111 protein-coding genes and 2 tRNA genes (1 of these 113 only partly in view) are annotated in these 112,978 nt (G+C 60.3%); 52 read left to right on the top strand and 61 right to left on the bottom strand.

The genetic code is table 11. The features are described 5' to 3' along the window. Window positions 1-76: 76 nt before the first annotated feature. From hutG to hutC, 11 genes are all read right to left on the bottom strand, one after another. On the bottom strand, window positions 77-877 hold the full coding sequence (hutG, locus tag ACEN93_RS18740) for an N-formylglutamate deformylase (RefSeq protein WP_495610364.1): 801 nt from the start codon (window positions 875-877) through the stop codon (window positions 77-79). Between the two features lie 10 nt (window positions 878-887). After that, window positions 888-2,093 carry an imidazolonepropionase gene (hutI, locus tag ACEN93_RS18735; protein WP_495610363.1) on the bottom strand — a complete coding sequence of 402 codons (1,206 nt, stop codon included), beginning with the start codon at window positions 2,091-2,093 and terminating at the stop codon, window positions 888-890. 128 nt (window positions 2,094-2,221) lie between these two features. Beyond that, window positions 2,222-3,754: a histidine ammonia-lyase gene (gene hutH, locus ACEN93_RS18730; RefSeq protein ID WP_039764727.1), complete on the bottom strand. Its 1,533-nt coding sequence runs from the start codon at window positions 3,752-3,754 to the stop codon at window positions 2,222-2,224. Window positions 3,755-3,870: 116 nt separating this feature from the next. After that, entirely contained in the window at window positions 3,871-5,394 is a 1,524-nt protein-coding gene (hutH, locus tag ACEN93_RS18725; RefSeq protein ID WP_495610362.1) for a histidine ammonia-lyase, read from the bottom strand. A gap of 181 nt (window positions 5,395-5,575) precedes the next feature. After that, window positions 5,576-6,406, bottom strand: coding sequence for a quaternary amine ABC transporter ATP-binding protein (locus ACEN93_RS18720; protein ID WP_052266509.1), 831 nt, complete (start codon window positions 6,404-6,406; stop codon window positions 5,576-5,578). Beyond that, the gene (locus tag ACEN93_RS18715; protein ID WP_007952475.1) at window positions 6,403-7,254 is read right to left on the bottom strand and encodes an ABC transporter permease; all 852 of its coding nucleotides are present in this window, start codon (window positions 7,252-7,254) and stop codon (window positions 6,403-6,405) included. The genes ACEN93_RS18720 and ACEN93_RS18715 overlap by 4 nt, the downstream gene beginning before the upstream one ends. 84 nt (window positions 7,255-7,338) lie before the next feature. Then, window positions 7,339-8,307, bottom strand: coding sequence for an ABC transporter substrate-binding protein (locus ACEN93_RS18710; RefSeq protein WP_039764723.1), 969 nt, complete (start codon window positions 8,305-8,307; stop codon window positions 7,339-7,341). A 70-nt stretch (window positions 8,308-8,377) separates the two neighbouring features. Beyond that, a complete protein-coding gene (locus tag ACEN93_RS18705) occupies window positions 8,378-9,850 on the bottom strand; it encodes a purine-cytosine permease family protein (RefSeq protein ID WP_085684018.1) in 1,473 nt (490 codons plus the stop codon). Between the two features lie 77 nt (window positions 9,851-9,927). Continuing rightward, on the bottom strand, window positions 9,928-11,610 hold the full coding sequence (gene hutU, locus ACEN93_RS18700) for a urocanate hydratase (protein WP_064382814.1): 1,683 nt from the start codon (window positions 11,608-11,610) through the stop codon (window positions 9,928-9,930). A gap of 507 nt (window positions 11,611-12,117) precedes the next feature. Beyond that, complete coding sequence (locus ACEN93_RS18695) at window positions 12,118-12,687, bottom strand: HutD/Ves family protein (RefSeq protein WP_163973873.1); 570 nt, start codon at window positions 12,685-12,687, stop codon at window positions 12,118-12,120. Continuing rightward, window positions 12,684-13,394, bottom strand: a complete 711-nt coding sequence (hutC, locus tag ACEN93_RS18690; RefSeq protein WP_170844914.1) for a histidine utilization transcriptional repressor HutC — start codon at window positions 13,392-13,394, stop codon at window positions 12,684-12,686. Before hutC ends, ACEN93_RS18695 begins: the two co-directional genes overlap by 4 nt. A 146-nt stretch (window positions 13,395-13,540) precedes the next feature. Between hutC and ACEN93_RS18685 the strand changes: the two genes are divergently transcribed. After that, complete coding sequence (locus ACEN93_RS18685; protein WP_495610361.1) at window positions 13,541-14,905, top strand: formimidoylglutamate deiminase; 1,365 nt, start codon at window positions 13,541-13,543, stop codon at window positions 14,903-14,905. Window positions 14,906-15,043: 138 nt separating this feature from the next. On the opposite strand, the gene ACEN93_RS18680 is transcribed toward ACEN93_RS18685, so the two are convergent. After that, window positions 15,044-15,613 carry a lipocalin family protein gene (locus ACEN93_RS18680; protein WP_039764712.1) on the bottom strand — a complete coding sequence of 190 codons (570 nt, stop codon included), beginning with the start codon at window positions 15,611-15,613 and terminating at the stop codon, window positions 15,044-15,046. A 31-nt stretch (window positions 15,614-15,644) separates the two neighbouring features. Then, a complete protein-coding gene (locus ACEN93_RS18675) occupies window positions 15,645-15,899 on the bottom strand; it encodes a hypothetical protein (RefSeq protein WP_007952486.1) in 255 nt (84 codons plus the stop codon). 282 nt (window positions 15,900-16,181) lie between these two features. Between ACEN93_RS18675 and ACEN93_RS18670 the strand changes: the two genes are divergently transcribed. The 3 genes from ACEN93_RS18670 to ACEN93_RS18660 all read left to right on the top strand — a co-directional run bounded on the left by ACEN93_RS18670 (window position 16,182) and on the right by ACEN93_RS18660 (window position 18,807). Continuing rightward, window positions 16,182-18,074 carry a methyl-accepting chemotaxis protein gene (locus ACEN93_RS18670; RefSeq protein WP_217634494.1) on the top strand — a complete coding sequence of 631 codons (1,893 nt, stop codon included), beginning with the start codon at window positions 16,182-16,184 and terminating at the stop codon, window positions 18,072-18,074. 131 nt (window positions 18,075-18,205) lie between these two features. Further along, window positions 18,206-18,478, top strand: coding sequence for a type II toxin-antitoxin system Phd/YefM family antitoxin (locus tag ACEN93_RS18665; RefSeq protein WP_039764708.1), 273 nt, complete (start codon window positions 18,206-18,208; stop codon window positions 18,476-18,478). Then, the gene (locus tag ACEN93_RS18660) at window positions 18,475-18,807 is read left to right on the top strand and encodes a type II toxin-antitoxin system RelE/ParE family toxin (protein ID WP_039764706.1); all 333 of its coding nucleotides are present in this window, start codon (window positions 18,475-18,477) and stop codon (window positions 18,805-18,807) included. The genes ACEN93_RS18665 and ACEN93_RS18660 overlap by 4 nt, the downstream gene beginning before the upstream one ends. Before the next feature lie 13 nt (window positions 18,808-18,820). On the opposite strand, the gene ACEN93_RS18655 is transcribed toward ACEN93_RS18660, so the two are convergent. The 5 genes from ACEN93_RS18655 to ACEN93_RS18635 form a co-directional block, all read right to left on the bottom strand. Beyond that, complete coding sequence (locus tag ACEN93_RS18655) at window positions 18,821-19,423, bottom strand: DUF924 family protein (protein ID WP_085647994.1); 603 nt, start codon at window positions 19,421-19,423, stop codon at window positions 18,821-18,823. Window positions 19,424-19,426: 3 nt separating this feature from the next. Next, window positions 19,427-20,437, bottom strand: coding sequence for a class 1 fructose-bisphosphatase (locus tag ACEN93_RS18650; RefSeq protein ID WP_065261556.1), 1,011 nt, complete (start codon window positions 20,435-20,437; stop codon window positions 19,427-19,429). Between the two features lie 194 nt (window positions 20,438-20,631). Beyond that, a complete protein-coding gene (locus ACEN93_RS18645; protein WP_495610360.1) occupies window positions 20,632-21,996 on the bottom strand; it encodes a DUF3999 domain-containing protein in 1,365 nt (454 codons plus the stop codon). After that, window positions 21,993-25,589 (bottom strand): DUF2339 domain-containing protein, encoded by a 3,597-nt coding sequence (locus tag ACEN93_RS18640; protein WP_495610359.1) that lies wholly within the window; start codon window positions 25,587-25,589, stop codon window positions 21,993-21,995. Before ACEN93_RS18640 ends, ACEN93_RS18645 begins: the two co-directional genes overlap by 4 nt. Before the next feature lie 102 nt (window positions 25,590-25,691). Continuing rightward, entirely contained in the window at window positions 25,692-28,142 is a 2,451-nt protein-coding gene (locus ACEN93_RS18635; RefSeq protein ID WP_039764697.1) for a glycogen/starch/alpha-glucan phosphorylase, read from the bottom strand. Between the two features lie 258 nt (window positions 28,143-28,400). Here ACEN93_RS18635 and ACEN93_RS18630 point away from each other — a divergent pair, with 258 nt between their 5' ends. Continuing rightward, a complete protein-coding gene (locus ACEN93_RS18630; protein WP_007952500.1) occupies window positions 28,401-28,838 on the top strand; it encodes a YkgJ family cysteine cluster protein in 438 nt (145 codons plus the stop codon). 212 nt (window positions 28,839-29,050) lie between these two features. Here the strand turns inward: ACEN93_RS18630 and typA are convergent, their stop codons facing one another. After that, the gene (gene typA, locus ACEN93_RS18625) at window positions 29,051-30,871 is read right to left on the bottom strand and encodes a translational GTPase TypA (protein ID WP_007952502.1); all 1,821 of its coding nucleotides are present in this window, start codon (window positions 30,869-30,871) and stop codon (window positions 29,051-29,053) included. 139 nt (window positions 30,872-31,010) lie between these two features. Continuing rightward, complete coding sequence (gene thiI / locus ACEN93_RS18620; RefSeq protein ID WP_495610358.1) at window positions 31,011-32,465, bottom strand: tRNA uracil 4-sulfurtransferase ThiI; 1,455 nt, start codon at window positions 32,463-32,465, stop codon at window positions 31,011-31,013. A gap of 327 nt (window positions 32,466-32,792) precedes the next feature. On the opposite strand from thiI, the gene glnA reads away from it, so the two are divergent. From glnA to ntrC, 5 genes are all read left to right on the top strand, one after another. Then, the gene (glnA, locus tag ACEN93_RS18615; protein WP_011332032.1) at window positions 32,793-34,199 is read left to right on the top strand and encodes a glutamate--ammonia ligase; all 1,407 of its coding nucleotides are present in this window, start codon (window positions 32,793-32,795) and stop codon (window positions 34,197-34,199) included. A 276-nt stretch (window positions 34,200-34,475) separates the two neighbouring features. Beyond that, the gene (locus ACEN93_RS18610; RefSeq protein WP_495610357.1) at window positions 34,476-34,985 is read left to right on the top strand and encodes a DUF4124 domain-containing protein; all 510 of its coding nucleotides are present in this window, start codon (window positions 34,476-34,478) and stop codon (window positions 34,983-34,985) included. After that, window positions 34,982-35,605, top strand: coding sequence for a DUF4124 domain-containing protein (locus ACEN93_RS18605; RefSeq protein ID WP_495610356.1), 624 nt, complete (start codon window positions 34,982-34,984; stop codon window positions 35,603-35,605). Before ACEN93_RS18610 ends, ACEN93_RS18605 begins: the two co-directional genes overlap by 4 nt. A gap of 230 nt (window positions 35,606-35,835) precedes the next feature. After that, window positions 35,836-36,921 (top strand): nitrogen regulation protein NR(II), encoded by a 1,086-nt coding sequence (gene glnL / locus ACEN93_RS18600; RefSeq protein WP_007952516.1) that lies wholly within the window; start codon window positions 35,836-35,838, stop codon window positions 36,919-36,921. Beyond that, window positions 36,918-38,354 carry a nitrogen regulation protein NR(I) gene (gene ntrC / locus ACEN93_RS18595; protein WP_007952518.1) on the top strand — a complete coding sequence of 479 codons (1,437 nt, stop codon included), beginning with the start codon at window positions 36,918-36,920 and terminating at the stop codon, window positions 38,352-38,354. The genes glnL and ntrC overlap by 4 nt, the downstream gene beginning before the upstream one ends. A gap of 410 nt (window positions 38,355-38,764) precedes the next feature. On the opposite strand, the gene ACEN93_RS18590 is transcribed toward ntrC, so the two are convergent. Further along, on the bottom strand, window positions 38,765-39,205 hold the full coding sequence (locus ACEN93_RS18590) for a hypothetical protein (protein WP_495610355.1): 441 nt from the start codon (window positions 39,203-39,205) through the stop codon (window positions 38,765-38,767). Here ACEN93_RS18590 and ACEN93_RS18585 point away from each other — a divergent pair. Next, a complete protein-coding gene (locus tag ACEN93_RS18585) occupies window positions 39,204-39,659 on the top strand; it encodes a tRNA (cytidine(34)-2'-O)-methyltransferase (protein ID WP_007952520.1) in 456 nt (151 codons plus the stop codon). The two genes, ACEN93_RS18590 and ACEN93_RS18585, sit on opposite strands and share 2 nt — an antisense overlap. Before the next feature lie 182 nt (window positions 39,660-39,841). Here ACEN93_RS18585 and secB read toward each other — a convergent pair whose 3' ends face one another. The 3 genes from secB to ACEN93_RS18570 are packed head-to-tail and all read right to left on the bottom strand — an operon-like array spanning window position 39,842 to window position 41,050. Continuing rightward, entirely contained in the window at window positions 39,842-40,327 is a 486-nt protein-coding gene (gene secB / locus ACEN93_RS18580) for a protein-export chaperone SecB (protein WP_039764689.1), read from the bottom strand. A 53-nt stretch (window positions 40,328-40,380) separates the two neighbouring features. Further along, entirely contained in the window at window positions 40,381-40,635 is a 255-nt protein-coding gene (grxC, locus tag ACEN93_RS18575; RefSeq protein WP_007952522.1) for a glutaredoxin 3, read from the bottom strand. Between the two features lies 1 nt (window position 40,636). Continuing rightward, window positions 40,637-41,050 carry a rhodanese-like domain-containing protein gene (locus tag ACEN93_RS18570; protein ID WP_007952524.1) on the bottom strand — a complete coding sequence of 138 codons (414 nt, stop codon included), beginning with the start codon at window positions 41,048-41,050 and terminating at the stop codon, window positions 40,637-40,639. Between the two features lie 152 nt (window positions 41,051-41,202). On the opposite strand from ACEN93_RS18570, the gene gpmI reads away from it, so the two are divergent. From gpmI to ACEN93_RS18545, 5 genes are all read left to right on the top strand, one after another. Beyond that, window positions 41,203-42,729 carry a 2,3-bisphosphoglycerate-independent phosphoglycerate mutase gene (gene gpmI, locus ACEN93_RS18565; RefSeq protein ID WP_039764684.1) on the top strand — a complete coding sequence of 509 codons (1,527 nt, stop codon included), beginning with the start codon at window positions 41,203-41,205 and terminating at the stop codon, window positions 42,727-42,729. Window positions 42,730-42,865: 136 nt separating this feature from the next. Further along, entirely contained in the window at window positions 42,866-44,152 is a 1,287-nt protein-coding gene (locus ACEN93_RS18560; protein ID WP_039764683.1) for a murein hydrolase activator EnvC family protein, read from the top strand. Window positions 44,153-44,183: 31 nt separating this feature from the next. After that, on the top strand, window positions 44,184-45,503 hold the full coding sequence (locus ACEN93_RS18555; protein WP_011332024.1) for a S41 family peptidase: 1,320 nt from the start codon (window positions 44,184-44,186) through the stop codon (window positions 45,501-45,503). Window positions 45,504-45,505: 2 nt separating this feature from the next. Further along, window positions 45,506-46,282, top strand: a complete 777-nt coding sequence (locus ACEN93_RS18550; RefSeq protein ID WP_039764681.1) for a divergent polysaccharide deacetylase family protein — start codon at window positions 45,506-45,508, stop codon at window positions 46,280-46,282. Window positions 46,283-46,398: 116 nt separating this feature from the next. Next, the gene (locus ACEN93_RS18545) at window positions 46,399-47,772 is read left to right on the top strand and encodes a Vps62-related protein (RefSeq protein WP_495610354.1); all 1,374 of its coding nucleotides are present in this window, start codon (window positions 46,399-46,401) and stop codon (window positions 47,770-47,772) included. Here ACEN93_RS18545 and ACEN93_RS18540 read toward each other — a convergent pair. Beyond that, a complete protein-coding gene (locus tag ACEN93_RS18540; protein WP_163973865.1) occupies window positions 47,753-48,508 on the bottom strand; it encodes a substrate-binding periplasmic protein in 756 nt (251 codons plus the stop codon). The two genes, ACEN93_RS18545 and ACEN93_RS18540, sit on opposite strands and share 20 nt — an antisense overlap. A gap of 214 nt (window positions 48,509-48,722) precedes the next feature. On the opposite strand from ACEN93_RS18540, the gene ACEN93_RS18535 reads away from it, so the two are divergent. Further along, a complete protein-coding gene (locus tag ACEN93_RS18535) occupies window positions 48,723-50,189 on the top strand; it encodes a trypsin-like serine peptidase (protein ID WP_052266508.1) in 1,467 nt (488 codons plus the stop codon). A 51-nt stretch (window positions 50,190-50,240) separates the two neighbouring features. On the opposite strand, the gene hisF is transcribed toward ACEN93_RS18535, so the two are convergent. The 6 genes from hisF to ACEN93_RS18505 form a co-directional block, all read right to left on the bottom strand. Next, on the bottom strand, window positions 50,241-51,011 hold the full coding sequence (gene hisF / locus ACEN93_RS18530; RefSeq protein ID WP_007897430.1) for an imidazole glycerol phosphate synthase subunit HisF: 771 nt from the start codon (window positions 51,009-51,011) through the stop codon (window positions 50,241-50,243). Window positions 51,012-51,020: 9 nt separating this feature from the next. Then, the gene (gene hisA, locus ACEN93_RS18525) at window positions 51,021-51,758 is read right to left on the bottom strand and encodes a 1-(5-phosphoribosyl)-5-[(5-phosphoribosylamino)methylideneamino]imidazole-4-carboxamide isomerase (RefSeq protein WP_495610353.1); all 738 of its coding nucleotides are present in this window, start codon (window positions 51,756-51,758) and stop codon (window positions 51,021-51,023) included. Window positions 51,759-51,860: 102 nt separating this feature from the next. Beyond that, a complete protein-coding gene (locus tag ACEN93_RS18520) occupies window positions 51,861-52,121 on the bottom strand; it encodes a DUF2164 domain-containing protein (RefSeq protein WP_025110933.1) in 261 nt (86 codons plus the stop codon). Continuing rightward, the gene (gene hisH, locus ACEN93_RS18515) at window positions 52,122-52,760 is read right to left on the bottom strand and encodes an imidazole glycerol phosphate synthase subunit HisH (protein ID WP_007952546.1); all 639 of its coding nucleotides are present in this window, start codon (window positions 52,758-52,760) and stop codon (window positions 52,122-52,124) included. Beyond that, on the bottom strand, window positions 52,760-53,353 hold the full coding sequence (gene hisB, locus ACEN93_RS18510) for an imidazoleglycerol-phosphate dehydratase HisB (protein WP_039764670.1): 594 nt from the start codon (window positions 53,351-53,353) through the stop codon (window positions 52,760-52,762). Before hisB ends, hisH begins: the two co-directional genes overlap by 1 nt. A 271-nt stretch (window positions 53,354-53,624) precedes the next feature. Next, window positions 53,625-55,289, bottom strand: a complete 1,665-nt coding sequence (locus tag ACEN93_RS18505) for an OFA family MFS transporter (protein ID WP_039764668.1) — start codon at window positions 55,287-55,289, stop codon at window positions 53,625-53,627. A 354-nt stretch (window positions 55,290-55,643) separates the two neighbouring features. On the opposite strand from ACEN93_RS18505, the gene ACEN93_RS18500 reads away from it, so the two are divergent. The 5 genes from ACEN93_RS18500 to ACEN93_RS18480 all read left to right on the top strand — a co-directional run bounded on the left by ACEN93_RS18500 (window position 55,644) and on the right by ACEN93_RS18480 (window position 59,857). Continuing rightward, complete coding sequence (locus ACEN93_RS18500) at window positions 55,644-57,869, top strand: AsmA family protein (protein ID WP_074689505.1); 2,226 nt, start codon at window positions 55,644-55,646, stop codon at window positions 57,867-57,869. Next, window positions 57,866-58,933: an A/G-specific adenine glycosylase gene (mutY, locus tag ACEN93_RS18495; protein ID WP_495610352.1), complete on the top strand. Its 1,068-nt coding sequence runs from the start codon at window positions 57,866-57,868 to the stop codon at window positions 58,931-58,933. Before ACEN93_RS18500 ends, mutY begins: the two co-directional genes overlap by 4 nt. Next, window positions 58,930-59,202 (top strand): oxidative damage protection protein, encoded by a 273-nt coding sequence (locus ACEN93_RS18490; protein ID WP_007952551.1) that lies wholly within the window; start codon window positions 58,930-58,932, stop codon window positions 59,200-59,202. Before mutY ends, ACEN93_RS18490 begins: the two co-directional genes overlap by 4 nt. A 104-nt stretch (window positions 59,203-59,306) precedes the next feature. Then, window positions 59,307-59,382: transfer RNA gene (locus ACEN93_RS18485), tRNA-Phe, on the top strand. 136 nt (window positions 59,383-59,518) lie between these two features. Continuing rightward, window positions 59,519-59,857, top strand: a complete 339-nt coding sequence (locus ACEN93_RS18480) for a hypothetical protein (RefSeq protein WP_039764663.1) — start codon at window positions 59,519-59,521, stop codon at window positions 59,855-59,857. Here the strand turns inward: ACEN93_RS18480 and ACEN93_RS18475 are convergent. Continuing rightward, entirely contained in the window at window positions 59,854-60,303 is a 450-nt protein-coding gene (locus tag ACEN93_RS18475) for a hypothetical protein (RefSeq protein WP_039764662.1), read from the bottom strand. The genes ACEN93_RS18480 and ACEN93_RS18475 overlap by 4 nt on opposite strands. 265 nt (window positions 60,304-60,568) lie before the next feature. Between ACEN93_RS18475 and ACEN93_RS18470 the strand changes: the two genes are divergently transcribed. The 3 genes from ACEN93_RS18470 to ACEN93_RS18460 are packed head-to-tail and all read left to right on the top strand — an operon-like array spanning window position 60,569 to window position 62,412. Beyond that, entirely contained in the window at window positions 60,569-61,519 is a 951-nt protein-coding gene (locus ACEN93_RS18470; protein ID WP_039764750.1) for an alpha/beta hydrolase family protein, read from the top strand. A 20-nt stretch (window positions 61,520-61,539) separates the two neighbouring features. Then, window positions 61,540-61,953 (top strand): hypothetical protein, encoded by a 414-nt coding sequence (locus ACEN93_RS18465; protein WP_007952560.1) that lies wholly within the window; start codon window positions 61,540-61,542, stop codon window positions 61,951-61,953. Between the two features lie 6 nt (window positions 61,954-61,959). Further along, window positions 61,960-62,412 carry a hypothetical protein gene (locus tag ACEN93_RS18460; RefSeq protein WP_039764661.1) on the top strand — a complete coding sequence of 151 codons (453 nt, stop codon included), beginning with the start codon at window positions 61,960-61,962 and terminating at the stop codon, window positions 62,410-62,412. Window positions 62,413-62,482: 70 nt separating this feature from the next. Here the strand turns inward: ACEN93_RS18460 and gabP are convergent, their stop codons facing one another. Continuing rightward, complete coding sequence (gene gabP, locus ACEN93_RS18455; RefSeq protein ID WP_007952562.1) at window positions 62,483-63,874, bottom strand: GABA permease; 1,392 nt, start codon at window positions 63,872-63,874, stop codon at window positions 62,483-62,485. Between the two features lie 552 nt (window positions 63,875-64,426). Between gabP and ACEN93_RS18450 the strand changes: the two genes are divergently transcribed. The 7 genes from ACEN93_RS18450 to ACEN93_RS18420 all read left to right on the top strand — a co-directional run bounded on the left by ACEN93_RS18450 (window position 64,427) and on the right by ACEN93_RS18420 (window position 69,951). Beyond that, entirely contained in the window at window positions 64,427-65,200 is a 774-nt protein-coding gene (locus ACEN93_RS18450; protein ID WP_007897462.1) for an ABC transporter ATP-binding protein, read from the top strand. Between the two features lie 13 nt (window positions 65,201-65,213). Next, complete coding sequence (locus tag ACEN93_RS18445; protein WP_039764659.1) at window positions 65,214-65,963, top strand: ABC transporter substrate-binding protein; 750 nt, start codon at window positions 65,214-65,216, stop codon at window positions 65,961-65,963. Window positions 65,964-66,041: 78 nt separating this feature from the next. Beyond that, entirely contained in the window at window positions 66,042-66,737 is a 696-nt protein-coding gene (locus ACEN93_RS18440; RefSeq protein WP_085608643.1) for an ABC transporter permease, read from the top strand. Further along, the gene (locus tag ACEN93_RS18435; protein ID WP_007952568.1) at window positions 66,734-67,423 is read left to right on the top strand and encodes an ABC transporter permease; all 690 of its coding nucleotides are present in this window, start codon (window positions 66,734-66,736) and stop codon (window positions 67,421-67,423) included. The genes ACEN93_RS18440 and ACEN93_RS18435 overlap by 4 nt, the downstream gene beginning before the upstream one ends. Then, complete coding sequence (locus ACEN93_RS18430) at window positions 67,404-68,639, top strand: methyltransferase (protein ID WP_495610351.1); 1,236 nt, start codon at window positions 67,404-67,406, stop codon at window positions 68,637-68,639. The genes ACEN93_RS18435 and ACEN93_RS18430 overlap by 20 nt, the downstream gene beginning before the upstream one ends. Before the next feature lie 344 nt (window positions 68,640-68,983). Next, the gene (locus ACEN93_RS18425) at window positions 68,984-69,799 is read left to right on the top strand and encodes an FkbM family methyltransferase (protein WP_495610350.1); all 816 of its coding nucleotides are present in this window, start codon (window positions 68,984-68,986) and stop codon (window positions 69,797-69,799) included. Between the two features lie 76 nt (window positions 69,800-69,875). Continuing rightward, window positions 69,876-69,951 (top strand) — tRNA-Thr (locus ACEN93_RS18420). Between the two features lie 94 nt (window positions 69,952-70,045). On the opposite strand, the gene ACEN93_RS18415 is transcribed toward ACEN93_RS18420, so the two are convergent. Further along, window positions 70,046-70,444: a hypothetical protein gene (locus ACEN93_RS18415; RefSeq protein ID WP_039764651.1), complete on the bottom strand. Its 399-nt coding sequence runs from the start codon at window positions 70,442-70,444 to the stop codon at window positions 70,046-70,048. A gap of 372 nt (window positions 70,445-70,816) precedes the next feature. On the opposite strand from ACEN93_RS18415, the gene ACEN93_RS18410 reads away from it, so the two are divergent. Further along, a complete protein-coding gene (locus tag ACEN93_RS18410) occupies window positions 70,817-71,200 on the top strand; it encodes a DUF6124 family protein (RefSeq protein ID WP_039764649.1) in 384 nt (127 codons plus the stop codon). A 33-nt stretch (window positions 71,201-71,233) separates the two neighbouring features. Here ACEN93_RS18410 and ACEN93_RS18405 read toward each other — a convergent pair whose 3' ends face one another. From ACEN93_RS18405 to ACEN93_RS18390, 4 genes are all read right to left on the bottom strand, one after another. Continuing rightward, window positions 71,234-71,488, bottom strand: a complete 255-nt coding sequence (locus ACEN93_RS18405; RefSeq protein ID WP_103385586.1) for an ogr/Delta-like zinc finger family protein — start codon at window positions 71,486-71,488, stop codon at window positions 71,234-71,236. 125 nt (window positions 71,489-71,613) lie between these two features. Next, a complete protein-coding gene (locus ACEN93_RS18400) occupies window positions 71,614-71,868 on the bottom strand; it encodes a hypothetical protein (RefSeq protein WP_414882201.1) in 255 nt (84 codons plus the stop codon). Window positions 71,869-72,386: 518 nt separating this feature from the next. Beyond that, a complete protein-coding gene (locus ACEN93_RS18395) occupies window positions 72,387-73,199 on the bottom strand; it encodes a phage portal protein (protein WP_495611560.1) in 813 nt (270 codons plus the stop codon). 157 nt (window positions 73,200-73,356) lie between these two features. Continuing rightward, entirely contained in the window at window positions 73,357-73,641 is a 285-nt protein-coding gene (locus ACEN93_RS18390; RefSeq protein WP_039764645.1) for a helix-turn-helix domain-containing protein, read from the bottom strand. Between the two features lie 427 nt (window positions 73,642-74,068). On the opposite strand from ACEN93_RS18390, the gene ACEN93_RS18385 reads away from it, so the two are divergent. Beyond that, window positions 74,069-74,335 (top strand): DUF3077 domain-containing protein, encoded by a 267-nt coding sequence (locus ACEN93_RS18385; protein WP_039764643.1) that lies wholly within the window; start codon window positions 74,069-74,071, stop codon window positions 74,333-74,335. A 58-nt stretch (window positions 74,336-74,393) separates the two neighbouring features. On the opposite strand, the gene ACEN93_RS18380 is transcribed toward ACEN93_RS18385, so the two are convergent. The 4 genes from ACEN93_RS18380 to ACEN93_RS18365 form a co-directional block, all read right to left on the bottom strand. Beyond that, window positions 74,394-75,104, bottom strand: coding sequence for an SDR family NAD(P)-dependent oxidoreductase (locus tag ACEN93_RS18380; RefSeq protein WP_085608639.1), 711 nt, complete (start codon window positions 75,102-75,104; stop codon window positions 74,394-74,396). 33 nt (window positions 75,105-75,137) lie between these two features. Continuing rightward, the gene (locus ACEN93_RS18375) at window positions 75,138-75,782 is read right to left on the bottom strand and encodes a DsbA family oxidoreductase (protein ID WP_495610349.1); all 645 of its coding nucleotides are present in this window, start codon (window positions 75,780-75,782) and stop codon (window positions 75,138-75,140) included. Beyond that, a complete protein-coding gene (locus ACEN93_RS18370) occupies window positions 75,779-75,997 on the bottom strand; it encodes a tautomerase family protein (RefSeq protein WP_007952610.1) in 219 nt (72 codons plus the stop codon). Before ACEN93_RS18370 ends, ACEN93_RS18375 begins: the two co-directional genes overlap by 4 nt. A 348-nt stretch (window positions 75,998-76,345) precedes the next feature. Then, window positions 76,346-76,879, bottom strand: a complete 534-nt coding sequence (locus ACEN93_RS18365) for a PBECR2 nuclease fold domain-containing protein (RefSeq protein WP_039764637.1) — start codon at window positions 76,877-76,879, stop codon at window positions 76,346-76,348. A gap of 447 nt (window positions 76,880-77,326) precedes the next feature. Between ACEN93_RS18365 and ACEN93_RS18360 the strand changes: the two genes are divergently transcribed. Continuing rightward, window positions 77,327-78,253, top strand: a complete 927-nt coding sequence (locus tag ACEN93_RS18360) for a LysR family transcriptional regulator (protein WP_103385582.1) — start codon at window positions 77,327-77,329, stop codon at window positions 78,251-78,253. Here ACEN93_RS18360 and ACEN93_RS18355 read toward each other — a convergent pair. From ACEN93_RS18355 to ACEN93_RS18315, 9 genes are all read right to left on the bottom strand, one after another. After that, on the bottom strand, window positions 78,170-78,487 hold the full coding sequence (locus ACEN93_RS18355; protein WP_007952614.1) for an AzlD domain-containing protein: 318 nt from the start codon (window positions 78,485-78,487) through the stop codon (window positions 78,170-78,172). The genes ACEN93_RS18360 and ACEN93_RS18355 overlap by 84 nt on opposite strands. Then, complete coding sequence (locus ACEN93_RS18350; RefSeq protein WP_011331997.1) at window positions 78,466-79,182, bottom strand: AzlC family ABC transporter permease; 717 nt, start codon at window positions 79,180-79,182, stop codon at window positions 78,466-78,468. The genes ACEN93_RS18355 and ACEN93_RS18350 overlap by 22 nt, the downstream gene beginning before the upstream one ends. Next, window positions 79,179-79,556: a GNAT family N-acetyltransferase gene (locus ACEN93_RS18345; protein ID WP_007952618.1), complete on the bottom strand. Its 378-nt coding sequence runs from the start codon at window positions 79,554-79,556 to the stop codon at window positions 79,179-79,181. The genes ACEN93_RS18350 and ACEN93_RS18345 overlap by 4 nt, the downstream gene beginning before the upstream one ends. A gap of 79 nt (window positions 79,557-79,635) precedes the next feature. Continuing rightward, entirely contained in the window at window positions 79,636-80,382 is a 747-nt protein-coding gene (locus tag ACEN93_RS18340) for a 2OG-Fe dioxygenase family protein (protein WP_011331995.1), read from the bottom strand. Between the two features lie 233 nt (window positions 80,383-80,615). After that, window positions 80,616-81,902, bottom strand: coding sequence for an OprD family porin (locus tag ACEN93_RS18335; protein ID WP_039764630.1), 1,287 nt, complete (start codon window positions 81,900-81,902; stop codon window positions 80,616-80,618). Window positions 81,903-82,201: 299 nt separating this feature from the next. Beyond that, a complete protein-coding gene (locus ACEN93_RS18330) occupies window positions 82,202-82,870 on the bottom strand; it encodes a DsbA family protein (RefSeq protein ID WP_495610348.1) in 669 nt (222 codons plus the stop codon). Between the two features lie 242 nt (window positions 82,871-83,112). After that, window positions 83,113-83,325 (bottom strand): hypothetical protein, encoded by a 213-nt coding sequence (locus tag ACEN93_RS18325; protein WP_039764626.1) that lies wholly within the window; start codon window positions 83,323-83,325, stop codon window positions 83,113-83,115. A gap of 245 nt (window positions 83,326-83,570) precedes the next feature. Beyond that, window positions 83,571-84,677 (bottom strand): agmatine deiminase, encoded by a 1,107-nt coding sequence (aguA, locus tag ACEN93_RS18320; protein ID WP_007952634.1) that lies wholly within the window; start codon window positions 84,675-84,677, stop codon window positions 83,571-83,573. Window positions 84,678-84,855: 178 nt separating this feature from the next. Continuing rightward, window positions 84,856-87,768, bottom strand: coding sequence for an aminotransferase (locus ACEN93_RS18315; protein WP_495610347.1), 2,913 nt, complete (start codon window positions 87,766-87,768; stop codon window positions 84,856-84,858). Window positions 87,769-87,946: 178 nt separating this feature from the next. Here ACEN93_RS18315 and rfbC point away from each other — a divergent pair, with 178 nt between their 5' ends. From rfbC to ACEN93_RS18295, 4 genes are all read left to right on the top strand, one after another. After that, window positions 87,947-88,492 (top strand): dTDP-4-dehydrorhamnose 3,5-epimerase, encoded by a 546-nt coding sequence (rfbC, locus tag ACEN93_RS18310; RefSeq protein ID WP_085667667.1) that lies wholly within the window; start codon window positions 87,947-87,949, stop codon window positions 88,490-88,492. Between the two features lie 106 nt (window positions 88,493-88,598). Beyond that, complete coding sequence (locus tag ACEN93_RS18305; RefSeq protein WP_495610346.1) at window positions 88,599-90,407, top strand: sensor histidine kinase; 1,809 nt, start codon at window positions 88,599-88,601, stop codon at window positions 90,405-90,407. Continuing rightward, complete coding sequence (locus ACEN93_RS18300; protein ID WP_490841168.1) at window positions 90,404-91,792, top strand: sigma-54-dependent transcriptional regulator; 1,389 nt, start codon at window positions 90,404-90,406, stop codon at window positions 91,790-91,792. Before ACEN93_RS18305 ends, ACEN93_RS18300 begins: the two co-directional genes overlap by 4 nt. 40 nt (window positions 91,793-91,832) lie before the next feature. Continuing rightward, window positions 91,833-92,288 carry a thioesterase domain-containing protein gene (locus ACEN93_RS18295; RefSeq protein WP_490841167.1) on the top strand — a complete coding sequence of 152 codons (456 nt, stop codon included), beginning with the start codon at window positions 91,833-91,835 and terminating at the stop codon, window positions 92,286-92,288. 13 nt (window positions 92,289-92,301) lie between these two features. Here the strand turns inward: ACEN93_RS18295 and cysQ are convergent, their stop codons facing one another. Both cysQ and nudE read right to left on the bottom strand, forming a co-directional pair. After that, window positions 92,302-93,135: a 3'(2'),5'-bisphosphate nucleotidase CysQ gene (gene cysQ, locus ACEN93_RS18290; RefSeq protein ID WP_490841201.1), complete on the bottom strand. Its 834-nt coding sequence runs from the start codon at window positions 93,133-93,135 to the stop codon at window positions 92,302-92,304. A 5-nt stretch (window positions 93,136-93,140) separates the two neighbouring features. Continuing rightward, window positions 93,141-93,707, bottom strand: coding sequence for an ADP compounds hydrolase NudE (gene nudE, locus ACEN93_RS18285; RefSeq protein ID WP_085667664.1), 567 nt, complete (start codon window positions 93,705-93,707; stop codon window positions 93,141-93,143). 88 nt (window positions 93,708-93,795) lie between these two features. Between nudE and yrfG the strand changes: the two genes are divergently transcribed. After that, window positions 93,796-94,458 carry a GMP/IMP nucleotidase gene (yrfG, locus tag ACEN93_RS18280; protein WP_163973854.1) on the top strand — a complete coding sequence of 221 codons (663 nt, stop codon included), beginning with the start codon at window positions 93,796-93,798 and terminating at the stop codon, window positions 94,456-94,458. A gap of 56 nt (window positions 94,459-94,514) precedes the next feature. On the opposite strand, the gene lysM is transcribed toward yrfG, so the two are convergent. After that, complete coding sequence (gene lysM, locus ACEN93_RS18275) at window positions 94,515-94,955, bottom strand: peptidoglycan-binding protein LysM (RefSeq protein WP_039764611.1); 441 nt, start codon at window positions 94,953-94,955, stop codon at window positions 94,515-94,517. Between the two features lie 137 nt (window positions 94,956-95,092). Between lysM and ACEN93_RS18270 the strand changes: the two genes are divergently transcribed. The 4 genes from ACEN93_RS18270 (at window position 95,093) to ACEN93_RS18255 (ending at window position 99,999) form a co-directional block, all read left to right on the top strand. After that, on the top strand, window positions 95,093-95,980 hold the full coding sequence (locus ACEN93_RS18270) for a LysR family transcriptional regulator (RefSeq protein ID WP_039764610.1): 888 nt from the start codon (window positions 95,093-95,095) through the stop codon (window positions 95,978-95,980). A 92-nt stretch (window positions 95,981-96,072) separates the two neighbouring features. Then, window positions 96,073-96,912: a formate dehydrogenase accessory sulfurtransferase FdhD gene (gene fdhD / locus ACEN93_RS18265; protein ID WP_163973852.1), complete on the top strand. Its 840-nt coding sequence runs from the start codon at window positions 96,073-96,075 to the stop codon at window positions 96,910-96,912. Beyond that, on the top strand, window positions 96,909-99,257 hold the full coding sequence (locus ACEN93_RS18260; protein WP_103385577.1) for an FdhF/YdeP family oxidoreductase: 2,349 nt from the start codon (window positions 96,909-96,911) through the stop codon (window positions 99,255-99,257). Before fdhD ends, ACEN93_RS18260 begins: the two co-directional genes overlap by 4 nt. Before the next feature lie 262 nt (window positions 99,258-99,519). After that, a complete protein-coding gene (locus ACEN93_RS18255) occupies window positions 99,520-99,999 on the top strand; it encodes a glycine zipper domain-containing protein (protein ID WP_011331978.1) in 480 nt (159 codons plus the stop codon). A gap of 65 nt (window positions 100,000-100,064) precedes the next feature. On the opposite strand, the gene ACEN93_RS18250 is transcribed toward ACEN93_RS18255, so the two are convergent. From ACEN93_RS18250 to ACEN93_RS18240, 3 genes are all read right to left on the bottom strand, one after another. Next, window positions 100,065-100,496, bottom strand: coding sequence for an acyl-CoA thioesterase (locus ACEN93_RS18250; RefSeq protein ID WP_039764604.1), 432 nt, complete (start codon window positions 100,494-100,496; stop codon window positions 100,065-100,067). Window positions 100,497-100,527: 31 nt separating this feature from the next. Continuing rightward, window positions 100,528-101,751, bottom strand: a complete 1,224-nt coding sequence (locus ACEN93_RS18245; protein ID WP_495610345.1) for a 3-hydroxyacyl-CoA dehydrogenase — start codon at window positions 101,749-101,751, stop codon at window positions 100,528-100,530. Between the two features lie 109 nt (window positions 101,752-101,860). Then, on the bottom strand, window positions 101,861-103,789 hold the full coding sequence (locus tag ACEN93_RS18240) for a RecQ family ATP-dependent DNA helicase (RefSeq protein WP_495610344.1): 1,929 nt from the start codon (window positions 103,787-103,789) through the stop codon (window positions 101,861-101,863). A 234-nt stretch (window positions 103,790-104,023) separates the two neighbouring features. On the opposite strand from ACEN93_RS18240, the gene ACEN93_RS18235 reads away from it, so the two are divergent. Continuing rightward, on the top strand, window positions 104,024-104,158 hold the full coding sequence (locus ACEN93_RS18235) for a hypothetical protein (RefSeq protein ID WP_256574501.1): 135 nt from the start codon (window positions 104,024-104,026) through the stop codon (window positions 104,156-104,158). Window positions 104,159-104,175: 17 nt separating this feature from the next. On the opposite strand, the gene ACEN93_RS18230 is transcribed toward ACEN93_RS18235, so the two are convergent. Then, the gene (locus tag ACEN93_RS18230; RefSeq protein ID WP_039764599.1) at window positions 104,176-104,679 is read right to left on the bottom strand and encodes a hypothetical protein; all 504 of its coding nucleotides are present in this window, start codon (window positions 104,677-104,679) and stop codon (window positions 104,176-104,178) included. A 304-nt stretch (window positions 104,680-104,983) separates the two neighbouring features. On the opposite strand from ACEN93_RS18230, the gene ACEN93_RS18225 reads away from it, so the two are divergent. The 5 genes from ACEN93_RS18225 to ACEN93_RS18205 all read left to right on the top strand — a co-directional run bounded on the left by ACEN93_RS18225 (window position 104,984) and on the right by ACEN93_RS18205 (window position 108,015). Further along, entirely contained in the window at window positions 104,984-105,265 is a 282-nt protein-coding gene (locus ACEN93_RS18225; RefSeq protein WP_039764597.1) for a hypothetical protein, read from the top strand. A gap of 102 nt (window positions 105,266-105,367) precedes the next feature. Next, a complete protein-coding gene (locus ACEN93_RS18220; protein WP_085667658.1) occupies window positions 105,368-106,495 on the top strand; it encodes a hypothetical protein in 1,128 nt (375 codons plus the stop codon). Between the two features lie 347 nt (window positions 106,496-106,842). After that, the gene (locus ACEN93_RS18215) at window positions 106,843-107,142 is read left to right on the top strand and encodes a hypothetical protein (RefSeq protein WP_039764593.1); all 300 of its coding nucleotides are present in this window, start codon (window positions 106,843-106,845) and stop codon (window positions 107,140-107,142) included. Between the two features lie 158 nt (window positions 107,143-107,300). Further along, window positions 107,301-107,744 carry a hypothetical protein gene (locus ACEN93_RS18210; protein WP_039764743.1) on the top strand — a complete coding sequence of 148 codons (444 nt, stop codon included), beginning with the start codon at window positions 107,301-107,303 and terminating at the stop codon, window positions 107,742-107,744. Between the two features lie 139 nt (window positions 107,745-107,883). Beyond that, window positions 107,884-108,015, top strand: a complete 132-nt coding sequence (locus ACEN93_RS18205; protein WP_495611559.1) for a type II toxin-antitoxin system RelE/ParE family toxin — start codon at window positions 107,884-107,886, stop codon at window positions 108,013-108,015. Between the two features lie 172 nt (window positions 108,016-108,187). Here ACEN93_RS18205 and ACEN93_RS18200 read toward each other — a convergent pair whose 3' ends face one another. Next, window positions 108,188-109,729, bottom strand: a complete 1,542-nt coding sequence (locus ACEN93_RS18200; RefSeq protein ID WP_007952682.1) for a phosphoenolpyruvate carboxykinase — start codon at window positions 109,727-109,729, stop codon at window positions 108,188-108,190. Between the two features lie 181 nt (window positions 109,730-109,910). Continuing rightward, window positions 109,911-110,813 carry an Hsp33 family molecular chaperone HslO gene (gene hslO / locus ACEN93_RS18195; protein WP_011331968.1) on the bottom strand — a complete coding sequence of 301 codons (903 nt, stop codon included), beginning with the start codon at window positions 110,811-110,813 and terminating at the stop codon, window positions 109,911-109,913. Window positions 110,814-110,917: 104 nt separating this feature from the next. Here hslO and ACEN93_RS18190 point away from each other — a divergent pair, with 104 nt between their 5' ends. Continuing rightward, window positions 110,918-111,718: a phosphatase PAP2 family protein gene (locus ACEN93_RS18190; protein ID WP_064592738.1), complete on the top strand. Its 801-nt coding sequence runs from the start codon at window positions 110,918-110,920 to the stop codon at window positions 111,716-111,718. A gap of 71 nt (window positions 111,719-111,789) precedes the next feature. Here the strand turns inward: ACEN93_RS18190 and ACEN93_RS18185 are convergent, their stop codons facing one another. After that, on the bottom strand, window positions 111,790-112,197 hold the full coding sequence (locus ACEN93_RS18185; protein ID WP_495610343.1) for an RNA-binding S4 domain-containing protein: 408 nt from the start codon (window positions 112,195-112,197) through the stop codon (window positions 111,790-111,792). Between the two features lie 116 nt (window positions 112,198-112,313). On the opposite strand from ACEN93_RS18185, the gene rimA reads away from it, so the two are divergent. Continuing rightward, a protein-coding gene (rimA, locus tag ACEN93_RS18180) for a S6 modification regulatory phosphodiesterase RimA (protein WP_007952688.1) crosses the window boundary here: on the top strand, window positions 112,314-112,978 show its 5' portion. Its footprint extends 115 nt past the window's final position; only the first 665 of its 780 coding nucleotides appear in the window; it begins with the start codon at window positions 112,314-112,316; its stop codon lies beyond the right edge, outside the window.

The raw sequence follows: 112,978 nt of genomic DNA, 5'->3' as shown, positions 1-112,978 counted from the left end.
TGACGCTCCGCGTCACTGGACGCGGAGCGTCCCTTGAGGCATTCCCACGCAGAGCGTGGGAACGATCACAGCTGACTCAGTTGTAGTGGTTTTTGCCCCAGGCGAGCAGCCCTTGCAGCAATTCCTTCAGCACCACCCGCGTCGGCTCCGCCAGATCGGCGCGGTAGCGGAACGGTTCGAACTCTTCCATATACGTGCACTGGCCCAGCTCCAGTTGCACAGCGTGGATGTTTTCCGCCGGGTTGCCGTAGTGACGGGTGATGTGGCCGCCCTTGAAGCGCCCGTTCAGCACATGGCTGTAAGTGTCGTGGCGGGCGCAGATCGCTTCCAGTTGCGTGGCCAACTGCGGATCGCAACTGGCGCCGTTGAAAGTGCCGAGGTTGAAGTCCGGCAGCTTGCCGTCGAACAGGTGCGGGATGATCGAGCGGATCGAATGCGCATCGAACAGCAACGCGTAACCGAATTCGGCCTTCAACCGCGCCAGCTCTTCCTGCAAGGTGCGGTGGTACGGCGTCCAGATCTGCTCCAGATAGGTCGCACGTTCTGCTTTCGACGGCTCCTGACCTTCCTTGAACAACGGAATGCCATCGAACAGCGTCGCCGGGTACAGCCCGGTGGTGGCGCCGGCGTACAGCGGTTTGTCGTCGGACGGCCGGTTCAGGTCGATGACGAATCGCGAGTACTCGGCCGCCAGGGTGCTGGCGCCCAGTTCGGCGGCGAAATCGTAGAGCTGCGGAATGTGCCAGTCGGTGTCCGGCAGACTTTTCGCGTCCGGGATCAACCCGGCCTCGACCGCCGGGGTCAGGCGTACGCCGGCGTGGGGCATGCTGATCAGCAGCGGCACGCGACCTTGTTTGAAGTTCAGAACCTTATCCACAACCGCTCTCCTACAGACTTGATTCAACGCCGTGACGCACGACGCGTTTGTCCAGTTCACCACCCAGCCAATACGCCAGATCCGCCGGGCGGTCGATCTGCCAGGCGACAAAATCGGCGACCTTGCCGACTTCCAGCGAACCGTAGGTCTCGGCCATGCCCAGGGCTTGTGCCGCATGAATCGTGGCGCCGGCCAGGGCCTCTTCCGGGGTCATGCGGAAGCAGGTGCAGGCCATGTTCAGCATCAGGCGCAAAGACAGCGCCGGCGAGGTGCCGGGGTTGAGGTCGCTGGCGATGGCGATTTTCACCTTGTGTTTGCGCAGGGCGTCCATCGGTGGCAACTGGGTTTCGCGCAGGAAGTAGAACGCGCCCGGCAACAACACCGCGACGGTGTCGGACTCGGCCATGGCGATGGCGTCGGCCTCGTCCATGAACTCCAGGTGATCGGCGGACAATGCGTGGTAGCGCGCAGCGAGGCTGGAACCGTGCAGCGACGACAATTGCTCGGCGTGCAGCTTCACCGGCAGACCGAGTTTTTGCGCGGCGATGAACACCCGCTCGACCTGCTCCGGGGAGAACGCCAGGTATTCGCAGAACGCATCCACCGCATCGACCAGCCCTTCGGCGGCCAGCGCAGGGAGCATCTCGGCGCAGATGTGATCGATGTAAGCGTCGGCGCGATCCTTGTATTCCGGCGGCAAGGCGTGGGCAGCCAGACAGGTGCTGCGCACGCTGATCGGCAGCTCGGCGGCGAGGCGACGGATGACCCGCAAAATCTTGCGCTCGCTGGCCAGATCGAGGCCGTAGCCGGATTTCATTTCGACCGTGGTCACGCCGTCGCGCATCAGGCTTTTCAGGCGCTTGGCGGCGCTGGCGAACAGCTCGTCTTCCGAGGCTTCGCGCGTGGCGCGCACGGTGCTGGCGATGCCGCCGCCGGCGGCGGCGATCTCTGCATAGCTGACGCCTTGCAGGCGCTTCTCGAATTCGCCGCTGCGGTTGCCGCCGAACACGGTGTGGGTGTGGCAGTCGATCAGCCCGGGAGTGACCCAAGCGCCTTGCAGGTCATTGACCGCCGGGTATTCGCCTGACGGCAATTGGCTGCGCGGGCCGATCCACTCGATGAGTGCACCGGACGTCACGATGGCCGCATCCTCGATGATCGAGTAGACGCCTTGCGCCATGGTTGCGACGTGGCAGTGTTGCCAGAGGGTTTTCATCCCAAGTCCTCGTCTTGCGATCGTTCCCACGCTCTGCGTGGGAATGCAGCCCGTGACGCTCCGCGTCACTGGACGCGGAGCGTCCCTTGAGGCATTCCCACGCAGAGCGTGGGAACGATCAGTAGTGGTTAAAGGCTAGGCAGCAGTTTCGCCGGAACCAGCTCCGTCAGCACCCGCGAAGCCAGCAGCTCGGTCGCCGCGTTGATATCCGGCGCGAAGAAGCGGTCCTTCTCGTAGAACGGCACTTCGCGACGCAGAATCCCACGGGCCTGTTCCAGTTTGGCCGAGGTCTTCAGGCCGTTGCGCAGGTCCAGGCCCTGCACCGCCGCCAGCCATTCCACCGCAAGAATCCCGCGCGTGTTCTCGGCCATTTCCCACAGGCGCTTGCCGGCAGCCGGGGCCATCGACACGTGGTCTTCCTGGTTGGCAGAAGTCGGCAGGCTGTCCACCGAATGCGGATGGGACAGCGCCTTGTTTTCGCTGGCCAGGGCCGCAGCGGTCACCTGGGCGATCATGAAGCCGGAGTTCACGCCGCCATTGGCCACCAGGAACGGCGGCAGTTGCGACATGTGCTTGTCCATCATCAGCGAGATACGGCGCTCGCTGAGAGAACCGATTTCGGCAATGGCCAGGGCCATGTTGTCAGCGGCCATGGCCACAGGTTCGGCGTGGAAGTTGCCGCCGGAAATCACGTCGCCTTCGGCCGCGAACACCAGCGGGTTGTCGGATACGGCATTGGCTTCGATGGCCAGCACTTCGGCGGCCTGGCGGAACTGGGTCAGGCACGCGCCCATGACTTGCGGCTGGCAACGCAGCGAGTACGGGTCCTGCACCTTTTCGCAGTTCTGGTGCGAGTCGGAGACTTCGCTGCGCTCGCCCAGCAGATCGCGGTAAGCGGCAGCGGCGTCGATCTGGCCTTTCTGGCCACGGGCGGCGTGGATGCGTGCGTCGAACGGCGAACGCGAACCGAGCACCGCTTCCACCGTCAGACCGCCCAGTGCCAGTGCGCCGGCGAACAGGTCTTCACCTTCGAACAGACCACGCAGCGCGAATGCGGTGGAAACCTGAGTACCGTTGAGCAGCGCCAGACCTTCTTTGGCCGCCAGGGTCAGCGGGGTCAGACCGGCGACTTTCAGCGCTTCGGTCGCTTCCATCCACTCGCCCTTGTAGCGCGCCTTGCCCTCACCCAGCAGCACCAGCGACATGTGCGCCAGCGGCGCGAGGTCACCGGATGCACCGACCGAGCCTTTCAACGGAATGTGCGGGTAGACCTCGGCGTTGATCAGGGCGATAAGCGCATCGATCACCACGCGACGGATGCCGGAGAAACCACGGCTGAGGCTGTTGACCTTGAGCACCATGATCAGGCGCACCAGCTCATCGCTGATCGGCTGGCCGACGCCGGCGGCGTGGGACAGCACCAGCGAACGCTGGAGGTTTTCCAGGTCTTCGCTGGCGATGCGGGTCGAGGCCAGCAGGCCGAAACCGGTGTTGATGCCGTAGGCGGTGCGGTTTTCCGCGAGGATCTGCTCGACGCAGGCCACGCTGGCTTCGATCTGCGCGCTGGCGCTGTTGTCGAGGGTCAGCTTGACCGGGTTCTGATAAACGTCACGCAGTTGGGCCAGGCTCAGTTGGCCGGGGATCAGGTTCAGCGCAGTCATTTTGTGCTCCTTTTGAGAGTTTATTGTTAACTCGCCAGACGCTCCGGAGATGTCCGTTGTCCGTCGCGTCTGCCCTTTTGGGGAGCCGCGCCTTGGCACGCTGGCGTGGGTAGTTTTCAGTGCAAATTCGGTAATGCGTTGTGCAGCAGATCCGTGTCTTTCAGAACGTTTGCAGCTGCGGCGATATCCGGCGCCAGCCAGCGATCCTGATCGTAGGCCGGGACCTTTTCGCGCAGCAGTCGCCAGGCGGTATCGGTGCCGGCGCCGAAGCGCTGTTCCTTGAGAAATTCAAACGCCTGGGCCGCCAGCAGGTACTCGATGGCGAGGATCTGAGTGCAGTTTTCCAGCGCGCGATACAGCTTCAGCGCGGCGTTGGTGCCCATGCTCAAGTGATCTTCCTGCAGGCCCGAGGTGACGTAGTTGTCGAGCACCGCCGGCTGCGCCAACTGGCGGTTTTCCGCGCACAGCGACGCGGCGACGTATTGCACGATCATCATCCCGGAGTTCACCCCCGGATTGGCCACCAGGAATGCCGGCAGACCGCTGACGTGCGGGTTGATCAGGCGATCCAGACGCCGCTCGGCAATCGAGCCGATTTCGGCCATCGCAATCGCCAGCAGATCCGCCGCCAGCGCCACCGATTGCCCGTGCGGGTTGGCCTGGGACATGACACGGAAGTCATCCGGCGTGCCCAGCAGCAACGGGTTGTCGGTGCAGCCGTTGAGTTCGGTTTCGATCTGTTTGATCGCGTGTTCCAGTTGATCGCGGGCGGCGCCGTGCACCTGCGGGATCGAGCGGATGCTCAAGGCATCCTGAGTGCGAATGCCTTTGCTCGCCGCGATCACTTCGCTGCCATCGAGCAAGGCGCGCAGATTGACGCCGACCTGCTGCATGCCCGGATGCGGTTTGAGCGCAATGATCTCGGCATCGAACGCGGCGATCTGGCCGCGCTGGGCTTCGAAACTCATGGCGCCGATCACGTCGGCCCATTGCAGCAGACGTGTGGCGTCGGCAATCGCCAGGCAACCGAGGCCGGTCATGCACGGCGTACCGTTGACCAGGCACAGACCGTCCTTCGCCCCGAGCTGAACCGGTTGCAGGCCCTCTTCGGCCAGCGCCTGCTGTGCAGACACGATCTGCCCGCGATAGCTGACATTGCCCACGCCCAGCAGCGCGATGCCGATGTGGGCCATGTGGGTCAGGTAACCCACCGAACCCTGGGACGGCACTTGCGGGGTGATGCCGCGATTGAGCAGCGCCAGCAGCGCTTCGACCACCCGGCGATGAATGCCGGATTTGCCGTGGCTGTAGTTGCGGATCGCAGCGCACAGGATGGCGCGGGTCTGCTCGTCGGCCAGTACCGGACCGACGCCGCAGGCATGGCTGAGCAAGGTGTTGCGCGACAGCTGGCTGAGCTGTTCGTCTTTCAGCGAGACGTTGCACAGCGCACCGAGCCCGGTGTTCACGCCATAGGCGCGCTCGCCGCTGGCGACGATGCGCTGGACGATGCCCTGCGCGTTTTCAATGCGCGCCCAGGTCTGCGCCGACAGCTCGAGCTGCGCGCCGTGACGGGCGACTGCGACCACATCCTGCCAACGCATCGGAGCGTCGGCGATAACGATTTTCTCAGCCTGGGACATCTAAAACCTCATTAACCTGATCGTTCCCACGCTCTGCGTGGGAACGCCGCCTGGGACGCTCCGCGTCCCGCTCTCACCGCAAGACTCAAGTCCTGCGCAATGGTGACGCGGAGCGTCACGGTATGCATTCCTACGCAGACGGTTCGACGCCTCGACGTGGGAACGAGCCTGCCGTAAACCTTTAAACCACAGCCGCCCGCCGCTGCACGAAACGGTCGACATACTCGTCCGCCGGCGAATGCAGGATCTCTTTCGGCGTGCCGACCTGGATCAGGCGGCCGTCCTTGAGGATCGCGATGCGGTTGCCGATGCGCACGGCCTCGTCGAGGTCGTGGGTGATGAAGACGATGGTCTTGTGCAGGGTCTTTTGCAGCTCCAGCAACTGGTCCTGCATCTCGGCGCGGATCAGCGGATCCAGCGCACTGAACGCTTCGTCCATCAGGATGATGTCGGTGTCCGCCGCCAGGGCGCGAGCCAGACCGACACGCTGGCGCATGCCGCCGGAGAGCTGGTGCGGGTATTTGTTTTCGTAGCCCTTGAGGCCCACGGTGTTGATCCAGTGCAGCGCGCGCTCGGCGCACAGTTGCTTGCTCTCGCCGCGCACTTTCAGGCCGTAGGCGACGTTGTCGAGCACGGTCTTGTGCGGCAGCAGACCGAAGCTCTGGAACACCATGCTGATCTTGTGCCGGCGAAATTCGCGCAGGGCTTCCATGTCGTATTGCAGGATGTCCACGCCGTCCACCAGGATCGCGCCGCTGGTCGGGTCGATCAGGCGGTTGAAGTGGCGCACCAGGGTCGATTTGCCGGAGCCGGACAGGCCCATGATCACGAAGATCTCGCCGGTGCCGATGCTCAGGGACAAGTCATTGACCCCGACCACGCAACCGGTTTCGTTCAGCACCTGATCCTTGGTCTTGCCCTGGCCGACCATCGCCAGAGCGTCCTTGGCGCGGTTGCCGAAAATCTTGAAGACGTTTTTGACTTCGATCTTGCTCACGGTTGCGTTGCTCATTTGCTCACCTCATGCCGTGGCCGACCATACGCCTGGGTAATGCGGTCGATGACCACTGCGAGAATCACGATCGCCAGACCGGCTTCAAGCCCGCGTCCGACGTTGAGGGTCTGAATGCCCACCAGCACATCTTCACCCAGGCCACGGGCGCCGATCATCGAGGCGATCACCACCATCGACAGGGCCATCATGGTGGTCTGGTTGATCCCGGCCATGATGCTCGGCAGGGCCAGCGGCAGTTGCACGCCGAACAGTTGCTGCCAGCGGTTGGCACCGAAGGCGTTGATCGCTTCCATCACTTCGCCGTCGACCTGGCGGATGCCCAGATCGGTCAGGCGGATCAGCGGCGGCGCGGCATAGATCACGGTGGCGAAAATCGCCGGCACCTTGCCCAGGCCGAACAGCATCAGCACCGGAATCAGGTACACGAAGCTCGGCATGGTCTGCATGATGTCGAGCAGCGGCATCAGCACCGAACGCAGGCGATTGCTGCGCGCCGAGAGAATCCCCAGCGGTACGCCGATCAGCACCGAAATGACCGTCGCCACCATCATCAGCGCGAGGGTCTGCATCAACTTGTCCCACAGACCGACAGCGCCGACCAGGAACAACAGACCGACGATCACGGCGGTGGTCACGACTTTGCGCGTCGCATGCCAGGCCACGACGCCGACGATGGCCAGCATCAACCACCACGGCGCGGCGCGCAGCAGGCCTTCAAGATTGACGATGGCCCACAGCAGGGTGTCGGAGATATGACGGAACACATCGCCGTAGTTGGTGACCAGCGCATCGACCCAACCGTTGACCCAGTCGGCGATGGAAAAGGTAAAGCTTTCGGGAAACATAAGCGGCTCTCAATCAGGAAACTCAATCAAGCGATTGCGGCGAACACCCCGGCCAGCCTCTCGGTTGGCCGGGAGGAATTCGACCTACAGCGCCGCGTCGATTTTCTTGGCAGCGTCTTCACTCACCCACGCATGCCAGACCTCAGGATGTTCCTTGAGGAAGATTTTCGCCAGTTTTGGCGACTCGATACGTTCCTTCGCCATGCGGCCCAGGTTCTGGTTCAGCAGGTCGATCGGCAGGTTGACCTTTTCCAGCACGGCCACCAGTTCCGGCGCTTGCTCGTGGAAGGTCTTGGACAGACCGACCTTGATGGTCACGGTCTTGTCGACGCCCGGTTTCTCTTCCAGCTTCACCGCGTCGATCTGGCCCATCAGCGGGGTTGGCGACCAGTAGTAGAACAGGATCGGCTCGCCACGCTTGTAGCTCGACAGCACAGCCGCATCCAGCGCTGGACCTGTGCCCGGACGGAAGTTGGTGTAGCTGTTTTCGAGGCCGTAGCTTTTCAGCATTTCGCTGTTGTCCAGCTCGCAGGTCCAGCCGGCCGGGCAGTTGTAGAAGCGGCCCTTGGAAGGCTCTTCGGCGTCCTTGAAGATGGCGGCGTATTTGCCCAGGTCGGCGATGTTTTTCAGGTCCGGCGCCTTGGCTTCGATCTTGCGTTTGGCGTCGCCTTCGATCACGTAGCGCGGCACGTACCAGCCTTCGATCGCACCCACCACCGGGGCGCCGACACCGACGACCTTGCCGGCCTTCTCGGCCTTGTTCCAGACCTCGCTGCGGCCGACCCATTCTTCGGCGAAGATCTGGATGTCGTTGCTGCTCAGGGCGTTTTCCATGGTGATGGAGTTGCCCGGCAGGCTGTCGGTCTTGCAGTCGTAACCTTTTTCCAGCACCACTTGCAGCACGTCGGTCAGCAGCATGCCGCTTTCCCAGTTCAGGCCGGCGAATTTCACCGGTTTGCCGGACTCGCACCAGCCGGCGGCCTGGGTCGCGCCGGCGCTGGCCAGCAGGCCCATGGAAAGCAATGTGGTCAGCAGGGTCTTGTTCGATTTCATTGTTGTGACGCTCCTAATCATGAATTGGCTTACGGCAGTCAAGAGGCATCCAGCCCTGTCCACGTCCAAATCAGGCCTGCGCCGCAGCGCGACCGGCCCCGCTTGTTTTAGGTTGTACAACGCTGTCCTGCTCGACGGGCAGAATCAGTCGATCGGGTACGGTGCCGTGCCATTTTTTCGCGCAGACGTAGTACAGCGCTGCGGGCAGCACGAGACCGATGATCCAGGAAATATCCACATCCCCCAGGGCCGCCACCAATGGACCGGTATAGAACTTGGTGGAAATGAACGGCAGTTGCACCAGCACCCCGAACACGTAAACGCTGATACCGAGGAGGTTCCAGCGGCCGTAGCGACCGTTCGGATCCGCCAGTGCCGGCACGTCGTAGCGCTCGCGGGTGATGCAGTAGTAGTCCACCAGGTTGATCGCACTCCACGGCGTGAAGAACGCCAGCAGGAACAGGATGAAGGACTTGAACGCACCGAGGAACGAATGCTGGCCGAGCAGTGCGATCAGGGTCGCCGCGCCGACGATCACCAGCACGAACACCAGACGCTGCATGCGGGTGACCGTCAGGTGGCCACGGAAGCCGCTGATGATGGTCGCGATGCACATGAAGCTGCCGTAGGAGTTCAGGGTGGAGATGGTGACCTTGCCGAACGCGATGCTGAAATACAGCAGCGCGGCGGTGGCACCGGTCCCGCCCAGACCGACGATGTAGGCGACTTCATGACCGGCGAATTGCCCGTTGGCCGAAGCGGCCGCGAACACACCGAGGATCATCGCCACCTGCGCACCGATCACCGAACCGGCACCGGCGGCGAAGAAGGTTTTCACCGACGACACCTTGCTCGGCAGGTAACGCGAGTAGTCCGCCACGTAAGGGCCGAAAGCGATCTGCCAGGAGGCCGCGAGCGACACCGCCAGCAGGAAACTGCTCCAGCTGAAGTGGCGGATTTCCAGAAGTGCGCCGACGTCCACCTGACTCATCAGACGGCTGAACAGATAAACGAAAGCAATCACGCCAATGGCACTGGCGATGCGGCCGATCCAGTGAATCACCCGATAGCCAAGCACCGTGACCACGACGATGACGCTGGCGAAAAGCAGGATGCCAACGGTATCGCTGACCCCGAACAACTGGCCCAGCGCCTGACCGGACAACACCGTTCCGGTGGCGGTGAAGCCGAGGTACATCAGGCACACCAGCACGATCGGAATCGCCGCGCCGTAGACGCCGAACTGCACCCGGCTGGAAATCATCTGCGGCAGGCCAAGCTTCGGCCCTTGCGCTGCGTGCAGCGCCATCACCCCGCCGCCCAGCAATTGACCGATCAGCAGACCGATCAACGACCAGAACACATCGCCGCCCAGCACCACGGCCAGGGCCCCGGTGACAATCGCGGTGATTTGCAGGTTGGCACCCATCCACAGGGTGAACTGACTGAACAGACGACCGTGTCTTTCCGCTTCCGGGATGTAGTCGATCGAACGCCTTTCGATCAACGGTTTACTGCCTGCACGATCGGTGTTGCCCGCCATGATTCAACCTCTGTGGATTGTTCTGGTTATTGTTGTTGTGGCCCTGTGGGAGCGAGGGTGCCCGCTCCCGCAGATGTTCACTTGCCGGTGATCATCGGCAGGTTCAGCCCTTGTTCCTTGGCGCAGTCGATGGCGATCTGGTAACCGGCATCGGCGTGACGCATGACGCCGGTGCCCGGGTCGTTGTGCAGCACGCGAGCGATACGCTCGGCCGCTTCGTCAGTACCGTCGCAGACAATCACCATGCCCGAGTGCTGGGAGAAGCCCATGCCGACGCCGCCGCCGTGGTGCAGGGACACCCAGGTCGCACCGCTCGCGGTGTTCAGCAGCGCGTTGAGCAGCGGCCAGTCGGAGACGGCATCGGAGCCATCCTGCATCGACTCGGTTTCACGGTTCGGACTGGAGACCGAGCCGGAGTCGAGGTGGTCGCGACCGATCACGATCGGCGCCGACAGCTCGCCGCTGCGCACCATTTCGTTGAACGCCAGACCGAGCTTGGCGCGCAGGCCCAGGCCGACCCAGCAGATACGCGCCGGCAGACCCTGGAAGCTGATGCGCTCGCGGGCCATGTCCAGCCAGTTGTGCAGGTGGGCGTCGTCCGGGATCAGCTCTTTGACTTTGGCGTCGGTCTTGTAGATGTCCTGCGGATCACCCGACAGCGCCGCCCAGCGGAACGGGCCGATGCCACGGCAGAACAGCGGACGGATGTAGGCCGGTACGAAGCCTGGGAAATCGAATGCGTTTTCGACGCCTTCTTCCTGAGCCATCTGACGGATGTTGTTGCCGTAGTCGAAGGTCGGCACGCCCATCTTCTGGAAGTCGAGCATGGCTTTGACGTGGACGGCCATCGATTGCTTGGCGGCCTTGACCACAGCGGCTGGCTCGGTCTTGGCGCGGGCGCGGTATTCGTCCCAGGTCCAGCCGGCCGGCAGGTAACCGTTGAGCGGGTCGTGGGCGCTGGTCTGGTCGGTGACCATGTCCGGGCGCACGCCGCGCTTGACCAGTTCCGGAAGGATTTCAGCGGCGTTGCCGCACAGGGCGATGGAAACCGCCTTGCCTTCGGAGGTGTATTTGGCGATGCGGGCCAGCGCGTCGTCGAGGTCTTTGGCCTGCTCGTCGACGTAGCGGGTCTTGAGGCGGAAATCGATGCTGATCTGCTGGCATTCGATGTTCAGCGAGCAGGCACCGGCGAGGGTCGCGGCCAGTGGCTGGGCGCCGCCCATGCCGCCGAGGCCGGCGGTCAGGACCCACTTGCCGGTGAGGTTGTCGTTGTAGTGCTGGCGACCGGCTTCAACGAAGGTTTCGTAGGTGCCCTGGACGATGCCCTGGCTGCCGATGTAGATCCAGCTGCCGGCGGTCATCTGGCCGTACATGGCCAGGCCTTTGGCGTCGAGTTCGTTGAAGTGTTCCCAGGTTGCCCAGTGCGGCACCAGGTTGGAGTTGGCGATCAGTACGCGCGGGGCGTTGCTGTGGGTCTTGAACACGCCGACCGGCTTGCCCGATTGCACCAGCAGGGTTTCGTCTTCGTTGAGGTTGGTCAGGCTCTCGACGATCTTGTCGTAGCACTCCCAGTTACGCGCAGCGCGACCGATGCCACCGTAGACCACCAGTTCTTTCGGGTTCTCGGCGACTTCCGGGTCGAGGTTGTTCATCAGCATGCGCAGCGGCGCTTCGGTCAGCCAGCTCTTGGCGGTCAGCTTGTTACCGCGGGCGGCACGGATTTCGACGTCACGGAATTTAGTGCGGTTGTTGTCAGTCACGAAAAAGACTCCTCAGCGATCAATTCAAACCAACCCTGGCAGTGGGCAAGCAGCCTGTGCGCCTCAGTGCGCGACAAGCGAATCAGTGGACGCTGCGGAGAGTCTCGATCGACTCATACGCATACGTCTTTACTTGTACATACAAGCATATGCAATCGAGCGGCCAACTTGTTGGAGGGCTGTTCAATAAAAATTCCGAACAGGGCTGCAGAGCGCCTGAATCAAGGGCTCTGGCGTCCATGAAATTTTTCGCGGGGTGGATAGAGGGTGGCGAGAGGTTGTTACGAAAGCGTGGTTCTGCGCCACGCTGGGGCGTTCGGTAACAAGTTGGTGCGCATTTCGGGAACGTCGGGACGAAAAAAAACCGCTGCTTTAAAAGCAGCGGTTTTTGATCGTTCCCACGCTCTGCGTGGGAATGCATTCCATGACGCTCTGCGTCACAAAGCGGACGCGGAGCGTCCATGGCGGCATTCCCACGCGGAGCGTGGGAACGATCAGAAGGGAGGATCAGCGCGGGGACAGTTCGATCACGCAGCAGCCGGCATTGACGGCAATCTCCGTCAGCCCGGTGTTACCGTCCAGTTGCAGGCAGTCATGGTGGCCGAGTTGCGATGCACTGTCACTGACCGTGACCTCCAGCAGTTCGCTGACGCTGAAGACCAGCACGGTGCTCGCCGAACTGAAAAACCGCTGTTCGCCGTCCAGCCATTGCAGGCGTGCGCTGTAACGCTGGGGCGAGTAGATCAGGTTGAAGTCGCGGATTGCGCCACCGAGCAAGGTGCAGGACACCTGGCTCTCGCCGCTGAAGGCAAACGGGTCGAGGGGTAACAACGGCCGGGTATCGTCGCCGTCGACACAAAGGGTCATGCCGTCGCCCTGCAATACCGTGATGACCCGCTGGTAACCGGCGAAGGTCGAAAAGCCGCCGGATTCGGCGATGTCGGCAATCGACAGGCGCCAGCCAAAACCGTCGAGGCCGGCGCCGGCGTCACGGGTGATTTCCTCGGTGCTGCCGCCGCCGTTTTTCCACGGCATGCGCGGGTAGCCTTCGGCGCGTAATACCTTCAACTCTTTCATTTATGAAACCGACCTTCCAGACGATGACGAGAACCGGGGTGAATCAGGCGTGCCGCCGTCACCGGCTGACGACCCGACCACGTACGACGGCGGATCAGCAGGCACGGCTCGCCTTTTTCGATCTGCAGCAATTTGCATTCGGACGCTTCGGCAAGGATCGCTTCGACCACGTGCTCGCCTTCGGTCAGCGGCGCGACCTGGTTCAGATAGGCGTAAGGCGTTTGCAGGGTGAAGTCCTGCTTGAGATATTCCGGGGCGACCAACGCGTTGACGAAACGGTCTTCGATCTGCACCGGAATGTCGTTTTCGTAATGCACGATCAGCGAGTGAAAGACCTTCTGTCCTTCGCGCATGTCCAGCGCCAGCGCGCGTTCGGAACCGGCAGCCTCTTCTTCCAGAGTGATTACCTGACAGGTGTGGCGATGGCCACGGGAGGCGATTTCGTCGGCGATGTTGTGCACTTCGAACAGCGCGGACTGGCTCTTCGGTTCAGCAACGAAAGTGCCGACGCCTTGCATGCGCACCAGCAGACCGTCGGCGGTCATTTCCCGCAGTGCGCGGTTGATGGTCATGCGGCTGAAGCCCAGTTGGCTGACCAGCTCGCTCTCCGACGGCACGCGGTAATGGGGCGGCCAGTTACCGCTGTCGATCTGCTGGGTGATCATCTGTTTGACGCGGGCGTACAAGGGCGCCGGACTGTCGCCCATGTTCGCGGCCAACGGGGAGACTGGAGGCGGAGTCGGCACGGTGGATCCCTGTTCATTGGATGAAAGTTGCTAGCTTGCCGGAGTTTACCGGGCAGGCAAACGTCTGTATATGTATATACAAATAACACACGATGGGGTGCTGAACCATGTCCGCCTTCTTTGCCGAACGCGCGCTGCTGCCTAACGGATGGGCCAACCATGTACGTCTCGAGGTCAGCGCCGATGGCGTTTTGACCCGAATCCAGGCCGATTCCACCGCAGATGGCGCCGAACGGTTGAGCGGTCCGCTGCTGCCGGGGATGCCGAATCTGCACTCCCACGCGTTCCAGCGAGCGATGGCGGGACTGGCGGAAGTGGCCGGCAATCCCAACGACAGTTTCTGGACCTGGCGCGATCTGATGTACCGGCTCGTCGGAAAAATCAGCCCCGACCAGCTCGGGGTGATTGCCCGTCAGCTGTACATCGAAATGCTCAAGGCCGGTTACACCTCGGTCGCCGAATTCCATTACGTCCACCACGATAACAACGGCCAGCCTTACGCCGACCCGGCCGAGCTGGCGTTACGCATCAGCCAGGCGGCCAGCTCGGCCGGCATCGGTCTGACGTTACTTCCCGTGCTCTACAGCCACAGCGGTTTCGGCGGCCAGACGCCGAACGAAGGCCAGCGCCGTTTCATCAACAGCACCGAAAACTACCTGAAGCTGCAATCGCGCCTGCAACCCCTGCTGGCGCAGCAAAAGGCGCAGTCGCTGGGCCTGTGCTTCCACTCGTTGCGCGCGGTCACACCGCAACAGATCAGCGAAGTACTGGCGGCCAGCGACCAGCAATGCCCGGTGCACATCCACATCGCCGAGCAGCAGAAGGAAGTCGATGACTGCCTGAGCTGGAGCGGTCGTCGCCCGCTGCAATGGCTGTACGAAAACACCGAAGTCGATCAGCGCTGGTGCCTGGTGCACGCGACCCACGCCAACCCGGAAGAAGTCACCCTGATGGCCAACAGTCGCGCCATCGCCGGCCTGTGCCTGACCACCGAGGCCAACCTCGGCGACGGGATATTCCCGGCGGTGGATTTCCTCGCTCAGGGTGGGCGCATGGGGATTGGCTCCGACAGCCATGTGTCGTTGAGCGTGGTGGAAGAATTGCGTTGGCTGGAATACGGCCAGCGTCTGCGCGATCAGCGGCGCAATCGCTTGTATGGCGCGGATCAGCCGATGGTTGGCCGCACGTTGTACGACGCGGCGCTGGATGGAGGTGCTCAGGCGCTGGGCCAGCCGATCGGTGCGCTGGAGGTCGGCAAGCGTGCCGACTGGATTGTGCTCGATGGCAGCGATCCGTATCTGACCACGGCCAGCGGTGACGGGATTCTCAATCGCTGGCTGTTTGCCGGTGGCGATCGTCAGGTGCGCGACGTGCTGGTCAACGGTCAGTGGGTCGTGCGCGAGGGGCGACATGCCGGGGAGGAGGACAGCAATCGCGCCTTCACCCAGGTCCTGCGAGAGCTTTTGGGCTGACACAAAACCTCTGTTACTGATCGTTCCCACGCTCTGCGTGGGAATGCAGCCCGGGACGCTCCGCGTCCCAAAAGCGGACGCAGAGCGTCCATTGAGGCACTCCCACGCGGAGCGTGGGAACGATCAGAACAGGAGAAGTCAGTTGGACGTTTTGGCCATCTGCTGATCCGACGCCCGCCAGATCAGACGCGTGGTGTCATAACCCTGCTGGCGCGCCTTGCTCAGCAGTTCCTCACGCACCACACCGTTGACGGTCGGCGTGCGGGACAACAGCCACAGGTAGCGACGACTCGGGTCGCCCACGAGGGCGGTCTTGTAGTCATCGCTGACGTACAGCACCCAGTATTGACCCTTCGCCACACCCGGAATCAGGCGCGAGAACCAGGTATCGAACTCGACCCACAGCTTGTCGGTCTTGCCCGGCACCTGTGGATAAGCCGTGCCTTTGACCTCTTCCCACTTCCAGTCTGCCGTCAGACAGCGGTTGTACACCGCGATATTGCCGTCGGGCTTGAGCGAGTAACGGGCTTCGGATTGCGCGCAATTGCGCTGGAAATACATCGGCAGACGCGCCAGCTCGTACCAGGTGCCCTGGTAACGCTTGAGATTGACACTGTTGACCGTCTTCGGCGCCAGCGGATCTTCACCGGACGTGGCGCAGCCAGCCAATACCAGGCCGGCAAAAAGGACAAGCAATAACCGCTTCATTGTTTTTCTCCCGTGGGCGCGAAGCCCCGGTTTACTTCAGGCCTTGGCCGGAAAACATCAGCACTTTGTCACCGGCGTACTGCACGCTGATAAAGCTGTTCTTGTCGCCCCAGGTGCAACTGGACATGCCCAGCGCGCCCGAGCAATCGGTGGGCTTGCCGAGCAGCGTCTCGACTTCGGCCTTGGCCATGCCGGCCGAGAGCTTCGAATAGTTTTCCTGATTGACCTTGCTGCATGCGGCCAACAGCACGCAAAACGACAGAAGGGCGATAGATCGCAGCGACATGGTGTAACTCCTGGAGCGGAAGGGGGATGGCCTGGCGCCAACCAGAAGCTTAGAAGAGAAAACCCCTGTCTGGTTCCCTGGCAGACCGGCTATTTGTTAGCCCGCTCGTCCGGCATTCATCGGTAAATCAGACACTTTGTGGGGCTATTGAGCATTTCGTCGACTTTCACAAAAGCCGCCTAATCTTTGGCGCGCCACGGTCGAAATAAGAGCAGCGCAAAGCCCGATAGTGTGGCAAATTGCCGCCCTTTCTTGACCAGCCCCTTCGCGGTAGCTCTCTTAATGACCAGAAACATGAAATTCAGCCACAAGATCTTGTTGGCTGCCGCCCTTGTGGTGGCCGTTGCATTCGCCTGTTTCATTTTGTTCAACGACTATCGCCAGCGCGAAGCCCTGCAAAGCAGCACCGAAGCGTCGATGCAGGAACTGGGCAGCCTGACCACCAGCAACATCCAGACCTGGCTGGAAAGCCGCATCCAGTTGCTGCAATCGATGGCGCAACAGGTTGTCGCCGACGGCAACGCCCCGGCCAGCCTGAAACGCATCATCGACCTGCCCGCCTACACCGGCAATTTCCAGCTCAGCTACTTCGGCGGCGCCGACGGTGTGATGTTCTCGGTCCCGGCCGGCAACCGCGCACCGGATTACGATCCGCGCGCCCGTGGCTGGTACAAGGCCGCCAACGCTGCGCAACAGACCATCGTCACCGAACCGTACATCGCCGCCTCGTCGGGCAAACTGGTCATCACCGTCGCCACCCCGGTGCAGCGCCAGGGCCAGATGATCGGTGTGGCCGGCGCCGACATTGATCTGTCGAGCGTCAGTGCGATCATCAACTCGCTGAACTTCGGCGGCCACGGTCACGCGTTCATCGTCGGTGCCGACGGCAAGATCCTGATCCACCCGGACAGCAAGCTGGTGCTCAAGACCCTGGCCGAGGCCTACCCCAACGGCGCGCCGAAAGTCAGCCCGGGTCTGAAAGAAGTCGAGTTCGACGGCAAGACCCAACTGATCTCCTTCACCCGCGTCAACGGCGTGCCGTCGGCCGACTGGTACGTCGCGCTGGTGCTGGACAAGGACACCGCGTTCTCGATGCTCAGCGAATTCCGCACCTCGGCGCTGATCGCGATGGTCATTGCCGTAGTGATCATCATCGCCCTGCTCGGCATGCTGATCCGCGTCCTGATGCAGCCGCTGCTGACCATGGGCCGCGCCATGCACGATATCGCCGAAGGCGAAGGTGACCTGACCAAACGCCTGACCATTCACGGCAACGATGAGTTCGGCGCACTGGGCACCTCTTTCAACCGTTTCGTCGAGCGCATCCACACTTCGATCCGCGAAGTGTCGTCGGCCACCGGCCAGGTCAACGAAGTCGCCCTGCGCGTGGTCGCGGCGTCGAACTCGTCGATGTTCAACTCCGACCAGCAGGCCTCGCGCACCAACAGCGTGGCCGCCGCGATCAACCAGCTCGGCGCCGCCGCCCAGGAAATCGCCCAGAACGCCGCCCTCGCCTCGCAACATTCCAGCGATGCGCGCAGCCTGGCCGAAGACGGCCAGCAGGTGGTGGATAAAACCATCCACGCCATGCAACAGCTGTCGGCGAAGATCAGCGACTCCTGCGGCAACATCGAAACCCTGAACAGCAACACCGTGAACATCGGGCAGATTCTGGAAGTGATCACCAGCATCTCCCAGCAGACCAACCTGCTGGCGCTCAACGCCGCGATCGAAGCGGCCCGTGCCGGTGAGGCCGGTCGCGGTTTCGCCGTGGTCGCCGACGAAGTCCGTAACCTGGCGCACCGCACCCAGGATTCGGCGCAGCAAGTGCAGAAGATGATCGAAGAACTGCAAGTCGGCGCACGTCAGGCGGTCGGCATCATGACCGAGAGCCAGCGTGAGAGCGAAAGCAGCGTCGGCATCGCCAACCAGGCCGGCGAACGCCTGGGCAGCGTGACCCAGCGCATCGGCGAGATCGACGGCATGAACCAGTCGGTGGCGACCGCGACGGAAGAGCAGACGGCGGTGGTTGAATCGATCAACGTTGATATCAATGAGATCAACACGCTGAACCAGGAAGGGGTGGAAAACTTGCAGGCTACTTTGCGGGCTTGTGCGGATCTGGAGCAGCAGGCTGCGCGGTTGAAGCAGTTGGTTGGCAGCTTCCGAATCTAAGTCGTTCGAAGCCGTCTTCGCGCTTGAACCCGCGAAGACGGAACAACGCTAGACACGCTTGTCACCTCAGACTGACTCAGGACTGAATTAAGACTAAACTCAGTCCTAGTCCACTCAGCGAGGCGCAGCCCGTGAAGCTTTCATCCCAGATCAAACCCATCAGCTACCTGAAAAGCCATACCGCCGAAATCGTCAAAACGATTAGCGAAAGCCGTGAGCCGCTGGTGATTACCCAGAACGGCGAAGCGAAGCTTGTAGTCATGGACGTCAAAAGTTTTGAAGAGCAGGAAGAAACAATGGCTCTGCTCAAACTGCTTGCCATGGGAAATCGAGAAATTGAGGAAGGCAAGTACAGGGACGTTGAAGACGTTTTCGCAGAGTTGGACAGGATCGACCCCCAATGAGTTTGAAGGTCGTTATTCTTCAGTCCGCCGAAACAGATCTCAAAGATCTTCGCACCTACCTCATCAAACAGTTCTCACCTCAAACCTGGCATAGCACTTATGCCAGCTTGAAGATCGCTATTCGCAGTCTCGCATCCTTACCCTATTCAGGTTCCATTCCCGAAGAAATAGAAAGGCTGAACCTTGGTCAATATCGACAAGTCATCTCTGGCTTGAATCGCATCATTTATGAAGTCCGAGAGCAAACCATCTATATCCATATCATCGCCGATACGAGAAAAAACCTGCCTGCACTCTTGATGAAGCGTTTGCTTCAAGGCAATCCGTGAGTCTGATGCAGCTTCAGAAACTCGACCCCGGCTGCGAAAGAAACTCCAGCTCCTCAACCGTAGACTCCCGCCCCAACACCGCATTGCGATGCGGAAACCGCCCAAACCGCGCAATCACCTTCTGATGCCGCTCGGCATAATCCAGGTTGTCGGCAAACACCCCACGCTCCGCCTCCGGCTGCTCAGCCACCAGTTCGATGAATCGCGAGACCGCTTCATTCTGCACCGCGAGGTTTTCGCAGTGTTCGAAGACGAGGTAAATGAAGAGTCGCTGGATCGGTTTCAACTGCCGATCGAAGTCTGCGGCAATCCCCTGAGCCACCAGTTTCTGGGCCCGTAGATCACCGGAAAAAGCCTTGGGCGTATCGCGAAAGATCATTCGCGGGAGTTGGTCGAGCAGCAGCACCAGCGCCAGCCAACCTTCGGGATGTTGCGTCCACTCGGTCAATTCGCCAGCGAGGGCCTGATCGACAAAGACCCCGAAACGCTCACGCGCTTCGAGGTCCTGGCTGTCTTTCTTGCCAAACCACAACTTGCCCTTTTCAGCCGTTACATCCTTTGCCGATTCGGACTGACCGAACCACCAATCGAGCAACGGCTGCCAGGGCGCGGTCATGGTTTATTCCTTGTGGTAAGCCGTGGCGCGGGCGACTTCTTCTTTCGAGCCGAGGAACACCGCTACGCGCTGGTGCAGGCCTTCAGGCTGAATATCGAGGATGCGCTGGTGGCCGTCGGTAGAAGCGCCGCCCGCCTGTTCCACCAGGAACGACATCGGGTTGGCTTCGTACATCAGGCGCAGTTTGCCCGGTTTGGACGGCTCGCGGCTGTCGCGCGGGTACATGAACAGACCGCCACGGGTCAGGATGCGGTGCACGTCGGCAACCATCGCCGCGACCCAACGCATGTTGTAGTTCTTTTTCAGCGGGCCTTCTTCACCGGCCAGCAGCTCCGAAACGTAGCGCTGTACCGGAGCTTCCCAGTGACGCTGGTTGGACATGTTGATGGCGAATTCCTGGGTGGATTCAGGAATGGTGATGTCTTCGTGGGTCAGCACGAAGCTGCCCATTTCGCGGTCCAGGGTGAAGCCCTTGACGCCATTGCCCAGGGTCAGGATCAGCATGGTTTGCGGACCGTAGATCGCGTAACCGGCAGCCACCTGCTGGGTGCCTGGCTGCAGGAAAGCCTTTTCATTCAGGGCTTCGTTCTGGCTCAGGTATTCGTTCGGGCAGCGCAGCACGGAGAAGATAGTGCCGACCGGGGCGTTGATGTCGATGTTCGACGAACCGTCCAGCGGGTCGAATACCAGCAGGTAGGCGCCTTTCGGGTATTTGCCCGGGATCTGGTAGGCGTTGTCCATTTCTTCGGACGCCATGCCGGCCAGGTGACCGCCCCACTCGTTGGCTTCGAGCAGGATTTCGTTCGACAGCACGTCGAGCTTCTTCTGCACTTCGCCTTGCACGTTTTCCGTGCCCATGCTGCCCAGAACACCGCCCAGGGCGCCTTTGGACACGGCGTGGCTGATTTCTTTACAGGCACGCGCCACCACTTCGATCAGGAAACGCAGATCGGCAGGAGTGTTGTTGCTGCGGGTCTGCTCAATCAAATAGCGACTCAGGGTAACGCGGGACATGGACGGCTCCGGTGGAATGGGGGGCTAAAAACCCGCGCAGTTTACAGGGAGTCTGAAACCGTAGCGAGCAATGACGCCGGTAACGTGCGTCGGGGGCAATTCCTGCTATCAGACGTGATCGAACCGAGAGAGTTCAGGCACCGGATTCAGCGTAGATGCAAACCCGACGGGTGTGGAGGTCACACCCGTCATATTCAGGACTTGGCCGACGGCTTGCGCAGCAGACTGAAGGCCATCGCCGCCAGAAACAGCACGCTGAGCAGCAGCACCGCCCACAGGCCGAACTTCTTCCAGTTGGTGTCCGCCGTGGCCGAGGTGGTGGCCGTCGAAGTCTGGGTCGCCAACGCTTCGCCCTGCACCGTGGCCCTGCCCAGCGTGGCCAGTTTCTCCGGTTTGAAATCGGGGATCAGCGTGGTCAGCGGCAGGTTTGCCGTCTTCACGGTCGGATTGCCCAGCGCCAGGCTGTACGGTCCGTCGCCGCGCGCGAGGAAAATGACCTGAGTGGCGCGCACCGCGTATTTCACGCTCGGTGCCTGCTCGCCGAGACCGCCGCCGCGTTCGTCGACCGTCAGTTTCAACTGCTGCACGGTCTGGCCGTAGAGCTGCAATTCGTTCTGCACCACGTCCTGGCCATTCTGGGTCAGGCGATAGAGCAAGCCGCTGCTCAACGGTTGCCACGGCATACTGCTTTCGCGACGCCCCGACAGTGTCACTGGCGCCAGGCTGTTGGCCTGCTTCAGTTCGACCTGCACCCGCTCGATGTTCAGCCCCATCGGCAACTGCCAGGTGTATTCGCCGGGCTTGCCGCTGCTGCCGGCCAGTGCCGGCGACCAGACCAATGGCAGCGGCAGGTTGCGCGGGTCGCTGCTTTTCAGTTGCGCCGACGTCAGGACCGGCGCCGAGGCCGGCGAATCCCAGAGCAGACGCAGATACCGCGCCGATTGCCCGGGCAGCGCCACTTCATGTTGCTCGACCCGTTCGTCGGCAAAGGTCAGGCGCGCGACCTGGCCTTCGCCCCAGGCCTGCCAGTGCTGCAAGTCGTCGCTGGCCTCGATGCTGAAACGCTGGAAACCGTCGCGCTCGCTGGTCCAGTCGAGGATCAGTTGCTGCAACGGCGCCTTGATCGCACTCGCGTCGAGCAGCCAGCCACGCAGCACTTCCTCGCCCGCTTCCAGTTGGCTGGACGGCTGCACCTCCACCAGCGTGCCGGTGGTGGTGGATTGCACGCGCACACTCGGCGCGCGCTCGGTGGCATCCGCCGAGTTGTACAGCGGGAACCACTTCACCTCATGCAACTGGCCATCATCGCGAGTCTGCGCCGATTCCCGGGCCAGCGCATAGGCCTGAGGCTCTCCGGCGGCGTTGAACACCCGCAGGTCGCTGAGATCGGTCTGGCGCGCCTGCAACTGCACGCTCAGCGGCAGTTCGAGTCGATACCACGGGCCTGCGCCACTGACCGACAACGGCACCTGCGCGACGAAGTCCGCCGGTTTTTCCTGGGCGCCGGCCGCCATGGCCACGCCCAGCAACAGCCACCCGAGATTAAGCTTGCGACTCAAGACGACACTCCTTCGGTTTCCGGGGCCGACTGGTCCGCCGCCGGTGCAGCTTCGACGCGTTTGGGCGGCAGCGGCGCAAAATAGCCCACCACCAGCAACAACACACCAACGCCGATGAACGAGACGATCCGGGCCAGTCCGCCACGGTTGCTCAATTCGACAAAAATCAGTTTGGCCACCACCAGCGCAATCAGCGCCGCGCCGATCAGCCACACTTCACGGCGATGGCGCAGGTGCCCGCCGATCATCAGCCCGAGCGCCATCAGCGTCCAGACGATGGACAAGCCGGCCTGCACCAGCATCGAGTCGAGCAACAGATCCAGCTCGAACGGAATCCCCGCCCAATGGTGCGCGGCGCGGGTCACCAGCGCGGTGCAGAACGCGAACAGCGAAACGCCAGCAATCAGTTGTGTCGCGTAAGCGGCATAATCCTGGCGGATCGACAACTCGGCGACGGCGCTGCGCGACCAGACGTAGACACCGAACAGCGCAAACAGCAGACCCAATTCCAGCGGGTTGAGCAGCGGCACATAAGGCAGCGGTTCGGCATTGCCATCGCTGACGCCATTGGCCAGCCAGAACCAGACCAGCATCAGCACCGCCAGCGGCGCCGCCGTATACAAACGGTATTGGCGAGGGAACGCTGCCACCGGCCATGGCCACTGACGCGGTGCGGCCATCAGCAACAGATACACGCTCGGCAGAATCGCCCAGCCCAGCCAGCGCCAGGCGTTGTACTGCTCGGACAACAGCAGCAGTCCGTAGCGCAATTCCAGCGCCAGCACGCCGATCAGCAGCCAGCAACCGAGCACATGGGCCGTGCTCAAGGCCCGCGCCGGCAACATCGGTGCCAGACGTCGCAGGCTGATGAAATGCACAACGAACACCGCCGCCCACGCCAACCAGCCGAAATCCGCCGCCGGGTGATAACGCGAATGCCACGAGACCAGCAACACCAGCCCGGCCACCGGAATCAGCAAGGTGCAGAGTAGACCGAGCGACGGCCATTTCAGGCGCAAGGCCAACACCGCCCACAACGCGACCATCAACGCGGCGACCAGCAGCAATAGCGATTTTTCCAGATTCACCGGCGCAAACCGCATCACTTCGCTGAACCACGCCAGCGCCCACCAACCGGCGCCCCACACCAGCAACACGTCGGACAGTCGCTGCAAGCTCAGCACATCGAACGCCGAAGCGTGATTGCCCAATTGCAGGCGCCACGCCCCGATCATCGCCGCCAGGCCCAGCACCAGTGGCGTCCAGAATCCGCCATGGGCCAGCGGTCGCAGCCCCTCGCTGGACAGCGGCCCGAGCAACTCAGGGCCGGCGAGCAGAAACGCCGCGCCGCCGATCAGTTGCAACAGCAGACCGAACACAAAACTCACGCGCTGCTTGAGGTACAGACTGAGCCAGATGATCAGCAAACCACTGGCCGCCCACACCGCACTCGCGGTCTGCCATGGCAGCACGAACAACACCGCCAGATTGATCAGCACCAGACCCGCCAGCAGCACCACCGACAACCCGCGCAGCAGACGAACATCGCTGCGCACCATCTCGTCGCGCGCCGCCAGCAGCATGCCGGCGATCAACGCCAGACCGATCAACGTGGCGCTGAGCAGACCGCTCCAACCGGCGCTGAACACGGCCGCCGAATCCTCGCCCGCCCCTTGCAGGCGCAACAGGAACAACGCCCCGCCGAGCAGTTGCACGGCAAACGCGGTGAACAGGAACGTGCGCGATTGCAGGCGCAAGCCGACGAACAAGGTCGCCAGCCCGGCCAATGCCCAACTGATCGCCGTGCCCTGAATGAAGAAGAACAGCGGCGCCAGCAGATACAGGAAGGTCAGCCCCAGGCACGCCAGCACTGGCAAGCCCTGACGCTCCCACAGCGAGGTTTGCTCCGGCGACGCCTTGCGCAATTGATAGAAGCTGAACAACAACGCCGCGCCGAGCATCAATGCCCCCAGCGGCGCGCCGTCGAGCAGGCTGCTTTCGCCGACACGTAACTGGCTGAGAAACGCCAGCGCCGAGCCCAGTTGCAGCAGCAATGCGAAGGCCCGTGCCAACGGCCGTTGCTGACGCAAACCGAGCCAGAAAATCCCCGCGCCCTCCACCGCCCAGGCAGCGGACGTCCAGCGCGCATCCAGCCCCAGCGGAATCGCCAGGCTGGCGAAAATCACCCCGAGCGCCAGGCAAGTCTCGCCCAGCAACATCGCCCGGCCACCCATCAGCACTTTGGCCAGGGCCATGTAGATCATGCCCAGCGCCAGCGCACTGAACGCGGCAGCGAATTCCAGATGCTGGACCAGCGCGAATTGCAGGCCGAAACCCACCAGCGGCGGACCGAACAGCATCGTCCCGTCGACGTAGTCGCCCTTGCGCGCCGACCAGTGCAGCAGCGCCTCGCGATCGTCGTCCGCCGGGGCATCCGGCATGTCCAGCAACTTGCGTCGGGCGAACAGCAGACCGATGGCCAGGTACATCAGGAAGAAAAGAATCAGGAACGGCTCGGTGCTCCACAGCAGTTCCGGCGTGTACGAACGCAGGCCCCAGGCGAAACCGATGCCGAAGGTGCCCACGAAGCCGATCAGGTTGAGCAGGCGCCAGGCCTTGAACCAGGCGATGGCCAGAATGCCGGCGTTGAGCAGCGCGAAATAACTGAACAGCGCGACGTGGTTGCCGGCCCCGGTGGAGGTCAGGATCGGCGCGGCGAAACCGCCCAGTGCGGCGACGCAGGCCAGGGCCAGGGAATCCTGGGTGATGGCCAGAATGGCCGAAAACACCGTCACCGCCACCAGCAAGCCCAGCGCGGCAGACGGATCGAGCAGCGGATGCAGACGCATCGCCGCAAACACCGTCAGGTACAACACCGCAATCCCGGTGCCCTGCAGCATCAAGGCGTAACTGTTGTTGCGATGGCGCAACCACCAACCCAGCGCCAGCAAGCCCAGCGCTGCTGCCGCGACCCCGGCGTAACGCAATTCGATCGGCACCACCATGCCTTCGGTGGCGTAGCGCAGCAGAAAGGCCAGACCGAAGAACAACAGCACCACGCCGACCCGCAGCACAGTGTTGCCCCCGAACAGCCAGTTGCGCGCAGCGCTGATGCCGCGCTCGATGAGGTTCGGGCCACGGGGTTCGGCGGGTTGTCGGGGTTCAGGTTCAGGCGTAACGGCGTCCAGACGCCAGACATCGACCGGCAGCGGCTGACTGGATTCGCTGGCGGCGACGGCAACAGGTTCAAGTTCGGGAGGCAGTTCCCAGACCAGCTCGGGTTCAGCGGCAGAGGGTTGTTCAACTACCGTGACGGGCTCAACGACCGTTGCGCTGGCCGGGGCGACACTCGGCGGCGCTGGCGAATGCACTGGAGCGCCCTCCAGCAGAAACAGTCGCTGTTCGACGCCCTGCAACGCGATCTTCGCGTGATCCAGCTGACGCTGTTGCTCGGCGGCTTGTGAACCGAGCCGCGCGATACGCATCGCCTGGCCGATGGCGAGCCCCAGCAACGCGCCCAACAGCGCATCGCTGAACGACTCGTCGAGCAGCCAGCCGAGCAGCAGCCCGATCAACATGAACATCCATTGCATGGTCGATATCCCTGAGCAGCCCCGTGGCGGGGCGGAACCAAGGCTCAGTATATCGGCCCGGCCCAACAATCGTGGGGCCGGGCGCACATTTGTCGCTAAAAGTTACTCCAGTGCCTTCCAGATATCCGTGGCGTACTCGCGGATCGTCCGGTCGGAGGAGAACCAGCCCATGCGCGAAGTATTCAGCACCGCCGAACGCCACCAGTTATTGGCGTCGTGCCAGAGCGCATCGACGCGCATCTGCGCCTCCCAGTAGGAGTCGAAATCGGCGCAGACGAAGAACCGGTCGTAATCCACCAGCGAATCGATCAGCCCGGTGTAGCGCGACGTATCGTCCGGCGAGAACACTCCGCTGCGAATCGCCTGCAACACATCGTTGAGGCGATGGGACGCGGCAATGTCCGGCACCGCGCTGAACTCGTGGTTCTGCTTGCGCGCTTCGACCTGCTGGGCACTGAGGCCAAAGATGAACATGTGCTCGGCGCCGATGCTCTCGCACATTTCCACGTTGGCGCCGTCGAGGGTGCCGATGGTCAGCGCGCCGTTCAGGCCGAACTTCATGTTGCTGGTGCCCGAGGCTTCGAAACCGGCGGTGGAGATCTGCTCCGACAGGTCCGCCGCCGGAATGATGCTCTCCGCCAGGCTGACGTTGTAGTTGGGCAGGAACACCACTTTGAGCAGGCCACGCACGGTCGGGTCGTTGTTCACCACCCGGGCGATGTCGTTGGTCAGTTTGATGATCAGCTTGGCCTGGTGATAACTCGCCGCAGCCTTGCCGGCGAAGATTTTCACGCGCGGCACCCAGTCGATTTCCGGCTCGGCGCGGATCGCCTGATACAGCGCGACGGTGTGCATCAGGTTGAGCAACTGGCGCTTGTATTCGTGGATCCGTTTGACCTGCACGTCGAACATCGCCGCCGGGTTGACCGCGATCCCCAGCCGTTCATGGATCAGGTAAGCGAGGGCCTTTTTGCTGTGCAGACGCTGTTCGGCGAAGGCTTTGCGGAACGCTGGTTTTTCGGCGAACGGCTCAAGATCGAGCAGACGCTCTTCAGGGTTGTCCAGCACGTCGGCGCCAAGGGCATCGACCAACATCGACGTCAGCTCCGGGTTGGCCTGATACAGCCAGCGGCGGAAGGTGATGCCGTTGGTCTTGTTGTTGATCCGCTCCGGATACAGCTTGTGCAGTTCAGCGAACACGGTTTTGCGCATCAGCTGCGTGTGCAGCCCGGACACACCGTTGACGCTGTGAGAACCGAGGAACGCCAGGTTGCCCATGCGCACCCGGCGACCGTTGTCTTCCTCGATCAGCGACACCGCGCGCAGCACGTCGAAATCGTGGATGCCCTTGGCCCGCAACGAATCGATGTGCTGGGCGTTGATCAGATAAATGATCTGCATATGCCGCGGCAGCATGCGTTCCATCAGCCCCACCGGCCAGGTTTCCAGCGCTTCGGGCAGCAGCGTGTGGTTGGTGTACGACAGCGTGTCGACGGTGACTTGCCACGCCGCGTCCCAGGCCACGTCGTAGACGTCGACCAGTTGGCGCATCAGTTCGGCGACGGCGATCGAAGGGTGGGTGTCGTTGAGCTGGATCGCCGCATGATCGCCCAGGGTCAGCACCGAGGTATGCATGTTGCGGTGACGGCGCAGCAGATCCTGAAGCGAGGCGGCGACGAAGAAGTATTCCTGACGCAGGCGCAATTCCTGCCCGGCTTCGGTGCTGTCCGCCGGGTAAAGCACGCGGGAGATACTTTCGGCCCGGGCCACTTCGGCGACGGCACCGAGATGGTCACCGGCGTTGAAGCGCTCCAGATGCAGGTCTTCCATGGCCCTCGCCCGCCACAGGCGCAAGGTGTTGACGCTCGCCCCGCGCCAGCCGACCACCGGTGTGTCATAGGCAATCGCCCGGACGGTTTCCGCCGGGTGCCAGACTTGCCGGGACTTGCCGCTGGCGTCGGTGACTGTCTCGACGCTGCCGCCAAAGCCGATCGGGTAGACCACCTCTGGCCGCTCGAACTCCCAGGGGTTGCCGAAATCCAGCCAGTGCTCGGTCTGTTCCTGCTGCCAGCCGTCGACGATGGCCTGACGGAACAACCCGTGCTCATAACGAATGCCGTAGCCGTGGCCGGCGATACCGAGGGTCGACATGCTTTCCATGAAGCACGCCGCCAGCCGTCCGAGGCCACCGTTGCCCAGCGCCGCATCCGGCTCCAGGATGCGGATGCGCTCGAGATCGACGCCCAGTTCGGTCAAGGCTTCACGGGCGACGTCCAGCAAACCGAGGTTGCTCAGGCTGTCGTACAGCAAACGGCCGATGAGAAATTCCAGCGAGAGGTAATACACCCGCTTCTGGCCTTTGCGGTAAATCTGCCGGGTGTGGTCCATCCAGTGCTCGACCATGTGATCGCGCGCCGCCAGGGCGATGGCTTCGAACCAGTCATGGTCGAAGGCGTGATCCGGGTCTTTGCCCACCGCATAGGTGAGTTTGGTCAGGACGGCGTCGCGGAATGCGGCCACCTCTGCTTCGCGAACTAGTGGTTCTTGAGTCATCGATAGGACCTCGAGCGAGCGGGGAGTTGTCAGAGCCTAGACGGTCTGACCGACGGTAAGGGCTCTGGTTCGGCAGTTTTTACCGAGAGTGTGAGATCGACCGGCAATACTCTGGCGAATGCCTCAATGAATGCAGGGGCCGTGCCGAATTGTCGGACGATGTGCGCGCATGAAGAAAAAATCTGGCGAAAGGTTGTTCAAAAATCCACCCGTCCCGGTATGATCGCGCGCCCTGATGCACACGCCTGGTAAACCCCGATGATGAAGCCCAACCTGATCGCCGCAGCCGAGATCGACCGTCTCGATACCTGGGCCAAATATTCGGCCCCGATGTGCGGCTCGTGCGTTTCCAGCTGCTGCACGCTGCCGGTCGAGGTCAAGATCAAGGATCTGGTGCGTATCGGTGTGGTCGACGAGTTCGAACTGGGCGACCCGCCGAAGAACATCGCCAAGCGTCTGCAAAAGGAAGGGCTGGTCGAGCGCTTCAACCAGAAGTCGGGGATTTTCACCCTGCAGCGCATGAGCAACAACGATTGCTACTACCTGGATCGTAAGAGCCGCCTGTGCACCATTTATGACAAGCGCCCGGACACCTGCCGCAACCACCCTAAGATCGGCCCGCGCCCGGGTTACTGCGCGTACAAGCCGAAGGAAGTGGAGCGGGTGCAGAATTCGCGGTCGATCGAGCGGTTCTGATCCCGACGCCTGATTGATCGTTCCCACGCTCTGCGTGGGAACGCAGCCCGGGACGCTCCGCGTCCCAAGAGCCTAACGCGGAGCGTCCGCTGAGGCATTCCCACGCAGACGGTTCGACGCCTCGACGTGGGAACGAGACTTTCGAAAGCCAGACAAACAAAAACGCCCCCGATCTCTCGACCGGGGGCGTTTTTTTCAGCCTTGGCTAAATCTTACGCCTTGGCTTTCTTGGCAGCGCGGGTACGCTCGCTTTCGTCCAGGATCTTCTTGCGAAGACGGATGGACTTAGGAGTGACTTCGCACAGCTCGTCTTCCTGGATGTATTCCAGAGCCTGTTCCAGGGTGAAGCGAACAGGTGGGACCAGAGCGATGGTTTCGTCTTTACCCGAAGCACGCATGTTGTCGAGCTTCTTGCCTTTGGTCGGGTTCACACCCAGGTCGTTGTCGCGGGAGTTCTGACCAACGATCTGACCGTTGTAGATCTCCTGGCCGTGTTCTACGAACAGCTTGCCACGAGCCTGCAGGGTTTCCAGGGAGTAGGTCAGTGCCTTGCCGGTTTCAACCGAAACCAGAACGCCGTTCTGACGGCCGGACATGTGGCCCGACTTCACTGGAGCGTAACGGTCGAAGATCGAGGTCAGGATGCCAGCACCGTTGGTCAGGGTCAGGAACTGGTTACGGAAACCGATCAGACCGCGAGCAGGGATGTTGTATTCCAGACGAACACGGCCCTTGCCATCCGGCACCATGTTGCTCAGGTCGCCTTTACGCAGACCCATCTCTTCCATGACCTTGCCCTGGGATTCTTCAGGGATGTCGATGGTCACGTTTTCGAACGGTTCCTGCTTCACGCCGTCAACTTCACGGATGATCACTTCAGGACGGCCCAGGGCCAGCTCGAAGCCTTCGCGACGCATGGTTTCGATCAGTACCGAGAGGTGCAGCTCACCACGGCCGGATACCTTGAACTTGTCAGCCGAGTCGCCTTCTTCAACGCGCAGTGCAACGTTGTACAGCAGCTCTTTGTCCAGACGATCCTTGATGTTACGGGAGGTCACGAACTTGCCTTCTTTACCGCAGAATGGCGAGTCGTTTACCTGGAAGGTCATGGAAACGGTTGGCTCGTCAACGGTCAGAGGCTTCATCGCCTCGACGTTGTTGATGTCGCACAGGGTGTCGGAGATGAACAGCTCGTCGAAACCGCTGATGCAGACGATGTCGCCGGCCGCTGCTTCTTCAACGTCAACGCGGTGCAGACCGTGGTGACCCATCAGCTTCAGGATACGACCGTTGCGGCGCTTGCCGTCGGCGCTGATAGCGACAACCGGGGTGTTCGGCTTGACGCGACCACGAGCGATACGGCCAACACCGATAACACCCAGGAAGCTGTTGTAGTCCAGCGCGGAGATCTGCATCTGGAACGGACCGTCACGGTCAACAGCCGGAGGCGGAACGTGGTCGACTACCGCCTGGTACAGCGCGGTCATGTCTTCGCCCATGGCGGTGTGGTCCAGACCGGCAATGCCGTTCAGGGCCGAAGCGTAAACAACCTGGAAGTCCAGTTGTTCTTCGGTGGCGCCCAGGTTGTCGAACAGATCGAAGATCTGGTCCAGAACCCAGTCAGGACGCGCGCCCGGACGGTCAACCTTGTTGATGACCACGATTGGACGCAGGCCGGCTTCGAAAGCCTTCTTGGTCACGAAACGGGTTTGCGGCATAGGGCCGTCCTGGGCGTCGACCAGCAGCAGCACGGAGTCAACCATGGACATAACGCGCTCAACTTCGCCGCCGAAGTCGGCGTGGCCCGGGGTGTCCACGATGTTGATGTGGTAGCCGTTCCAGTTGATGGCGGTGTTTTTCGCCAGAATGGTAATGCCGCGCTCTTTTTCCTGGTCGTTGGAGTCCATCACGCGCTCGTCGTTGAGCTCGTTGCGCTCCAGGGTGCCGGATTGACGCAGGAGTTTGTCTACCAGGGTGGTCTTACCATGGTCAACGTGGGCAATGATGGCGATGTTGCGTAGATTTTCGATCACTTGTGTATCTCGATCAGAGGATTCGGTTTGCTGACAAGTCTTGGCAGCGATTGACAGTAGTGTCCGGCATGGCCGTTACAGCTTGACGGCGGTGTCGGGGGGCCGGTGACGCAGGCCACAGGCAAACAGCCCCGGGCACTTAGCTCGGTCGATAAACGCGCACATTGGCATGCCCCTCACTGAGCAAATGGTGGGCATGCAGGCGACTCATCACGCCTTTGTCGCAATACAGCAGGTACTGGCGAGTAGGGTCCAGTTCCTTGAAACGAGCGTTCACTGCGTAGAACGGCATCGTCTGTACCTCTATGCCGACGAGCTCCAGCGGGTCATCCTCGGCGGCATCCGGATGACGGATGTCGATGACGATCTGACCGGCCAGCGCTTCGCTGACTTCTTCGATCTGCAAATCCTGGCCCAATTCGTCGATCACCCGATCGATCGGCACCAGTCTGGCGTTTGCGAGCGCACGCTCAAGCACCGCCATGTCGAATTCCTGCTCTTCGTGCTCGACCCGGCCACGCTTGGCGGCGGTCTTCGGGTTGACCGAGATGACGCCGCAGTATTCCGGCATGTGCCGGGCGAAATCACCGGTACCGATCTGGTCGGCCGTGTCGATGATGTCCTGCTTGTGGGCGACGATCAGCGGCCGCAGGACCAGTTTGTCGGTGACGCAATCGATGACCGACAGATTCGGCAGCGTCTGGCTCGACACCTGGGAAATCGCTTCACCGGTGACCAGCGCATCGATGTGCAGGCGTTCGGCAATGTTCGACGCTGCGCGCAACATCATACGCTTCAATACGACGCCCATATGACTGTCGTCGACCTTGCCGAGAATTTCGCCCAAGACTTCTTCGAACGGAACACTGACAAATAGCACGCGTTGCGAGCTGCCGTACTTCTTCCAGATGAAATGCGCGACTTCCATTACGCCCAATTCGTGGGCACGACCGCCCAGATTGAAGAAGCAGAAGTGCGTCATCAGGCCGCGACGAAGGATCTGGTACGCGGCAACGGTCGAGTCAAATCCGCCGGACATCAGCACCAGCGTTTGCTCCAGCGCACCGAGCGGGTAGCCGCCGATGCCATTGTGCTGGCTGTGAATCACGAACAACCGTTTGTCGCGAACTTCGATGCGGACTTCGATTTCCGGCTGCTTCAGGTCGATTCCGGCGGCACCGCACTCACGGCGCAGCTTGCTGCCGACATATTTTTCGACGTCCATCGAGCTGAACGCATGCTTGCCCGCACGCTTGCAGCGCACCGAAAAGATCTTCCCGGCCAGCGCATCGCCGTAGTGCTGCTTGCACTTTTCGGTGATGTCGTCGAAGTCGCCCAGCGGGTACTCGTCGATCTGCAGAAAGTGCGCGATGCCCGGCATGCAGGTCAGGCGTTCGCCCATCTCTTTCAAGGCCTTGGGGTCGGTGACGCGGGTTTCCAGCTCGAGATTGTCCCACACACCGTTCACCACCACGGCCGGGTCCAGGTCGCGGAGCACGGTGCGGATGTTCTTGGCCAGCTGGCGGATGAATTTCGTCCGGACAGGTCGGCTTTTGATGGTGATCTCGGGGAAGACTTTTACGATTAGTTTCATGAAAACAGCGCGCGCTGGGCCAGCCGAAAAAGGGGGGCGCGGATTATAGCGGAAATTGCTCAAGGTTTAACCAGTTAATGTGCAGAAGGTTTTGCACGCACCAAAACGGGTCATTTTTCGATTTGAGCGCTACATTAAAGGGCGAGATTTTTGCCTTTAAGGCGCTTTCGACCTTTAGAAGCGTGAATTTGGGGCAAAAAACCCATGCTGGGGCACTGGCATGCAATTTGCTCCCTTGTGAGGCAGGTTGCCTTGGCAGAGTATTCGCGCCGGCATCACCACTATTAAGGGCATCCACTACCCGCCCTAATTCACCCGGAGGACACTATGTCGAAGTCGGTTCAACTCATCAAAGATCATGACGTCAAGTGGATTGATCTGCGCTTCACGGACACCAAAGGCACTCAGCACCACGTGACCATGCCGGCTCGCGATGCGCTGGAAGACGACTTCTTCGAAGTTGGCAAGATGTTCGACGGTTCCTCCATCGCTGGCTGGAAAGGCATCGAAGCCTCCGACATGATCCTGCTGCCGGACGACGAAACCGCCGTTCTGGACCCGTTCACCGAAGAGCCGACCCTGATTCTGGTCTGCGACATCATCGAACCTTCGACCATGCAAGGTTACGATCGCGACCCGCGCGCCATCGCCCGCCGCGCCGAGGAATACCTGAAGACCACCGGTATCGGTGACACCGTATTCGCCGGTCCAGAGCCAGAGTTCTTCATCTTCGACGAAGTGAAGTTCAAGTCCGACATCTCCGGTTCCATGTTCAAGATCTACTCCGAGCAAGGCTCGTGGATGTCCGACCAGGACGTGGAAGGCGGCAACAAAGGCCACCGTCCAGGCGTGAAAGGCGGCTACTTCCCGGTTCCGCCGTTCGACCACGACCACGAAATCCGTACCTCCATGTGCAACGCACTGGAAGAAATGGGCCTGACCGTTGAAGTTCACCACCACGAAGTGGCAACTGCCGGCCAGAACGAAATCGGCGTCAAGTTCAACACCCTGGTGAAGAAAGCCGACGAAACCCAGACCCTGAAGTACGTTGTACACAACGTTGCCGACGCCTACGGCCGTACCGCGACCTTCATGCCGAAGCCTCTGTACGGCGACAACGGTTCGGGCATGCACGTTCACATGTCCATCTCCAAAGATGGCAAGAACACCTTCGCGGGTGAAGGTTATGCCGGCCTGTCCGACACCGCCCTGTACTTCATCGGCGGCATCATCAAGCACGGTAAGGCCCTGAACGGCTTCACCAACCCGGCCACCAACTCCTACAAGCGTCTGGTGCCAGGCTTTGAAGCTCCGGTAATGCTGGCCTACTCGGCTCGCAACCGTTCCGCCTCGATCCGTATTCCTTACGTCAACAGCCCGAAAGGCCGTCGTATCGAAGCCCGCTTCCCGGATCCGGCTGCCAACCCGTACCTGGCGTTCGCAGCACTGCTGATGGCCGGTCTGGACGGTATCCAGAACAAGATCCACCCAGGCGATGCTGCCGACAAGAACCTGTACGACCTGCCGCCTGAAGAGGCGAAAGAAATCCCGCAAGTTTGCGGCAGCCTGAAAGAAGCCCTGGAAGAGCTGGACAAGGGCCGTGCGTTCCTGACCAAGGGCGGCGTGTTCTCCGACGACTTCATCGACGCCTACATCGCGCTGAAATCCGAAGAAGAAATCAAGGTCCGCACCTTCGTACACCCACTGGAATATGAGCTGTACTACAGCTGCTGATCCGGTAGCGCCGCGCTACGCGGCGTGACAGAAAGAGGCCTCCTTCGGGAGGCCTTTTTTGTGCCCGCAATTTATCGCCTCTGATCGTTCCCACGTTCTGCGTGGGAACGCCTCAAGGGACGCTCCGCGTCCGGTGACGCGGAGCGTCACGGGCTGCATTCCTACGCAGAGCGTGGGAACGATCAACCGAATAATCTCTGGATGTGTGCAGGGGTTGGGCCAACCGCCGCGACTGGCCTATGCTGCAACCCATCGTTTTCGTTTCCGGTCGATTTCATGGGTCGCACCCTTCTCTGTATTTTGCTGCTGATCGCCCTGCCCGCCGCCGCGCAGATCTACAAGTACACCGATGCCAGCGGCAACACCGTGTACAGCGATCACGCGCCGGACGGCGTGCAGGCGCAGCCGGTGGAGTTGCCGCCGCTAAACAGCGTCCAGCCTCAGGCACCGAGCGCGCCATCGTCAGAAACGGTTAGCCAAGCGCCAGCGCGCAATGCCTATGAAGCGCTGGAGCTGACCGGCCTGCCTACCGAAGAAGCCCTGCGCGCCAACAACGGTACGTTCACGGTCAGCGTGCTGATCACGCCGCGCCTGCAACCGCCACATCAATTGCGTCTGCTGCTGGACGACGCGCCTTATGGCCAGCCGAGCAATGTGCCGATCCTGCAACTGGTGAACGTCGACCGGGGCGAGCATCGGCTGGCGGTGCAGGTGATCAATGGCGAGGCGATCATTCAGCAGAGCCCTGCGGTGGTGTTCACCGTGCAGCGGGTGCACAAGCCATGACGCGGGGATTGATTGCCCTGTGCCTGTTGCTGATCGCGTTTGACGCATCGGCCGAGGTGTTCACTTACATCGACGCACAGGGCAATCGTGTCTATACGGACCAACCGCGCGGCAACGCCAAGCGTGTGCCGCTGGCCACCAGCAATCGCATGGTCTCGAATCCGACCGCCGCCGCGCCGGTCGCGCCGTCGAAGCAATCAGCTGAGCCGACGCTGTTTCGCTACGACATGCTGCGCGTGCTGATTCCCGAGCCGGACGCGACCATTCGCAGCAGCGCCGGCGAGCTGATCGTCAGCGTCACCAGCGAGCCGGGCCTGCAAAAAGGTCATTTGTATCGCCTGCTACTGGATGGCCAGGCCGTCGGCGAACCCGGCCTGAGCCCGGTGTTCCCGCTGAGCAACATCGATCGTGGCAGCCACAACCTGTCGGTGGAAATCCTCGACGCCCAAGGCCGGACCGTGGAGAAAACCGCCAACCAGCCGTTCCACATGCAGCGCATTTCCCTGGCACAGAAGCGTCAGGTCAAACCGTGCGTCAGCGCCGACTATGGCGTGCGCCCGGAATGCCCGCTGAAAGACAAACCCGCCGAACCGAAAAATCCTTTCCTGCGTTTCTTCTGACGTCGTTCAGCTTTGCGCACTATATTGGTGCAATACGCTGCACCGTACTCACATTCCAACCCATTTTGGTTCGAAAGTACCCGCCAGAGCGGTTTGACTGCCACGCAAACGAGCGTCAAACGCCCGTTTCAGGGGTTGAACGCTTCTTTTCGGAGCCTTGGTTTGGTTTTTGCATTTTCCTCGCATCAGCGCTGTCTCCCTGCGCGCGCCATGCTCCAAAAGAGGTCCTCATGACCATCAGTGACGCACTGCATCGCTTGCTACTCGACAATCTGACCACCGCCACCATCCTGCTCGACAGCGAATTGCGCCTCGAGTACATGAACCCGGCGGCGGAGATGCTGCTGGCCATCAGCGGTCAGCGCAGCCATGGGCAGTTCATCAGCGAGCTGTTCACCGAGTCCACCGAGGCGCTCAATTCGTTGCGCCAGGCGGTGGAGCAGGCGCACCCGTTCACCAAGCGCGAAGCGATGCTCACCGCCCTCACCGGCCAGACCCTGACCGTGGATTACGCGGTGACGCCAATCCTCAGCAACGGCGCGACCCTGCTTTTGCTGGAAGTGCATCCCCGTGATCGCCTGTTGCGCATCACCAAGGAAGAGGCGCAACTGTCGAAACAGGAAACCAGCAAGATGCTGGTGCGCGGCCTGGCCCACGAGATCAAGAACCCGCTCGGCGGCATTCGTGGCGCCGCGCAACTGCTGGCCCGGGAACTGCCGGAAGACAGCCTGCGCGATTACACCAACGTCATCATCGAAGAGGCCGACCGCCTGCGCAATCTGGTCGACCGCATGCTCGGTTCGAACAAACTGCCGTCGCTGGCCTTGTGCAACGTCCACGAAGTGCTGGAGCGCGTCTGCCAACTGGTCGAGGCCGAAAGCCAGGGCTGCATCACGCTGGTGCGCGATTACGACCCGAGCATCCCCGATGTCCTGATCGACCGCGAACAAATGATTCAGGCGGTGTTGAATATTGTGCGCAACGCGATGCAGGCCATCAGCAGCCAGAACGAGCTGCGCCTGGGCCGCATCAGCCTGCGCACCCGCGCCATGCGCCAGTTCACCATCGGCCACGTCCGTCATCGCCTGGTGACCAAGATCGAGATCATCGACAACGGTCCGGGCATTCCGGCGGAACTGCAGGAAACCATCTTCTTTCCCATGGTCAGCGGCCGTCCGGACGGTACCGGGCTCGGCCTGGCCATCACCCAGAACATCATCAGCCAGCACCAGGGCCTGATCGAGTGTGACAGCCATCCAGGCCACACCACGTTCTCGATCTTTCTGCCACTGGAACAAGGAGCCACATCGACATGAGCCGTAGTGAAACCGTGTGGATCGTCGATGACGACCGTTCTATCCGTTGGGTTCTGGAAAAGGCCCTGCAACAGGAAGGCATGACCACCCAGAGCTTCGACAGTGCCGATGGCGTGATGAGCCGCCTCGCGCGCCAGCAGCCGGACGTGATCATCTCCGATATCCGCATGCCCGGCGCCAGCGGCCTGGACCTGCTGGCACGGATCCGCGAGCAGCACCCGCGGCTGCCGGTGATCATCATGACCGCTCATTCCGATCTGGACAGCGCTGTCGCCTCCTATCAGGGTGGCGCGTTCGAATACCTGCCCAAGCCGTTCGATGTCGACGAAGCCGTGTCACTGGTCAAACGTGCCAATCAGCACGCCCAGGAGCAGCAAGGCCTGGAAGTCGCCCCGACCCTGACCCGCACCCCGGAAATCATCGGCGAAGCGCCGGCGATGCAGGAGGTGTTTCGCGCCATCGGGCGCTTGAGCCACTCCAACATCACCGTGCTGATCAACGGTGAATCCGGCACCGGTAAAGAACTGGTGGCCCACGCCCTGCACCGCCACAGCCCGCGTGCGGCCTCGCCGTTCATCGCGCTGAACATGGCGGCGATCCCGAAAGACCTGATGGAATCCGAACTGTTCGGCCACGAAAAAGGCGCGTTCACCGGTGCGGCCAACCTGCGTCGCGGCCGTTTCGAACAGGCCGACGGCGGCACGCTGTTCCTCGATGAAATCGGCGACATGCCGGCGGACACCCAGACCCGACTGCTGCGGGTGCTGGCCGATGGCGAGTTCTATCGCGTCGGCGGGCATGTGCCGGTCAAGGTCGATGTACGGATCATCGCGGCGACCCACCAGAATCTGGAAACCCTGGTTCACGCCGGGAAATTCCGTGAGGACTTGTTCCACCGCCTCAACGTGATCCGCATCCACATCCCGCGCCTGTCGGACCGTCGCGAAGACATCCCGACCCTGGCCAAGCATTTCCTCAGCCGCGCCGCGCAAGAGCTGGCGGTGGAGCCGAAGCTGCTGAAAAGCGAGACCGAGGAATACCTGAAGAACCTGCCGTGGCCTGGCAACGTGCGCCAGCTGGAAAACACCTGCCGCTGGATCACCGTGATGGCGTCCGGGCGCGAGGTACACATCAGCGACCTGCCGCCGGAACTGCTGAGCCTGCCGCAGGACTCGGCGCCAGTGACCAACTGGGAACAGGCGCTGCGCCAATGGGCCGATCAGGCCCTGGCACGCGGGCAGTCGAGCCTGCTCGACAGCGCGGTGCCGGCGTTCGAGCGAATCATGATCGAAACGGCTCTGAAGCACACCGCCGGGCGTCGTCGCGACGCTGCGGTGCTGCTGGGCTGGGGCCGGAACACCCTGACCCGCAAGATCAAGGAACTCGGCATGAAGGTCGATGGCGGGGATGATGACGAGGGCGATGAAGGCTGAGATTCAGCGCCAACCTGCACCGCCGCAAGGCACCGTGACCCTTAATCGGGCACGGTCACCGGTCCGGGCTTGCACTGTAAACAGCTGAAAATCCCAACCTGTAAAAAGACGAAGGCCCCGTACTACGGGGCCTTCGTCATTGCGTCGGGCTTATTTGTTACAAATCGAGAAAACCTGGCACGCCCCCTGCAATAACTCCATCAGGTGATTCGATTCACCCACCCTTTCGGGGGCCTTGGTACAGGCAGGCCGGGGATTCCCCTCTTTACACCGGACTCATCGAGTCCACCCTTTTGGGGCCCTTGATACAGGCAGGTCAGGGGTTCCTTCTTTACACCGGCTCAGAACGCGATGCGATGAGCCCGCCCGTTTCGGGAACCTTGGTACAGGCAGGCCGGGGATTCCCTCTTTTATTGCTCCCGGAGATGGATCTCCAGCCGCCAGCGGTCATCGACCTCCTGGCCGGCCCAGTCGCCCTGCAGCGGCCGCGCCGCCACCAGCGTCAGCAACAATCCCCCGTCACTCAACCGCGTCCGCCAGTTCACGTCCTTGCCGTTGAACTTGAGCTGGCCTTTCTGCGCCTGGCCTTCGGCCTCGAACAACAGCGCAACGCTGCCATCGACGATCTCGCCATGCAGCTTCGGCTCGTTGTTGAACCAGACCGCCAGACCGCCATCGATCACCTCGACCTGCTGCAAAACGGTCGGGTCAGGTGTGGTCAAACGGCCGATCATCATCCCGACCATCACACCGACGATCGCCAGTGAGGCCATCACCCGCGGGAATAGTTTCGAACGCGGATCCGCTTGCGGCGTAGAATACGCGTCATCTTTACCTTCGGAGCCGTGCATGTTTCACGTCATCCTTTTTCAACCGGAAATTCCGCCGAACACCGGCAACGTTATCAGGCTGTGCGCCAACAGCGGCTGCCACCTGCATTTGATCGAACCGCTGGGTTTCGAGATGGACGACAAGCGCTTGCGCCGCGCCGGTCTCGACTACCACGAGTATGCCACCTTGCAGCGCCATGCCGACCTCGCCAGTTGCCTCGAAAGCCTCGGTCATCCACGGCTGTTCGCCTTCACCACCAAGGGTTCGCGGCCGTTTCACGATGCCGCGTTCGTCCCGGGCGATGCGTTCATCTTCGGCCCGGAAAGCCGTGGCCTGCCGCCGGAAGTGCTCGACGCCCTGCCCGGCGAACAGCGCTTGCGCCTGCCGATGCGCGAAGGCTGCCGCAGCCTGAACCTGTCCAATACCGTGGCAGTGGCCGTTTATGAAGCGTGGCGGCAGAACGACTTCAAATAACACCCTTGGATTGATCGTTCCCACGCTCTGCGTGGGAATGCAGCCCGTGACGCTCCGCGTCACTGGACGCGGAGCGTCCCTTGAGGCATTCCCGCGCGGACGGTTCGACGCCTCGACGTGGGAACGATCAGCCAAGAAAAAAGCGCCTGTAACGGCGCTTTTTTCGGTGTTGCATCGACCGCTTACTGAACAGTCGGAGTTTCGCCGGATTCCTGCATGCGCTGCAGCTCTTGCGCGTACAGGGCGTCGAAGTTCACCGGGGCCAGCATCAGGGCCGGGAACGAACCGCGGGTCACCAGGCTGTCCAGGGTTTCGCGAGCGTACGGGAACAGGATGTTCGGGCAGAACGCACCCAGGGTGTGGCTCATGGAAGCCGCGTCCAGGTTCTTGATCAGGAAGATACCGGCCTGTTGCACTTCAGCGATGAAGGCCACTTCTTCACCGTTTTTCACGGTGACGGACAGGGTCAGCACGACTTCGTAGAAATCACCTTCCAGGGCTTTCTGGCGGGTGTTCAGATCCAGAGAGACCGCCGGATCCCACTGCTGGCGGAAGATCGCCGGGCTTTTCGGGGCTTCGAAGGACAGGTCGCGTACGTAGATGCGCTGCAAGGAGAATTGCGGTGCAGTTTCTTCTTCGCTGGCTGCAGTGTTCTGTTGGTCAGTCATCTCAGATCCTTTCTGATCTTGGGTCTTTTAGGGTTCTTTACGTGTGCAGCAGGTCAGGCCTTGAGCAGCGCGTCGAGCTTGCCGGCGCGCTCCAGGGCATACAAATCATCACATCCGCCGACGTGGGTATCACCGATCCAGATTTGCGGCACGGACGTGCGTCCGGCCTTCTGGGCCATGGCGGCGCGCACCTGCGGCTTGCCATCGACCTTGATCTCTTCGAAGGCCACGCCTTTGTTCGCGAGCAGGTACTTGGCGCGCGAGCAGTAAGGGCAGTAATCGCTGGAGTAGACGATGACGTCGCTCATGTCACTTCACCAACGGCAGGTTGTCGCCTTTCCAGCTGGAAATCCCGCCGGACAGCTTTGCGGCGGTGAAGCCGGCCTTCATCAGCTCGCGGGCATGGGTGCCGGCGGTCTGGCCCAGGGCGTCGACCAGAATGATGGTCTTGGCCTTGTGTTTTTCCAGCTCGCCGATGCGGGCGGCCAGTTTGTCCTGGGGAATGTTCACCGCGCCAACGATGTGACCGGCGGCGTAGTCCTTGCTCGGACGGATGTCCACCACCACGCCGGCTTCCTTGTTGACCAGTGCGGTCAGCTCGCCCGTGCTCAGGCTTTTACCGCCGCCCTGCACCGTATGCGCCAGCAGCAAAGCCAGCAGTACGACGAAGATACCGACAAGAATGTAGTGGTTAGTGGCAAATTCAATCAGGTGAGCAACCATCGAAGGAGGTTCCAGGGCGTTAAAATGTCGGCCAGTATACACAGCCACTATGGTCGGCCAAACCCCGTCCGGCGGTGACGCCGCCGGAACTTCGCTTTAAACTCCAACTCCCTTTTCCATCGCCCTCTTCTTATTAGCCACGAGTGGATTCCATGACTACCACGCCTAAACCTTTGGTCCTGATGATTCTCGACGGCTTCGGTCACAGCGACAGCCCCGAATCCAACGCCGTCTATGCGGCCAAAAAGCCTGTGCTGGATCGCCTGTGGGCCACCGTGCCGAATGGCTTGATCTCGGGCAGCGGCATGGACGTCGGTCTGCCGGACGGCCAGATGGGCAACTCTGAAGTCGGCCACATGAACCTCGGCGCCGGCCGCGTGGTGTATCAGGACTTCACCCGTGTGACCAAAGCGATCCGCGACGGCGAGTTCTTCGAGAACCCGACCATCTGCGCCGCCGTGGACAAGGCCGTGGCCGCCGGCAAGGCCGTGCACTTCATGGGCCTGCTGTCGGATGGCGGCGTTCACAGCCACCAGGATCACCTGATCGCCATGGCCGAACTGGCCTTCAAGCGCGGCGCCGAAAAGATCTACCTGCACGCCTTCCTCGACGGCCGTGACACGCCGCCGAAAAGCGCCGCCTCGTCGATCGAACTGCTCGATGCGACCTTCCAGGCCCTCGGCAAGGGCCGCATCGCCAGCCTGATCGGCCGCTACTACGCCATGGACCGCGACAACCGCTGGGATCGCGTGGCCCAGGCCTACAATCTGATCGTTGACGGCAAGGGCGAATTCAACGCCGCCACCGCCCAGGAAGGGCTGGAAGCCGCTTACGCCCGTGGCGAGAGCGACGAATTCGTCAAGGCCACCAGCATCGGTGAGCCGGTGAAAGTCGAAGACGGCGATGCCGTGGTGTTCATGAACTTCCGCGCCGACCGCGCCCGCGAGCTGAGCCGCGTGTTTGTCGAAGACGGTTTCCAGGAATTCGAGCGCGCACGCCAGCCAAAAGTGCAGTACGTGGGACTGACCCAGTACGCCGCCAGCATCCCGGCCCCCGCAGCCTTTGCCCCGGGCAGCCTGGAAAACGTGCTCGGCGACTATCTGGCGAAAAACGGCAAGACCCAACTGCGCATCGCCGAAACCGAGAAGTACGCCCACGTGACCTTCTTCTTCTCCGGCGGCCGCGAAGAACCGTTCCCGGGCGAAGAGCGCATCCTGATCCCGTCGCCAAAAGTCGCCACGTATGACTTGCAGCCGGAAATGAGCGCTCCGGAAGTCACTGATCGCATCGTCGAGGCCATCGAGAACCAGCGCTACGACGTGATCGTGGTCAACTACGCCAACGGCGACATGGTCGGCCATAGCGGCGTGTTCGAAGCCGCAGTGAAAGCCGTGGAATGCCTGGACACCTGCGTCGGCCGCATCGTCGAAGCCCTGGAAAAAGTCGGCGGCGAAGCGCTGATCACCGCCGACCACGGCAACGTCGAGCAGATGGCCGACGAATCCACCGGGCAAGCGCATACCGCGCACACCACCGAACCGGTGCCGTTCATCTATGTCGGCAAGCGTGACCTGAAAGTCCGCGAAGGCGGCGTGCTGGCGGACGTGGCGCCAACCATGCTGAAACTGTTGGGCCTGGAAAAACCGGCGGAAATGACTGGCACTTCGATTCTGGTCTGATATCAAAAACGCCCTGTAATCAGCCTGAAACGGCTTTTTATGACGAACGCCTCAAAGCAGTTGGCTTTGAGGCGTTTTTTTTGCCGCGTCGGGCGGGCATACTAGGCCGTCCCTTACCCTGGTGCCGCCCGCCTCTATGCTTCGCGTCCTGATCGCCCTCGCTCTGACATGCCTGCTCCAACCGGCCTTCGCGGATGAGCGCGCGCAAACCCAACAGCAACTGGACGCCACGCGCCAGGACATTGCCGAGCTGAAAAAACTGCTGGGCAAGCTCCAGGAGGAAAAATCCGGGGTACAAAAGGAGCTCAAGGGCACCGAAACCGAGATGGGCAAGCTCGAGAAGCAGGTCGAAGCCCTGCAGAAAGAGCTCAAGAAGAGCGAGTCCGAGCTGCAGCGGCTCGATGCGGAGAAAAAAAAACTCCAGAGCGCGCGCACTGAACAGCAGCGACTGATCGCCATCCAGGCCCGCGCCGCCTACCAGAACGGTCGCCAGGAATACCTCAAACTGCTGCTCAACCAGCAGAATCCCGAGAAATTCGCCCGCACCCTCACCTATTACGACTACCTGAGCCAGGCTCGCCTGGAACAGCTGAAGAGCTTCAACGAAACCTTGCGCCAACTGGCCAATGTCGAAAAGGACATCGGCGTGCAGCAGGCGCAGTTGCTGGCGCAGCAAAGCGATCTCGACACTCGGCGCGAAGCGCTCGACAAGGTCCGCAAGGAGCGCCAGCAGGCCCTTGCCAAGCTCAATGACGACGTGAAAGCCCGAGACCAGAAACTGGCCGCCCGCGAGCAGGATCAGGCAGACCTGTCTAAAGTCCTTAAAACCATTGAAGAAACCCTGGCCCGCCAGGCTCGTGAGGCAGAAGAAGCGCGACAGAAAGCGCTCATCGCCCAGCAGGAAGCCGAAAAAAAGCGCTTGCGTGAGGCCGAGGCGGAAAACTCCGACGCCCCACGCAAACCGGTCAGATCGACACCCGGCGCCCTGGTATCCAGCGGCGGCGAGACCTTCGGTGGCCCTTTTGCATCAAGTCGGGGAAAACTTCCATGGCCGGTTGATGGTCGACTGCTGGCACGCTTCGGCGAAACCCGTGGCGACGATGCCCGCACCAAGTGGGACGGCGTGATGATCAGCGCCTCCGCCGGCAGCCAGGTGCATGCCGTACACGGCGGGCGCGTGGTGTTTGCCGACTGGCTGCGCGGTGCCGGGCTGCTGGTGATTCTCGACCACGGCAACGGTTTTCTGAGTCTTTACGGTCACAACCAGACGCTACTGAAGTCGGCAGGTGACGTGGTAAAAGCCGGTGAGTCCATCTCCACTGTGGGTAACAGTGGCGGCCAGGACACACCAGCGCTGTATTTCGCAATTCGTCAGCAGGGTCACCCGAGTGATCCGGCGCAATGGTGCCGTGCGCAAGGATAAGCACGCCATCTAATTCAGGAGTTCGTTCGACATGCTGCATTTGTCCCGCCTTACCTCGCTGGCCCTGACGATCGCCCTGGTGATCGGCGCGCCTCTGGCGTTTGCCGCTCAACCGGCTCCGGCCGTCGCTCCGGCAGGTACTGCCGCGACTTCCAAGGCGCCGTTGCCGCTGGAAGAGCTGCGCACCTTTGCCGAGGTCATGGACCGGATCAAGGCCGCCTATGTCGAACCGGTGGACGACAAGACCCTGCTGGAAAACGCGATCAAGGGCATGCTCAGCAACCTTGATCCGCACTCCGCCTACCTGGGCCCTGAAGACTTCGCCGAGTTGCAGGAAAGCACCAGCGGTGAGTTCGGTGGTCTGGGCATCGAGGTCGGCGCCGAAGACGGCTTCATCAAGGTCGTGTCGCCAATCGACGACACTCCGGCGTCGAAGGCCGGCATCCAGGCCGGCGACTTCATCGTCAAGATCAACGGCGCACCGACCCGCGGCCAGACCATGACCGAAGCCGTGGACAAGATGCGCGGCAAGATCGGCCAGAAGATCACCCTGACCCTGGTGCGCGACGGCGGCACGCCGTTCGACGTGACCCTGGCCCGCGCGGTGATTCAGGTGAAGAGCGTCAAGGCACAGCTGCTCGAATCCGGCTATGGCCTGATCCGCATCACCCAATTCCAGGTCAAGACCGGCGAAGAGGTTTCCAAGGCCCTGGCCAAGCTGCGCAAGGACAACGGCAAGAAGCTCAACGGCATCATCCTCGACCTGCGCAACAACCCGGGTGGTGTGCTGCAGGCAGCGGTGGAAGTGGTCGATCACTTCATCACCAAAGGCCTGATCGTCTACACCAAGGGCCGAATCGCCAATTCCGAACTGCGCTTCTCCGCCACCGGCAAGGACGAAAGCGAAGCGGTGCCGATGGTCGTGCTGATCAACGGTGGCAGCGCTTCGGCCTCGGAAATCGTCGCCGGCGCCCTGCAGGACCAGAAACGCGCCGTGGTCATGGGCACCACCAGTTTCGGCAAGGGCTCGGTGCAGACCGTGCTGCCGCTGAACAACGACCGCGCGCTGAAGATCACCACGGCGCTGTACTTCACACCGAACGGCCGTTCGATCCAGGCCCAGGGCATCGTCCCGGACATCGAAGTGCGCCGCGCCAAGATCACCAACGAGGCGGACAGCGACTACTTCAAGGAAGCCGATCTGCAAGGTCACCTGGGCAACGGCAACGGCGGCGCGGACAAACCGACCGGCTCCGGCGGCAAGGCCAAGGCGATGCCGCAGGATGACGATTACCAGTTGGCCCAGGCCCTGAGCCTGCTCAAAGGCCTGAGCATCACGTCCGGCCGTTGAGGATGTCTTTGCGTTTCCTCTTCGTCCTGCTGTGCTGTCTGGCGGGTGCTGCTCACGCAGAACCTGCCAGACCCACACCTCAAAAAGCCTACCTGACACTGATCATCGACGACCTGGGGCAGAACCTGCCCCGGGATCGCCGGGTGCTGGCCCTGCCCGGGCCTGTCACCACCGCGATCATGCCCGACACCCCGCACGCCACCGAATTCGCCCGCGAAGCCCATCGCGCCGGCAAGGTCGTGATCCTGCACATGCCGATGGACCCGGCCACCGGCCCGTTCGCCTGGCATCCCGAGCTGCCCATCGAAGAACTCGAAAAACGCCTGAATGCCGCGTTCAAAATGGTCCCCTACACCGCCGGCATCAACAACCACATGGGCAGTCGCATGACCGCACAGCCGGTGGCCATGGCGTGGTTGATGGGCGAGTTGCAGCGCCGCCACAAGTTCTTCGTCGACAGCCGCACCAGCGCCCGGACCGTGGCTGCGCAGCAGGCGCAGAAGATCGATCTGGCGAGTGTTTCGCGGGATGTGTTTCTCGATGACGAGCGCACAGAAGCGGCGATCCTGACTCAATTGCAGACAGCGATCAGTCTGGCGCACAAACAGGGTTCGGCGGTGATGATCGGGCACCCTTATCCACAGACGCTGGCAGTGCTGGAGCGGGAACTGCCGAAGTTGAAAGCCCAGGGCATCGAGTGGATCGACATCAAGCAGATGATCAGTGTGCGCAGCAATCGCGCCACGGCCGCGCATGGCAAAGACGGGATTTATCGGTAACAAACCGACACACGCCCATAAATAGTTACCGCCTGGCGCCTGCCCTCTTTCCGGATAGTCAGACCTGCCACAGGTCGCAACTCTTTCGAGTTGCCATTCAATTATCAGGATTGACTATGACTACCAACGACAATGCTTCATTGCGAGACAGGCCAATGGAGCCGATCAGGCTCGACAACCTGCTGATCAACTTCACCAGCGAATTCAACCGTATCTGGAACAGCAACGGCACACGGGCCAGGCCCGCCACCTTCTGGCGCCCTGCGCCGGCTCCCGATCTTCTGCCGGGATACTTTCCGCTGGGAGACATCCTCATCCCCAACAACACCTCCATCAACGGCGAAATTGTCGCCGCAGTGGTCTGCGAGGCAACGTTACAAGACCACGGTAACACCAGGGGCAAAGCACTCAGCCGACCCACCGACTTCGAACTTGTCTGGAAAGAATCCGGATCGGGAGCCGCCACGCGCACTTCGATCTGGCGTCCGATTGCGCCGCAAGGCTATGTCGCACTGGGTATGACCTGCTCCAGCGATCACGGCAAACCCTCACTCAACGCCATCCGTTGCGTCAGGGCCGATCTGGTCGTTGCTGCCGACCTCGGCGATCTGCTCTGGGATGACAAAGGCAGTGGTGCAAAGCTGAACTTCAGCGCCTGGAGCATTGATCCCCCGACCGCCGCGGCGGGCGAAATCTGCTTTGCGCCCGGTACCTTTATTGGCGCCCCGAGCCACAACAAACCGACAACCGGCCCTTTCGCGTATGCACTACGGATACCGATTCCGGTTCAAGTCAGCGCACCTGCAGAAGCTCCGGTACTGACTGCACACATCAATCCCGAAAGCGCAGTGGCGAAGGTCACGCAGACTGCCCGCCTGCCGTGGTTTGCAGTCAGCGATCACGCTCAACCCAATGATGGATTTCTCCACTCGCGTTACTACGATCTGAAAAGAACCGACCAATATGTGCTGGTCGGGTACGGCCGAAATACCACGGAGCAGGCTCAGTCGATCAAATGGAAAGCGCCAAGGGCGCAAAATGCAGCGGCCATGCGGCTATTCAATCGCCATACCGCCGTGGAATTCACCAAGGCCTGGCCGGCTGCGATGCCCAGTGATATCCGGGCAACAAAGTTCTCGGCGTGCCTGCCGCGGGATTTCACTCACACCGAAACGTCCTCCAGCGAGTGGAGCGAATCAGGCTCTCGGGTCGTCATCGCCATGGCGGCAAAACTCAAATCGGTCGCGGTGTATCAGATGGAAAGCCACTACGAGCTGGTACGGGAGGATGGCACTGAAGTCACCGTCCCGCTTGGTTACACCGATGACACCCGTCTTGTCATGAGTGAATACCCACCAGAAGCCGTCGAGACAGTAACCCCGATGCCTGTCATGGCGGCAAACCCGTCGACGGAAACCATCACGAGCGGCGCCGACGTTGTTGCGCAATCGTCGCCGGGCTCGTCGACCGCTACAGATAGCGCCCCATGATTTCGTCGACCACGCCTTCCTTGCGCATCTGATCGAGCGCGGTTTGAAGCTTGGCAACGGCTTCGTCCGGTACGTCCTTGTTCAGTGCCAGATACAACTCGGCGCTGTTGAAGCGCAGTACGGTTTTCAGCCCGGTCACGCCATCCTGCCGCGCCAGATAGCGCCCGGCCGGGTCGCCGGTGGCCCACAGGTCGATCTGGCCGCTGACCAGTTTTCTGGCGTTGTCCTGATCACGCAGCACCACTGCCGGCTTCAACCCCTGCTTGGTCAGGGTCTCGGCAATCGCATCGCCCTTGTAGGCGCCGATCTTGTATTTGCGCGCGTCGTTGAGGGTTTCGAGGGTGATCTTGCTGTCGGCCTTGGCCAGCATGACCCAGTCGTCCGGGCCTATCGGGCCGACCCACTTGAAGAGTTTTTCGCGATCCGGAAGCCGCGCCATGACGAACGCACCGTAGCCGGGGTTTTCCAGCGCCAGCTTGTAGACCCGCTCCCAGGGGAAGCGCAGGGTCAGGCTGTAACTGATGCCGGCACGCTTGAACATCTCGCGCACGATATCCGTGGCGATACCGTTGATGTTTTCGTCCTGGGCGAAATTCTTGCCGTTCTTCGCCATGTTGTACGGCGGGAAGTTTTCGGTGAGGAGCACCAGATCGGTGTCGGGACTTTCTTCGGCGTGGCCGGTGTTGATCAACAACACGGAGGCACTGGCGAGGGCGAGAAGCAGGCGTTTGATCATGTCGGGCTACCGAAATCCATGGCGTGCCCAAGAGTGCCTTGGGTACGCCATGCTGTCTACTGGCGTTATGACTTCATACCGATAAGATCTTCCATACCTGGAAAACCAGGCCTTGGGTAGTACATAACTAACACCGCCCCGCTCTTGATCCCTGGTTTATTGGCGTTACCAGCACCACCGTGGTGTTTTAACCGATAACTCAAGAGCGTTAACGATGTATTCAATCAAATTACTGTTGTTCGCCACATTAGGATTGTTCTGTGCCACCTGCATGGCGACCAATCACGACTACGGCGAAGGCGTTAAACGCCTGTTACCTGCAATCACCCTGGATAACCGCGATGGTTCACGCGATCACTGGCAGGGTATCGGTCGCCTGACGACCGGCTCCACTTGCACCGCTACCTTGCTTGATACACTGGAAAAAACTGGCGTCCAGCGCCCTCCGGCTTATGTTCTGACTGCTGGCCATTGCATCAACTTGTCCAACGGCCAAATCATGCAAAACCAACCCCTACAAGGAACCATGACGTTCAACTACTTTGACGATGTCGAAAAACATAAAACCTACAACCTGAAAAATGTGAAATGGCGCAGCATGCAAGGTGTCGACATCGCCATCGTCCAACTTGACGTCAGCCTGAAAACACTTATGGAAGATGGTATAAAACCTCTAAAACTGGCCACAGGCACACCAGCCCTGAATTCGGAGGTTCTGGTTGTGGGAGCGCCACAGTATCGAACGCTCGAAATGACAGCTTGTACGCTTAAATCCGCTCCGGACATCATTGAAGGAGATTGGGTGTGGCGTAATAACTTCAAGACTCGCTGCAAGAGTATTAAAGGAGGCGTCTCAGGGGCACCGCTGCTTGATCGCTACACCAATGAAGTCATTGGTGTCGTAGGTACAGGTAATGAGTATCCGCCTATATCCCCTTGCGACCTGGATGAACCCTGTATACCAACGAAAAAAGGTTACTCTGCAATCGAAGGTAATCTTTACGGAAGTTTTGTACCCCACCTGAGAAGCTGCTTCCGATCTGGCTTTCTATTTGAAAATTACTGCGAACTCTATCCGACATTCAATGTAGAAACAGACAAGCGAACCTCCGCCAAATACAAGAAAATCAAGATGTCGAAAAGCGGCGCTGCCATAGCACCGACTTGGGATTACCGGTTCTCTATCGACACAGCGTTCTATCGTCACAAGACAGTCCGCGTGGCAAAAAAATGCGAAAGCCCCTTGCACTACTCCGCCGCGATCAGTTCCGAAAACTCCATCATCAATACCAAGATAGGTTCCAGAACCGGGCGTTATTTCCTTTGCATCATTGGCACAAACTCTTCCAGGCCAGAGTTACCGCCAGGACTCTTACGAAATGCCTTGTCGCTGCCTATCGTTCTGATTGAGGACGAAATCGTTCCGCTTCCTGATCTCAACCTGAAAAAAAGACCCACTTATATTTTGGTGACTTCGGAAGGGGCAAGCAAAATGTACTCCTACAAAGTCGGTCCATCCGACAGCATTGACTGTCAAGCCCCCGATGGATTCAGCCCAAAGTCGGAGTATATGGAAGTCTATCTTCACAAAAAGGATTTGCCTGCCACTCTATGCAGTGTTGCGTATGACCGATCAGATGACAGGTCAGAGGTAAGGGTTGACCAGTTCGACACGCTTTAACTCTCCAGACCTGCATCCCCTTTGAAGCGACTACTCCAAAGGGGATGCTTGCTAGCGCATCACGATGCCGCGATGGGCCATGTAGGCCTTGGCTTCCTGCACGGTGTATTCGCCGAAGTGGAAAATACTCGCCGCCAATACTGCGCTGGCGTGGCCTTCAAGGATGCCGTCCGCCAGATGCTGCAGGTTGCCGACGCCGCCGGAAGCGATCACCGGAATGCCCAGCGCATCACTGATGGCGCGGGTCACGCCGAGGTCGAAGCCGTTTTTCATGCCGTCCTGATCCATGCTGGTCAGGAGGATTTCACCGGCACCCAGGCCTTCCATTTTCTTCGCCCACTCGACCGCGTCGAGGCCGGTCGGCTTGCGACCGCCGTGGGTGAAGATCTCCCAGCGCGGGGTTTCGCCAGGTCCCGAGACCTTCTTGGCGTCGATGGCGACGACGATGCATTGCGAGCCGAAATGCTGCGCCGCTTCGCCGACGAATTCCGGGTTGAACACGGCAGCGGTGTTGATCGACACCTTGTCCGCACCGGCGTTGAGCAGGTTGCGGATGTCCTGCACGGTACGTACGCCACCGCCGACGGTCAGCGGGATGAACACCTGGCTGGCCATGCGCTCGACGGTGTGCAGCGTGGTGTCACGGCCATCGACACTGGCGGTGATGTCGAGAAAGGTAATCTCGTCGGCACCCTGCTCGTCGTAGCGACGGGCGATTTCCACCGGGTCGCCAGCGTCACGGATGTTCTCGAACTTCACACCTTTGACGACCCGGCCGTTGTCCACGTCCAGGCAAGGGATGATGCGTTTGGCCAGCGCCATGGTCAGTCCTCAGCCTTGGTACGAATCGCAGAAAGCTTGCGCTTCGGCGACATCGAGAGTGCCTTCGTAGATCGCCCGGCCGGTGATGGCGCCGATGATGCCCGGTGCCTTGGCATCGAGCAGCGACTTGATGTCACCGAGGTTGTGAATGCCGCCGGAAGCGATCACCGGGATCCTGGTGGCAGCCGCCAGCGCAGCGGTGAACGGCACGTTGCAGCCCTGCATCATGCCGTCTTTGGCGATGTCGGTATAAACGATCGAGGACACGCCGTCGGCTTCGAACTGTTTGGCCAGGTCGATGACCTGCACGGTGCTGATTTCAGCCCAGCCATCGGTGGCGACAAAACCGTCTTTGGCATCCAGACCAACGATGATCTTGCCCGGGAACGCACGGCAGGCTTCAGCGACGAACGCCGGATCCTTCACCGCTTTGGTGCCGATGATCACGTAGCTGACGCCAGCCTTGACGTAGTGCTCAATGGTTTCCAGCGAACGGATGCCGCCGCCGATCTGGATCGGCAGGGTCGGGTAGCGCTTGGTGATCGCGGTCACCACTTCGCCGTTGACCGGCTGGCCTTCGAAAGCGCCGTTCAGATCGACCAGATGCAGACGACGGCAGCCGCCCTCCACCCACTTGGCAGCCATGCTCACCGGGTCATCGGAAAACACTGTGGAATCTTCCATGCGGCCCTGGCGCAGACGTACGCAGGCACCGTCTTTGAGATCGATAGCGGGAATAATCAGCATGCTTTTTCCTTCGTCAAAAGAGCTGCAAGCTGCAAGCCATAAGCTGCAAGCGCGCACGCGTGTGTACTTCTTGCAGCTTGCAGCTTGAAGCTTGCCGCTGCCCTAATTCTTCTCGAGCGCCCACAGGTCGCTTTCGATGCTTTCAAACCGCTCCTTGAGGTGGGTCTGCACATCGAAAATCGCCCTGTTGTAATAGTGCGGAGCAATTTCGCGGGTAAACAGCTCAAGAATTTCCGCCGCCTCGAACGAACCCAGGTCCAGTTCGAAACGATCCTCCATGAACCGCTGAATCTTGCGGTTGGCCTCGTTCTCCTGCTCGGGAGTAAGGGTCAGGATCGGCGGTTTGGATTTCTTGACGGCCATTTACCAGCGACCGTCCCACGCCGCGAAGTTCTGCAGCAATTGCAGGCCATGGGTATGGCTCTTCTCCGGGTGGAACTGCACGGCGAAACGCGAACCTTCGGCCAGTGCCGCGGCGAAATCGACGCCGTAATGACCGCTGCCGACCACCTGCCGCGGGTTGCCGGCGGCGATGTAGTAGCTGTGCACGAAGTAGAAACGCGCCAGGTCCGGAATGTTGTGCCACAGCGGGTGATCCACCGCCTGCTTCACTTCGTTCCAGCCCATGTGCGGGACTTTCAGGTGCTCGCCGTCTTCATGCAGGTCCTTGCCGAAGAACTTCACCGCGCCCGGGAACAGGCCGATGCAGTCGACGCCGTCGTTTTCTTCGCTGGAGTCGAGCAAGGCTTGCATGCCGACGCAGATGCCGAGGAACGGACGATCCTGGCTGACTTCACGCACCAGCGAGTCGAAACCGAGGCGACGGATCTCCGCCATGCAATCGCGAATCGCACCGACACCGGGGAACACCACGCGGTCGGCTTCGCGGATCACTGCCGCATCGCTGGTGATCAGCACCTTGCCGGCACCGACGTGCTCAAGGGCCTTGGCCACCGAGTGCAGGTTGCCCATGCCGTAGTCGATAACTGCAACCGTCTGCATTACAGGACGCCCTTGGTCGAAGGCATCTGGCCGGCCATGCGCTCGTCCAACTCGACGGCCATGCGCAGTGCGCGGCCGAAAGCCTTGAACACGGTTTCGATCTGGTGGTGGGTGTTGGTGCCGCGCAGGTTGTCGATGTGCAGGCTGACCAGCGCGTGGTTGACGAAGCCCTGGAAGAATTCCTGGAACAGGTCGACGTCGAAGCCGCCAACGGTGGCGCGGGTGTACGGCACGTGCATCTGCAGGCCCGGACGGCCGGAGAAGTCGATCACCACGCGCGACAGCGCTTCATCGAGCGGCACGTAGGCGTGGCCGTAGCGACGGATGCCTTTCTTGTCGCCAATGGCTTGCGCGAAGGCCTGGCCGAGGGTGATACCGACGTCTTCCACCGTATGGTGGTCGTCGATATGCAGATCGCCCTTGCATTGGATATCCAGGTCGATCAGCCCGTGACGGGCGATCTGATCCAGCATGTGCTCAAGAAAAGGAACACCGATATCGAATCGGGCCTTTCCGGTGCCATCAAGGTTGATCGAGGCTTTGATCTGGGTTTCCAGAGTGTCGCGCTCGACAGACGCCTTACGTTCGGCCATCACCAGCTCCGCAAAATCATTGGGCGAAAAAGGCAGCCATTATAGGGGCGCGGGGCCGAAACAGAAACACGATAGGTGGAATGACTGACGGATAGAACCCCGCGCTGTCGGGGATAGACATGTCCATACAAGCGTTGAATGGCACTGATCGCTCCCACGCTCTGCGTGGGAGTGCAGCCCCGGACGCTCTGCGTCCACTTCGAATGTGACGCAGAGCGTCACAGGGAGACATTCCCACGCAGAGCGTGGGAACGATCAGGTGTAAACGAACTTAGTGGAACAGAACCGCCGTCTTCTGCAGGGTCACCCACACACCCCACGCCAACGGAATCCCCACCACCAGCCACGCAGCGATCGCCAACGGCTTGCTGCCCGGCGCGGCTTTCCACTCCAGCACGGTGCTGCCGTCAGCACCCTTGTCGTGGCCCAGCGCCTGTTCGGCCGCCAGTTCAGCGTCGGTCATGAAGTACTTGTCGGCCACCGGGCGTACCAGCAGGTTGCACAGGAAACCCAGCACCAGCAGGCCGGCGAGGATGTACAGGGTGATGTCGTAAGCGGCGGCGCGTTCAACGCCGATGCTCAGCTGATACTCACGCAGGTAGTTCACCAGCACCGGACCCAGCACGCCAGCGGCAGCCCAGGCCGTCAGCAGACGACCGTGGATCGCGCCCACCATCTGCGTACCGAACAGGTCGGCCAGATACGCCGGAACGGTGGCGAAACCACCGCCGTACATCGACAGGATGATGCAGAACGCCGCCACGAAAAGCGCAACGTTGCCCAGGTGACCGAGGTTCGGGATCAGCGCGTACAGCGCAAAACCCAGTGCGAAGAACACGAAGTAAGTGTTCTTGCGGCCCAGGTAGTCCGAGAACGAGGCCCAGAAGAAACGGCCGCCGATGTTGAACAGGCTCAGCAGACCGGTGAAACCGGCCGCAATTGCAGCGATGGAAGCCAGTTGACCGGCGTCCAGCTGACCGAACGGCAGATCATTACCCAGCAGCTTGCCGCCGAACACTTCCTGCAACAGTGGCGAAGCCATGCCGAGGATGCCGATACCGGCGGACACGTTCAGGCACAGCACCAGCCACACCAGACGGAATTGCGGGGTTTTCCACGCCACGTTCACGTGAACGTGACGGTGGGTGATCATCGCGTTCGACGCTTTCTTCGCCGGCGCGGTCCAGCCTTCAGGCTTCCAGCCGGTTGGCGGTACGCGGTACGCCAGCGCGCCACCGATCATGAACACGAAGTAGATCGCCGCCATGGCCACGAAGCTCTGCCACACGCCGACACCGGTTGGCGAAGCGAAATGACTCATCAGAGCGGTCGCCAGTGGCGCACCGACCATCGCGCCACCGCCGAAGCCCATGATCGCCATGCCGGTCGCCATGCCGCGCTTGTCCGGGAACCACTTGATCAGGGTCGACACTGGCGAGATGTAGCCCAGGCCCAGACCGATACCGCCGATCACGCCGGAGCCGATCCACATCAGCCAGATCTGGTGGGTATAAATACCCAGCGCAGAAATCAGCAGGCCGCCGCACCAGCACAATGCCGATACAACACCGGCCTTGCGAGGACCTGCATGTTCGAGCCAGCCGCCCCAGATCGCTGCCGAGCAGCCGAGGAAGATGAAGAACAGGGTGTAGATCCAGCCGAGCATGGAGATCGGCCAGTCGCATTGCGACGAGAAGACTTGTGCGATGAAGCTCATGTCCGGTGCGCAAGCCACCGGAGCGGTGACGCCCAGCGCCTTGGACAGCGGCAACCAGAACACCGAGAAGCCGTAGGCCATGCCGATGCACAGGTGAATGGCCAGAGCGGCCGGCGGGACCAGCCAACGGTTGAAACCGGGCTTGGCGATGATGCGTTCCTTGGACAGGAACCCGGGCTGATCGGCTTTGAAGCCGTCCGCCGTAATGGTCGTGCTCATTGTGTATCCCCCAATTATTAGTATGGTTCGCCAGCCACTGCCCACCCCGGCCTTTATGCACGCAGGCATGACCGTTTTTTGCGGGTGAAGCTCCTTGAAAGCGCGACGTTAAGTCGCAGATGGGCGGACGAACGGGCGAAGGTTACCATTTGCACGTGACAGAAAAACCAAACTGATATCACCTTTTTTGAGTCACCTGATCTCCTGATGCCGGGGAACCCCGATGCCGATCGTTGTCGAAGCGCTGTACATCAAGGTTCTGCGGGCTGCACGGGACACCGCAACAGCGCGGGTTGATGCAGCGCTATACTCCCCGGCTAAATTACGAATTCGACTACTTACAAGGACTCGCCCATGAAAGCGTTCGGCAAAATCCTGGGTCTGGTACTTCTCGGGCTGTTGCTGATCATTGTGGCGGCGGGCTTCGCCCTGACCCACCTGTTTGATCCCAACGACTACAAGGACGAGATCCGCCAGATAGCCCGCGACAAGGCCCACATCGAGCTGACGCTCAATGGCGACATTGGCTGGAGCCTGTTCCCGTGGCTGGGCCTGGAACTGCACGAGGCCAGCGTCGCGACCCTGGCCAAGCCTGCAGAACCGTTCGCCGACCTGCAGATGCTCGGCCTGTCCGTACGCGTGCTGCCGCTGCTGCGCCGCGAGGTGCAAATGAGCGACGTGCGCGTCGAAGGCCTGAACCTGCGTCTGAGCCGTGACAAGAATGGCCATGGCAACTGGGAAGACATCGGCAAGGTGCCGCCCAAGGCCGGCAGCACACCAGCGCCGACCACCACGGCCGAAACCGCCCCCGAGGCCCCTGCGCAACCGGAAAAACCGGCCCAGCCGATCCGCCTCGACATCGACAGCCTGACCGTCAACAACGCCCGCGTGGAATACAACGACGAGCTGACCGGCAAGCAATTCAGCGCCGAAAGCATCCAGTTGAGCACCGGCGCGGTTCACGATTCGACCAACATCCCGGTCAAGGCCACCGCGTTCCTCGGCACCAACCAGCCAGTGCTGCGGGTGCGCACCGAGCTCAACGGCGAGCTGCGCTTCGAGCGCGCCCTGCAACGCTACAAGTTCGAAGACCTGAAGCTGTCCGGCGAAGTTGCCGGCGATCCGCTGCAAGGCAAGACCGTGACCTTCGCCGCGCAAGGGCAATTGCTGCTGGACAAGGCCGCCAACGTCGCCGAATGGACCGGCATCAAGCTTTCGGTCAATCAGCTGCGTGCCTTGGGCGAACTGAAGGCCAACGACCTGGACAAGACGCCACAGATCACCGGCGGGATTTCCATCGCCCAGTTCGACCTGGCGAAATTCGTCGACAGCATCGGCCAGACCCTGCCAGCCATGGCCGAAGGCAGCCTGAGCAAGGTTGAACTGGTCAGCCGTGTCGCCGCGACGCCGACCAGCCTGGCGCTGGACAACATCAACCTGAAACTTGACGACAGCAGCTTCAGCGGCCGTATCGCCGTCGAAGATTTCGCCAAGCAATCGCTGCGGGCGGTCCTCAAGGCCGACACCTTTAACGTCGACCGTTACCTGCCGCCGAAATCGGAAAAAGCCAACAACGCTACCCAGGTCCGCCAGGCCGAAGTCGCCAGCACCGAGGCCGATGCCATGGCCGGGGCCGGCAGCACTCCGCTGCCGGAAAAACCGAGCAAAAGCGCCTGGAGCACCGAGCGCCTGTTCCCTGTCGAGCGCCTGAGCAAGCTCGACGTCAACGCTGACCTGACCTTCGGCCAGTTGACCCTCGACAAATTGCCGATCCAGAACGCCGCACTGAAAGCCACCGGCCAGGGCGGCCTGCTGACCCTGGAGAACCTGCGCGGCGAGCTGTACAACGGCGACTTCGAAGCCAAGGGCACGCTGGATGTGCGCCAGACAGCACCGGTGCTGAACCTGCAAACCCGGATCAACCGCGTGCCGGTGGAGAAGATCCTCGAAAGCCAGGGCAAGAATCCGCCGGTCAAGGGGCTGGTCAATCTCACCAGCACCGTCACCGGCAGCGGCAACAGCCAGCAGGCGCTGATCGAAACCCTCAACGGCAACGCCAGTTTCGTGATCAACAACGGCGTGCTGCTCAACGCCAACCTTGAGCAGCAACTGTGCAAGGGCATCGCCACCCTCAACCGCAAATCCCTGAGCGGCGAGCCGCGCGGCAAGGACACACCGTTCCAGGAGCTCAAGGGCAACCTGACCTTCCGCAATGGCGTGGCCAGCAACCCGGACCTGAAAGTGCGCATCCCCGGCATGAGCGTCAACGGTGACGGCGATATCGACCTCAAGGTGCTGGGCATGGACTATCGCGTCGGCATCGTCGTCGAAGGCGATACCAGTGCCATGCCGGACCCGGCCTGTCAGGTCGGCGACAAATTCGTCGGCATCGAATGGCCGCTGCGTTGCCGTGGCCCGCTGGAGCTGGGCGCCAAGGCCTGCCGCGTGGACAACGAACGCATGGGCCAGGTCGCGAGCAAACTGGCCGGCGACAAGATCAGCGAAAAAATCGACGAAAAACTGGGTGACAAAGTCAGCCCGGAACTGAAAAACGCATTGAAGGGGCTGTTCAAGCGATGAGAGCGGAGCAGTTTTCCACGGCGGTGCTGGAATGGTTCGACCGCCACGGCCGCCATGATTTGCCCTGGCAACAGAACATCAACCCGTACCGGGTGTGGGTGTCCGAGATCATGTTGCAGCAGACCCAGGTCAGCACCGTGCTCAATTACTTCGACCGCTTCATGGCCGCCCTGCCGACGGTCGAAGCCCTCGCCGAGGCGCCGGAAGACGAAGTGCTGCACCTGTGGACCGGGCTGGGTTACTACACCCGCGCGCGCAATCTGCAGAAGACCGCGAAGATCGTCGTCAGCCATTACGGCGGCGAGTTTCCCCGGGATGTCGAGAAGCTCACCGAGCTGCCGGGCATCGGCCTGTCCACTGCTGGCGCGATCGCCAGCATCAGCATGGGCCTGCGCGCGCCGATCCTCGACGGTAACGTCAAACGGGTGCTGGCGCGTTTTACCGCGCAGGAGGGTTACCCCGGCGAGCCGAAGGTCGCCAAGCAACTGTGGGCCAACGCCGAGCGCTTCACGCCGCAGGATCGGGTCAACGCCTACACCCAGGCGATGATGGACCTGGGCGCCACGCTCTGCACCCGCAGCAAACCGAGCTGCCTGCTGTGTCCGCTGAAAAACGGCTGCGAAGCGCACATGCTCGGCCTGGAGACGCGCTACCCGATTCCCAAGCCGCGCAAGGCCATCCCGCAGAAACGCACGTTGATGCCGCTGCTGGCCAACGAGGACGGCGCGATTCTGCTTTATCGGCGCCCGTCCAGCGGATTGTGGGGCGGTTTGTGGAGTCTGCCGGAACTCGACGACCTCGACGATCTGCAACATCTCGCCGCGCAGCACTCGCTGGAACTGGGCGAGCAGCAGGCGCTGCCGAGCCTTGTCCACACCTTCAGCCACTTCCAGCTGTCCATAGAACCCTGGCTGGTTCAGGTGCAGGAGGCCGGCGGTCACGTGGCCGAGGCCGACTGGCTCTGGTATAACCTCGCCACCCCGCCGCGCCTGGGCCTCGCCGCCCCGGTCAAGACCTTGCTCGAACGCGCGGCCGCCGTCTTGAATGCAGGAGAGTCGACATGACCCGCACCGTAATGTGCCGCAAGTACAAAGAACAACTCGAAGGTCTGGAACGCCCGCCGTACCCGGGTGCCAAGGGCCAGGACATTTTCGAACACGTCTCGGCCAAGGCCTGGGCTGACTGGCAGAAACACCAGACCCTGCTGATCAACGAAAAACGCCTGAACATGATGAACGCCGAAGACCGCAAATTTCTTCAGGGCGAAATGGACAAGTACTTCTCCGGCGAGGAATACGCTCAAGCGGAAGGCTACGTTCCGCCTGCAGAGTAAACCCCGCGAAATCGTGGGTCGGATCGTAAGCGACGGAATTAATTTAAGAAATTTTAAAAAAGTCGTTGACGTAAATCCGAAAAACCCTTTTAATGCGCCCCGTTGCCCAGATAGCTCAGTCGGTAGAGCAGGGGATTGAAAATCCCCGTGTCGGCGGTTCGATTCCGTCTCTGGGCACCAAATACCGAAAACCCTGAATCGCAAGATTCAGGGTTTTTTTGTGCCTGCGATTTGATCACGGCCCGATTTCGCCCTTCTTGCAGGCCGGAATTGGCGATACGTTGCTCAACCCTTACGGAAGAGGGTCATCACCGCGATGAACCAGAAAAGAACCCGCGTCCCCCTGCCCCATCCTGCGCCACCCGTAAAACGCACCGACTGGCTGATGATCGCTCTCGGCATCGTACTGACCCTCTGCGTAGGCCTGATCACTTATGAAACGGTGAACGGCCTGATTCAGGGACGCATCAGCAACATGGCGCGGGGGAAACACTTCGCCGTGTATTCACAGGCCGAACAGTCCCTCGACTTCTGGTTCACTGTTGCCACGCACTGCCTCTTCGCACTCTTCCTGTCGGGCGCTGCCTGGCTTCTGATCTGGATGGGACGCACCGCGACGGTCACGCCACCCGGGCGTGACCGTCGGCGACGTTAGCTGTTGTCGTTCCAGTGGAACACCAGATTGCGCGCAGCACCGCCGCCTACTTGTGCCACATCCCGACGCGTTTCACCCTTGCGGGTGGCGACGACCGTGTACTTGCCTGGCGGTAACTGAACGTACACCAATGGCCCGGTTTGATTGAGCGTCAGCACGGTTTGACCGGGGGCTTTCTGGATCGCCACGTCGACATCGGCGGTGTATTCGTTTTGCGTACCGACAGCGAACGTCATGTGCAGGTTGTAGCCCGCGGATTGCTGAATGGCTTTCGACTCATCTTCACCAATCCCGCCGGCCAGATAACGAACACCGTTTTGCTCTTGCTGCTGAACCTGCACAGCGGAATTGTTGATCGGCTCCAGACTTTCAGCCTGCGCCATGAGCGGAAACAGTAATATCGCCGCAGCGGCGACGGGCAGCACGAATGAAAGAACGCGTTTCATGAGGACGACTCCCGGGTTCTCGCGGAACCCAATCGTTACCTCTTTTTAGATTTTGTCTTGCGGAGTGGGTTTTAGAACGATTGGGAGTTGCCTTGAATGCGAAAAAGACTACACAAGTCTTTCCCAGCCAATTCATGACGCACTGCGTCACGAATTGGCGACCGCCTAATCGAACCGTCAATCCGGTACGCACTGCATACCAAATCATTGCGCTGCATCCCGCATGAAGTTCATTCTCGACCCGTCCCCGAAAGTCTGGATCGCCATGAACCTACAAAGCGCGACGCTGCCACTCGGTCAGCTGTCAGCAGAAAGCGAGCCCTTCCAAGAGCCCGCCGCCGACGGCTATCTGCTCGGCGGTTTCACCTGGCGTCACGTCTCACCGGATCCACAACGCCCGGTTGTGATCATCAACGCCGCCACATCCGTGCGTTGCCGCCACTACTCGCGCTTCGCGGCGTATCTGTTCGCCAATGGGTTCGACGTGATCATTTACGACTACCGCGGCATTGGTGAATCGCGGCCAAAGTCGATGAGGCATTTGCAGGCTTCGTGGACGGATTGGGGCGCGCTGGATTTCGAAGCGATGCTCACACGCGCACAGAGGGAGTTTCCCGGTCAGCCGGTCGATGTGGTCGGGCACAGCTTCGGCGGCTGCGCAGCAGGCCTGGGGGCGTCCGGGAAGATAATCCGACGACTGGTGACCGTCGGCGCGCAGTTCGCTTACTGGCGCGATTACGCGCCCGAGCATCGCTGGCGGATGTTCGGCAAATGGCATCTGCTGATGCCGCTGGTCACGCTGTTCTGTGGATATTTTCCGGGCAAGCGACTTGGCTGGCTGGAAGACACGCCCGCCGGCGTGGTGCGCGACTGGAGCACACCTGCCGCACGTTATGAGCGGCGTCCGAGCGGTAGAACGATCCGCAACCTGCCCTTCGCCAACGTCCAGGCCAAAGCCCTGGCAATCAGCATCAGCGACGATCCCTACGGCACGATTCCCGCCATCGAACGCCTGCTGGCTTACTTCCACAATGCACAAAAGACCCACCTGCGAATCGAGCCGCAGGACATCGGTGAACAGCAAGTCGGACATTTCGCCTTTTTTCGCAGCGCATACCAAGCCACACTATGGCCCATCGCTCTGACCTGGCTGCAGACCGGCGAACTGGCCTGCGACACACCGGGGCGCGAAATCCCACGCAGCCAAGCCCTTTAACGCACCACGGAACACACACCATGGCTTCCGCCAACAAACAGCAAAAACGCGCCGCCCGGGCCAAGACCAAGGCCAAGCAGAACCGCACTAAACGTGCCGAGGCGCCGGTCGAGCTGGACCCGAACGACGACCGCATCGATTTCGAATCGGTGGACCTGACCGAACTGTTCAAGAAAATGATCGACGCCGAGAAGATCAGTCAGCAGGCCCTGTGCACCGCGTTCCTCGAGGACCCGCTGCTGGAGCTGGTGTACGAGCAGGAAGGCGAAGAAGGCGCGATGGACTTCATCCTCGCCGCGCTGATCGAGTACCGCCAGTGGTCCACCGAGACCGACGAGGCCGGCGCTCTGGCGTGGATCGAGTCCCCGGATTTCCAGAAAGACTATGTGGCCGCGTCCGACGCAATCGCCGCACAAACCCAACAGAAAAACTGAGTTCCCATGGCATCCCTGAACAAACAGCAAAAACGCGCCAAACGAGCCAAGGCCAAAGCCAAGCAGATCCGCATGGTCGGTCGCAAACCCCTGGCGCAGGACGATGACCTCGGCCACCTGGCCGAGCCGATCCCGGAATACACCTTGGCGATGTTCAGCAAGATGCGCGACGCCGAAGCCGTCAGCCGCAATGAAATGCTCCTGACGCTGCTGCGTGAGCTGGCGTTCATCATCGTCGATCATCCTGAACTGCTGGACATGGAAAACGCCGAGAACGAAGGCATGGCCGCCACTCACCTGGCCGCCGACATGCTGATCGACTACCGCATGTGGGCCGATGGCATGGATCGCGAGACCGCCCAGGCGTGGCTGAGCGAACCGCAGTTCATCAGCGATTTCGGGATTGCGCTGGACACCTACGGCCAGTCGGTGGAAGCGCAGGAAGAGAAGAGCGAATAAACCGCTCGCAGTAACAAAAACGGCCGCTTGTCATCACTGACAGCGGCCGTTTTGCGTTACACGTTGCGGATCAGTTCAGCACTGCGGCGCCACGCTTTTCCAGATTGCGGCGGCGAGCCACCAGCAGACCGGCCGCGACCACCAGCAGACTGAGCAGGCCGGTCGCGAGGATTTCCACGCGATGGGCATCCTGGAACAGCATGATGGTCAGGGCCGCCACGATGAACACGATCACCGCGTAGGTCAGGCCCGGGAACAGCCACATGCTGAAGACGATTTTCTCGCCGCGAGCCATGCGTTGTTTACGCATGCGCAGTTGCGAAATCGCGATCACCAGGTACACCAGCAGCGCGATCGCGCCGGAGCTGGCCAACAGAAACTCGAACACCGCCGCCGGGGCCACGTAGTTGGCGAAAGTGCACAGGAACGCCGCGCCAGTGGACAGCATTACCGCCCAGTAAGGGGTGCCGCTTTTGTTGGTGCGGGTCGCCATGGCCGGGGCATCGCCGCGCTTGCCGAGGGAGAACAGCATGCGCGAAGAGGTGTACAGCGCCGAGTTCAGGCAGCTGGTTACAGCGACCAGAACCACGATGTCGACGATCATCTTGGCGTTCGGGATGCCCATGCGCTCAAGTACGGTCTGGTAGGAACCGACGCTGGCCAGAACCGGGTCGTTCCATGGCACCAGGGCCACAACGATGAAGATCGAAACGAGGTAGAACAGGCCGATTCGCCAGATCACCGAGTTGGTGGCCTTGGAGATCTGCTTGCCAGGGTTCTTCGATTCCGCGGCCGCAATGGTCACGATCTCGGTACCCATGAAGGAGAACATGGTGGTCAGGATCGCGCCCAGCACTGCGCCCATGCCGTTCGGCAAGAAGCCCTGGGTGTCGAAGATGTGCGACACGCCGCTGACCTGGCTGTTCGGCAGGAAGCCGAAAATGGCCGCAACGCCGAGGATGATGAAACCGATGATCGCCACGACTTTGAGCAGGGCGAACCAGAATTCAAACTCACCGTAGTTTTTCACGCTGAACAGGTTGGTCACGGTCAGCAGCATGGTGATGATCAGCGCGAACGCCCAGATATCCACACCCGGGAACCACGCGTGCAGGATGGTTGCGGCGGCGTTGGCTTCCAGCGGAATCACCAAAACCCAGAACCACCAGTACAGCCAGCCGATGGTGAAACCGGCCCAATGGCCAATGGCGCGGTCGGCGTAAGTCGAGAACGAGCCGGTGTCAGGCGAGGCAACCGCCATTTCGCCGAGCATGCGCATCACCAGCACAACCAGCGCGCCAGCAGCGGCGTAAGCCAGCAGAACGGCTGGACCGGCAGCGGCGATGGCGTGGCCGGAGCCGACGAACAGACCTGCACCGATCACCCCGGCGATCGACAGCATGGTCACATGACGCGGTTTGAGCCCCTGTTCGAGGCCATTGGAGCTTTGGGTACTGCTCATTGGAACTACCTTTGCGAGGAAAGCGATTGCGTCCGGCCCGTCTGGCGTTCCTTCTCGTAAAAAGAATCCAACGGGGCGTTCCGGATTCTGCACGCAATAAATGCGCCAAAATGTTTCAAACTCTTCTGCCGTGCGGTTTTCCGCGCGACCGGACAGTCATCGCAAGTCCTTGAGAATAATGGCCTTTCGCCAAAACGTTACCCTGCGACTCACTTTTCAAACGAACGAGCGCACCAGAAACACACTGAAAAAGTGCGGGATGCACAATAAAAGGGCGAATGAGGAACGATCGGCCGGATAGCGCTTCCAACACCCCGCCAAAGGTGGCAACATCGCGCCTTTTTTTACGCGACACCCACGGGAATCCACGTTCAAACACCCGTTCGGTTGTTGATGGGGCGACAGTCTGCTGCGCCGATGCGACAACCTGCCACACGCCATCCGTTTACCGCTCGTAGCGCTGTTGGCTGCCATTGAAACGCTATGCTAGCTTGGCCGCCTCGCCAGGAAGGCCAACCAACAGCAGGAGCGCAACATATATGAGGAACGCACATGGCTGAGGCCACGCCCGCGCTTGAAATCCGCAACTTGCACAAACGCTACGGACAGCTTGAGGTGCTCAAAGGCATCTCGCTGACCGCCCGCGACGGCGATGTGATCTCGATCCTGGGTTCCTCCGGTTCCGGCAAGTCCACGTTCCTGCGTTGCATCAACCTGTTGGAAAACCCGCATCAGGGCCAGATCCTGGTGGCCGGGGAAGAACTCAAGCTCAAGGCCGCCAAGAATGGCGAACTGGTTGCCGCCGACGGCAAGCAGATCAACCGCCTGCGCTCCGAGATTGGTTTTGTGTTTCAAAACTTTAATCTGTGGCCGCACATGAGCGTGCTCGACAACATCATCGAAGCCCCGCGCCGCGTGCTCGGCCAGAGCAAGGCCGAAGCCATCGAAGTCGCCGAAGCGCTGCTGGCCAAGGTCGGCATCGCCGACAAGCGCCACGCCTATCCGGCGCAACTGTCCGGCGGCCAGCAACAGCGCGCGGCGATTGCCCGCACGCTGGCGATGCAGCCCAAGGTGATCCTGTTCGACGAGCCCACCTCCGCCCTTGACCCGGAAATGGTCCAGGAAGTACTTAATGTCATCCGCGCATTGGCCGAAGAAGGCCGCACCATGCTGCTCGTGACCCACGAGATGGGCTTTGCCCGTCAGGTCTCCAGCGAAGTGGTGTTCCTCCACCAGGGCCTGGTAGAAGAGCAAGGATCGCCACAGCAGGTGTTCGAAAACCCGCTTTCGGCGCGCTGCAAACAATTCATGTCCAGCAACCGCTAACGGAGCTACCCGCATGCAGAACTACAAAAAGGTCTTCCTGGCCGCCGCCGTCACCCTCGCGTTCAGCGCCGGTGCCATGGCCGAGACCCTGAAGATGGGCATCGAAGCGGCTTACCCGCCGTTCAACAACAAAGACGCCAGCGGTAACGTCGTCGGCTTCGACAAAGACATCGGCGACGCCCTGTGCGCCAAGATGAAAGTTGAATGCTCCGTCGTCACTTCGGACTGGGACGGCATCATCCCGGCCCTGAACGCCAAGAAGTTCGACTTCCTGATCTCCTCGATGTCGATCACCGACGAGCGCAAGCAAGCGGTGGACTTCACCGACCCGTACTACTCCAACAAGCTGCAATTCATCGCGCCGAAAAACGTCGACTTCAAAACCGACAAGGCTGCGCTGAAAGGCAAGGTGATCGGCGCCCAGCGTGCGACCCTGGCTGGCACCTTCCTGGAAGACAACTTCGGTGACGACATCACCGTCAAGCTGTACGACACCCAGGAAAACGCCTACCTCGACCTGACTTCCGGTCGTCTGGACGGCATCCTCGCCGACAAATACGTCAACTACGAGTGGCTGAAAAGCGACGCCGGCAAAGCCTATGAATTCAAGGGCGACCCGGTAGAAGAAAGCGACAAGATCGGTATCGCTGTACGTAAAGGCGACCCGATCCGCGAGAAGCTGAACGCCGCGCTGAAGGAAATCGTTGCCGACGGCACCTACAAGAAGATCAACGACAAGTACTTCCCGTTCAGCATCTACTGATCCTGACCTGCCGGATCGGCGCCGTTACATGACGGTGCCGATCCCCGGCCTTGCCTGCCGCGATTTGAAAAGAAATCCATGATTATCGACCTCTACGGATTCGGCCCGGCGCTCTTCGCCGGCGCGCTGATGACCGTCAAACTGGCACTCTCGGCCCTGTGCCTGGGGCTGGTGCTCGGTCTGCTCGGCGCCTTGGCCAAGACTTCCCCGTACAAGCCGTTGCAGTGGCTTGGCGGAACCTATTCGACCCTGGTGCGCGGCGTCCCGGAATTGCTCTGGGTGCTGTTGATCTACTTCGGTACGGTCAACGCCATGCGCGCGCTCGGTGAGCTCCTCGGCAATCCCGAACTGGAACTCAGCGCCTTCGCCGCCGGCGTCATTGCGCTGGGCCTGTGCTTCGGCGCCTACGCCACGGAAGTGTTCCGTGGTGCGATCCTCGCTATTCCCAAAGGCCACCGTGAGGCCGGCGTGGCCCTGGGCCTGTCGAAATGGCGGATCTTCACCCGACTGATCATGCCGCAGATGTGGCGCATCGCCCTGCCCGGCCTGGGCAACCTGTTCATGATCCTGATGAAAGACACCGCGCTGGTATCGGTCATCGGTCTGGAAGAAATCATGCGCCACGCGCAGATCGGCGTGACCGTGTCCAAGCAGCCATTCACCTTCTATATGGTGGCGGCGCTCATGTACCTGTGCCTGACCGTGCTGGCGATGATCGGCATGCACCTGCTGGAAAAACGCGCCGCACGCGGCTTCGCGAGGAGCGCTCAATGAATTGGGAAGTCATCATCAAGTGGCTGCCGAAACTGGCCCAGGGCGCGACGCTGACCCTGGAGCTGGTGGCCATCGCTGTGATCGCCGGTTTGCTGCTGGCAATTCCGCTGGGCATCGCCCGCTCTTCGAAGCTGTGGTACGTGCGCGCTTTGCCCTACGCCTACATCTTCTTTTTCCGTGGCACGCCGTTGCTGGTTCAGCTGTTCCTGGTCTACTACGGCCTGGCGCAATTCGATGCAGTGCGTAACAGCTCGATGTGGCCGTACCTGCGCGATCCGTTCTGGTGCGCCACCGCGACCATGACCCTGCACACGGCGGCGTACATCGCCGAGATCCTGCGCGGCGCGATTCAGGCGATTCCGCCGGGCGAGATCGAAGCGGCGCGGGCATTGGGCATGTCCCGGCCGAAAGCCCTGTTCTACATCATCCTGCCGCGTGCCGCGCGCATCGGTCTGCCGGCCTACAGCAACGAAGTGATCCTGATGCTCAAGGCCAGCGCCCTGGCCAGCACCGTGACCCTGCTGGAACTGACGGGCATGGCGCGCACGATCATTGCCCGCACCTACCTGCCGGTGGAAATCTTCTTCGCTGCCGGCGTGTTCTATCTGGTGATGGCTTACGTGCTGGTTCGCGGCTTCAAACTGCTGGAACGCTGGCTGCGCGTCGATGCGTGCCAGGGGCGCTGATTCTTCTGACGTGCTGACGGGCGAGGCCCTACTCGCTCGTTTCACGGCACTGGATTCATTTCTCGCAGCCCATCAGGCGTTGTGGAAGCCCCGCCCGTTCACTCATCTGCAACTGCCTTGGGAAGCGTCCTACCCGGAACTGGCCTCGTGGCTACGCGGGCGGTCGCTGGAAGATGCAGAAAACGCCCACAACCAACCTGCCGAACTCTTGGATGCGCCGGAGCCGTTCGCTTCATTGGCGGCGTTGTCGCTTGAGCTGAGTGCGGTGGGTGAGTTGCCTGCGCATTCGCTGGAAGCCGCCGGGCATCGTCTGAATGTCGATGTGCCGGGGCGCAAATGGCAGCAGATCGAAGCCTTCGCCAGCCGCTTGTCGTTTGCCGCGCAACCGAAGCACTGGCTGGATTGGTGTTCGGGCAAAGGGCATTTGGGTCGGCGTCTGCTCGGTGCTGATCAGCAACTCACCTGCCTGGAATATGACCCGGCGCTAGTTGCCAGCGGTCAGGTGCTGAGTCAGCGTCATCATTTGCATGCGCTGCACGTCGAGCAGGATGTGCTCGCGACGAACACGGCTTTGTTGCTGAACGCCGAACACACGCCCGTCGCCCTGCACGCTTGCGGTGACTTGCATGTGCGGCTGATGCAACTGGCCAGCGCCGCTGGCTGTCGGCAATTGGCGATCGCACCGTGCTGCTACAACCGGATCAGTCGCACTGAGTATCAGACATTGTCCTCCGCAGGTTCGAGTTCCGTCCTACAGCTCTCGCTGGAAGATCTGTCCCTGCCGATGAGCGAGACCGTCACCGCCGGTGCCCGCGTCCGACGTCAGCGTGACACCTCCATGGCCCGCCGACTGGCTTTCGATCTGTTGCAACGGCAAGTGCGTGGCGTCGACGAATACTTGCCGACACCGTCCCTGCCGAGTGCCTGGCTGGACAAACCGTTTGCTGATTACTGCCGCGATCTGGCAGCGCTGAAAGAGTTATCCACAATCGGCTCGCCAGATTGGGTAGCACTGGAAGCCGCCGGTTGGCAGCGATTGGCCGAAGTTCGCAACCTGGAACTGCTCCGCGGACTGTTCCGACGACCGCTGGAACTTTGGCTGAATCTGGATCGTGCATTTTTCCTCACCGAGCAGGGATACATCGTACGCCTCGGCACGTTCTGCGAGGCGCCGCTCACACCGCGCAATTTCCTGTTGCTTGCCGAACGCGTTTAATCTTTCACAGCCTGTGGATAACTCTGTTGATGGATTTATCGTGGATCCAATATCCACGGCTGTTTCAGACCATTAACAGCACTGGTCATTTTTTGTTCACATAAATAAAAAACCGGCAAAACAGGGATTTGCGACTCAAATGAGAACCCGTCCACAAAATCCCCTCTAAGCCCGTCCTCTTCAAAGCCTGTTGTGCATAAGCCCTCGACCAAAAGGACATAACCGCCGAATCGCGGACGCCGGCAATGGACAATTGCACCGGCCATCTGCCCTTGCTATACAAACCTGTGCCGTGCAGGTAGCGCACGCCCGAACAAGAAAAATCCGACCGACAGGAAGCGACCGTGACGTTCATTTCTTACGCACAGAATTTCGAGGACGTACGCCTCTGGCGCGCCCTGCAGTATTTTGAAAACGGTTTTTATATCGACGTCGGCGCCAATGACCCGGTCCACGACTCGGTCACCAAGGCCTTTTATGATCGCGGCTGGCAAGGCATCAACGTCGAACCGATGCAGAACTACTACGACGCACTCCGCCAGCATCGCCCCCGCGACACCACGCTGCAATGCGTGGCCAGCGACCAGCCGGGAGAACTGACCTTCTATGGCATTCCCGACACCGGCCTGTCCACCGCTGACCCGGTCGTTGCGCAAGAACGCAAAAACCTCGGCATGGACGTGCAAAGCTTCACTGTCAACGCACGCACACTGACCTCGATCTGCGAAGAGCACGCCGCCGAGCGGCCGATCCACTTCCTGAAAATCGACGTCGAGGGCCACGAAGAAACCGTCCTGCGCGGCATGGACTTCAGCCGCTTCCGCCCCTGGATCATCCTCATCGAAACCCCATGGGAACGCGACCACACCTGGGAACACCTGGTGACCGACGCCGGCTACACCAACGTCCTGTTCGACGGCCTCAACAGCTTCTTCCTGGCCAACGAACAAATCAACCTCAAACCCGCGTTCGACCTGCCACCGTGCAACCTCGACAACTTCCAGCTGTGCAAAGGCCACAACCTCGCCCACCCGGTAAACCCGGCCCTGGAAACCGCCCTGCAACGCGCCGAACAAGCCGAAGCCCAACTGCGCGCCATGCAAAACAGCCGCGCCTGGCGCGCTGTACAAAAACTGCGCAACATCCTGCGCCGGGCGTGATTCGCAGAGGGCGCAAAAATAGTCTGAATTCAGGGGTTTACAGAAGCACCCGAGTCGCTATAATCGTCGCCCACACGCCGGTATAGCTCAGATGGTAGAGCAACTGACTTGTAATCAGTAGGTCCCGGGTTCGATTCCTGGTGCCGGCACCAAGTTCAAAGCCCCGCAATGCGGGGCTTTGTCGTTTCTGGGGTCTTAGACTTACCTCACGTCAAAACGTGAAAGTGTCCACAAAGTGTCCACACTTCATTTTTTTGCCTCTCTCGAACCAAACCAGCTACATCCACCCTCCGCATCCGCCGCAATCATTGCCCGGCCGATACTCATCGCTTCTTCAAGCAAATCGATCGCCTCCCGAAACATCTCGGGCCTGTCAGTTCCTCCAGCCAGCACACCGCCCTCGATCACGTCCTGCCTGACGCTATCAGCCAACTGATGAAAGCGGACGATTTGCCTCGCTTGGTCTTTACTCAGCACCCCCAGCTTCGTGACGTTCGCTTGGAAAACCCGGTTGAATTGGCCATCAATGCGGATTTGATAAAACTCGGGACTAGTGTTGAACGCATTCATCACTGCTGACCGACGATAAAGCAATTTCGCCTCGCAAAACTTGAACTGACGCTGCCAAGTGGCAGCGTCAGACATTTCCTCAGAGGATCGCTGTTGGTAAACAGGTTCAAAAAGCCTGTTTATAGACACGCCGTGATACCTCCCAAGGGCTACAAGTCCTTGCGCCGTTGCCTACGGCTACGCCAGAATCCGCCGGCTTGTGCGCCTCGGGCTAACTGGTAAGTTGGTTGTGTCACTGACTCCCAGTGACCGGGTATAGCAGCCCGGTATGCCTCGGAAGCACAAGTATCATCTGGTCAGGCAATCGCCTGTGCTCAATGGTGGCTGTGTGCATGGCACCTTCGGGTGCGCCGGATTCCGAGAGCTTACCGGTCTGCTACTTGCGCACAGCCGCCACCCTTTCGAAGAGCAGCGAAGGGAACGCGGCTTCACCAGAGGAAAGCTCTTATGTTCAAGGTAACGCCGAATCCGCCGGTCACCGAACCGACGTCCATCCCCGATCCGACATCGCCCTACGAATGCCCCGGTTCTAAAAAATTCAACGAAGCCGCCGAGCGCGCCCTCGACTACTACCTGGGCCCGCCCACCGCTCGCATCATGGCCGCGGACTACTACCCCAATCGCAACTACATGGCCAATCCCAAGTCGAGCAACGAAACACTCCTGGTCGACGCCTGTGAAACCCTAGGGTCTGCCAGCGTCATGCTCAACGACTTCGCCGCCGACCTCCAAGGCACCCACCGCAAAACCGCCCAAGGCATCGCACAAATCGTGATGCTGTCGGAGCTGGCGGTGAATCAAGTGCTGGATCAACTAGTCCCCACAGAGTAACAATCCAATAGGGCGAGGGTTCACTCTCGCCCTCTACTGCAACGCACATAATTGATCGAACAGGTCGCGCTGTTGAAAACGAGGCATAGAACGCAAGCGATCAAACAACAATCGATCAACCGCCTGTGCGCAAGGGCTGAGCGTGTGGGAAAAGGTCAGGTGAGCCACCCAAGTATGACCACATTGCACAGAACTACACTGACAGTACAATCGCACAAAATCTGTTGACAACTCATCTCTTGAAACTATGCGACCCTTCTGACAACAAAATTTACAGACCACGCGCATAACGGGTTCTCAGAATGATAAAAACCGCTTATCTTACCCAACTCAACCAGAACCCACCATTCAATATATGTGACAAACATCAGAAACTAACGCGCAGACCCAAAGGTCTATATACCGCCTCCGACTTAAGACAATAAACGAAGCGCTTCTTTAAGAGACTGAAAATCAACCTCCTGTTTAGACCCAACAAAAATACCCTGCGGAGTATTCTGTGGAGTCAGTTTCCTGCTTTCTTGATATTCCCATGTAATAGTGGCTTGTGACCTATCAGCCCCTCGCGCAACACCAATAATACGCACTCCGGGTTCTTTAGAAACCATATTGCGGAATTCGTCATCACTAAGGCCTTCAGGAATATCATTCACTATTGTGCTTGACATAACAAAACTCCCACATAGAAATTAAACTCGTACCACTACTTGTGGCGACAATGGATCTAGCTTGTGCAAATCAGGCAAACCAGCCAATACCGCACTGCCTAACTATCAGTTCTAATATTTCTAGCTTTCCTATCGTAAGCAGTTCCCTCTATTTCAAAAAAAACAGCTTGCCCGTTTACCAACGGACCGCCATAAACTACGTCCGCATCTGTAAACTTACATGAATCAGCACCTGGCTCATTTGGCCTAATCGAGCCGACACCGGCTGTACTTAGGTTCGGAACAAATGTAACCTTTCCAGAACTTCTACTAGCCATCACATTTCTCCTTAAATTATTACTTTGTGAAATACTTTCATCCACGGAATAGAGTGAAAGTTTTTATATAGCGCAATTTGATGCTAAACCTTACGCTCAGGCTCAGCACCTGTCAGAAATGACAGTCACTTATACCGCTTTGCTATTAAAACAATCACACTAGTAACATCTCACAAAAAACATCATTTTCTAGGTACTCCATTACACCTTACGATCCGTTCTTAGCTGGCAATTCACCTGCAAAAATAACTGCATAATTGGCCTAATTTCGTTATTCATATACACCCGGTCTATCTTCTCGATATCTCCAAAGCCTGCCGCATTTTCCGGCATGACCCCCGCCAGCGCCGGATTCATACGCCACGCCGCAATCACGTCATTTCGGGTAATGTTCTTGATTCGCTCAAATTCGTCCTTCGTCGCAATGTCTCCCACGGGGATGATCTGAATCGCCTTATCACTGCCACCGGGTATGTTCACAAACAGCGAGCGGAAATTTCCCACCCCCTTGCTGCCGGCGATCTTGGCCTGCAAGGCCTTCTCGTCCTCTTCGGACAGGTTCGGGTCGTTGGTGTAAAACACAAACCCCGCATGCGCGCCGTTATTGAAGTAGCGCCGCCGAAACAACGTCGCAGACTCGTTCAGCAGCAACGCATGCATCCCGCCCAGATAGTCAGGCACACCGTAGATGTTCTGTTCCACGTCGTAGTCCATGACGTGTTCAACGTCATCCTCTTCAAAATGCAGATGCTGACCATTGGGCCGCAACATCAAGAACCCGCCGCCAACCTTGCGCCGCATGTTCAACGCCGGCAGATGCCCCAGCTCCAGCACCTGGCCAATCACATTGCGCTTGCGCTGAAAGTACCCCTCACCGAACACCATAAAATCCAGCGCAGCTCGCCCCATTTTCTGCGCACTGCATCCGGCAGACGGGATGAAATCACGCAGCAGCAGGTTGCGTTTGGAGGGAATGGGGACGGGGAATGGGGACAGACGGGAATGGGGACAGATCTATTTTCAATTCCTAGTGCCGGCACGATACAAAACAAAGCCCCTGCAGAAATGCAGGGGCTTTGTTGTTTCTGGAGTGTCCACATTTCGTCCACACTCCGATCATCGGCAACCGCGTTGCCAGTTCTAATCGGAACAATCCGTAGACGATTTCACCTCAGGCTGGCTGCAAATCCCGCAATGCTTCCGGATGCTGGCTAGCAACACGTAACAATGTCTGTGCCGCACCTGTCGGCTGCCTGCGACCCTGCTCCCAATCCTGCAACGTCCGCAGGCTCACACCGATCAACTTGGCGAACGCACTCTGCGAAACACCCACCTTGGCTCGCGCTTCAGCAGCCGCCGAAAGTGGCACCTCTGTCACACGAGCAGGTTTTCCCGCCTTCATTTGGCGGACAGAGTCCAGCAAGTCCTGCTGGAATTGCTCCAGTTCATTGACCATCGCTGATTTCCTCCTTCAGTTGCTGGGTGATAAAAGGGTATAGGTTTCTTCCAACGACATCAGCCCCGCCACCACCTGGCCACGATTGCGCTCTTCCCCTCCCCCACGCTACCGTCAAACCCGTCGCTGCCAATCCAGCGACCGGGCCTGAGAACCCGCGTAAGATGCAGGCGCACCAGCGCCCCCAACCCACGTTTGCCGGCGTTTTTTTGTGCCTGCATTTCCGTGCAATGGCGGCTGTGCGTGGGAGGCTTTCGGGCCTGCCGGGTTCCTGTATCTCCGGTTTCTCAGCCTGCGCATAGCTGCCACCCTTTCGCCTGAGAACGAATTGGCAGCCCTCATTTGATACAGGGAGTTTCACAAATGATCAGCATCGATCCGTCCAAAGTCTGCCCCTTCCACCTCCCAACAAAAGGTAGGTGAAGCCATGACCAACCCCCACGACCTAAAAACCCTCGGCCTCACCCATTTTTCCTTCCAATCCAACCACGCACTCTTCCGCACCAACTCCGGCGTACCTGTCGTCACCGCCCTCTCCCACGCATCCCACCTACTGCACATTTCCAAACTGCTCACATCAGATACTTCTGCCGCCAACGACCCGGAACTCCACGCCTGCGCCTCGCAATACTTGCAGGAGTTGAGCAAGGCGCTGGTCGATGATGCGGTCAAAGTGCTGAGCCCCGATCCGTAAACCGTCGCCCACAAAAAAGCCCTCGCATCGCGGCGAGGGCTTTGTGTTACCGGATCAATCAGTGCCCAGCGCTTTGACCACCATCCACATGCAGAATCTCGCCGGTCACAAAATTCGCGTTATCGAGATACACCACCGCCTGCGCAATGTCGTCGATCTCGCCCATGTGTCCAACCGGATGCAGCGCACCCAGTGCCGCGTGGGTTTCCTCGCCGTGCATCGGTGTCTTGATGATGCCCGGCGATACCGCGTTCACCCGGATTCCGCGCTTGGCGTATTCGATGGCCAGGGATTTGGTGGCGGCGTTGAGGCCGCCCTTGGTCAGGGAAGCGAGGACCGAGGGCACGCCGTCGATGGCGTGGTCGACCAGGCTGGTGGTGATGTTGACCACGTGGCCCTTGCCCTGTTTTTCCATCTCGGCGATGGCCAGTTGGGTGATGTAGAAGAAGCCGTTGAGGTTGACCGACAGCACCGCCGCGTAGTCTTCCGGGGTGTAGGCGGTGAACGGTTTGGCGACGAAGATGCCGGCGTTGTTGACCAGGGTGTCGATGCGGCCGAAGCGGGCCACGCCTTCGCTGATCACGCGTTGAGCGGTGGCCGGGTCGCCAATGTCGCCGGCGATGGTCAGGATTTGCGGGTCGTTCGACGGTTTGATCGAGCGCGAGGTGGCGACGATGTTGTAGCCCAGTTCGCGGAAGGCCTTGACCATGCCTTCGCCCAGACCTTGGGAGGCGCCAGTGATAACGACGGTTTTTTTCGAGTTGCTCATGATGAAATCCTCAATCAATAAGTAAGTGTTGAATCAGGCCGCAGCCAGTTTTTTCAGCATTTGTTCGTAGTACTCGACCGATTGCGAACCGGACACCAGGTGCTTGCCGTTCAGGATCAGCGCGGGCACCGAGTTGATCCCGTGCTGCCGGTAGAACGCCTGCAGTTGCCGCACTTCGCTGGCGAATTCATCGTTGGCCAGCACCTTGCGGGCCCTCGCGGCATCCAGCCCGGCTTCGGTCGCCAGACGGATCAGCGTCGGGTGATCGTTGGGGTTGTCGCCGTCGCGGAAGTAAGCGCGCAGCAGGATCTTTTTCAGCGCGACCTGCCGCCCTTCCTGCGCTGCCCACATCAACAAGCGATGGGCGTCGAAGGTGTTGTGAAAGTGCGTGCGTTTCTCCAGGTCGAACTCGAAACCGATGGCCTTGCCGCGCTCGATCTGCATCTTCTTGCCGGCAGCGACGTCTTCGGCGGTGCGGCCGTATTTGCGCATCAGGTGCTGCACGGCCGGCTCGCCTTCGGCGGGCATGTCCGGGTTGAGTTCGAAGGGCTTGTAGGTCAGCTCCACCGAAATCTCGCCGGCCAGATTGCCGATCGCCTGCTCCAGCGCTGTCGCCCCGAGTGCGCACCAGGGGCACACCACGTCGGAGACGAAATCGATGGTCACGGTCGGGGTCATGACTGGCCCCGTTCCGCCAGTTGTCGGCGGTATTCGGTGGTGGTGATCCCGGCGTAGCCCCAGTTATCGGTGTCGACTTCTTCGATCACGATGTGGGTCAGGTCCGGGCGTTTGTTGAGGACGCGTTCCAGGGTTTCAGTGATTTCGGCGATCACCTGAGCTTTCTGCTCACGGGTAACACCGTCGCGGGTGATGCGTACGCTGACAAATGGCATGACGACTACTCCAGTGACCTGCCCTCGGGATGATGGTCAGGTGTTGGAGCTCAATTTAGGCGTGTGCCGGGAGGGGAAAAAGTAGGGGTGGGGTACTTCATTTGTGAGGTGGTGTAATGAATTGATACACCCATGTTGCTACCGTTTACCCATTGAAGTCGTAGGTTGACACATCTGATTCAGTGGCCGAGAATCGGCTCCAAGAGCGCGAAACCGACTGCCATCAGGTGGCGATAGTCGGCGTTAGGAACCCCGTTGATGACCTGAAAATCAGCGTTCGGGTGAGACCTCTTCTCCCCTGCTTGAGGGAGCACAATATCAAGCAACTTTTTCGTGAAGGGCAGCCTGTTAAGGCTGCCCTTTTTGTTTGGGCCATCGGTAACTTTGAAACAGCAGCTCTCCATGCCGATGCTTGTTCAGTCCCTTTTTGTCACAGTTCATGAAGTTCCAGAGTACGTTGCCGTGATCGATATGGATCACGACCAGCATCTGGTATTTCGTGTTGTAGACACCGATGTATGTCAGTCGGAAAGAGTCGTCATCGTAGGAAATCTTCCAGATCTCTAACGGCTTTTTCAGGGTGTCTTGCGCGAAGTCTGTGAAGCGCTCCCGAGCATTCGGGCGTTTTTCCACAATGTGCAACAAGTGCTCGCGCCTCACCAGAACAGGGCAAATGGGTGTCTCAATCACTGTTGAATTGAGGCCGTCATGAAGTCCGAAGCCTTTGGCAACTTGCTCCCATGCAGCCTCCAGACTCTCGGCACCCGGACATTCTCTGATTGCAGAAGTCAGCAACTCGGAATCAATGTCCCGAATGTCCGGTAAACCAAGATCCTTCCAGTTCTTTTGTTCAGGTAACGCCCTGCTCCCAGGCACGCTCATTGGCATCCTCTCGCTAGCTTCGCGGATGCCGGCATTGCCTGGATATCCAATGGCCTCGGACTGAAAATGTCCCGAAATTAACTGCCTGATATTTCAGCCACTTGTGCTGCGGTAATAAATCAGCCCGTTCTTGTCTTTCAATAGGAGGCTTCCGGCATCAACGCTGAACAGCGCGAAATGGCTGTACGAAACTGTCCCAGCCGCTGTAACCCCACCGCACAAAAAAAGTGCCCGACTCCTTCGAGTCGGGCACTTTTTTTGATCCCTATCACCCCCACGTCGCCAAAAACCCCGATCCTGTGTCAGCCTCCAGCCATCGGCAGGGACATCAATTCGCTACTAATTGCGCGACAACTATGCTCAGGTACAGGAATATAGCCGGCAAATGGCGCCGTTCAGGCCGTCACGTACACAACAATACCCAGCCCACTTCAGAGGGCATTACCCATGGATAGCAGAACCTTACGCAACCTCATGCGCATCGTGCAGACCGGCTCGTTGTCGGCAGCAGCCGAGCATTCGTGCCTGACCGTGCAGGCCTTGGCCGCACAGTTGAACAAGGTCGAAGAGCAGTTCGGTTTCCGCTTGTTTAGACGATCCAACAAGGGGCTGACGCTGACGCCGCAAGGCACCGAGCTGACGCCCTATATGGACAGAGTGCTGATTGCCACGCGGCAGATGGAAGAGAAAGTCGAAGCGTTGAAGGTGCCGGGACAGCGCATGTTGAAAGTGGCGTTGAACACCACGCTGGCGCCGGACTTCAACCGGCGATTGATCGGACGCCTGATCGAAGTGTTTCCCGACTACCAGATGGAATTCAGCTACGCCGAGTCGATGGAAAACCTCAGCAAGCTGAAGAACGAAGACTTCGACCTTGCGGTGCTGATCGGCCCGCAGCGTCCGGGTCTGCCGAGCATTGTCCTGCCTGAAGTACAGGTGCAGGTGGTCGGCGCGCACTGTGGTCAGGAGAACGATCCGCTGACCTTGCTTGGCAACAAGTTTCAGGTGCGTCCCGCAGAAGATTGTCCGTATTCCCACAGCTTTTTGCGTTTTCTCGACGCCGGGCTGGGCAATCACGAGAACAGTCAGCGCACGATTTATTCCTGCAGCGAAACGCTGACCCTGTCGCTCATCACCCAGATGGATGCGGTCGGCATGGTCTCCCGCGAGGCCGCGCAGAAGAACGGCCTGACGATCTTCCCCGGGTTCGAGGATTTCCTCGAAGTGCGCCTGGCGGTGAACAACCCGGATCTGTCCGGTCAGGCGTTGAACGACGTGGTCGATCTGCCGCTACATGAACGAGCCGAGCGCAATGTACGCAGCCGTCCCAACCGCCACACTGAGAAAGAGGTTTTTGCTGAAATACGCACATAACAGCGTCGGAATCGCGGCATAAAATTCCGGGCGATCGAGCTGTATGTGCTGATCCTTGATCAACAAGGGTGTCAGGCTGATCGCAGCGACGATCGCCACCGGCAGGTATTCCAGCGCGCGGGCGACGAAGGGCGGCCAGTGCTCGGTGTTGACCTGCAACGGCAGGGCCCGTGGCAGAAAGGTCACGGCCATCATCAGCGCGACCACCAGAATCAGGAACGTTTGGTCAGGCATACACCCACTCCGCAGCCCACAAACGTGGCGATGAAAACGTTGAATGGCGAGCTGCCCACCAGACTCAGTGCGCCCATGCAGACCACTGCGGCCAAGGCGGCGATGAGTTTGTTGCGGGTGTTGCACAGTGAGACCAGGACGTAGAGCATCATCGCGGTCAGCGCATAGTCGAGCTGGTATTTGATCAGATGCGAGGCGTACTGCGCGCACAGGGCGCCCAGCAATCCGCCGATCACCCAGGAGGTGTGGCAGAACAGGTTGAAGCCAATCAGATAACGGACGTTCACCGGCGCCCCGGTGCCCAGTTTGACGCTGTGGAAGGCGAACGATTCATCGGTCAGGCCGCCGGCGTAACACCAGCGTTCCATGCGACTCAGGCCCAGCGCCCGCAGGGCTTTCGCCATGTAGACCGACATCAGCATGTGCCGCGCGTTGATCAGAAACGTGGTCAGCACGATGGTGGTCAGTGACGCACCGCTGCTGATCAGCGCCAGCGCCGCAAACTGCGAAGCCCCGGCATACACGAACAGACACATGGCCACCGGCAGCCACAGTGGCAGCCCGGCATTGACCGCCATCAGCCCGAACACGAACGACACGGTGAAGTAACCAGCGACCACCGGGCTGGCTTCGGCAAAGGTGCGCGATGGCTGACGGTCGACCATCAGCGGCGCACTGCCGGATGTTTCATTCATAGATCCCTCTCAAATGTCCGCTCGCCGTGAGGTTCGCAAAAACCCTGGGCCGTCCAGAAACGCTTGCCCGCGAGGTTAGCATCATCGACGAACAGGAACATCCGCAGCACTCCGACCCGTTTCATGTCGGCCGACGCCGCTTCCACCAGCCGCTGGCCCACGCCCTGGCTGCGATAGCGCAGGCTGACCGCCAGATGGTTGATCGTGCCACGACTGCCGAGCATGCCGCCCAGCACCGCGCCGACGATCTCGCCTTCGACGTCGAAGGCAAGATAGGCCGTGGTGGTTTTCTGGATCAACACGCCGCGCAGGCATTTGGCGTCCTGCCATTCACAGAACGACACTTCGTCGAACTGACGGAAGAAACGCTCCATGCGCTGCGCGTCCTTGGCCGTCGCGCGCCGCAGCACCACCGGCGTCGAGCATTCGACGCCGTCGATTGGGGTGATCTGATTAGCGAACAATGTCGAAAGCGGTCCCGGGCCGCGAGAAGGAAATCGCCAGGATCTGCCGGTAAGCCATGGCGTGGGAGTGGGTGTTGCGTGCCGGTGTCACGTAGTGACGCATGTCACGGTCGAGGAAGTAGGTGGTGTCGAGGATTTCCTGGTAAGTGGTCGACGCCAGTTGCTGCTCGTGGATGTCGTACAGACGACTCTCCGCGCCCTCGACGTTATTGCGCCCCCAAAAGTGCACGCCGCTGAACGGATAACCGTCGCAATGAATCCCTTCCGGAGTGATTTCCAGTTGTTTGCCGGGCTTGATCTCGATGCGGATCTGATGGATCTGGCACTGCCAGATTTCATCGTGCAGCTCTTCCGGCAACACGCTTTTGTACACTTCGAAATCGGTGTCGATCAGGCTGCGCATCACCGGCGAGCTGATGACTTCGTCCGAGAAGTCCTGGAAGTGCCGCACAACGCCGCCCACATAGCTGTTGTTGGCCTTGGACTGCACGTACGCGCGATGTTCCAGTTGCTTCAGTTCGCGAGTCTTGGGGTTGTACTCAAAGTCGCTGTAACGACGGTAACGCATGCCGGCTTCGGCCTGACCGTAGTAACTGTCAGGCTCCATGTTTTCCCAACTTTTGGTCAGTCTGACGAAGTCGGCGAAATGACCGTAGAGATTGAAGTCAGCACCCTGCACATTGGCGTACTTGTCGCGCCGTAGCGATTCGCCCACTTCTCTGGTTAAAACGATCATTACCAAATTCTCCGCTGCATTGAGCGGCCTAATCTATTAGGTGGAGAATTTGCGTCCATGAGAAAGAATTTCAGGCATTTAAAGCCCTGTTTGAAACGCGATTTGAAACGGCTTGAAAGTGCATTTCAAATGACAAAAACACGGGTTTTTATGCTGTTTTCGCAAAAAACGTCAAAAAAAAACCCCGAACCAGTCGGGGTTTTTCTGACGCGTTTCGCGGGTTCAACCAAACATCAGAAGACGTTGATCGGGTAATCCACGAACACCCGCAGTTCGTTGCCGCTGACGTTGTATTCGCTGGATTTCTGCGAAACACGCAGGATCGAGCTGCGCAGCTTGATGCTCAGGTCTTTGGCCGGGCCACTTTGCACGACGTACTTGAACTGGTTGAAGATTTCACGCTCGGTGCCGCCTTCGCTGGTGGACGTGGTGATGTTGTCGCCACGCACGTACGCGAAGTTGTAGCTCAGACCCGGTACGCCGAATGCGCTGAAGTCCAGGCCGTAGCCCAACTGCCAGCTGCGCTCGTCTTCAGCGTTGAAGTCGGACCAGTAGGAGTTGGCCAGGTAGATGGTGTTGCCACCGTCACCCACGCGACCCTGACCTTTCTGATAACCGCCGTAGGCGTAACCCAGGTTGCTGTCGCCGGTGGAGCGCTGGTGCGCCACGGTGAACGAGTGCGGGCCGGTGGCGAAGGTCGCTGCCAGGCTCCAGATCTTGTTGTCGTCGCCGGTCACACCGTTTTCGCGGACGTAGGAGTTGTCCAGCTTGGTGCGGTAACCGTTGAAGTCCAAGGTCAGGGACTGATCCTTGTCGATCGGGAACACGTAGTTGGCGTTCACGTATTGCTTCTTCAGCACGTCTTCGACGTCGGAAGCGTACAGCGCTGCCTTGAACTGTTCGGTGAACTGGTAGCTACCGCCCAACACGTTGATCGACTTCAGACCACCGCTGTCACGGCCTTCAGCGCTCTTGCGCGATTCGGCGGTGAAACGGCCGGCGTTCAGCTCCAGACCCTTGATCTCTTTGGAAGTGATCAAGGTACCGGTGTAGCTTTCCGGCAGCAGACGCACGTTGTCGTAGCTCAGCACCGGCAGGGCCGGCATCTGGTCACCGTAAGTCAGTACGGTGTTGGAGATACGGAATTTTACCGCTGCGCCACCCTTCGACAGGTCGTCAGCCGCGTTGCCGCTGTCACCCTGTTTGAAGAAGTCGATACCACCGGCACCGCTGCGGCCCTTGCCGCCGTCCAGGCGCAGTGCATACAGACCGAAGGCATCCACACCCACACCCACGGTGCCTTGAGTGAAACCGGACGAGAACGTACCGATGGCCGCTTGGCCCCATTCGGCTTTGTCCTGGTTGCCATCTTTGTAGTCACGATTGATGTAGGCATTGCGCAGCAGCACTTTGAGGCTGCTGTCTTCAACAAAACCCTTGGACTCGGCCTGGTCGTTAGCCATGGCCGAAGTGGCACTCAACATCCCCAGTGCGATCAAACTGATTCGCTTGTTCAACATTTTGTTTTCCTTATTACGGGTTGAAACGCGCTGTGTCGAACGGCTGAAACGGCGCTTATTGCACTCTTTTATTCACCCCGAAACAAAAAGACCCGCTCAAGACAATGTCATGGCGGGCCTGCTCCTGATTTTGAGTCATGGCGGTTAGCCACAGGCGTTGGGCCGAATCGTAGCCGCGCCCTCAACAATGTGTCAATTTCAAGAATCGTCTTTAAATAGGCGAAAAACGTCTAAAAAAAGTAAATTTTGCGGTGGCTTCGTGCAGGGAAACGCCTGTAATCAGGGATTTTAATGCCGGGTCACGCACACCCGTCGAGGCCACAGACCGGCAAGGCATGCGCCGCTGTCGCAGGCGCAAACGACTCACTCAACCATTGAGCGAAGGCCTGCGGTTTACCGAGCCACGGGCCGATATCCACCAATGTGAACTGACCATCCTGCTCCAGTGCGAGAGTCGGAAAACCCTGCCCGCCGAGTTTCGCCAACAGAGCGCGGCTGTTCTTCATATGTTGCTCGGTGTCGACGGACTGCTTGGCGTTCAAGAAAGTAGCGGCGTCGTAACCCTGCTGCACCGCGTATTCCAACAGCACACTTTCGTCGGCAATTCGGCGCCCCTCGACATAGTGCGCCGTCTGCAAACGCCCCAGCAGTTCCAGGCCACGGCCGTCGATTTTTTCCGCTGCCAGCACAGCGGCAATCGGTGGTGCCGAATCAAACACCGCGGTGTGATCGCGCAACAGGCCTTCGAAATAAGCGTCGCCGAATGGCTGACCCGTGTATTCAGCAATGCGCCGGTCATGGGGCATTACGTAATTGCGCAGTTGCGGCGAAACGCTCTGGCGGTTGGCACCCGTCATCATGCCGCCGGCGTGGGCGATCACTGGCAGCACTTGCTGTGCGGCCTGTACCAGCGGTTTGGCGCCATAGCACCAGCCGCACAACGGGTCGTAAATGTAGTGAAGGGTCATCGAAATGCTCCGGCTGGAAGGTGGGGAATGATGTCGGCACATTAGTCCCTCGGTCGTTGCGGAAAAACGCCGGAATGGCTTTCAGTGTGTTTCGGCAATCGGTCAAATCGAGACCGGCAGCCGCCACTTCCAGGTCAGGCAGACAACCCGGTGGGCATTGACACCTAAAGCTTCCGATATCGCGCCCATAAAAAAAGCGCTGCCATCCCGGCAGCGCTTTTTACAATCCCTGTTTGTTCTTCTTATCCTTCCATCACATCCCAGAGTGCTTCCAGTTCGGCCTCGCTGAACAGGCCAGCGGGGTAACGCTCGATCATCATCCGGCGCGGATCAGGTTCCCTGATCTGACGCGTTCCATTGGATTTCAACCAGTGCGCGACAATCTGGAGCGACTCAGTATTTACAGGCATGGGATGCAACGTCCGCTCGCTGATTACGTTCACTTCGGCGTTCATTTCAGCGCTCTCTCCCCGTTCGTGAGCGGCTAAGTTATCCAAGGTATATGACAGAACTGTTGAAGTTCTCCCCCCTCCCTAGTGCACCATGAGCGATACAAGAGCTATGCCAATGTCTGGCAATTGTCGACCAGCGGACATAAAGAAACCCGCAGTCCTGACGGGCTGCGGGTTTCTCTTCATACGAGGGCAACAAATGACTGCCCGGTCGTTTTTTCAATCAACTCAAGCTGTTACATCCGCACTCACTCTTTGTGCGGCGCGGGTTGCTGTTGGGTAAGGCAGTGAATATTGCCGCCCCCCAGTAACAGTTCGCGACCCGGCACCATCACCACTTCATGTTGCGGGAACAGGTTCTGCAGGATCTCGCGCGCCGGGGCGTCCATCGGGTCGTCGAAGCTTGGCGCGATGATGCCACCGTTGACGATCAGGAAGTTCACGTAGGAACCGGCCAGGCGCACGCTCGGGTTGCGCTCCTGAGTGCCGTCCACCGGGTCCACGCCAGCGCATTCTTCTTCGGTGGCAAACAGCGGCCCCGGAATCGGCATCTTGTGCACCGTGAACGGGCGGCCCTTGGCGTCAGTGCTGCTTTCCAGCACTTTCATCGCGGCCTGGCAGCGCGGGTAGTTCGGATCCTGCGGATCGTCAGTCCAGGCCAGCAGCACTTCGCCCGGACGCACGTAGCAGCAGAAGTTATCCACATGGCCGTCGGTTTCGTCGTTGAACAGGCCATCCGGCAGCCAGATGATCTTGTCCACCGACAGGTTTTCACTGAGCACCGCTTCGATTTCTTCGCGACCCAGGTGCGGGTTGCGATTGCGGTTGAGCAGGCATTCTTCGGTGGTGATCAGGGTGCCTTCGCCGTCGACGTGAATCGAGCCGCCTTCGAGCACGAAGCCTTCGGTGCGATAACGCGGGCTGCGCTCGATTTCGAGGATCTTGCCGCCGACCTGGGAGTCGCGATTCCACGGCGAATACAGGCCACCGTCAAAACCGCCCCAGGCGTTGAAGTCCCAGTTCACGCCGCGCACTTCGCCGCTGTTGTTGATCACGAAGGTTGGACCACTGTCGCGAACCCAGGCGTCATCGCTGGACATCTCGACCACGCGGATATTCGGCACGTCGAGGCGAGCACGGGCGTTTTCGTACTGGCCGGCGGACACCGCCACGGTGACCGGCTCGAAACGTGCGATGGCCTTGGCCACGGCGGCGTGAGCGGCCTGGGCCGGCTTGCCGCCCAGACGCCAGTTGTCCGGACGCTCGGGCCAGATCATCCAGGTCTGGGTTTGCGGTGCCCATTCGGCCGGCATGTAGAAGCCATCGGCGCGTGGTGTGCTTTTCAATGTGGTCATGTCGATCAGACTCCAGGGAACCGTCGAGGGTTTTCAACGCGCCGTACAGGGATGGACGACGGACTATGGCGACTTTATAAACGATAAATATCGGCTTTAGAAGCAAGTAATGAAAAACAATCGGAATTAACCCCTTAAAATACCGATACAAATCGGTATTCGAAGGTTGCGGATCGTTTCAAAGCCCTTCTTCAAGCACCTTCGCCAGCATGTCGACAAAGAAATCCACGCTCTGACGCGAGGTGACCATCGGCGGTTTGATCTTCAGAACGTTCAGGTAATCGCCGGTCGGCTGCATGAAGATCCCCAGCTCGCGCAGGCGATCACACAACAGCATGGTTTCCTCGGTTGCCGGCTCCAGGGTTCCCCGATTGCGGATCAGCTCGACCCCCAGATAGAACCCCGAACCGTGCACTGCGCCGACCAACGGATATTGATCGATCAGCGCTTCCAGCCGCGCCTTGAAATGAGCGCCGACCACCTGGGCGTTTTCCCAGAGCTTTTCTTCTTCCATGACATCGAGCACCGCCATGCCGATCTGGCAGCTCACCGGACTGCCGCCGGCGGACGAGAAGAAATAGCCCTCGGCCTCCAGCGCCTCGGCGATTTCCCGGCGGGTGATCACCGCGCCCAGCGGCTGGCCGTTGCCCATTCCTTTGGCCATGGTGATGATGTCCGGCACTACGCCTTGCTCTTCGAAACCCCAGAAGAAATGGCCCATACGGCCATAACCGACCTGCACCTCATCGGCGATGCACACGCCGCCACGGGCGCGCACCAGTTCATAGACTTTTTTCAAGTAACCCGGCGGCAGCGAAATCCCGCCCGCATTGCCGTAGACCGGCTCGCAGATGAACCCGGCCAGTTGGCGTTTCTGCTCATCAATCTTCGCCAGATGATGCTCGACGCTGCGCACATAATCCGGCGCCGAATCCGCGCCGCGAAACTCGCCGCGATAGGTGTTCGGAGCAGTCACCGCATGCACCCAGTCCGGGCGACTGCTCAGGGCTTGCGGGTTATCGGCAATCGAGGTCGAGACCGCGTCTGCGCCGACCGTCCAGCCGTGATAGGCCTCCAGCACGCTGATCATGTCGCGGCCACCGCTGGCGGCCCACGCCAGGCGGATCGCCAGGTCATTGGCCTCGCTGCCGCTGTTGACCAGGAACACCCGATCCATGCCCTCCGGCGCCAGCTTCAACAAGCGTTCGGAGAACTCGGCGACGGCTGCATAGTTGAATCGCGAGTTGGTATTGAGCAGCGACCACTGGCGGCCCGCGACCGCCGCCATGCGCGGGTGACCGTGGCCGAGCACCGCGACGTTGTTGAGCATGTCGAGGTAGGAACGGCCCTGCATGTCGATCAGGTGATTGCGCCAGCCGCGCTCGATACGCGGCGGGTCGACGTAATAGTGTTTCTGGGTGCGGGCGAAACTGGCGTCGCGGCGCGCCAGCAGAGTCGCCGCGTCCAGCTCCGGCTCGGCGTCGCAGGCCAGGCCCAGCAGTGCTGCCGGCGAGGGGGACAACGCCTGCCACGCCAACGCGCGTGATGGTGTACAGAACAGCGGCGCTTCCAGCTGTGCGCCGCGAATCAATTGCACGATCAACGGACCGTCCACCGAACCCAGCACCTGACCTTTCACCAGCGCCGCGCCGCCGTGCAACGAAGGTTTCACGCCCCACAGACGCAGGCTCAGTTGCGGGCCGTCGAGTCGCAGCGCGCCGTCGGCCGACAGGTGCAATACGCCAGCGAACGGCGCCTCCACCGTCGAACCTTGGGGTACATGCAATTCGACGTGCAGCGGGAACGTCTCTGGCTCATCGGCGCTGTCGAGCCGAGTGCGGGACAGACGGTATTGTCCATAGCGACTGGCCGCCAGACCATGGATGGCAGCGGCCTCGCTCAACAGACGCTGATCGATGCCAGGCTGCTCCCAGTTGCCCGCCTCGAAGTGGGCGCTCAACACACCCAGATCGATCAACGCGAATTCGCGCCCGACCAGATCGGGCAACAACGGCGCAAAACCTTCACTGTCGATGGCCGGCAATGTCTGGCCGACCGCCGTAAGAATCGCCGCCTCCATCAAGGCCAGCGGCACCGAGGTGGCGACCCGGAAGATCTCCCATTCATGGGTCAGGTTGTCGCGGCTGTAGGTGTTGCCCGGATCGATACTGACCTGTTGCTCGCCGCTGAGCACCAGCACCGCGGCCCGCGCCACGATCAGCGGCCACAGCGCCAGCAGTTCTTCGTGTTGCAGCGGATTGACCACGTGATAGGCCTGCACGGCCGGCAGGATCACGAACGGGTCGCCGGCGGCGTGATGCAGCAATGCGGCGCAGGTGACCGACAGATCGGTGATGCGCCAGGTGCGCACCAGGTCGCCGAAATCGATAACGCCCTGCAACTGCCAGTGCCGTCGGGCGTCACGCTGCCAGACCACATTGTCGTCGGTGATGTCCATGTGGATCGCCTGTACCGGCAGCTTTTCCAGCAGCGGCTGCAAACGAAGCCTGGCCTGTTCGGCAGCCTCGGCGATCAGCGTGCGTTGGCGTTCGTCTTCGATGACCGGCAGCAGGTGCTCGATCAGTGAACTGGCGTGGCGCGCGTCCCATTGCAATGTGCGCTCGAGCCCCGGATGGTCGAACCCGGCCAGGGCCAGATCCATTTCGCCGCAGAGCCGGCCGAACCCGGCAACAACCTCATGGCCAAGATGATCGAGAGCCGTCAGTGGCTGGCCCTCGATGTAATCGAGCAGCCGCACATGCACCGATTCGCCCTCGACGTCCAGGGTCAGCAGGTCTTGGCCGTCCCTGGCCGGGATGACCCGGGGAACGTGGACATCGCAGTGTTCAGCCAGATATTTCAGGCCAGCATGCTGGGCTTGCAGCTCGACCAGCGAATAGTCGCCCCGGCAGATTTTCAGCACGAACCGCCCACGCTCGCTGTCGACCCGGTAATTGAGATCCTGCTGGCTGCCCAAGGCCTGCAACGTGCCGTTCAAGTCGTAATGCTGCGCCAGCAGATGCCGGGCCTGCTCCAGCGAAACCTGAGGGCTGGGCAAACTGGCGCGATGAATCAACGTGGCGAACGACATGGAACGACCCCTGAAATTTTATTAGGCGCCTATATCGCCATTGCTTCGGGCGATAAGCAACCCCCAGACCATCCGTCCCCCGACAGGTTGCGAAGCAGGGGGATTTGCATGCCCCTCTCGCACCCACCGGTACTTTGCGCAAGAATGTCGGCCATTCAAACCTGCCACCGGAATACCCATGAATGTAATCCCCACTGACCTGCCTGGTGTCCTGATCATCGAACCCAAGGTGTTTGGTGATGAGCGCGGGTTCTTTTACGAAAGTTTCAATGCCAAGGCCTTTCAGGACGCCACCGGCCTCGACACGCAGTTTGTGCAGGACAACCACTCGCGCTCGCAGAAAGGCGTGCTGCGCGGGCTGCATTACCAGCTGGAAAATACCCAGGGCAAACTGGTCCGCGTCACCGCCGGCGAAGTCCTCGATGTCGCCGTGGATATTCGCCGCAGCTCGCCGCATTTCGGCAAGTGGGTGGCCGTGCACCTGTCCGCCGACAACCATCGCCAACTGTGGGTACCGGAAGGTTTTGCCCACGGTTTCGTGGTGCTGAGCGAGTTCGCCGAGTTCCTCTACAAGACCACCGACTACTACAACCCGTCGTCCGAGCGCAGCATTCGCTGGGACGATCCGGATCTGGGCATCGACTGGCAGCTGGACGAAGCGCCAAAACTGTCGGCCAAGGATCAGGCAGCCGGCCTACTCAAGGACGCCGACGTCTTTTCCTGAAGTCCTGTGTGAATCTTCAGCGCCGCTGCACACCCGGCCACGGGTGCGCAGACTGCGCCTGCAAGCCTAGGCATAATGCGCCTGTACCCACAGGCGCTCGATGCTCATGACTCCGACCCTTCCCCGCCGCCCTCGCTGGCGCAGCCTCGCCCTGCTGGCCCTGTGCCTGGCACCGTTGCTGTGGCCGCTGGAACACCTGGCCGAGCGCTATTACCGCAGCGAGCTGGCCGGTCAGAATCGCCAGACCCTCGACCTCTACGTCGCCAACCTGTTGGGCACGCTGCATCGCTATGAAGTGCTGCCGCAAATCCTCGGCGACCTGCCCGCGCTGCGCGCGGTACTCGGGGCGCCGGACGACGGCGTGACCCAAGGCAACGCCAACCGCCTGTTGAAAAACATCGCCGCGCAGACCGGCGCCGAAGTCATGTACCTGATGGACACCAACGGTCAGACGCTCGCGGCGTCGAACTGGGACAAACACGACAGCTTCGTCGGGCGTAATTTCTCTTTCCGGCCGTACTTCAGCGAGGCCATGGCCGGCCGCCTCGGGCGCTTCTTCGGTCTGGGCACCACGTCCGCCAAGCGCGGCTATTTCTTCGCCGCAGCGGTGCGCAACGGCGAAAAAATCATCGGCGTACTGGTGATCAAGGTTGACCTGGACCACACCGAAAGCCTGTGGGGCAAAACCCCGGAACAACTGCTGGTGACTGACCACAACGGCGTGGTCATCCTCACCTCGCGCCCGGAATGGCGTTTTCGCGCGACCCGCACTCTGAGTGATACCGAGCGCGCGGCGATCGCCGCAATCCAGCCCTACCCGACCCGCGAGCCACGCCCGCTGAACCTGAGCCCGACCGCGTGGTTGCCGCAAACCCAGGAGATCGCGGAAACCGGCTGGAGCGTCAGCATCCTCGCCCCGCGCACCTTGATCGACCGACCGGTGCGCACGGTGGTGGCGATCGGCGGCGCCACCTTGCTGGTGGTGATGCTGTTGCTGGGCCTGATGATGCAGCGTCGTCGTCATTACCTGGAACGGATCGCCTTTGAAGCCAAGGCCCGACGGGAACTCGAAGGCCGGGTTGCCGAGCGCACGAGTGATCTCGAAGGCCTCAACCGCCGACTGAAACAGGAAGTGCTTGAACGCGAACAGGCCCAGCAGGAACTGGTGCGGGCCCAGGACGATCTGGTACAGGCTGGCAAGCTGTCGGCGCTGGGGACGATGTCGGCGAGCATCAGCCACGAACTCAACCAGCCGCTGGCGGCGATCCGCAGCTACGCCGAAAACGCCGAAGTGCTGCTCGACCACGAACGCACCGAAGACGCACGAGGCAACCTCAAACTGATCAGCGAGCTGACCGGGCGCATGGCCTCGATCATCGCCCACCTGCGCGCCTTCGCCCGCCGCGACCGCCACGCCCCGGAAAGCGTCGCCCTGCAACCGGCGCTGGACGACGCCCTGGCGTTGCTGGCCAAACGTCGCCGCAGCATGGACGTTGAACTGATCCGCGACCTGCCGGCCGCCACCCTGTGGGTCGAGGCCGGGGAAACCCGTCTGCGCCAGGTACTGGGCAACCTGCTGGCCAACGCCCTGGACGCCCTGACCGAAAAAGGCCCGCCGCGCAAATTGTGGCTGAGTGCCGAATCCACCGACGAAGGCGTCAACCTGTACATTCGCGACAATGGCCCGGGTTTCTGCATGGAAGCACTGGGCCGTGCCAGCGAACCGTTTTACACGACCAAGACCCGCACTCAGGGTCTGGGTCTGGGGTTGGCCATTTGCGAAACCCTGATGCGCGCCTTCGGCGGTGAACTGTCGTTCGCCAACCACAAGCAAGGTGGCGCCCTGATCACCCTGCGGCTGCGCGCCGGCGCGCCCGGGGTCAGCCTGCAACCGTCCGAGGATCGAAGCGCATGACCATCGACAACCGCATTCAGGTGGTGCTGATCGACGACGATCCGCACCTGCGTCAGGCCCTTGGCCAGACTCTGGATCTGGCCGGCCTGAAAATTCTTCCGCTGTCCGAGGCCAAGGGTCTGGCCGCGCAACTGGAGCGCGACTGGCCGGGCGTGGTGGTCAGCGACATCCGCATGCCCGGCATGGATGGCCTGGAACTGTTGAGCGAGTTGCACGCTCAGGATCCCGAGTTGCCGGTGCTGCTGATCACTGGCCACGGCGATGTGCCGCTGGCCGTGCAGGCCATGCGCGCCGGTGCCTATGATTTTCTGGAAAAGCCCTTCGCCAGCGACGCCCTGCTCGACAGCGTGCGCCGCGCCTTGGCTCTGCGCCGTCTGGTGCTGGACAACCGCAGCCTGCGCATGGCCCTGAGTGATCGCAACGAGCTGAGCGCGCGGCTGGTCGGCCAGTCCGCACCGATGTCACGCCTGCGCGAGCAGATCGGCGCACTGGCGGCGACCAAGGCCGATGTCTTGATCCTCGGCGAAACCGGTGCCGGCAAGGAAGTCGTCGCCCGCGCCCTGCATGATCTTTCGAGTCGGCGTAACGGCCCGTTCGTGGCGATCAACGCCGGGGCGCTGGCCGAGTCGGTGGTCGAAAGCGAATTGTTCGGCCATGAGCCCGGCGCCTTCACCGGCGCGCAAAAGCGCCGGATCGGCAAGTTCGAATTCGCCAATGGCGGCACGCTGTTCCTCGACGAAATCGAGAGCATGAGCATGGACGTGCAGGTCAAACTGCTGCGCATGTTGCAGGAGCGAGTGGTCGAGCGTCTGGGCGGCAATCAGTTGATCCCGCTGGACATCCGCGTCATCGCCGCCACCAAGGAAGACCTGCGCCAGGCCGCCGATCAGGGACGTTTCCGTGCCGACCTGTATTACCGCCTCAACGTGGCACCGCTGCGCATTCCACCACTGCGTGAACGGGGCGAAGATGCGTTGATGCTGTTCCAGCATTACGCCGACGAAGCCAGTACCCGTCATGGTCTGCCACCGCACGAACTGCAACCGGCGCAACGGGCGTTGCTGCTGCGGCATTCATGGCCAGGCAACGTGCGGGAATTGCAGAACGCGGCGGAGCGCTTTGCCCTCGGCCTGGAATTGGCCCTGGACAACACGCAGCCCGATGGCAGCCCCGGCACCACCGTCGAGATCACGGCAGGAGGGCTCAGCGAGCAAGTGGAAAACTTCGAGAAATCCCTGATCGCCGCCGAACTGGCCCGCTCTCACAGTTCCGTGCGCAGTCTGGCCGAAGCCCTGGGTATTCCGCGCAAGACCCTGCACGACAAACTGCGCAAGCACGGGCTGAATTTCGCGGGCAGCGGCGGCCATTCGGACGAATCCGAATGAACTTCACTCAATTCACTTTTCTGCCGCAAGAGGTCCGGGCATGAAGCACGACAGTCGTTATCTGGAATCCATTCTTCATCACGACATCCCGCTGACCCGGGACATGGGCCTCAAGGTACTCGACTGGCACGAGCAGCAATTGCGCCTGCACCTGCCGCTGGACGCCAACGTCAATCACAAGAGCACCATGTTCGGCGGCAGCCTGTATTGCGGCGCGGTGCTGGCCGGCTGGGGCTGGCTGCATTTGCGTTTGAAAGAGGAAGGCATCGAAGACGGGCACATCGTGATTCAGGAAGGGCAGATCAGTTATCCACTGCCGGTCACCGGCGATGCCATTGCCATCTGCCCGTCACCGAGCGCTGCGGTGTGGAAGAAATTTCTGACGATGTATCAGCGCTACGGTCGGGCGCGATTGACGCTGCATACGCGAGTCGTCAATACAGGAAGCGATGAAGATGCAGTGACGTTCAGCGGGCAGTACGTTCTGCACCGCTGAAGACAGAACGCGCTTACGAGCGGGCGAGTTCGAGCAGCTTCGCCCGCCATGCGGCTTTCGCCGGCAACGCCAGGAAGAAACCGTTCAACAACGACTCCCGTGGTGGATAGCAGAACGCTTCGCCGCTCAGGTCCAGCACCTCGCCACCCGCCCCTTCCAGAACGCCCTGCGCTGCTGCCGTGTCCCACTGCGAAGTCGGTGCCAGACGCGGGTAACAATCGGCAGCACCTTCGGCCAGCAGACAGAACTTCAGCGAACTGCCGATGTTGGCCAGCTGCAACTCACCAAGACTGGCGCTCAAACCGGCCAGCAAGTGTTCCTGCTCCGGACTCGAATGGCGGCGGCTGGCGACCACGGTGAACGCTTCGCCAGGCCCCGGCACATCACGCACCTGAATCGCCAGCGGCGTACCGCCCGTGTCGCCGCGCCAGGCACCGAGCCCAGCTCCGCCGACGTAGAAGCGTCCGTTGGTCGGCATCGACACCACACCGAACACTACCCGGCCGTTCTCGATCAGCGCGATGTTGACGGTGAATTCTTCGCTGCCGCTGATGAACTCCTTGGTGCCATCCAGCGGGTCCACCAGCCACCAGCGCTGCCAGCCTGCGCGCACGCTTTGCGGGATGTCGGCGTCCTCTTCGGACAGCACCGGAATGCTCGGGTCCAGCGCCGTCAGGCCCGCCACGATCACATGGTGAGCGGCCATGTCCGCCGCCGTCACCGGCGAATCATCGGACTTGGCGGTGACGGCCACATCGGCACGCCAGAACGGCAGGATCGCCTCACCGGCCCGCAGTGCCAGTTCAACCACCGGCGCCATCAACGGATGGGGAAAATTCATCGGCATCTCACTCATGACTGGAAAAATCCGCGCTGGGTCAGCAGGTCGCGGGTCAGGTACAACGCCGCCAGGGCGCGTCCCTCACTGAAATTCGGATTCTGCGCCAGTGCCGACAGCTGTCGCAGATTGACTTTGTCTACACGCATCGGCTCGGGTTCGTCGCCTTCGAGACGCTCTTCGTACAGGTCGGTGGCCAGCACCACCTGGATTTTCTGGCTCATGTAACCGGGGGACAACGACAATTCGGTCAGATGCTCCAGCTGTCGCGCGCCATAACCGGCTTCTTCCTTGAGCTCGCGCTCGGCGGCAGCCAGCACATCTTCGCCGGGCTCGATCAGGCCTTTGGGCAGCGACAGTTCATATTCGTCGGTACCGCCGCAGTATTCTTCGACCAGCACCGCGTGCTCGGCATCGAGCATTGCCACGATCATCACCGCGCCATAGCCGGCGCCCTTGCCGACCAGTCGCTCGTAGGTGCGTTCCACGCCATTGGAGAAACGCAGCTTCAGCTCTTCGACGCAGAACAGCCGGCTGGTGGCGACGATCTCGCGGGCGAGTACGGTGGGTTTCTGGCGCATGCAAAGCTCCTTGGCGTGAACGCGCTACTATAACGCGGCTTTTCCGATTGTTTGCGTCGGATATCCTTCTACCGCTCGAGACGTTGCCATGCCTTCATTACCGTGGTCCGACATCGATACCGTTCTGCTCGATATGGACGGCACGTTGCTGGACCTGCACTTCGACAATCACTTCTGGCTCGAACACTTGCCGCAGCGCTATGCCGAACTGCATGGCGTGAGCCGGGCCATGGCGGAAATGGAATTGCAGCCGTTGTTCGAGCGCCATGCCGGTCAGCTGCAGTGGTACTGCCTGGACTTTTGGAGCGCCGAACTGAAGCTGTCAGTTCGCGAACTGAAACGGGAAACCGCCCACCTGATCGCCCTGCGCCCGGACGCCGACACCTTTCTGGAAGCGATCAAACGAGCCGGCAAACGCGTGGTGATGATCACCAACGCACACCGCGATTCACTGTCGTTGAAGCTGGAACGCATCGAACTGGCGCCGTACTTCGAGCGGCTGATCAGCTCCCACGATTACGGTTTTCCCAAGGAGAACCCGCAATTCTGGGACGCGTTGCAGACCGACATCGACTTCGACCCGGCGCGCAGTCTGTTCATCGACGACACCTTGCCGATCCTGCGCAGTGCACGGAATTTCGGCGTGGCGCATCTGTTGGCCGTTAAGGAACCGGACAGCCGCAAAGGGCCGAAAGACACCGGGGAGTTTGCGGCGGTCGAGGATTATCGGGATTTGATTGCCGGGCTCTGATTACCGGGCTCTGAAGACTGCAGGAGCCGCCAAAGGCTGCTCCCGCAGGCATGTTGTTACTCGGGAATACGCAGCGTCTGCCCCGGATAAATCTTGTCCGGGTGTGACAGCAGTGGCTTGTTGGCCTCGAAGATCTTGTTGTACTGGTTGGCGTTGCCATACACCGCCAGGGAAATTGCACTGAGGGTGTCGCCCTTCTTCACGACCACAAAACGCGCCGCCGCCACAACCGGCCCGGTCACGGTGATCTGGTCATCGACGCTGCCGACACCGGCAATGTTGCCCACTGCCAGAAGAATCTTCTCTTTCTCTTCCTGGCTCGCCACTTCACCGGTAACGGTCACCTTGTCCCCGTCCACGGTTGCCTGGACATTCGGATTACCCAACCCGACCTTGCTGATGTGTTCCTTCAATTGCTCGCTGGCATTGGCGTTGCCGGGGGTCAGCAGGTCGAGCAGTTTCTCACCCGCTTCTTTCACAAAGCTCAAAAGACTCATGGCGCACACTCCTTGATTTGGGTTCCAGACGCCCAAGCCTAGACCACCCCGGACAAACCCGGTTCCAAGCCGACCAATGACCCTGCCGTCACTCAAGCGGTAGAATCGCCCACCCCTGCCAGCGCCCCGGAGCGAAGATGGACATCAAGCAGCTGAAATTCCTCATCGCCCTCGACGAAACCCGCCACTTCGGCCAGGCCGCCGCCCGCTGCCACATCACCCAGCCGACCCTGTCAATGCGCCTGCGCAGCCTCGAGGAAGAACTCGACCTGCCACTGGTCAACCGTGGCCAGCGCTTCGAAGGGTTCACCGCGCCGGGGGAACGGGTGCTGGCCTGGGCACGCACGGTACTGGCGGCCTACGACGGCTTGCAGGCGGAAGCGGCGGCCTGTCGCGGCAATCTGATCGGCACCCTGCGCCTGGGCGTGGTGCCGTTGTCGAGTTTCGATGCACTGCCGTTGATGCAACGCCTGCACGCACAACATCCAAACCTGCGCTTCGAACTGTCCTCGCTGAGCTCCGAACAGGTTCTGGAGCAACTGGCGAACAACCGCATCGACATTGGCGTGTCTTACCTGGACCGCCTCGACGGCGAGCGGTTTGAATCCCTGGCCTTCAGCGAAACGCAGATGGGCCTGCTCTACGACCAGCGATTCTTCAGTTTTGGTCAGGCGCCGCTGAGTTGGGAATCGCTGATCGAACTGCCACTGGGCATGCTCACCAGCGGCATGCATTTTCGCCAATCCATCGACCATAACTTCCACAGCCGTGGCCTGACGCCGCAGCCGTTACTGCAAACCGACGCCGTTCACCAATTGTTGCAAGCGGTGCACGGCGGCTTGTGCTGTGCGGTGATGCCACTGGACGGCGGCCTGGAAAACCTGACCGATCATCTGCGCCTGCAACCCATCGAAAACGCCCAGACCCTCGCCCGACTGGGCCTGATCATGCGTCGCGGGGCACCACGATCGGCGCTGGCCGAAGCCTGTTTCGCGCTTTATCAAAAATCACCCACGGACACTTGATCGACGGCATCTATCGAGGGATCGACACTAGCGATTAGACGCGACATCTTGCCGCGCCTAGTCTTAACGTTGATCAATCCGTCGGTGATGCCATGAACGCCAAGCGCCCGGCCTGCGCGGCGCCTGCTCTCGAAACGCCCGCGCCAGCCGCCAGTCAGACCTACAGCTACAGCGATCTCCCCCTCGCGGAATCGGCCAGCACCGCGCTGGCCGAAGAAGTCGCGTTGGCGATTGCCTACAACGGCATCAGTCAGGCCGTGATGCTGGTGACGCCGACCGACCTTGAAGACTTCATCGTCGGTTTCAGCCTCGGCAGCGGCATCATCGAAGACGCCTCGGACATCTACGACCTGCAATTGACCGGCTCGGGCTCGGCGCAATATGCGCAAGTGACCATTGCCAACCGCGCCTTCTGGAACCTCAAGCAGCAGCGGCGGCAACTGGCCGGCACCAGCGGTTGCGGACTGTGCGGCGTGGAAGCGGTGGAGCAGGCGCTGCCTGACCTCAAGGTCTTGCCCGGTGCACCTTTGCCGCCCGCCGAATGGCTCGATGGTTTGCGTCAGCGTATCGGCGCATTCCAACCGCTGGGTCAGCATTGCGGCGCAGTGCACGCGGCGGTGTTCATGAACGCCAGCGGTAAATTGCTGCTGGGCCGCGAAGACATCGGCCGGCACAACGCCCTCGACAAGCTGATTGGCGGTCTGATCCGGCAAAAGATATCCACAGCCGGCGGCCTGGCAATTGTCACCAGCCGTTGCAGCCTCGAATTGATCCAGAAAGTCCTGCGGGCCGGGATTCAGACCCTGGTCAGCCTGTCCGCGCCTACCGGTCTCGCCGTGCAATGGGCGCGACGCCACAACCTCAATCTCATCCACCTGCCGCAGAAAAACGCGCCGCGGGTGTATAGCCCAGAAATGGAGAAACACCCGTGAGCCAACATCATCAAGCCGACCAGAAACCCGTTCCGCGCTACAAGCCTTACAAGGGCCCGGCCGGTGGCTGGGGCGCCCTGATCAGCGTGGCCCAGGCCTGGCTGACCAGCGACAACGCGCTGAAAAACCTGCGCATGATGCTCAAGACCAACCAGAACGGTGGCTTCGACTGCCCGGGCTGCGCCTGGGGCGACTCGCCGGAAAGCGGCATGGTCAAATTCTGCGAGAACGGCGCCAAAGCGGTGAACTGGGAAGCGACCAAGCGCCGGGTCGATGGCAAATTCTTCGCCAAACACAGCGTCACCTCGCTGCTGGAACAGAGCGACTACTGGCTTGAATATCAAGGTCGTCTGACCGAACCGCTGGTGTATGACGCCGAAACCGACCGCTACAAACCCATCAGCTGGGACGATGCCTACGCGCTGATCGGCAAACACCTGCAAGCGCTGTCGAGCCCGGATCAGGCCGAGTTCTACACCTCGGGCCGGGCCAGCAACGAAGCGGCGTACCTGTATCAACTGTTCGTGCGCGCCTTCGGCACCAACAACTTCCCCGACTGCTCGAACATGTGCCACGAGGCCAGCGGCGTGGCCCTGGCGCAGAGTGTCGGCGTCGGCAAAGGCACCGTGACCTTCGACGACTTCGAACATGCCGATGCGATTTTTGTCTGGGGCCAGAACCCCGGCACCAACCACCCGCGCATGCTCGAACCGCTGCGTGAAGCAGTGAAGCGCGGTGCCCAGGTGGTGTGCGTCAACCCGCTGAAAGAACGCGGCCTGGAACGCTTCCAGCACCCGCAGCATCCGCTGGAAATGCTCACCAACGGCGACAAGCCGACCAACACCGCGTATTTCCGCCCGGCGCTGGGCGGCGACATGGCGGTGTTGCGCGGCATGGCCAAGTTCCTGCTGCAATGGGAGCGCGATGCGCAGAAGGCTGGCGCACCGGCCGTGTTCGATCACGATTTCCTCAATGAACACAGCATCAACGTGCTCGAGTACCTCGGTGTTGTCGACGACACGCCGTGGGAGCAGATCGTCGAGCAGTCCGGCCTGACCCTGGTGGAGATCGAACAGGCGGCGCGCATGTACGCCAAAGGCAAGAACGTGATCATGTGCTGGGCGATGGGCATCACCCAGCATCGCCACTCGGTGCCGACCATCCAGGAAATCGCCAACCTGATGCTGCTGCGCGGCAACATCGGCAAACCCGGCGCCGGTCTGTGCCCGGTGCGCGGCCACAGTAACGTGCAGGGCGACCGCACCATGGGCATCAATGAACGTCCACCGGTGGCGTTCCTTGATTCCCTTGAACGCCGCTTCCAGTTCAAGGTGCCACGTCACAACGGGCACAACGTGGTCGAAGCGATTCACGCGATGGCCGAAGGTCGCGCCAAGGTGTTTATCGGTCTGGGCGGCAACTTCGCCCAGGCCACGCCGGACAGCCCGCGCACCTTCCAGGCCCTGAGCAACTGTGACCTGACCGTGCAGATCAGCACCAAGCTCAATCGCAGCCACCTGGCCCACGGCAAGGACGCGCTGATCCTGCCGTGCCTGGGTCGTACCGACATCGATATCCAGACCGAAGGCCCCCAAGCCGTCACCGTGGAAGACTCGTTCAGCATGGTGCACGCCTCCAACGGTCAGTTGCAGCCGCTGTCGAACCAGATGCGCTCCGAGCCGTCGATCATCGCCGGCATCGCCGCCGCGACCCTGGGCAGCAAACCGGTGGACTGGAACTGGCTGGTGGCCGACTACCGGCGCATCCGCGAACTGATCGCCGACACCATTCCGGGCTTCAAGGACTTCAACGAGAAGGTCAAGAACCCGGGTGGTTTCTACCTCGGCAACAGCGCCGGTGCACGCAAGTGGAACACCACGTCCGGTCGGGCCAACTTCAAGCCGAACATGCTGCCCAAGGACCTGATCCACGAGCGCACTCGCGCCACCGGCAAACTGCCGGATCTGATCCTGCAATCGATGCGCTCTCACGATCAGTACAACACCACGATTTATGGTCTCGACGATCGTTATCGCGGGGTGAAGGGACAGCGCGATGTGTTGTTTGCCAACGAAGCCGACATCATCCGTCTGGGCTTCAAGCCGGGACAGAAGGCTGACATCGTATCGCTGTGGGACGATGGTCGCGAGCGCCGGGTGAAGGGCTTCACGCTCTTGGCGTTCGATATTCCTGCAGGGCAGGCAGCGGCTTATTACCCTGAGGTGAATCCGTTGGTGCCGTTGGAGAGCACCGGCGATGGCAGCCATACGCCGACGTCGAAGTTCATTGCCATTCGCCTGGAAGCGGCGAGTGAAACGGGGTTGATCATGGCCAAGTCGGCCTGATACGGCGCCTGCTCGCGAAAAGCGGCAGCCGATTCAATGATCCTTTCCTGCACGAGCACTTTTCGAACGCCCACAAAAAAGGCCGCTTTGTGATCAAAGCGGCCTGTCCGAAGTAGTTAAAGACCGGCGAAAAACCGTTAAGTTCCGCCCAAAAATCAGCAACTTGCAGAATTGTATACAGGTCGTGCTATTCGTCGGATTTCGATTGTCACGCCCATTGCAGAGCCTCAGGATCGCGCCGTCATCCCTTTGAGGCTCCTCTATGAAGTTCTCCTCGATTCTCTTGTTGTCCCTTGGCCTGGTCAGTGGCTTCGCTTCTGCCGGAGGCACCACCGAAGCAGGTGTGGGCGGCGCATTGGGCGGGGTTCTTGGCTCGGTCGTCGGTCAATCGTTAGGCGGCAGTACAGGTTCAACCATCGGCGCAGCCCTGGGCGGCGCGGGTGGTAGTGCGGTGGGCGCCGACAAGCGCAGCCGTGGTGAAGCAGCCATTGGCGGTGCGCTGGGCGCAGCCGGCGGCAACGTGGTCGGCCGCAGCATGGGCGGCACCACCGGCAGCCTGATCGGCGCAGCGGCCGGCGGCGGCGCGGGTGGCGCGCTGGGCAACTACATGGGCAACAAGAGCGATGACGATGATCGTCATTACGATCGTCGCCATGATGATCGTCGCTACTACCGTGACCGTCACCCAGGTCGTGGCCATGCCTATGGCCATCGCAAGCACCACCGCTACTACCGCGACTGAGGCCTGGCCTCTTTAGCCGATACATCCAGATCGCAGCTCCCCCGGGCTGCGATTTTTTTTGCCTGTCACATCGCCAGGCGTTCCAGCGCTTCGCGCAATCGGGTTGGAATCGACACCGGCTGATTGGACGCCCGGTCGACAAACACATGCACGAAGCGCCCGGCGGCACAGGCCTCGTCTTCTTCGGCCTTGAACACCGCCAGCTCGTATTGCACCGAACTATTACCCAGCTTGCCTACCCGCAAGCCGATCTCGATTCGATCCGGAAAAGCGATCGACGCGAAGTAGTCGCAGGACGAACTCACCACAAACCCCACCACCTCGCCGTCATGGATATCCAGCCCCCCGACCTGAATCAGGTAGGTGTTCACCGCCGTGTCGAAGAAGCTGTAATAGGTGACGTTGTTGACGTGGCCGTAGGCGTCGTTATCGTGCCAGCGCGTGGTGATCGGCTGGAAGTGCGGGTAATCGCTGCGTTGCGGCATCGGGTTGGACATCAGTGTCGATTCCTGGAGTGATTTGCTCAGTCTAAAGATAAAAACCCTTGCCGCGCGCCGCCAGCTCGCCAATCACTGGCGCCGGCCGCCAGTGATCGCCCTGCCGGGTCTCCAGCGCCAGCAATCGCTTGTGAATGTCGGCCAGACCCTGATCATCCGCCCAGGCCATCGGCCCGCCTCTCTCTGCCGGGAAGCCGTAGCCATTCAGATAAACCTGATCGATGTCATGCGCCGACTCGGCAATCCGTTCCTGCAGGATCTTCGCGCCCTCGTTGACCAACGCCAGCAGGCACCGCTCAAGGATCTCCTCCGAGCCGATATCCCGGCGATGAAAGCCCAGCCCCTCGCTGACGCTCAACACCAGCGCATCGACCTCGGGATCATGCTCGGCCTGACGACTGCCCGGCTCGTAGTGGTAATAACCGTTGCCGGACTTCTGACCGAAGCGACCCAGTTCGCACAAACGGTTATCCACCTGAACCTCGGGTGCATCCTGCCCCTTGCCCGCCAGTTCACGGGCACGCCACTCGAGATCGATGCCGACCACGTCGTACATGCGAAACGGCCCCATGGCAAAACCGAAGCTCTGCAACGCCGCATCGACCTGATGCGGGTACGCCCCTTCGAGCAACATCTTGCGCGCTTCGAGCACATACGGATGCAGCATGCGGTTGCCGATAAAACCGTGGCAGTTGCCCGACACCACACTGACCTTGCCCATGCGCTTGCCCAGCTCAAGCGCAGCCTCAAGCACAGCCGGAGAAGTTTGTGCGCCACGGACGATTTCAAGCAATTTCATGATGTGCGCCGGGCTGAAGAAATGCAGGCCCAGCACTTGAGTCGGACGTCGTGTTGCGGCGGCAATGGCGTCGATGTCCAGCGCCGAAGTATTGCTCGCCAGCAGCGCCTCGGGCTTCAGCACGCCATCGAGCTCGCGGAAGATCTTCTGCTTGAGCTCAAGATTCTCGTACACCGCTTCAATCACCAGGTCGACGTTGCGGATTGCCACGTAGTCTGCCGCCGTGCTGACACGGGCAATCCGCGCATCGGCTTCGGCCTGATCGATCCGGCCCTGTCGCACGTTGTGCGCGTAGGTATCGGCCACGGTGGACAGCGCCTGTTCGAGCATCTGTGGATTGTTATCGACCCACTGCACTGATACGCCGGCGTTGGCCAGGCACATGACAATGCCGCGGCCCATGGTGCCGGCGCCGATCACGGCGGCCTGCTGAATAGCGAAGGATGTCTGGCTCATGTTGTTCTCTTGTTGGCGATCCGAAGACAGCCATCACCATAGTCAGCCACCGGGCATTTTTGAAGTTCATTGCCGTGATGATCGACATTCAGCAGATGGATTCGGAACTTCAAAGATGCGTCTGAGCCCAGGCCCGGACCTCGGCGTAGGGATATTCCTCAAGCGCCGCAAACCCGGAAATGGCCCGCGCCTTGAGCTTGGTAAACAACGGCACGCTGATTCCGCACAGAAACCGGGTCAATCGCTCGGCCGACGGAGCACTGCCGGTCAGTTGTTGATGCCTGTGGATAAATTCTCCACACAACGCCGCAAAATTTTTATCCACAAGCGCCGGCAATTCAGGAGGTGCCGGGAGCCGGGCGATGTGCCCGTGACACACCGAGCAATTTCCGCACTGCTGCGGCACATTGTGATCGCCAAAATATTCCGCCAGCCGATATCCGAGGCATCGCTCGGTGGCGAACAGCTCGAGCATGGCGTGAATCCGCGCCACTTCGGTTTGTTCATGGCGGGTGAAATAGTCATGCAGTTCAGCGCTCAGGGCCTGGCTGTCGAAATCGCCGCGCAGAACGTTGTAGACCTCGGTCATCTGCTTGCTCTCAAGCTCGACCCAGCCCTTTTCCTGGAAATAATCCAGCGCCTTCACCACCCGATTGCGCTCGGCTGAATATTGCTCGTACATCGCCTCGAAATTCACGGTGGCCCAGGTACGCGCGCGGCTTGAGGTCTGGATGATCGCGGCGACGAAATCCCTGCGTTCACCTTCGAAACGCTCGAGCAAAGCCTCGGGCTCCAGCAGGTATTTGAAACGGTACTCGGCGTAATACGCGTAGCGCGGTGCAATCAGTCTTCGCAACTCCAACTGCACCAACAACGTCTTCAAAGGTAACGCGCGAATGTTGCTCTGATCCGCCAGCGGCCCGAGCAGAAATTCCCATTGGCCTTCGGGCGCGGCGGCCTGCAACTCGTCGAGCACGTGACGAATGCCCTCCTGTTCCGGCGTGTCGCCATACACGAAGTTTTCCAGCACGTTGAGGCTGTCGCGGTTGGCCAGTACCAGACAATCAGACGGTTGCCCGTCACGTCCTGCACGGCCGATTTCCTGGCTGTAGTTTTCGATGGATTTGGGCAGGTCGAAATGCACCACATTGCGGATGTCGCTCTTGTCGATGCCCATGCCGAAGGCGATGGTGGCGACGATGCAATCGGACTGCCCGCCCATGAAGCGCTTCTGGATCGCGTCCCGTTGCTCATGGGGCAAACCGGCGTGATAAGCCTCGGCCTGAATGCCATTGCGCTCCAGATGTTCGGCAATCTGCTCGGCGGTTTTCTGCAGGGTCACGTAGACGATGCTCGGCTGACCTGCGCGCTCGGTCATCCACTCCACCAGACGCCGGCGCTTGTCCTGCCCACGCACCGGCTCGACCAGCAGATTGAGGTTGGGCCGGTAGAAACCGGTGGTCACCACATCGTCTGCCGCGATGGCGAATTTCGCTTGCATGTCGGCGATGACTTTTGGCGTTGCAGTGGCGGTCAGCAGCAGGGTTTGCGGGATGTTGAACTGGCGCTGGTAGTCCGGCAGCTTGAGGTAGTCGGGGCGGAAGTTGTGGCCCCACTCGGAGATGCAGTGCGCCTCATCCACCACCAGCAGCGAGATCGGAACCTGCTGCAAAAAGTTGCGAAAGCGCTCGTTCTTCAAACGCTCCACGGAAATCATCAGGATCTTCAGCTCACCCGAACGGGCGCGGGCCATCACGTCGTTGGCATCTTCGCGGCTCTGCGCCGAATCGATGCTGCCTGCGGATATCCCGTGCCGGCGCAAGAACTCGAGCTGATCCTGCATCAGCGCCAGCAACGGTGAGACCACCAGCGTCAGGTGCGGCAGCAAGAGTGCCGGGACCTGGTAACAAAGGGATTTGCCGGAGCCCGTGGGAAATATCGCGGCTGCCGAGCGCCCAGCGAGAACAGCGCTGATCGCGGCCTCCTGACCGGGTCGAAACTGTGGATAACCGAAAACCTGTTCCAGGGTGTTGTGCATTCGCTGTCACTCCGTTGACCGCTGTGATGCCAACAGCCTAGCGGGCGATCGCAGCGCGTCGAGAATAGGTCGGGGGTCAAATCGATACGGGATGATACAGCGTCGACGGCTCGGTCAAGGGATCAAACAAATGAAACACTTTGTTCATCGCCGTGTGAAGCGACCCGAGGGTAATGTCCGTCACGCCTTGAGCCAGGACGGCCCATGCGCATGGATTTTTACCAAGGAGTGAACATGTCGAACAACTTGAAACTGCCCCTCGCCCTGATCTTGGCCTCCCTGCTGCTGGGAGGCTGCACACCCTCTCCCGAAGACTTTCCGCCGATCCTGGCCAGCGCCGTGACCGTCACCGCAGCGCCCTCGACTTAACCCCCACAAGCGCTGTGTCAGGGCCGCAATACGGCTACCCGCAATTGCTCATCCAGTACCCGTTCATGCACATCGAGGCTCTGGCTCGCCCATCGTGCATGAGCCGGGCTGATATCGCCGGTGAAGGCTGCCGCCAGTTGACGCAAGTCGGCAACACTGCGCACCCGGGGGCAAAATGCTTTCTCGTCGCAGTGAGTGCTGGCATTGCGGTAGGTATTGAGCAAGCGATCCCACAGACCGTCGCGCACTTGTCTGATCGACTTGAGCTGTATTTGCTGCACGCCCAGTCGTTGCGTGAGTCTAGGTTCGTCCAGGGCTTCGCTCGCCAGCAGAGCCTTGCCGAAAACCAGCACCTCAGCGCGGGCAGCTGTGTCGATGTCAGCCTGAGTGGCGAGCGCGTCGGGCCAACCGGTGCGCTCCAGGTTGGCAAGCACCAACCCATTGCCCATGTCGGAGGCCAACGCCAAACGACAGCCACTCACCCACAGCAAAACGATCGAGGCCATTCGTAGCCACTGCATACCTAATTCCCTTTAAGCGTGTGTCGGACGTTTGGAAACGCCCTACGGATTCTGGCGCGCACCATACAGAGGTTTACTTTGAAACGCCTGATAATCACGTCGGAAAATTCGCTAATAAGGGTTTGGCTTTGAAAAACCGAAAAAACATGTAGGGCAAATGCCCATATCGTGGAAAAAACCCTTACGAAATCTGTCCATTGCGGCCGTCTTGTCCCTGCGGTCAGCCCCCTTCTATAGTGGCTGGCGCGACTGAAAACTCTGTGTCGGCTCACCGAAGCGACTTCGTAAGGGACACACCTTGATCATGAATATGTACAAACCGCTGAATACCCGTTTTCGCCCTCTCAAGACTTGCGACATTGAAAAACCGGTATTGGTTATCGACACCGAAGCAAAACCGGGCGACCTGCTCAATGCCGCCGATCAACGTCTGCGCGCCGCCAGCGATCTGCTGGAAACTCTTTACTGCTTGTGTTTCAAACAGGCCGATGTGAAAGATATTCCCAACATCGTCAATGCGCTTTATTTATTGACGCAAGACGGTTGTGACTTGCTGGAAGTTGCCAGACAACAAATAAATAACTAATACTGCCAGCCACACTTACAAAGTTCGCAACAACCCATCGCTTCCATTACAACAAAAACCGGAACTAGTCTGTCTGTTCTTACATCAACCAAGAGTAATAACATGACAACTCTGACTATTTTCTTCTGCGGTACAGGTTCGACAAAGTTTGATAATGCACACGTTAACTATTGGAATGGGGAATTGGTGTCCACACTGGCCTCTCACCACAACGGGCGCGAGTTCGCCGACTGGATCGTGGTCGACGGCCCCGGCACCAGCAACCTGCAAGCCGATGAACTGTTCACCCAATCCAAGGACTACGGCCTCAGTGGCACCTTGTTCGGCAAGGGCTGGGAGGAAAACGTCCAGCACGCGATGAACATCATCAAAGGCCAATGTGACTGGCAGCGCGAACAACTGACCGAAGCGGAATACAACCGCCTCAAAGCCGCCGGCATTCCGATTGAAGATGTAAAAGTCGAAGGTTCCTGGCTGTGGCGTAAATATAACTATGGCGATCGCAGCGTCACGCAACAGAAGTTACAGGAGCAAATTATCAAAACCTTTCGCAAGGACGGTGTTATTCCAACAAAAGTCAATCTGGTGGGCTGGAGCCGCGGCGGTATCAGTTGTCATATGCTGGCCAATGCCATGTTCAACGACAGTGCACTGAAAAACATTCCAGTGAATATCTTTGCTATCGACCCGGTGCCGGGCATCGGTAACTTTCAGGAACACCGGGTAAAGCTCAATAGCAACGTAAAAGAATATGTGGGTTTCTATGCGCGGGATGAGCGCTCCAAGGGTTTCAGTTGCGTCATTCCACAAACCGCGACCGGCACCAAGACCAGCATCTTCCCCATGCCCGGCCGTCACGCCACCCTGGTCGGCAACGCCTCCGCCGACGGCAACAGTGGTCCAAAAGTGCTGGCCGAACCCGGCCTCATCGTCCGTCACTTTGCCGAGGTCTGCCTGAAACGCTGGGGCACCGTCCTCGACAAAAACCTCAACCTCACCGATGCCGACCTTCGCAACCACACTGCCGCCATCGTCAACGCGGCGGCGAAATACAAGGCCATGGAAAAGTGTTCCTACACCTGGTTCACCGAACTGGATCAAGGCGAACGCTACGTATCGCTGGGCAGCAAAGGCGTGCCGTTCTCGACGGTGAAAGGCGGGATCTACACCCCGGCGACCGGGTTGACGACGAGTGTGCTGGATGTTGAGGCGTATCGGGCGATTCGTTGAAAACCGTGATTGATCTGTAGGAACGGCCTGCCCGAATCTGCATCCCGTTCCTACACGCGGCGGCGCCTTGTCTTCTATCGGCGCCAGTGGGCCGAAACCTATAGTTGTGACTGTCGCTGCCAATTCAGCGACTCGGGCTTGGTCACCCGAATGGAACATGCATTCGCGTCCGCTGTATGCTGCCGGCACTCAATTGCCAGCAGCGTTATGGTGGCTGTGTTTGGGACGCTTCCGAGCGTGCCGGGTATGTGCATGATCCTCACCGGTTGACCAACCCGAACACAGTCGCCTCCAGTCGCTTGGTCACGATGTGGTGGCTTCATTCGAAGCAATTGAGGATCTAAAAAATGAAATCATGGAACGAGCTCCACTCCAATCGCTACCGCCCACTCGACTCCAACCTCACCGACACCAAGCCCCTCGTCATCGACACCGAAGCCAACCCGCAAGACATCCTCGAATGCGCCGTCCAGCGCCTGCGCGCATCAAGCGACCTGCTGCAAACCCTCTACTGCCTCTGCTTCAAACACGCCGATGTCGAAGACATCCCGCACATCACCCACGCGCTCTACCTTCTCACCAAAGACGGCTATGACCTGCTCCAGGTCGCCCAGCAACGAATGCTCAACTGGAAAGCGCCGGCCTGACGGACTCCTCGGGCAGGCGTGTTCATGGCTAGAACTGCCTGCCTCTATCTCGAACACTGACGCTGACATCTCCGGCGCAAAACTTAAGGATCAGAATTTTGCAAACTATTATTGATTGCGTACGATGGGAGCCATTGTTCAACCAAGGGCTTGCCTTCATGACCACTGAAACCATTGATCACAGCACTCTCACGCGGCTGTTTGAGAACGGTTCGATCAGTAGCGCACATATCGTCGCCAAACCGGGTGGCTGGTCGATTCAGATTCAGCAAGGAAGCAAAGAATACTCACTGACCGCACAACGCAGTGGCCAGGTACGTCTGTTCAAGCGGCTTGAAACACTGGTGACCTACCTGCAAGGAGTGGGCATCAATCACTTCGATGTGGACGCCTCCAGTTATGACCCTCTTCAGATAAAAACCTATGCCCGCCCTGATCGCGCCGAAGCGATGAAACAAGCTCATGAAGCAGCTGCGTATGAAGAATGGGTCAAGCAACAGGTACAAATCAGCATTGATGACCCAAGACCCAGCGTCAGCGATGAAGACGCTCGCAGGATATTTGCCGCCAAACGGGATGCCCTTCGTCAGCGAGCACGTTGATGAGGTTGGTCTGGCGCCAAGAAGCGCTGGATGACCGAGACAACATCATGGAGCGTATCGGCCAGGAAAATCCCGCTGCAGCGATTGAACTTGATGAGGCTTTCGAACTGAAAGGAGAAAGCGCTCGGCAGCACCCAGCCTGTACCGAAAAGGTATCGCGGGAGGTACCCGCGAAATCGTCGTCACTCCAAACTACGTCATCATCTACACAGTCAAAGTTGATGTTGTGGAAGTGCTACGAGTGCTGCATACCAGACGGCAATGGCCATGATGGCTGGAGGGAAAATGCTTAGGAGTTCGCGGCTCCTTAAGTAGCATTATTCTGGCTGTTTAACGCGGATTCTGCGGGAATAATGGCAGTTGATCTGACAATGAAGTCCAACCCGTCACCCACAAAAAAGCCGCCCTCAACAGGCGGCTTTTTCATTCACCAGAACTAAGTCTTACAACTTAGGCCCGGCAGCCTTGATCGCGTCGCTCACTTCGAACTTCTTGAAGTTCTCGATGAACAGACCGGCCAGTGCTTTGGCAGCTTCGTCGTATGCAGCCTTGTCAGCCCAGGTGTTGCGTGGGTTGAGCAGGTTGGTTTCGACGCCCGGTACGGCCAGTGGCACGTCCAGGTTGATGGTGTCCAGGTGCTCGGTGGCAGCACCGATCAGCGCGCCGCTCTGGATCGCTGCGATCACCGCGCGGGTGGTCGGGATGTTGAAGCGTTTGCCGACGCCGTAGCCGCCACCGGTCCAGCCGGTGTTGACCAGGTAGACCTTGGAGCCGAAGCCGCGGATGCGCTTGATCAGCAGTTCAGCGTATTCGCCGGCCGGACGCGGGAAGAACGGTGCGCCGAAGCAGGTGGAGAAGGTCGACTTGATGCCGCTGCCCGAACCCATTTCGGTCGAGCCCACCAGTGCGGTGTAGCCGGACAGGAAGTGGTAGGCCGCTTGTTCTTCGTTGAGGATCGACACTGGCGGCAGCACGCCGGTCAGGTCGCAGGTCAGGAAGATCACAGCGTTCGGCTCGCCGCCCAGGTTCTTCTCGGAACGCTTGGCAACGTGCTCCAGCGGGTAGGCCGCGCGGCTGTTCTGGGTCAGGCTGACATCGGCGTAGTCGGCGTGCTTGGCATCGTCGATCACGACGTTTTCCAGCACCGCGCCGTGCTTGATGGCTTTCCAGATGACCGGCTCGTTCTTCTCGGACAAGTCGATGCACTTGGCGTAGCAGCCGCCTTCGATGTTGAAGACAACGCCTTCGCCCCAGCCGTGTTCGTCGTCACCGATCAGGTAACGGCTTTCGTCGGCGGACAGGGTGGTCTTGCCGGTGCCCGACAGACCGAAGAACAGGGTCACGTCGCCTTCTTCGCCGATGTTGGCAGCGCAGTGCATTGGCAGCACGTCAGCGGCCGGCAGCAGGAAGTTCTGCACGGAGAACATGGCTTTCTTCATTTCACCGGCGTAACGCATGCCGGCGATCAGCACTTTCTTCTGGGCGAAGTTGATGATCACGCAACCGTCGGAGTTGGTGCCGTCACGCTCTGGCACGCACTCGAAGTTGGCGACGTTCAGCACTTGCCACTCTTCGCGACCGGCCGGGTTGTACTGAGCCGGGTTAATGAACAGGCAACGACCGAACAGGTTCTGCCAGGCAGTCTGGGTGGTCATTTTCACGGCCAGGTAGTGATCTTCGGCCGCGCCTACATGCACGTGGGAAACGAAATGCTCTTGCGCGTTGTTGAATGCTTCAACACGAGCCCACAGCGCGTCGAACTTGTCGGCCGGGAACTTGCGGTTGATCGGGCCCCAGGCAATGGCAGCCTGGGTGGAAGGCTCTTCAACGATGAAACGGTCGACTGGCGAACGGCCGGTGCGGTGACCGGTGCGAACAACCAGAGCGCCGGTATCGGCAAGCTCGCCTTCACCGCGGTTCAGGGCTTCTTTTACCAGATCATCAACACTCAGATCGGTGTACACGGCGTTATTGGCTTGCGTCATGAGGTTCCCCGTCGGCCAGTGGCCGAGTGTGCTCCAAACGTTTTGTAGTAGAAAGTCGTGCACTACTACCGCGAAAAAAGTGGGCCGGATTATGCCAGAAAAGCCCAAAAAGAGTAGGGCCCTCCCGTCGTAACGGCGTAATTCCGTCGTTGAGCAGTGAATTTACCTGCGCTGAACCGTTTTAGTGCCGGGTATCTGACGGCGTCTCGACGCCCGCGCCAGCGAACAATTGAGCGATATCTGCCGCGTCGAACAGGTAGCGCTGGTTGCAGAACTGGCAATCGATCTCGACTTGGCCACCTTGCTCGGCCACCAGTGCCTGCGCATCTTCCAGACCCAGGCTGACCAGTGCATTGCCGGAACGCTCGCGGGAGCAGCTGCAGTGGAAGCGCAGTTTCTGCACATCGAACAGACGAACCTGCTCCTCATGGTAGAGGCGGTGCAGGACCGTTTCGTTGTCCAGGCTCAACAGTTCATCAGCGGTCAGGGTGTTGCCCAGCGCGGTGATGTGCTGCCAGCTGGCGGCGCGTTCTTCTTCGTCTTTCAGGCGATCGGCCGGCAGTTGCTGCAGCAGCAGACCACGGGCACGACGGCCGTCGGCGCACAGCTTGAAGCGAGTGCCGACCTGCTGGGACATGACGAAATAGTTGGTGAAGCAGTCGGACAGGGTTTCGCCGTCGAGATCAACGATGCCCTGATAACGCTGGCCAGCGATCGGGTCGACGGTCAAGGCAAGGACACCGTTCGGCATCAGGTCGCCGAGGGTCGCGTCGGCAGGAATCTGCTCGGCGTGATAGCGCGCCAGGCCGCGGATTTCGCGCTCGCTGGAGCACTCGATCATCAACAGCGGGATCGGGCCTTCGGAACGGGCCTGAAGAATCAGCAAGCCATCGAATTTCAGGGTGCCCACCAGCAACGAGGCGGCGGCCATCAGTTCACCCAGCAATTGCGCAACCGGTTCCGGGTACGGGTGCTTGGCGAGCACTTCGGCGTAGCTGCGCTCCAGCGACACCAGTTCGCCGCGCGTGTCGCTGTCATCGAAGATGAAGCGTTGGGTGTAATCGGTATCGAGGAAATCGGTCATAGGTCTGGGTATCTGAATGTGATGACAAAATGGTTACAAAGAATGAAAATCCCGCGCTTCTGGCATCCTTTTTGATGCCGATGTTCAGCCACGGGAGGCATTTTATGAACAATCCGGGTTTGTTCCAATCAAGGTGGAACCTCGGCCGGCTGGTTCTGTGCAACGTTGTGCCATTGGCACTACTGGCTTTCTGGTTATGGCCTACAGGTCAGATGCTGTGTGTGATTTTCGACGAGTGGCTGTTCCGCTCACTCAACGCACCGCTGGCCAGCAACCCCATATGGCTCCACATCTGGGCAATTGCAAGTCTGCGACCGTTCGACATCGTCGTCGGCCTGATTCTGCTGACGCTGCTGATCAAGGGCGACTGGGTGTTCAGGGCGATTGACGTGCGCCGCGCCTTTTTCGGTTTTTTCTCGATCCTGCTGCTGATGGTGGTGATCCGCGCGCTGTTTTCCAAGTTCTCCGATCACATGGGCTGGCAGCACAGCAGCCCGTCGATGGTGCTCGAAGGTGCCGTGCATATCAGCGATTACTTCCCGCATCTGGAGAAGACCTGGGAGCTGAAGGATCGCTCGAGCCAGAGCTTCCCCGGTGACCACGCCTCGGTGCTGCTGATCTGGGCGCTGTTCATGGGCGTGTTCAGCCGTACGGCTGGTCAGTTTCTGGTGATCTGGGGCCTGGCACTGCTGTTCATGTTGCCGCGTCTGGTCGCCGGTGCTCATTGGGGCCAGGACGATTACATCGGCGGCATGCTGCTGGCGGTGTGGGCACTGGGCTGGGGTTACTACACGCCGTTTGCTTATCACGCGGCGAACTTCTGGTTGAAGGTCACGGCACCGGTATTCCGGCTGCTGGGCAAACTGCCGGTGGTTTCGCGGATGAGTGTGGTGTCCGCGCAATAATCGAACATTGCTGAACAAAAAAGCGCAGCCGCCGGCGGGGTCTTGCACCCAGGCCGGCAGGCTGCGTTTTTTTATTCGCCGCTACTGTTCCCACGAAATTTAAACAGATCCCGACGCTGCTTCTTGCTCGGTTTGCCGTCGGTGGTCACACCCAGAGCGCCTGCCCTGCGCATCGCCGCAGCCGCTTCACGCTTGGCAATGCTGGCCTCGGTCTCGGCATACAGCGTCTGCGCCTCAGGTGCGCCGCGACGCACGATCGACAGGGCCTGAACCACAACGGTCTTCTCGTCGAAGCCGGCGCGAATCTCGAATTCATCGCCAATGCGTGGTTCTTTGCCAGGCTTGCAGCGCTCTCCGCGACAATGCACCTTGCCACTCTCGATGGCGGCTTTGGCCAAGGCGCGAGTCTTGAAAAAACGCGCGGCCCACAGCCACTTATCGAGACGAACCTTGTCGTCCTCTTCGCTTTTTTGTGCCATATGAATTCCTCGTTCAGCCAGTAGTCGGAACTGTACTACCGATTCTGTCGGGCGCAAGAACTCGGCCCTCCAGATAAACTGTGATCTTCGCCGGTTCAACGGCATGGAGTGATCGAGTGACCAAATTTCCGTCTTCATTGACCTCGCCCAAATCCGGGTGCCTGGGCTGCCAGCAAAGCGAGCCGCTGGGCTTCGATTTTTCGTTCGCTTATCAGCCCATCGTGGATCTGCGTGACGAGTCGGTGTACGCCTACGAGGCACTGGTTCGTGGTGCGGCTGGTGAAGGCGCATTAACCGTGCTGGATCAGGTTACAGAAGATAACCGCTACCGTTTCGACCAGCTCTGCCGGACTCGCGCCATCGAAGGCGCGGCCGAACTTAATATGCAGACACACTTGTCGATCAACTTCATGCCCAACGCCGTCTATCGTCCAGAGTTGTGCATTCGCAGCACCTTGGAGGCCGCCAGGAAACACAATTTTCCGATCGACCGGCTGATTTTCGAAACACTGGAAAGCGAGCATGTAGATAACTATCGCCATTTGACCAATATTCTGCGTGAATACCGCGAATTCGGCTTCAAGACGGCCATCGACGATTTCGGTGCCGGCTATTCGGGGCTCAATCTGCTGGCCGATTTCCAACCGGACCTGATCAAACTCGATATGGCGCTGATTCGCGATATCGACCGTGACCGTGTTCGTCAGGCTATCGTTCGGGGGATTGTCACAATCTGTGCGGAGTTGGACGTTACAGTCATCGCCGAAGGCATAGAGAGTGC

It is taken from the genome of Pseudomonas sp. Pseusp21, assembly GCF_059492145.1.
The sequence above is the reverse complement of the archived record's forward strand: the minus strand, read 5'-3'. Positions and strand labels throughout refer to the sequence as shown.

Bases quoted from the DNA above. Each gene is read 5' to 3' on its own strand.
- ACEN93_RS18225 (WP_039764597.1), top strand. From the start codon at position 104,984: ATGAATATGTACAAACCGCTGAATACCCGTTTTCGCCCTCTCAAGACT.
- ACEN93_RS18350 (WP_011331997.1), bottom strand. From the start codon at position 79,182: ATGAATGAAACATCCGGCAGTGCGCCGCTGATGGTCGACCGTCAGCCA.
- ACEN93_RS18715 (WP_007952475.1), bottom strand. From the start codon at position 7,254: ATGTTTCCCGAAAGCTTTACCTTTTCCATCGCCGACTGGGTCAACGGT.
- ACEN93_RS18255 (WP_011331978.1), top strand. From the start codon at position 99,520: ATGAAGTTCTCCTCGATTCTCTTGTTGTCCCTTGGCCTGGTCAGTGGC.
- ACEN93_RS18685 (WP_495610361.1), top strand. From the start codon at position 13,541: ATGTCCGCCTTCTTTGCCGAACGCGCGCTGCTGCCTAACGGATGGGCC.
- hutI (WP_495610363.1), bottom strand. From the start codon at position 2,093: ATGAAAACCCTCTGGCAACACTGCCACGTCGCAACCATGGCGCAAGGC.
- ACEN93_RS18675 (WP_007952486.1), bottom strand. From the start codon at position 15,899: ATGTCGCTGCGATCTATCGCCCTTCTGTCGTTTTGCGTGCTGTTGGCC.
- ACEN93_RS18450 (WP_007897462.1), top strand. From the start codon at position 64,427: ATGGCTGAGGCCACGCCCGCGCTTGAAATCCGCAACTTGCACAAACGC.
- ACEN93_RS18640 (WP_495610359.1), bottom strand. From the start codon at position 25,589: ATGCAATGGATGTTCATGTTGATCGGGCTGCTGCTCGGCTGGCTGCTC.
- ACEN93_RS18380 (WP_085608639.1), bottom strand. From the start codon at position 75,104: ATGAGCAACTCGAAAAAAACCGTCGTTATCACTGGCGCCTCCCAAGGT.
- ACEN93_RS18235 (WP_256574501.1), top strand. From the start codon at position 104,024: ATGTCGAACAACTTGAAACTGCCCCTCGCCCTGATCTTGGCCTCCCTG.
- ACEN93_RS18465 (WP_007952560.1), top strand. From the start codon at position 61,540: ATGGCTTCCGCCAACAAACAGCAAAAACGCGCCGCCCGGGCCAAGACC.
- ACEN93_RS18505 (WP_039764668.1), bottom strand. From the start codon at position 55,289: ATGAGCACGACCATTACGGCGGACGGCTTCAAAGCCGATCAGCCCGGG.
- ACEN93_RS18400 (WP_414882201.1), bottom strand. From the start codon at position 71,868: ATGTCAAGCACAATAGTGAATGATATTCCTGAAGGCCTTAGTGATGAC.
- ACEN93_RS18410 (WP_039764649.1), top strand. From the start codon at position 70,817: ATGTTCAAGGTAACGCCGAATCCGCCGGTCACCGAACCGACGTCCATC.
- ACEN93_RS18230 (WP_039764599.1), bottom strand. From the start codon at position 104,679: ATGCAGTGGCTACGAATGGCCTCGATCGTTTTGCTGTGGGTGAGTGGC.
- ACEN93_RS18650 (WP_065261556.1), bottom strand. From the start codon at position 20,437: ATGTCCCGCGTTACCCTGAGTCGCTATTTGATTGAGCAGACCCGCAGC.
- yrfG (WP_163973854.1), top strand. From the start codon at position 93,796: ATGCCTTCATTACCGTGGTCCGACATCGATACCGTTCTGCTCGATATG.
- ACEN93_RS18200 (WP_007952682.1), bottom strand. From the start codon at position 109,729: ATGACGCAAGCCAATAACGCCGTGTACACCGATCTGAGTGTTGATGAT.
- ACEN93_RS18460 (WP_039764661.1), top strand. From the start codon at position 61,960: ATGGCATCCCTGAACAAACAGCAAAAACGCGCCAAACGAGCCAAGGCC.
- gpmI (WP_039764684.1), top strand. From the start codon at position 41,203: ATGACTACCACGCCTAAACCTTTGGTCCTGATGATTCTCGACGGCTTC.
- ACEN93_RS18215 (WP_039764593.1), top strand. From the start codon at position 106,843: ATGAAATCATGGAACGAGCTCCACTCCAATCGCTACCGCCCACTCGAC.
- ACEN93_RS18480 (WP_039764663.1), top strand. From the start codon at position 59,519: ATGAACCAGAAAAGAACCCGCGTCCCCCTGCCCCATCCTGCGCCACCC.
- ACEN93_RS18305 (WP_495610346.1), top strand. From the start codon at position 88,599: ATGACTCCGACCCTTCCCCGCCGCCCTCGCTGGCGCAGCCTCGCCCTG.
- ACEN93_RS18405 (WP_103385586.1), bottom strand. From the start codon at position 71,488: ATGCGCGTGGTCTGTAAATTTTGTTGTCAGAAGGGTCGCATAGTTTCA.
- ACEN93_RS18540 (WP_163973865.1), bottom strand. From the start codon at position 48,508: ATGATCAAACGCCTGCTTCTCGCCCTCGCCAGTGCCTCCGTGTTGTTG.
- hisF (WP_007897430.1), bottom strand. From the start codon at position 51,011: ATGGCGCTGGCCAAACGCATCATCCCTTGCCTGGACGTGGACAACGGC.
- ACEN93_RS18270 (WP_039764610.1), top strand. From the start codon at position 95,093: ATGGACATCAAGCAGCTGAAATTCCTCATCGCCCTCGACGAAACCCGC.
- gabP (WP_007952562.1), bottom strand. From the start codon at position 63,874: ATGAGCAGTACCCAAAGCTCCAATGGCCTCGAACAGGGGCTCAAACCG.
- ACEN93_RS18375 (WP_495610349.1), bottom strand. From the start codon at position 75,782: ATGACCCCGACCGTGACCATCGATTTCGTCTCCGACGTGGTGTGCCCC.
- ACEN93_RS18430 (WP_495610351.1), top strand. From the start codon at position 67,404: ATGCGTGCCAGGGGCGCTGATTCTTCTGACGTGCTGACGGGCGAGGCC.
- ACEN93_RS18360 (WP_103385582.1), top strand. From the start codon at position 77,327: ATGGATAGCAGAACCTTACGCAACCTCATGCGCATCGTGCAGACCGGC.
- ACEN93_RS18315 (WP_495610347.1), bottom strand. From the start codon at position 87,768: ATGTCGTTCGCCACGTTGATTCATCGCGCCAGTTTGCCCAGCCCTCAG.
- ACEN93_RS18355 (WP_007952614.1), bottom strand. From the start codon at position 78,487: ATGCCTGACCAAACGTTCCTGATTCTGGTGGTCGCGCTGATGATGGCC.
- ACEN93_RS18660 (WP_039764706.1), top strand. From the start codon at position 18,475: ATGAGTTTGAAGGTCGTTATTCTTCAGTCCGCCGAAACAGATCTCAAA.
- ACEN93_RS18705 (WP_085684018.1), bottom strand. From the start codon at position 9,850: ATGGCGGGCAACACCGATCGTGCAGGCAGTAAACCGTTGATCGAAAGG.
- ACEN93_RS18655 (WP_085647994.1), bottom strand. From the start codon at position 19,423: ATGACCGCGCCCTGGCAGCCGTTGCTCGATTGGTGGTTCGGTCAGTCC.
- glnA (WP_011332032.1), top strand. From the start codon at position 32,793: ATGTCGAAGTCGGTTCAACTCATCAAAGATCATGACGTCAAGTGGATT.
- hutC (WP_170844914.1), bottom strand. From the start codon at position 13,394: ATGGGCGACAGTCCGGCGCCCTTGTACGCCCGCGTCAAACAGATGATC.
- hutH (WP_039764727.1), bottom strand. From the start codon at position 3,754: ATGACTGCGCTGAACCTGATCCCCGGCCAACTGAGCCTGGCCCAACTG.
- ACEN93_RS18590 (WP_495610355.1), bottom strand. From the start codon at position 39,205: ATGCACGGCTCCGAAGGTAAAGATGACGCGTATTCTACGCCGCAAGCG.
- ACEN93_RS18720 (WP_052266509.1), bottom strand. From the start codon at position 6,406: ATGAGCAACGCAACCGTGAGCAAGATCGAAGTCAAAAACGTCTTCAAG.
- ACEN93_RS18545 (WP_495610354.1), top strand. From the start codon at position 46,399: ATGACTACCAACGACAATGCTTCATTGCGAGACAGGCCAATGGAGCCG.
- mutY (WP_495610352.1), top strand. From the start codon at position 57,866: ATGAGAGCGGAGCAGTTTTCCACGGCGGTGCTGGAATGGTTCGACCGC.
- ACEN93_RS18240 (WP_495610344.1), bottom strand. From the start codon at position 103,789: ATGCACAACACCCTGGAACAGGTTTTCGGTTATCCACAGTTTCGACCC.
- ACEN93_RS18300 (WP_490841168.1), top strand. From the start codon at position 90,404: ATGACCATCGACAACCGCATTCAGGTGGTGCTGATCGACGACGATCCG.
- ACEN93_RS18435 (WP_007952568.1), top strand. From the start codon at position 66,734: ATGAATTGGGAAGTCATCATCAAGTGGCTGCCGAAACTGGCCCAGGGC.
- ACEN93_RS18710 (WP_039764723.1), bottom strand. From the start codon at position 8,307: ATGAAATCGAACAAGACCCTGCTGACCACATTGCTTTCCATGGGCCTG.
- ACEN93_RS18185 (WP_495610343.1), bottom strand. From the start codon at position 112,197: ATGGCACAAAAAAGCGAAGAGGACGACAAGGTTCGTCTCGATAAGTGG.
- ACEN93_RS18560 (WP_039764683.1), top strand. From the start codon at position 42,866: ATGCTTCGCGTCCTGATCGCCCTCGCTCTGACATGCCTGCTCCAACCG.
- ACEN93_RS18385 (WP_039764643.1), top strand. From the start codon at position 74,069: ATGACCAACCCCCACGACCTAAAAACCCTCGGCCTCACCCATTTTTCC.
- ACEN93_RS18520 (WP_025110933.1), bottom strand. From the start codon at position 52,121: ATGGCCGTCAAGAAATCCAAACCGCCGATCCTGACCCTTACTCCCGAG.
- ACEN93_RS18635 (WP_039764697.1), bottom strand. From the start codon at position 28,142: ATGACTCAAGAACCACTAGTTCGCGAAGCAGAGGTGGCCGCATTCCGC.
- ACEN93_RS18570 (WP_007952524.1), bottom strand. From the start codon at position 41,050: ATGGTTGCTCACCTGATTGAATTTGCCACTAACCACTACATTCTTGTC.
- ACEN93_RS18670 (WP_217634494.1), top strand. From the start codon at position 16,182: ATGACCAGAAACATGAAATTCAGCCACAAGATCTTGTTGGCTGCCGCC.
- ACEN93_RS18345 (WP_007952618.1), bottom strand. From the start codon at position 79,556: ATGGAGCGTTTCTTCCGTCAGTTCGACGAAGTGTCGTTCTGTGAATGG.
- ACEN93_RS18390 (WP_039764645.1), bottom strand. From the start codon at position 73,641: ATGGTCAATGAACTGGAGCAATTCCAGCAGGACTTGCTGGACTCTGTC.
- hisA (WP_495610353.1), bottom strand. From the start codon at position 51,758: ATGCTGATTATTCCCGCTATCGATCTCAAAGACGGTGCCTGCGTACGT.
- ACEN93_RS18610 (WP_495610357.1), top strand. From the start codon at position 34,476: ATGGGTCGCACCCTTCTCTGTATTTTGCTGCTGATCGCCCTGCCCGCC.
- ACEN93_RS18475 (WP_039764662.1), bottom strand. From the start codon at position 60,303: ATGAAACGCGTTCTTTCATTCGTGCTGCCCGTCGCCGCTGCGGCGATA.
- ACEN93_RS18245 (WP_495610345.1), bottom strand. From the start codon at position 101,751: ATGAGCCAGACATCCTTCGCTATTCAGCAGGCCGCCGTGATCGGCGCC.
- ACEN93_RS18585 (WP_007952520.1), top strand. From the start codon at position 39,204: ATGTTTCACGTCATCCTTTTTCAACCGGAAATTCCGCCGAACACCGGC.
- lysM (WP_039764611.1), bottom strand. From the start codon at position 94,955: ATGAGTCTTTTGAGCTTTGTGAAAGAAGCGGGTGAGAAACTGCTCGAC.
- hutH (WP_495610362.1), bottom strand. From the start codon at position 5,394: ATGTCCCAGGCTGAGAAAATCGTTATCGCCGACGCTCCGATGCGTTGG.
- thiI (WP_495610358.1), bottom strand. From the start codon at position 32,465: ATGAAACTAATCGTAAAAGTCTTCCCCGAGATCACCATCAAAAGCCGA.
- cysQ (WP_490841201.1), bottom strand. From the start codon at position 93,135: ATGCCGATGAATTTTCCCCATCCGTTGATGGCGCCGGTGGTTGAACTG.
- ACEN93_RS18295 (WP_490841167.1), top strand. From the start codon at position 91,833: ATGAAGCACGACAGTCGTTATCTGGAATCCATTCTTCATCACGACATC.
- ACEN93_RS18365 (WP_039764637.1), bottom strand. From the start codon at position 76,879: ATGAGCGTGCCTGGGAGCAGGGCGTTACCTGAACAAAAGAACTGGAAG.
- ACEN93_RS18605 (WP_495610356.1), top strand. From the start codon at position 34,982: ATGACGCGGGGATTGATTGCCCTGTGCCTGTTGCTGATCGCGTTTGAC.
- ACEN93_RS18330 (WP_495610348.1), bottom strand. From the start codon at position 82,870: ATGACCCTTCACTACATTTACGACCCGTTGTGCGGCTGGTGCTATGGC.
- ACEN93_RS18325 (WP_039764626.1), bottom strand. From the start codon at position 83,325: ATGAACGCCGAAGTGAACGTAATCAGCGAGCGGACGTTGCATCCCATG.
- ACEN93_RS18470 (WP_039764750.1), top strand. From the start codon at position 60,569: ATGAACCTACAAAGCGCGACGCTGCCACTCGGTCAGCTGTCAGCAGAA.
- ACEN93_RS18250 (WP_039764604.1), bottom strand. From the start codon at position 100,496: ATGTCCAACCCGATGCCGCAACGCAGCGATTACCCGCACTTCCAGCCG.
- ACEN93_RS18340 (WP_011331995.1), bottom strand. From the start codon at position 80,382: ATGATCGTTTTAACCAGAGAAGTGGGCGAATCGCTACGGCGCGACAAG.
- grxC (WP_007952522.1), bottom strand. From the start codon at position 40,635: ATGAGCGACGTCATCGTCTACTCCAGCGATTACTGCCCTTACTGCTCG.
- ACEN93_RS18335 (WP_039764630.1), bottom strand. From the start codon at position 81,902: ATGTTGAACAAGCGAATCAGTTTGATCGCACTGGGGATGTTGAGTGCC.
- ACEN93_RS18445 (WP_039764659.1), top strand. From the start codon at position 65,214: ATGCAGAACTACAAAAAGGTCTTCCTGGCCGCCGCCGTCACCCTCGCG.
- glnL (WP_007952516.1), top strand. From the start codon at position 35,836: ATGACCATCAGTGACGCACTGCATCGCTTGCTACTCGACAATCTGACC.
- aguA (WP_007952634.1), bottom strand. From the start codon at position 84,677: ATGACCACATTGAAAAGCACACCACGCGCCGATGGCTTCTACATGCCG.
- ACEN93_RS18415 (WP_039764651.1), bottom strand. From the start codon at position 70,444: ATGTCTGACGCTGCCACTTGGCAGCGTCAGTTCAAGTTTTGCGAGGCG.
- ACEN93_RS18440 (WP_085608643.1), top strand. From the start codon at position 66,042: ATGATTATCGACCTCTACGGATTCGGCCCGGCGCTCTTCGCCGGCGCG.
- ACEN93_RS18695 (WP_163973873.1), bottom strand. From the start codon at position 12,687: ATGAAAGAGTTGAAGGTATTACGCGCCGAAGGCTACCCGCGCATGCCG.
- nudE (WP_085667664.1), bottom strand. From the start codon at position 93,707: ATGCGCCAGAAACCCACCGTACTCGCCCGCGAGATCGTCGCCACCAGC.
- hisH (WP_007952546.1), bottom strand. From the start codon at position 52,760: ATGCAGACGGTTGCAGTTATCGACTACGGCATGGGCAACCTGCACTCG.
- fdhD (WP_163973852.1), top strand. From the start codon at position 96,073: ATGAACGCCAAGCGCCCGGCCTGCGCGGCGCCTGCTCTCGAAACGCCC.
- ACEN93_RS18210 (WP_039764743.1), top strand. From the start codon at position 107,301: ATGACCACTGAAACCATTGATCACAGCACTCTCACGCGGCTGTTTGAG.
- ACEN93_RS18680 (WP_039764712.1), bottom strand. From the start codon at position 15,613: ATGAAGCGGTTATTGCTTGTCCTTTTTGCCGGCCTGGTATTGGCTGGC.
- ACEN93_RS18490 (WP_007952551.1), top strand. From the start codon at position 58,930: ATGACCCGCACCGTAATGTGCCGCAAGTACAAAGAACAACTCGAAGGT.
- rfbC (WP_085667667.1), top strand. From the start codon at position 87,947: ATGAATGTAATCCCCACTGACCTGCCTGGTGTCCTGATCATCGAACCC.
- ACEN93_RS18190 (WP_064592738.1), top strand. From the start codon at position 110,918: ATGAACAATCCGGGTTTGTTCCAATCAAGGTGGAACCTCGGCCGGCTG.
- ACEN93_RS18500 (WP_074689505.1), top strand. From the start codon at position 55,644: ATGAAAGCGTTCGGCAAAATCCTGGGTCTGGTACTTCTCGGGCTGTTG.
- ACEN93_RS18220 (WP_085667658.1), top strand. From the start codon at position 105,368: ATGACAACTCTGACTATTTTCTTCTGCGGTACAGGTTCGACAAAGTTT.
- ACEN93_RS18550 (WP_039764681.1), top strand. From the start codon at position 45,506: ATGTCTTTGCGTTTCCTCTTCGTCCTGCTGTGCTGTCTGGCGGGTGCT.
- hisB (WP_039764670.1), bottom strand. From the start codon at position 53,353: ATGGCCGAACGTAAGGCGTCTGTCGAGCGCGACACTCTGGAAACCCAG.
- hslO (WP_011331968.1), bottom strand. From the start codon at position 110,813: ATGACCGATTTCCTCGATACCGATTACACCCAACGCTTCATCTTCGAT.
- ACEN93_RS18555 (WP_011332024.1), top strand. From the start codon at position 44,184: ATGCTGCATTTGTCCCGCCTTACCTCGCTGGCCCTGACGATCGCCCTG.
- ACEN93_RS18535 (WP_052266508.1), top strand. From the start codon at position 48,723: ATGTATTCAATCAAATTACTGTTGTTCGCCACATTAGGATTGTTCTGT.
- ACEN93_RS18630 (WP_007952500.1), top strand. From the start codon at position 28,401: ATGATGAAGCCCAACCTGATCGCCGCAGCCGAGATCGACCGTCTCGAT.
- ntrC (WP_007952518.1), top strand. From the start codon at position 36,918: ATGAGCCGTAGTGAAACCGTGTGGATCGTCGATGACGACCGTTCTATC.
- secB (WP_039764689.1), bottom strand. From the start codon at position 40,327: ATGACTGACCAACAGAACACTGCAGCCAGCGAAGAAGAAACTGCACCG.
- ACEN93_RS18370 (WP_007952610.1), bottom strand. From the start codon at position 75,997: ATGCCATTTGTCAGCGTACGCATCACCCGCGACGGTGTTACCCGTGAG.